This is a genomic window from Pseudoalteromonas sp. L1 (assembly GCF_021728095.1).
Lineage (GTDB): Bacteria > Pseudomonadota > Gammaproteobacteria > Enterobacterales > Alteromonadaceae > Pseudoalteromonas.
Map to the genome: position 1 here is coordinate 1 of NZ_JAKKCT010000005.1, position 115,343 is coordinate 115,343.

106 protein-coding genes, 1 pseudogene and 1 riboswitch (1 of these 108 running past the window's edge) are annotated in these 115,343 nt (G+C 41.4%); of the genes and pseudogenes, 36 read left to right on the top strand and 71 right to left on the bottom strand.

Annotation, left to right across the window (positions count from 1 at the left end):
* Positions 1–414 precede the first annotated feature (414 nt).
* A complete protein-coding gene (gene recA / locus L3V38_RS15110; protein WP_130149545.1) occupies positions 415–1,461 on the bottom strand; it encodes a recombinase RecA in 1,047 nt (348 codons plus the stop codon).
* Between the two features lie 58 nt (positions 1,462–1,519).
* Complete coding sequence (locus tag L3V38_RS15115) at positions 1,520–2,017, bottom strand: CinA family protein (protein ID WP_237119901.1); 498 nt, start codon at positions 2,015–2,017, stop codon at positions 1,520–1,522.
* 21 nt (positions 2,018–2,038) lie between these two features.
* Between L3V38_RS15115 and mutS the strand changes: the two genes are divergently transcribed.
* Positions 2,039–4,609 carry a DNA mismatch repair protein MutS gene (mutS, locus tag L3V38_RS15120; RefSeq protein ID WP_130149543.1) on the top strand — a complete coding sequence of 857 codons (2,571 nt, stop codon included), beginning with the start codon at positions 2,039–2,041 and terminating at the stop codon, positions 4,607–4,609.
* A gap of 94 nt (positions 4,610–4,703) precedes the next feature.
* Here mutS and rpoS read toward each other — a convergent pair whose 3' ends face one another.
* From rpoS to L3V38_RS15175, 11 genes are read right to left on the bottom strand one after another with little or no spacing between them, the layout of a single operon-like run.
* Positions 4,704–5,687 carry an RNA polymerase sigma factor RpoS gene (gene rpoS / locus L3V38_RS15125; RefSeq protein ID WP_062568801.1) on the bottom strand — a complete coding sequence of 328 codons (984 nt, stop codon included), beginning with the start codon at positions 5,685–5,687 and terminating at the stop codon, positions 4,704–4,706.
* Between the two features lie 57 nt (positions 5,688–5,744).
* Positions 5,745–6,569, bottom strand: a complete 825-nt coding sequence (locus tag L3V38_RS15130) for a peptidoglycan DD-metalloendopeptidase family protein (RefSeq protein ID WP_237119902.1) — start codon at positions 6,567–6,569, stop codon at positions 5,745–5,747.
* A 41-nt stretch (positions 6,570–6,610) separates the two neighbouring features.
* Entirely contained in the window at positions 6,611–7,189 is a 579-nt protein-coding gene (locus L3V38_RS15135; RefSeq protein ID WP_237119903.1) for a YqaA family protein, read from the bottom strand.
* 11 nt (positions 7,190–7,200) lie between these two features.
* Positions 7,201–7,839 (bottom strand): protein-L-isoaspartate(D-aspartate) O-methyltransferase, encoded by a 639-nt coding sequence (locus tag L3V38_RS15140; protein ID WP_062568831.1) that lies wholly within the window; start codon positions 7,837–7,839, stop codon positions 7,201–7,203.
* Positions 7,829–8,593, bottom strand: a complete 765-nt coding sequence (gene surE, locus L3V38_RS15145; RefSeq protein WP_130149540.1) for a 5'/3'-nucleotidase SurE — start codon at positions 8,591–8,593, stop codon at positions 7,829–7,831. The genes L3V38_RS15140 and surE overlap by 11 nt, the downstream gene beginning before the upstream one ends.
* Positions 8,594–9,622, bottom strand: coding sequence for a tRNA pseudouridine(13) synthase TruD (locus tag L3V38_RS15150; protein WP_237119904.1), 1,029 nt, complete (start codon positions 9,620–9,622; stop codon positions 8,594–8,596). It abuts the gene before it with no gap.
* Positions 9,619–10,101 (bottom strand): 2-C-methyl-D-erythritol 2,4-cyclodiphosphate synthase, encoded by a 483-nt coding sequence (ispF, locus tag L3V38_RS15155; protein WP_062568796.1) that lies wholly within the window; start codon positions 10,099–10,101, stop codon positions 9,619–9,621. Before ispF ends, L3V38_RS15150 begins: the two co-directional genes overlap by 4 nt.
* A complete protein-coding gene (ispD, locus tag L3V38_RS15160) occupies positions 10,098–10,799 on the bottom strand; it encodes a 2-C-methyl-D-erythritol 4-phosphate cytidylyltransferase (protein ID WP_237119905.1) in 702 nt (233 codons plus the stop codon). The genes ispF and ispD overlap by 4 nt, the downstream gene beginning before the upstream one ends.
* Positions 10,789–11,079, bottom strand: a complete 291-nt coding sequence (gene ftsB / locus L3V38_RS15165; RefSeq protein WP_237119906.1) for a cell division protein FtsB — start codon at positions 11,077–11,079, stop codon at positions 10,789–10,791. The genes ispD and ftsB overlap by 11 nt, the downstream gene beginning before the upstream one ends.
* Positions 11,080–11,101: 22 nt before the next feature.
* The gene (locus L3V38_RS15170; protein WP_237119907.1) at positions 11,102–11,734 is read right to left on the bottom strand and encodes a hypothetical protein; all 633 of its coding nucleotides are present in this window, start codon (positions 11,732–11,734) and stop codon (positions 11,102–11,104) included.
* Positions 11,735–11,793: 59 nt separating this feature from the next.
* Positions 11,794–12,276 carry a DUF2947 domain-containing protein gene (locus L3V38_RS15175; protein WP_237119908.1) on the bottom strand — a complete coding sequence of 161 codons (483 nt, stop codon included), beginning with the start codon at positions 12,274–12,276 and terminating at the stop codon, positions 11,794–11,796.
* Between the two features lie 61 nt (positions 12,277–12,337).
* Here L3V38_RS15175 and L3V38_RS15180 point away from each other — a divergent pair, with 61 nt between their 5' ends.
* From L3V38_RS15180 to L3V38_RS15190, 3 genes are read left to right on the top strand one after another with little or no spacing between them, the layout of a single operon-like run.
* Positions 12,338–12,577: a DUF1653 domain-containing protein gene (locus L3V38_RS15180; RefSeq protein WP_130149534.1), complete on the top strand. Its 240-nt coding sequence runs from the start codon at positions 12,338–12,340 to the stop codon at positions 12,575–12,577.
* Positions 12,578–12,629: 52 nt separating this feature from the next.
* Positions 12,630–13,478: a MoxR family ATPase gene (locus tag L3V38_RS15185; protein WP_237119909.1), complete on the top strand. Its 849-nt coding sequence runs from the start codon at positions 12,630–12,632 to the stop codon at positions 13,476–13,478.
* Position 13,479: 1 nt separating this feature from the next.
* Positions 13,480–14,667: a VWA domain-containing protein gene (locus L3V38_RS15190; RefSeq protein ID WP_237119910.1), complete on the top strand. Its 1,188-nt coding sequence runs from the start codon at positions 13,480–13,482 to the stop codon at positions 14,665–14,667.
* 121 nt (positions 14,668–14,788) lie between these two features.
* On the opposite strand, the gene L3V38_RS15195 is transcribed toward L3V38_RS15190, so the two are convergent.
* The 4 genes from L3V38_RS15195 to L3V38_RS15210 all read right to left on the bottom strand — a co-directional run bounded on the left by L3V38_RS15195 (position 14,789) and on the right by L3V38_RS15210 (position 18,359).
* Positions 14,789–15,739 (bottom strand): hypothetical protein, encoded by a 951-nt coding sequence (locus L3V38_RS15195; protein ID WP_237119911.1) that lies wholly within the window; start codon positions 15,737–15,739, stop codon positions 14,789–14,791.
* A gap of 357 nt (positions 15,740–16,096) precedes the next feature.
* Positions 16,097–17,344: a divalent metal cation transporter gene (locus tag L3V38_RS15200; RefSeq protein WP_237119912.1), complete on the bottom strand. Its 1,248-nt coding sequence runs from the start codon at positions 17,342–17,344 to the stop codon at positions 16,097–16,099.
* 164 nt (positions 17,345–17,508) lie between these two features.
* Positions 17,509–17,865, bottom strand: coding sequence for a ribosome-associated translation inhibitor RaiA (raiA, locus tag L3V38_RS15205; RefSeq protein WP_062568786.1), 357 nt, complete (start codon positions 17,863–17,865; stop codon positions 17,509–17,511).
* Between the two features lie 182 nt (positions 17,866–18,047).
* Entirely contained in the window at positions 18,048–18,359 is a 312-nt protein-coding gene (locus L3V38_RS15210; RefSeq protein WP_237119913.1) for a pyrimidine/purine nucleoside phosphorylase, read from the bottom strand.
* 279 nt (positions 18,360–18,638) lie between these two features.
* On the opposite strand from L3V38_RS15210, the gene L3V38_RS15215 reads away from it, so the two are divergent.
* Positions 18,639–18,881 (top strand): type II toxin-antitoxin system ParD family antitoxin, encoded by a 243-nt coding sequence (locus L3V38_RS15215; protein WP_237119914.1) that lies wholly within the window; start codon positions 18,639–18,641, stop codon positions 18,879–18,881.
* Positions 18,878–19,177: a type II toxin-antitoxin system RelE/ParE family toxin gene (locus L3V38_RS15220; RefSeq protein WP_237119915.1), complete on the top strand. Its 300-nt coding sequence runs from the start codon at positions 18,878–18,880 to the stop codon at positions 19,175–19,177. The genes L3V38_RS15215 and L3V38_RS15220 overlap by 4 nt, the downstream gene beginning before the upstream one ends.
* 241 nt (positions 19,178–19,418) lie before the next feature.
* On the opposite strand, the gene tkt is transcribed toward L3V38_RS15220, so the two are convergent.
* Positions 19,419–21,410 carry a transketolase gene (gene tkt, locus L3V38_RS15225; protein WP_237119916.1) on the bottom strand — a complete coding sequence of 664 codons (1,992 nt, stop codon included), beginning with the start codon at positions 21,408–21,410 and terminating at the stop codon, positions 19,419–19,421.
* Positions 21,411–21,676: 266 nt separating this feature from the next.
* Here tkt and metK point away from each other — a divergent pair, with 266 nt between their 5' ends.
* Positions 21,677–22,828 (top strand): methionine adenosyltransferase, encoded by a 1,152-nt coding sequence (gene metK / locus L3V38_RS15230; protein WP_062568781.1) that lies wholly within the window; start codon positions 21,677–21,679, stop codon positions 22,826–22,828.
* Between the two features lie 44 nt (positions 22,829–22,872).
* On the opposite strand, the gene L3V38_RS15235 is transcribed toward metK, so the two are convergent.
* From L3V38_RS15235 to L3V38_RS15245, 3 genes are read right to left on the bottom strand one after another with little or no spacing between them, the layout of a single operon-like run.
* Positions 22,873–23,277: a diacylglycerol kinase gene (locus tag L3V38_RS15235; RefSeq protein ID WP_130149527.1), complete on the bottom strand. Its 405-nt coding sequence runs from the start codon at positions 23,275–23,277 to the stop codon at positions 22,873–22,875.
* A 44-nt stretch (positions 23,278–23,321) separates the two neighbouring features.
* The gene (locus L3V38_RS15240) at positions 23,322–23,939 is read right to left on the bottom strand and encodes an START domain-containing protein (protein WP_237119917.1); all 618 of its coding nucleotides are present in this window, start codon (positions 23,937–23,939) and stop codon (positions 23,322–23,324) included.
* Positions 23,940–23,973: 34 nt separating this feature from the next.
* The gene (locus tag L3V38_RS15245) at positions 23,974–25,494 is read right to left on the bottom strand and encodes a CYTH and CHAD domain-containing protein (RefSeq protein WP_130149525.1); all 1,521 of its coding nucleotides are present in this window, start codon (positions 25,492–25,494) and stop codon (positions 23,974–23,976) included.
* 213 nt (positions 25,495–25,707) lie between these two features.
* On the opposite strand from L3V38_RS15245, the gene L3V38_RS15250 reads away from it, so the two are divergent.
* A complete protein-coding gene (locus tag L3V38_RS15250) occupies positions 25,708–26,307 on the top strand; it encodes a TIGR04211 family SH3 domain-containing protein (RefSeq protein ID WP_062568777.1) in 600 nt (199 codons plus the stop codon).
* An 89-nt stretch (positions 26,308–26,396) separates the two neighbouring features.
* Here L3V38_RS15250 and L3V38_RS15255 read toward each other — a convergent pair whose 3' ends face one another.
* Positions 26,397–26,597 carry a hypothetical protein gene (locus L3V38_RS15255; RefSeq protein ID WP_062568776.1) on the bottom strand — a complete coding sequence of 67 codons (201 nt, stop codon included), beginning with the start codon at positions 26,595–26,597 and terminating at the stop codon, positions 26,397–26,399.
* 120 nt (positions 26,598–26,717) lie between these two features.
* Between L3V38_RS15255 and L3V38_RS15260 the strand changes: the two genes are divergently transcribed.
* A complete protein-coding gene (locus tag L3V38_RS15260; RefSeq protein WP_237119918.1) occupies positions 26,718–27,245 on the top strand; it encodes a TetR/AcrR family transcriptional regulator in 528 nt (175 codons plus the stop codon).
* Positions 27,246–27,349: 104 nt separating this feature from the next.
* Here the strand turns inward: L3V38_RS15260 and L3V38_RS15265 are convergent, their stop codons facing one another.
* Positions 27,350–27,832, bottom strand: a complete 483-nt coding sequence (locus L3V38_RS15265; protein WP_062568774.1) for a winged helix-turn-helix transcriptional regulator — start codon at positions 27,830–27,832, stop codon at positions 27,350–27,352.
* A gap of 166 nt (positions 27,833–27,998) precedes the next feature.
* On the opposite strand from L3V38_RS15265, the gene putA reads away from it, so the two are divergent.
* The 8 genes from putA to L3V38_RS15305 all read left to right on the top strand — a co-directional run bounded on the left by putA (position 27,999) and on the right by L3V38_RS15305 (position 45,545).
* Positions 27,999–31,802, top strand: a complete 3,804-nt coding sequence (putA, locus tag L3V38_RS15270; RefSeq protein ID WP_237119919.1) for a bifunctional proline dehydrogenase/L-glutamate gamma-semialdehyde dehydrogenase PutA — start codon at positions 27,999–28,001, stop codon at positions 31,800–31,802.
* A 209-nt stretch (positions 31,803–32,011) separates the two neighbouring features.
* Positions 32,012–33,223 carry an HD-GYP domain-containing protein gene (locus tag L3V38_RS15275; protein ID WP_237119920.1) on the top strand — a complete coding sequence of 404 codons (1,212 nt, stop codon included), beginning with the start codon at positions 32,012–32,014 and terminating at the stop codon, positions 33,221–33,223.
* An 89-nt stretch (positions 33,224–33,312) separates the two neighbouring features.
* Complete coding sequence (locus tag L3V38_RS15280; RefSeq protein WP_237119921.1) at positions 33,313–35,841, top strand: TonB-dependent receptor; 2,529 nt, start codon at positions 33,313–33,315, stop codon at positions 35,839–35,841.
* Positions 35,842–35,925: 84 nt separating this feature from the next.
* Positions 35,926–38,211: a family 20 glycosylhydrolase gene (locus L3V38_RS15285; RefSeq protein ID WP_237119922.1), complete on the top strand. Its 2,286-nt coding sequence runs from the start codon at positions 35,926–35,928 to the stop codon at positions 38,209–38,211.
* Positions 38,212–38,355: 144 nt separating this feature from the next.
* Positions 38,356–41,100 carry a family 20 glycosylhydrolase gene (locus tag L3V38_RS15290; protein ID WP_237119923.1) on the top strand — a complete coding sequence of 915 codons (2,745 nt, stop codon included), beginning with the start codon at positions 38,356–38,358 and terminating at the stop codon, positions 41,098–41,100.
* A 73-nt stretch (positions 41,101–41,173) separates the two neighbouring features.
* Positions 41,174–41,749, top strand: coding sequence for an RNA polymerase sigma factor (locus tag L3V38_RS15295; RefSeq protein WP_062568768.1), 576 nt, complete (start codon positions 41,174–41,176; stop codon positions 41,747–41,749).
* A 23-nt stretch (positions 41,750–41,772) separates the two neighbouring features.
* The gene (locus L3V38_RS15300; RefSeq protein WP_237119924.1) at positions 41,773–42,798 is read left to right on the top strand and encodes a FecR domain-containing protein; all 1,026 of its coding nucleotides are present in this window, start codon (positions 41,773–41,775) and stop codon (positions 42,796–42,798) included.
* A gap of 74 nt (positions 42,799–42,872) precedes the next feature.
* Complete coding sequence (locus L3V38_RS15305; RefSeq protein ID WP_237119925.1) at positions 42,873–45,545, top strand: TonB-dependent receptor; 2,673 nt, start codon at positions 42,873–42,875, stop codon at positions 45,543–45,545.
* Between the two features lie 6 nt (positions 45,546–45,551).
* Here L3V38_RS15305 and L3V38_RS15310 read toward each other — a convergent pair whose 3' ends face one another.
* Together L3V38_RS15310 and L3V38_RS15315 are read right to left on the bottom strand one after the other, a co-directional pair.
* Positions 45,552–46,553: a general secretion pathway protein GspB gene (locus L3V38_RS15310; RefSeq protein WP_237119926.1), complete on the bottom strand. Its 1,002-nt coding sequence runs from the start codon at positions 46,551–46,553 to the stop codon at positions 45,552–45,554.
* A 13-nt stretch (positions 46,554–46,566) separates the two neighbouring features.
* Positions 46,567–47,487, bottom strand: coding sequence for an AAA family ATPase (locus L3V38_RS15315; RefSeq protein WP_062568764.1), 921 nt, complete (start codon positions 47,485–47,487; stop codon positions 46,567–46,569).
* 125 nt (positions 47,488–47,612) lie between these two features.
* Between L3V38_RS15315 and L3V38_RS15320 the strand changes: the two genes are divergently transcribed.
* Positions 47,613–48,722, top strand: coding sequence for a tRNA nucleotidyltransferase (locus L3V38_RS15320; RefSeq protein ID WP_237119927.1), 1,110 nt, complete (start codon positions 47,613–47,615; stop codon positions 48,720–48,722).
* Here L3V38_RS15320 and L3V38_RS15325 read toward each other — a convergent pair.
* The 4 genes from L3V38_RS15325 to L3V38_RS15340 form a co-directional block, all read right to left on the bottom strand.
* Positions 48,710–49,231: a DUF1566 domain-containing protein gene (locus L3V38_RS15325; protein WP_237119928.1), complete on the bottom strand. Its 522-nt coding sequence runs from the start codon at positions 49,229–49,231 to the stop codon at positions 48,710–48,712. The genes L3V38_RS15320 and L3V38_RS15325 overlap by 13 nt on opposite strands.
* 1 nt (position 49,232) lies before the next feature.
* Entirely contained in the window at positions 49,233–50,915 is a 1,683-nt protein-coding gene (locus tag L3V38_RS15330; RefSeq protein WP_237119929.1) for a DUF1566 domain-containing protein, read from the bottom strand.
* A gap of 90 nt (positions 50,916–51,005) precedes the next feature.
* Positions 51,006–51,338, bottom strand: a complete 333-nt coding sequence (locus tag L3V38_RS15335) for a hypothetical protein (RefSeq protein ID WP_237119930.1) — start codon at positions 51,336–51,338, stop codon at positions 51,006–51,008.
* 23 nt (positions 51,339–51,361) lie between these two features.
* Positions 51,362–52,069, bottom strand: coding sequence for a DUF2982 domain-containing protein (locus tag L3V38_RS15340; protein ID WP_130149511.1), 708 nt, complete (start codon positions 52,067–52,069; stop codon positions 51,362–51,364).
* A 250-nt stretch (positions 52,070–52,319) separates the two neighbouring features.
* Here L3V38_RS15340 and L3V38_RS15345 point away from each other — a divergent pair, with 250 nt between their 5' ends.
* From L3V38_RS15345 to msrA, 3 genes are all read left to right on the top strand, one after another.
* On the top strand, positions 52,320–53,372 hold the full coding sequence (locus L3V38_RS15345; RefSeq protein ID WP_130149643.1) for an efflux RND transporter periplasmic adaptor subunit: 1,053 nt from the start codon (positions 52,320–52,322) through the stop codon (positions 53,370–53,372).
* A gap of 3 nt (positions 53,373–53,375) precedes the next feature.
* Positions 53,376–56,474 (top strand): efflux RND transporter permease subunit, encoded by a 3,099-nt coding sequence (locus tag L3V38_RS15350; RefSeq protein WP_237119931.1) that lies wholly within the window; start codon positions 53,376–53,378, stop codon positions 56,472–56,474.
* Between the two features lie 83 nt (positions 56,475–56,557).
* Positions 56,558–57,091, top strand: coding sequence for a peptide-methionine (S)-S-oxide reductase MsrA (msrA, locus tag L3V38_RS15355; protein ID WP_237119932.1), 534 nt, complete (start codon positions 56,558–56,560; stop codon positions 57,089–57,091).
* A gap of 57 nt (positions 57,092–57,148) precedes the next feature.
* Here msrA and L3V38_RS15360 read toward each other — a convergent pair whose 3' ends face one another.
* Both L3V38_RS15360 and L3V38_RS15365 read right to left on the bottom strand, forming a co-directional pair.
* On the bottom strand, positions 57,149–59,002 hold the full coding sequence (locus tag L3V38_RS15360) for a TonB-dependent receptor (RefSeq protein WP_237119933.1): 1,854 nt from the start codon (positions 59,000–59,002) through the stop codon (positions 57,149–57,151).
* A 33-nt stretch (positions 59,003–59,035) separates the two neighbouring features.
* Positions 59,036–59,208: riboswitch (cobalamin riboswitch) on the bottom strand.
* Positions 59,209–59,382: 174 nt separating this feature from the next.
* Positions 59,383–59,865, bottom strand: coding sequence for a YajQ family cyclic di-GMP-binding protein (locus L3V38_RS15365; RefSeq protein WP_054551104.1), 483 nt, complete (start codon positions 59,863–59,865; stop codon positions 59,383–59,385).
* 154 nt (positions 59,866–60,019) lie between these two features.
* Between L3V38_RS15365 and L3V38_RS15370 the strand changes: the two genes are divergently transcribed.
* Together L3V38_RS15370 and L3V38_RS15375 are read left to right on the top strand one after the other, a co-directional pair.
* Entirely contained in the window at positions 60,020–60,370 is a 351-nt protein-coding gene (locus L3V38_RS15370; protein WP_130149507.1) for a VanZ family protein, read from the top strand.
* On the top strand, positions 60,363–61,268 hold the full coding sequence (locus L3V38_RS15375) for a 2-dehydropantoate 2-reductase (protein WP_237119934.1): 906 nt from the start codon (positions 60,363–60,365) through the stop codon (positions 61,266–61,268). The genes L3V38_RS15370 and L3V38_RS15375 overlap by 8 nt, the downstream gene beginning before the upstream one ends.
* A 114-nt stretch (positions 61,269–61,382) precedes the next feature.
* On the opposite strand, the gene thiI is transcribed toward L3V38_RS15375, so the two are convergent.
* Together thiI and L3V38_RS15385 are read right to left on the bottom strand one after the other, a co-directional pair.
* Positions 61,383–62,840, bottom strand: a complete 1,458-nt coding sequence (gene thiI / locus L3V38_RS15380; RefSeq protein ID WP_130149505.1) for a tRNA uracil 4-sulfurtransferase ThiI — start codon at positions 62,838–62,840, stop codon at positions 61,383–61,385.
* A gap of 108 nt (positions 62,841–62,948) precedes the next feature.
* The gene (locus L3V38_RS15385; RefSeq protein ID WP_130149504.1) at positions 62,949–63,602 is read right to left on the bottom strand and encodes a TetR/AcrR family transcriptional regulator; all 654 of its coding nucleotides are present in this window, start codon (positions 63,600–63,602) and stop codon (positions 62,949–62,951) included.
* Between the two features lie 227 nt (positions 63,603–63,829).
* Between L3V38_RS15385 and coaD the strand changes: the two genes are divergently transcribed.
* Both coaD and L3V38_RS15395 read left to right on the top strand, forming a co-directional pair.
* On the top strand, positions 63,830–64,312 hold the full coding sequence (gene coaD / locus L3V38_RS15390) for a pantetheine-phosphate adenylyltransferase (protein WP_062568751.1): 483 nt from the start codon (positions 63,830–63,832) through the stop codon (positions 64,310–64,312).
* Positions 64,309–65,685 carry a capsule assembly Wzi family protein gene (locus L3V38_RS15395; RefSeq protein WP_237119935.1) on the top strand — a complete coding sequence of 459 codons (1,377 nt, stop codon included), beginning with the start codon at positions 64,309–64,311 and terminating at the stop codon, positions 65,683–65,685. Before coaD ends, L3V38_RS15395 begins: the two co-directional genes overlap by 4 nt.
* Positions 65,686–65,699: 14 nt before the next feature.
* Here the strand turns inward: L3V38_RS15395 and L3V38_RS15400 are convergent, their stop codons facing one another.
* The 9 genes and pseudogenes from L3V38_RS15400 to argC all read right to left on the bottom strand — a co-directional run bounded on the left by L3V38_RS15400 (position 65,700) and on the right by argC (position 73,577).
* Positions 65,700–66,239 carry a hypothetical protein gene (locus tag L3V38_RS15400; protein ID WP_237119936.1) on the bottom strand — a complete coding sequence of 180 codons (540 nt, stop codon included), beginning with the start codon at positions 66,237–66,239 and terminating at the stop codon, positions 65,700–65,702.
* Between the two features lie 2 nt (positions 66,240–66,241).
* Positions 66,242–66,760 carry a hypothetical protein gene (locus L3V38_RS15405; RefSeq protein ID WP_237119937.1) on the bottom strand — a complete coding sequence of 173 codons (519 nt, stop codon included), beginning with the start codon at positions 66,758–66,760 and terminating at the stop codon, positions 66,242–66,244.
* Entirely contained in the window at positions 66,750–67,292 is a 543-nt protein-coding gene (locus L3V38_RS15410) for a hypothetical protein (RefSeq protein ID WP_237114418.1), read from the bottom strand. The genes L3V38_RS15405 and L3V38_RS15410 overlap by 11 nt, the downstream gene beginning before the upstream one ends.
* A 14-nt stretch (positions 67,293–67,306) precedes the next feature.
* Positions 67,307–67,513: a hypothetical protein gene (locus L3V38_RS15415; protein ID WP_237114419.1), complete on the bottom strand. Its 207-nt coding sequence runs from the start codon at positions 67,511–67,513 to the stop codon at positions 67,307–67,309.
* 235 nt (positions 67,514–67,748) lie between these two features.
* Positions 67,749–69,613: pseudogene (argH, locus tag L3V38_RS15420) on the bottom strand (argininosuccinate lyase).
* Between the two features lie 52 nt (positions 69,614–69,665).
* Positions 69,666–70,868: an argininosuccinate synthase gene (locus L3V38_RS15425; RefSeq protein ID WP_062568744.1), complete on the bottom strand. Its 1,203-nt coding sequence runs from the start codon at positions 70,866–70,868 to the stop codon at positions 69,666–69,668.
* A 9-nt stretch (positions 70,869–70,877) separates the two neighbouring features.
* Positions 70,878–71,798 (bottom strand): ornithine carbamoyltransferase, encoded by a 921-nt coding sequence (locus tag L3V38_RS15430; RefSeq protein ID WP_130149498.1) that lies wholly within the window; start codon positions 71,796–71,798, stop codon positions 70,878–70,880.
* Between the two features lie 7 nt (positions 71,799–71,805).
* On the bottom strand, positions 71,806–72,567 hold the full coding sequence (gene argB, locus L3V38_RS15435; RefSeq protein WP_237120079.1) for an acetylglutamate kinase: 762 nt from the start codon (positions 72,565–72,567) through the stop codon (positions 71,806–71,808).
* Positions 72,567–73,577 carry an N-acetyl-gamma-glutamyl-phosphate reductase gene (gene argC, locus L3V38_RS15440; RefSeq protein ID WP_237119938.1) on the bottom strand — a complete coding sequence of 337 codons (1,011 nt, stop codon included), beginning with the start codon at positions 73,575–73,577 and terminating at the stop codon, positions 72,567–72,569. The genes argB and argC overlap by 1 nt, the downstream gene beginning before the upstream one ends.
* Before the next feature lie 222 nt (positions 73,578–73,799).
* Between argC and argE the strand changes: the two genes are divergently transcribed.
* On the top strand, positions 73,800–74,954 hold the full coding sequence (gene argE, locus L3V38_RS15445; RefSeq protein ID WP_237119939.1) for an acetylornithine deacetylase: 1,155 nt from the start codon (positions 73,800–73,802) through the stop codon (positions 74,952–74,954).
* Between the two features lie 36 nt (positions 74,955–74,990).
* On the opposite strand, the gene panP is transcribed toward argE, so the two are convergent.
* Complete coding sequence (gene panP / locus L3V38_RS15450; RefSeq protein WP_130149495.1) at positions 74,991–76,619, bottom strand: pyridoxal-dependent aspartate 1-decarboxylase PanP; 1,629 nt, start codon at positions 76,617–76,619, stop codon at positions 74,991–74,993.
* Between the two features lie 619 nt (positions 76,620–77,238).
* On the opposite strand from panP, the gene L3V38_RS15455 reads away from it, so the two are divergent.
* The gene (locus L3V38_RS15455) at positions 77,239–78,723 is read left to right on the top strand and encodes a GGDEF domain-containing protein (protein ID WP_341804410.1); all 1,485 of its coding nucleotides are present in this window, start codon (positions 77,239–77,241) and stop codon (positions 78,721–78,723) included.
* Positions 78,724–78,743: 20 nt separating this feature from the next.
* On the opposite strand, the gene L3V38_RS15460 is transcribed toward L3V38_RS15455, so the two are convergent.
* The 8 genes from L3V38_RS15460 to folB all read right to left on the bottom strand — a co-directional run bounded on the left by L3V38_RS15460 (position 78,744) and on the right by folB (position 84,897).
* Positions 78,744–79,409 (bottom strand): tRNA (guanine-N(7)-)-methyltransferase, encoded by a 666-nt coding sequence (locus L3V38_RS15460; RefSeq protein WP_237119941.1) that lies wholly within the window; start codon positions 79,407–79,409, stop codon positions 78,744–78,746.
* Positions 79,409–80,176, bottom strand: a complete 768-nt coding sequence (locus tag L3V38_RS15465) for an ABC transporter permease (protein ID WP_054551083.1) — start codon at positions 80,174–80,176, stop codon at positions 79,409–79,411. Before L3V38_RS15465 ends, L3V38_RS15460 begins: the two co-directional genes overlap by 1 nt.
* Positions 80,176–81,105: an ABC transporter ATP-binding protein gene (locus L3V38_RS15470; protein WP_130149492.1), complete on the bottom strand. Its 930-nt coding sequence runs from the start codon at positions 81,103–81,105 to the stop codon at positions 80,176–80,178. The genes L3V38_RS15465 and L3V38_RS15470 overlap by 1 nt, the downstream gene beginning before the upstream one ends.
* Positions 81,102–81,725, bottom strand: a complete 624-nt coding sequence (locus tag L3V38_RS15475) for a flavin prenyltransferase UbiX (RefSeq protein WP_062568736.1) — start codon at positions 81,723–81,725, stop codon at positions 81,102–81,104. The genes L3V38_RS15470 and L3V38_RS15475 overlap by 4 nt, the downstream gene beginning before the upstream one ends.
* A gap of 22 nt (positions 81,726–81,747) precedes the next feature.
* Positions 81,748–83,091, bottom strand: coding sequence for a UDP-N-acetylmuramate:L-alanyl-gamma-D-glutamyl-meso-diaminopimelate ligase (gene mpl / locus L3V38_RS15480; protein WP_237119942.1), 1,344 nt, complete (start codon positions 83,089–83,091; stop codon positions 81,748–81,750).
* Between the two features lie 161 nt (positions 83,092–83,252).
* Positions 83,253–84,053 (bottom strand): undecaprenyl-diphosphate phosphatase, encoded by an 801-nt coding sequence (locus L3V38_RS15485; protein WP_062568734.1) that lies wholly within the window; start codon positions 84,051–84,053, stop codon positions 83,253–83,255.
* Positions 84,050–84,538: a 2-amino-4-hydroxy-6-hydroxymethyldihydropteridine diphosphokinase gene (gene folK, locus L3V38_RS15490; protein ID WP_237119943.1), complete on the bottom strand. Its 489-nt coding sequence runs from the start codon at positions 84,536–84,538 to the stop codon at positions 84,050–84,052. The genes L3V38_RS15485 and folK overlap by 4 nt, the downstream gene beginning before the upstream one ends.
* Before the next feature lie 2 nt (positions 84,539–84,540).
* The gene (folB, locus tag L3V38_RS15495; protein ID WP_062568732.1) at positions 84,541–84,897 is read right to left on the bottom strand and encodes a dihydroneopterin aldolase; all 357 of its coding nucleotides are present in this window, start codon (positions 84,895–84,897) and stop codon (positions 84,541–84,543) included.
* Between the two features lie 228 nt (positions 84,898–85,125).
* Between folB and plsY the strand changes: the two genes are divergently transcribed.
* On the top strand, positions 85,126–85,728 hold the full coding sequence (plsY, locus tag L3V38_RS15500) for a glycerol-3-phosphate 1-O-acyltransferase PlsY (RefSeq protein WP_130149489.1): 603 nt from the start codon (positions 85,126–85,128) through the stop codon (positions 85,726–85,728).
* Between the two features lie 3 nt (positions 85,729–85,731).
* On the opposite strand, the gene tsaD is transcribed toward plsY, so the two are convergent.
* From tsaD to L3V38_RS15515, 3 genes are all read right to left on the bottom strand, one after another.
* Positions 85,732–86,745: a tRNA (adenosine(37)-N6)-threonylcarbamoyltransferase complex transferase subunit TsaD gene (gene tsaD / locus L3V38_RS15505; RefSeq protein ID WP_237119944.1), complete on the bottom strand. Its 1,014-nt coding sequence runs from the start codon at positions 86,743–86,745 to the stop codon at positions 85,732–85,734.
* 62 nt (positions 86,746–86,807) lie between these two features.
* Complete coding sequence (locus L3V38_RS15510; protein WP_237119945.1) at positions 86,808–87,398, bottom strand: YjaG family protein; 591 nt, start codon at positions 87,396–87,398, stop codon at positions 86,808–86,810.
* Positions 87,382–87,747, bottom strand: coding sequence for a DUF2007 domain-containing protein (locus tag L3V38_RS15515; protein ID WP_237119946.1), 366 nt, complete (start codon positions 87,745–87,747; stop codon positions 87,382–87,384). The genes L3V38_RS15510 and L3V38_RS15515 overlap by 17 nt, the downstream gene beginning before the upstream one ends.
* Before the next feature lie 86 nt (positions 87,748–87,833).
* Between L3V38_RS15515 and L3V38_RS15520 the strand changes: the two genes are divergently transcribed.
* The 4 genes from L3V38_RS15520 (at position 87,834) to L3V38_RS15535 (ending at position 91,582) form a co-directional block, all read left to right on the top strand.
* Positions 87,834–88,241, top strand: a complete 408-nt coding sequence (locus L3V38_RS15520; RefSeq protein ID WP_130149486.1) for a DUF2721 domain-containing protein — start codon at positions 87,834–87,836, stop codon at positions 88,239–88,241.
* 52 nt (positions 88,242–88,293) lie between these two features.
* Positions 88,294–89,820 carry a DUF3369 domain-containing protein gene (locus L3V38_RS15525; RefSeq protein WP_237119947.1) on the top strand — a complete coding sequence of 509 codons (1,527 nt, stop codon included), beginning with the start codon at positions 88,294–88,296 and terminating at the stop codon, positions 89,818–89,820.
* A 118-nt stretch (positions 89,821–89,938) separates the two neighbouring features.
* Positions 89,939–90,826, top strand: coding sequence for a LysR family transcriptional regulator (locus L3V38_RS15530; protein WP_130149484.1), 888 nt, complete (start codon positions 89,939–89,941; stop codon positions 90,824–90,826).
* A 135-nt stretch (positions 90,827–90,961) separates the two neighbouring features.
* Positions 90,962–91,582, top strand: a complete 621-nt coding sequence (locus L3V38_RS15535; protein WP_130149483.1) for a 2OG-Fe(II) oxygenase — start codon at positions 90,962–90,964, stop codon at positions 91,580–91,582.
* Positions 91,583–91,586: 4 nt separating this feature from the next.
* Here L3V38_RS15535 and ubiA read toward each other — a convergent pair whose 3' ends face one another.
* Positions 91,587–92,465, bottom strand: a complete 879-nt coding sequence (gene ubiA, locus L3V38_RS15540; protein WP_237119948.1) for a 4-hydroxybenzoate octaprenyltransferase — start codon at positions 92,463–92,465, stop codon at positions 91,587–91,589.
* Positions 92,462–93,007 carry a chorismate lyase gene (locus tag L3V38_RS15545; protein ID WP_237119949.1) on the bottom strand — a complete coding sequence of 182 codons (546 nt, stop codon included), beginning with the start codon at positions 93,005–93,007 and terminating at the stop codon, positions 92,462–92,464. Before L3V38_RS15545 ends, ubiA begins: the two co-directional genes overlap by 4 nt.
* Positions 93,008–93,172: 165 nt before the next feature.
* On the opposite strand from L3V38_RS15545, the gene L3V38_RS15550 reads away from it, so the two are divergent.
* Positions 93,173–93,580: a flagellar basal body-associated protein FliL gene (locus tag L3V38_RS15550; protein ID WP_130149480.1), complete on the top strand. Its 408-nt coding sequence runs from the start codon at positions 93,173–93,175 to the stop codon at positions 93,578–93,580.
* 37 nt (positions 93,581–93,617) lie between these two features.
* On the opposite strand, the gene glpG is transcribed toward L3V38_RS15550, so the two are convergent.
* From glpG to L3V38_RS15580, 6 genes are all read right to left on the bottom strand, one after another.
* Positions 93,618–94,433: a rhomboid family intramembrane serine protease GlpG gene (gene glpG, locus L3V38_RS15555; protein ID WP_237119950.1), complete on the bottom strand. Its 816-nt coding sequence runs from the start codon at positions 94,431–94,433 to the stop codon at positions 93,618–93,620.
* On the bottom strand, positions 94,430–94,747 hold the full coding sequence (gene glpE / locus L3V38_RS15560; RefSeq protein ID WP_130149478.1) for a thiosulfate sulfurtransferase GlpE: 318 nt from the start codon (positions 94,745–94,747) through the stop codon (positions 94,430–94,432). Before glpE ends, glpG begins: the two co-directional genes overlap by 4 nt.
* A gap of 55 nt (positions 94,748–94,802) precedes the next feature.
* Positions 94,803–95,828 carry an L-threonine 3-dehydrogenase gene (gene tdh / locus L3V38_RS15565; RefSeq protein ID WP_062568718.1) on the bottom strand — a complete coding sequence of 342 codons (1,026 nt, stop codon included), beginning with the start codon at positions 95,826–95,828 and terminating at the stop codon, positions 94,803–94,805.
* Between the two features lie 55 nt (positions 95,829–95,883).
* Positions 95,884–97,080 (bottom strand): glycine C-acetyltransferase, encoded by a 1,197-nt coding sequence (locus tag L3V38_RS15570; protein WP_062568717.1) that lies wholly within the window; start codon positions 97,078–97,080, stop codon positions 95,884–95,886.
* A gap of 159 nt (positions 97,081–97,239) precedes the next feature.
* Positions 97,240–97,791, bottom strand: coding sequence for a D-glycero-beta-D-manno-heptose 1,7-bisphosphate 7-phosphatase (gene gmhB, locus L3V38_RS15575; RefSeq protein WP_237119951.1), 552 nt, complete (start codon positions 97,789–97,791; stop codon positions 97,240–97,242).
* A complete protein-coding gene (locus tag L3V38_RS15580; RefSeq protein WP_237119952.1) occupies positions 97,788–98,849 on the bottom strand; it encodes a glycosyltransferase family 9 protein in 1,062 nt (353 codons plus the stop codon). Before L3V38_RS15580 ends, gmhB begins: the two co-directional genes overlap by 4 nt.
* 126 nt (positions 98,850–98,975) lie before the next feature.
* Here L3V38_RS15580 and L3V38_RS15585 point away from each other — a divergent pair, with 126 nt between their 5' ends.
* The gene (locus tag L3V38_RS15585; RefSeq protein WP_130149475.1) at positions 98,976–99,698 is read left to right on the top strand and encodes a 3-deoxy-D-manno-octulosonic acid kinase; all 723 of its coding nucleotides are present in this window, start codon (positions 98,976–98,978) and stop codon (positions 99,696–99,698) included.
* A gap of 17 nt (positions 99,699–99,715) precedes the next feature.
* Here the strand turns inward: L3V38_RS15585 and L3V38_RS15590 are convergent, their stop codons facing one another.
* The 5 genes from L3V38_RS15590 to L3V38_RS15610 form a co-directional block, all read right to left on the bottom strand.
* The gene (locus L3V38_RS15590; RefSeq protein WP_237119953.1) at positions 99,716–100,735 is read right to left on the bottom strand and encodes a cytochrome c peroxidase; all 1,020 of its coding nucleotides are present in this window, start codon (positions 100,733–100,735) and stop codon (positions 99,716–99,718) included.
* Positions 100,736–100,795: 60 nt separating this feature from the next.
* A complete protein-coding gene (gene katG / locus L3V38_RS15595; RefSeq protein WP_276574295.1) occupies positions 100,796–103,060 on the bottom strand; it encodes a catalase/peroxidase HPI in 2,265 nt (754 codons plus the stop codon).
* 888 nt (positions 103,061–103,948) lie between these two features.
* Complete coding sequence (gene hldE, locus L3V38_RS15600; RefSeq protein ID WP_237119954.1) at positions 103,949–105,391, bottom strand: bifunctional D-glycero-beta-D-manno-heptose-7-phosphate kinase/D-glycero-beta-D-manno-heptose 1-phosphate adenylyltransferase HldE; 1,443 nt, start codon at positions 105,389–105,391, stop codon at positions 103,949–103,951.
* Positions 105,391–105,981, bottom strand: a complete 591-nt coding sequence (locus L3V38_RS15605; RefSeq protein ID WP_130149471.1) for an SIS domain-containing protein — start codon at positions 105,979–105,981, stop codon at positions 105,391–105,393. Before L3V38_RS15605 ends, hldE begins: the two co-directional genes overlap by 1 nt.
* Before the next feature lie 32 nt (positions 105,982–106,013).
* Entirely contained in the window at positions 106,014–107,501 is a 1,488-nt protein-coding gene (locus L3V38_RS15610) for a capsule assembly Wzi family protein (RefSeq protein WP_237119955.1), read from the bottom strand.
* A 155-nt stretch (positions 107,502–107,656) separates the two neighbouring features.
* On the opposite strand from L3V38_RS15610, the gene waaA reads away from it, so the two are divergent.
* Positions 107,657–108,916 (top strand): lipid IV(A) 3-deoxy-D-manno-octulosonic acid transferase, encoded by a 1,260-nt coding sequence (gene waaA / locus L3V38_RS15615; RefSeq protein WP_237119956.1) that lies wholly within the window; start codon positions 107,657–107,659, stop codon positions 108,914–108,916.
* A gap of 40 nt (positions 108,917–108,956) precedes the next feature.
* Positions 108,957–109,499, top strand: a complete 543-nt coding sequence (locus L3V38_RS15620; protein WP_130149640.1) for a DUF1415 domain-containing protein — start codon at positions 108,957–108,959, stop codon at positions 109,497–109,499.
* A gap of 35 nt (positions 109,500–109,534) precedes the next feature.
* Here the strand turns inward: L3V38_RS15620 and L3V38_RS15625 are convergent, their stop codons facing one another.
* The 4 genes from L3V38_RS15625 to purL all read right to left on the bottom strand — a co-directional run.
* Positions 109,535–109,870: a YdbL family protein gene (locus L3V38_RS15625; protein WP_130149468.1), complete on the bottom strand. Its 336-nt coding sequence runs from the start codon at positions 109,868–109,870 to the stop codon at positions 109,535–109,537.
* A gap of 9 nt (positions 109,871–109,879) precedes the next feature.
* Complete coding sequence (locus tag L3V38_RS15630; protein WP_062568706.1) at positions 109,880–110,062, bottom strand: YnbE family lipoprotein; 183 nt, start codon at positions 110,060–110,062, stop codon at positions 109,880–109,882.
* Complete coding sequence (locus tag L3V38_RS15635) at positions 110,055–112,511, bottom strand: YdbH domain-containing protein (protein WP_237119957.1); 2,457 nt, start codon at positions 112,509–112,511, stop codon at positions 110,055–110,057. The genes L3V38_RS15630 and L3V38_RS15635 overlap by 8 nt, the downstream gene beginning before the upstream one ends.
* A 141-nt stretch (positions 112,512–112,652) precedes the next feature.
* Positions 112,653–115,343, bottom strand: partial view of a phosphoribosylformylglycinamidine synthase gene (gene purL / locus L3V38_RS15640; protein WP_237119958.1) — the 3' portion only. 1,194 nt of this gene lie beyond the right edge of the window; the window shows 2,691 of its 3,885 coding nt (coding positions 1,195–3,885); its start codon lies beyond the right edge, outside the window; its stop codon occupies positions 112,653–112,655.

Sequence of the window (115,343 nt, forward strand, 5' to 3'; positions counted from 1 at the left end):
AGGGCGCGAAAACATCAAAGTGACCGAGGTAGCGCCTCATTAGAGTCCGTATATAAGTACGCAATCACATCAGCTTAATGTAAAAAAGGCTTGTGCAATCGGAGGAGTCCATATAAGCGGGTTTACCTCGCAACAATCCAAACACAACTAAACCTTAAGCGCGATACAAAGTCGCGAGTACGCCATCTTGTAGCAGCGGGTTAACCCCGCGACAACCCAAAAGTAACTCAAGCTAAAGCGAGATATAAAATCGCAACTACGCCACCTTGTAGCAGAGGGTAACCCCGCGACCAATCAAATAAACAACACGCGACCACAGACTATTTCAACCATAAAAAAACCGCTACACAGGGTAGCGGCTTTCTTTTGTTAAGTGCGGGTCAAATCACGCTTAACGATACTCTTTAAAACGATTTATAGCTCATCTTCTGCGATTAAGCCTGCATCTTCACCATCTTCTGGTTGTACAGTGGCTTGCAGTAATAGCATCTCGCGTAGTTTGCCTTCGATTTCATCTGCGATCTCAGGGTTATCTTTTAAGAACTTAATTGAGTTAGCTTTACCTTGGCCGACTTTATTACCATTATAGCTGTACCAAGCACCTGACTTTTCAACAAGTTTATGCTTAACACCTAAATCAATTAGCTCGCCATGTTTAGAGATACCTTCACCGTACATAATGATGAATTCAGCCTGTTTAAATGGCGGCGCAACTTTATTCTTAACGATTTTCACGCGGGTTTCATTACCAACGACTTCGTCACCTTCTTTCACTGAACCGATGCGACGAATATCTAAACGTACTGAAGCGTAAAACTTAAGTGCGTTACCACCCGTAGTTGTTTCTGGGTTACCAAACATAACACCAATTTTCATACGGATTTGGTTGATGAAAATACACAGTGTATTTGAGCGTTTAATATTACCCGTTAACTTACGAAGTGCTTGCGACATTAAGCGAGCTTGTAGGCCCATGTGTGAATCACCCATGTCGCCTTCAATTTCAGCTTTTGGTGTCAATGCAGCAACCGAGTCAACAATCACTACATCTACAGCACTTGAACGTACTAACATGTCACAAATTTCTAATGCTTGTTCACCCGTGTCTGGTTGAGAAACAAGTAACTCATCAATGTTTACACCTAGTTTTTGTGCGTATACAGGATCAAGTGCATGCTCGGCATCAACGAACGCACATGTTTTACCTTGCTTTTGAGCTTGAGCGATAACTTGTAAAGTAAGCGTTGTTTTACCTGATGATTCAGGACCATATACTTCAACGATACGGCCTGTCGGTAAACCACCTATACCTAACGCGATATCAATACCAAGTGAACCTGTCGAGATAGCTTCAATATCAAGGGCTTTATTATCACCCAGTTTCATAATTGAACCTTTACCAAATTGACGTTCAATTTGTGATAAAGCAGCGTCCAACGCTTTTTGTTTGTTATCGTTCATTCTGTTCTCCAAATCCGGCTAATGCAGACAGTATACTGTATGAAATCACAGTATCAAGCTAATTTTCTGATTTTATCAATTCAATTACTTTTTCTATAGCATAAACAATAGCTTGCTCTCTAACATTTGCTCTATTCCCAGAAAAAACCTGCTTGTTCGAATAGTTTTTCCCTGCAAAATGAATACAAAACCACACTAACCCCACGGGCTTATCCAGTGTTGCACCTCCAGGGCCTGCAATGCCAGAAACCGCAACCGCGATATCAGCTTTTGCTGCTTTTGCAGCTCCCGGTGCCATTTCAAGGACCGTTTGTTCACTTACGGCACCGTAGGTGTTTAATGTTTGCTCGTTAACACCAAGTAGTTCATGCTTTGCCTGATTGCTGTAGGTAACAAAAGCACGGTCAATATAATTAGAACTTCCAGGCGTATCTGTAAGCGCATAACTCACCCCTCCACCCGTACATGATTCAGCGGTAGTGATCCATAAGCGTTTATCCGTTAAAATAGCTCCTAATTTCGCAGCAAGTGTTTTAATCTCTTGATGTAATTCCATATTCAGCCTTTGGGTAAGTACATGTCGTTTGATCTTTATGCACCGCACACTATAAAACAACAAACCCCTATGATGCAGCAGTATCTTAAAATAAAAGCAGAGCATCGAGATATTTTGTTGTTTTATCGAATGGGTGACTTTTATGAACTGTTTTTTGATGATGCCAAACGTGCCGCACAATTACTTGATATTTCTCAAACTCACCGCGGCAAAGCCGGTGGTGATCCAATCCCAATGGCCGGTGTCCCTTATCACGCTGTAGAAAACTACCTAGCCCGCTTAGTGCAAATGGGCGAATCCGTTGCTATTTGTGAACAAATAGGCGACCCTGCGACAAGTAAAGGCCCTGTAGAGCGCAAAGTTGTGCGTATTGTTACGCCAGGCACAATTTCTGATGAAGCCTTACTGCAAGAACGTCAAGACAACTTATTGACGAGTGTGTGGCAAAGCAACAAAGGGGTTTACGGAATAGCTTACCTTGATATCAATTCAGGGCGCTTTAATATTCTTGAAGTCAATACTGATGAAGCATTTAGCTCAACATTACAACGTTTAGCGCCTGCTGAGCTGCTTTATAGTGAAACGTTTGCAAATGTACACCTAATTGAGCATATAAAAGGCGCGCGTCGACGCCCTGAGTGGGAATTTGATTTAGATACTGCCCAGCACTTACTGTGCGACCAATTTGGCACTAAGGATTTAGTGGGATTTGGAGTCGATAAAGCTCATAACGCACTCATTGCTGCTGGGTGTTTAATGCAATATGTTAAGGATACTCAGCGCATTGCCCTGCCCCATATTCGTGCCATCACTCTTGAACAAAATGAACATGCAGTGATCCTCGACGCTGCAACTCGTAAAAATTTAGAGCTCACGGTGAATCTTTCTGGTGGCTACGAAAACACCCTCGCGCAAGTGCTTGATAGAACAGCAACAGCCATGGGTTCTCGCTTACTAAAACGCCGTATTCACACTCCAGTGCGCAGCAAAACTGAGCTTAACTCTCGTCTCAATGCGATAAGTGCGATTATTGATGCGCAACTATGCGGTGAGCTACAAGAGTCATTAAAGCAAATTGGTGATATTGAACGTGTTATTGCTCGCTTAGCACTTTGCACCGCAAGACCCCGTGATTTAACGCGCTTGCGCAGCGCTTTGCAAGCTTTGGCACCACTGCACGAACTACTAATGGATGCCAACAATCCACGTATTAGTCAGATCATCGCAAACTCGCAACAATTACCTGAACTTCAGGATTTACTAGAACGTGCTGTTATAGAAACTCCGCCTGTACTTATTCGTGATGGTGGCGTTATTGCCCCTGGTTATAATAGTGAACTTGATGAATGGCGTGCACTGAGCCAAGGTGCGACTGATATTCTTGAAAAACTTGAAGAGCGTGAACGTGAACGCACAGGTATTAGTACGCTTAAAATTGGCTATAACAAAGTACATGGTTTTTTTATTGAAGTTAGCCGTGCCAATTCACATTTAGTGCCTGCGGATTATATTCGTCGCCAAACGCTTAAAAACAATGAACGTTACATCATTCCAGAGCTAAAGGAGCACGAAGATAAAGTACTGGGTAGCCAATCAAAAGCATTAGCCCTTGAAAAGCAACTTTACGAGCAGTTATTTGAATTTATTGCCCCGCATATCGAGCAGCTACAAACCATGGCTGCTGTGTTAGCTGATTTAGATGTATTAAATAACTTAGCAGAACGTGCACAAGCACTTAATTACGCTAAACCAACACTTTGCGATAACGACAATATTAGCATTAAGCAAGGCCGCCACCCTGTTGTTGAGCAGGTCATGAAAGACCCGTTTATTGCCAACCCAGTAGAGCTCAATAATGACCGTAAAATGCTAATCATTACGGGTCCAAATATGGGTGGTAAATCAACTTATATGCGCCAAACCGCGCTTATCGTACTAATGGCACATATAGGCTCTTACGTACCGGCAGATAGCGCCGAAATCGGTAACATTGACCGTATATTCACACGTATTGGCGCAAGTGATGATCTGGCATCTGGGCGCTCGACCTTTATGGTTGAGATGACAGAAACAGCCACAATTTTGAATAATGCTACCGCACAATCGTTGGTGCTGATGGATGAAATTGGTCGTGGTACGTCAACCTATGATGGCTTGTCACTCGCTTATGCTACTGCAGACTATTTAGCCTCAAAGATTGCAGCTAAAACCCTATTTGCAACTCATTACTTTGAATTAACAGAACTTGCTGAACAGCAACAAGGACTGGTTAATGTGCATTTAGATGCCATTGAGCACAACGACACCATTGCCTTTATGCACACAGTACTTGAAGGGGCTGCAAGTAAGAGCTTTGGCTTGCAAGTTGCTGCACTTGCCGGTGTGCCAAAAGCGGTGATTCAACAGGCAAAACAAAAGCTAAAAATGCTCGAAAATCACCAGCCGGTCACAGCTCCTGTGCAGCAACAGCAAGCACTGGCTTTTGATAATGAGCCATCAGAGCTTGAATTAACTTTACAGCAGCTTGATCCTGACAGCCTCACACCAAGGCAAGCACATCAGCTGTTATATCAGTTAAAAGATTTACTTTAATTACACAATAAAAAAGCTGACGTTACGTCAGCTTTTTTGTGTGTTCTGAACCCGTAGGTTCTATACCCTTTATCAGGTATGCATTGTTGTCAAATTAAGTGAATTGGTCGAACAGGCTATCAGTGCTTAAACCTTCGTGTTGCAAAATATCTTTTAAGCGACGTAATGCTTCTACTTGAATTTGTCTTACACGCTCACGTGTTAAGCCAATTTCACGACCAACATCTTCAAGCGTTGATGGCTCGTAGCCAAGTAAACCAAAGCGGCGTGCTAATACTTCGCGTTGTTTTGGGTTTAATTCACCAAGCCAATCAACTATATGCTTATTGATATCATTATTTTGTACTTCGCCCTCAGGGCCTGAGCCTTTTTCGTCAGCAATAATATCGAGTAAGGCTTTATCATTCTCGCCACCAATTGGTGTATCAACTGAGGTGATTTTCTCGTTTAGACGCAGCATTTTTGTTACGTCTTCAACAGGTTTATCTAAACACTCTGCAATTTCTTCTGCTGTTGGTTCGTGGTCTAGCTTTTGCGTTAATTCTCGTGCGGTTCTTAAATAAACGTTTAGCTCTTTAACAACATGAATTGGTAAGCGAATAGTACGGGTTTGATTCATGATGGCACGTTCAATAGTTTGACGAATCCACCAGGTTGCGTAAGTTGAAAAACGGAAACCACGTTCTGGATCAAATTTTTCAACGGCTCGGATAAGACCAAGATTACCTTCTTCAATTAGATCAAGTAATGCAAGGCCACGATTGTTATAGCGACGAGCAATTTTCACCACTAAACGTAAATTACTTTCGATCATTCGTTTACGAGAGGCTTCACAACCTTTCAACGCCTTACGAGCAAAGTATACTTCTTCTTCTGCACTGAGCAGAGGAGAGAAACCAATTTCACCGAGATATAGTTGCGTTGCATCTAAATTCTTGGCGACTTCATCCTTTGCAAAAATATCTTCTTCGTTATCCACTTCCTCTAGTAAATCAGAAGATTCTTCTTCGACTACTGTATCGTCAAATTTATCGTCAATCGTTTCTGTTGTTTTCTCAAGTTTTGCTGTGTGACCCATAAGCGTCCTCCCGAGCAAATATGTGATTGAGCTAAATCACTTTATCAATACCCGTGGCTAAGGTAGATATTTAGCAGGGTTGACTGCTTTTCCTCGATAACGAATTTCAAATCTCAAAGCCGTTACTGAAGAGTCGGAACTGCCAATTTCTGCTATTTTCTGACCCGCCTTTACTTCCTGTTTTTCCTTTACGAGCAACTTGGAGTTGTGCGCGTAGGCACTTAGGTAATCATCATTATGTTTCAAAATAATTAAATTACCGTATCCCCTTAATGCGTTGCCAGCATAAACCACCGTTCCGTGTGCAGCAGCTAAAACAGATGCCCCTTTTTTATTAGCGATTTGTAAACCTTTATAACCATTTTCTTTAGTAGAAAAACGGCGAGTGACCTTACCTTGAGCGGGCCAACTCCATATTACTTTCGTACTAGATTTACTACTTCTTACACTAACTTTTTTGTTGGCTTGTTTTTGAACATACTCTCGTTGTTTTGGCTGATCAAGCTCTTTTTTTAATTTTTTGTTATTTTTTTGTTTCGAAACAGTAGACTTTTTACTCCATTTCGTATATTTTTTCGTCTTTTTTGGTTTTTCCGCTGCTTTTTTGAGCAAAATACGTTGTCCAGGGTAAATTGTATAAGGTGCTGGAATACGGTTTATTTTTGCCAAAGAACGGAAATCTTTCTGAGCGCTAAACGCAATTGAGTACAACGTATCGCCTTTTTGTACTCGATAACTTGAGCCCGTGATAATCACTTTACGGGTAGTGGGATTAACTTGATTATCTAAACTACTGACCGGCGCGGGCGCATTGCGAGAGGAGCAACCAAAGAGCAAAATACTAAGAAACAAAGCAACATAGACTGTTAAATGCTTTCTCACCGTAAAATGCTCCTTGAAATGCTAATTAAAGGTTTTAAGTGCTATCGCAATAAAAAGTATGCAACCACAACTAAAATAACTAAACCCCAGCCAAGTGCTTCAACATATTGACGTAATTTTTGCTCCATTTTAACCCCACCCCACTTCATTAAAGCGGAAACCAAGAAGAATCGTGCACCACGACCAATGGCTGAGGCAATTAAAAAGGGCAAAAAGGCCATCTGCATTAGACCTGCTCCGATCGTAAATACCTTATAGGGGATAGGCGAAAATCCAGCGATAAATACAACCCAAACACCATAGGTATCAAACCAACTAAGTGCTAAGTCGAACTTTGCTTGCCAGCCCATTTGAGCAATAAAAGGCTCTACAACAGGCTCAAATAGCCAATAACCTAAAAGATAACCTAAAACACCACCAATGACAGATGCAATGGTAGTAAAGCTTGCAAAACGCCATGCTTTGCTTGGTTGTGCAAGCGACATTGGCGCCAGCATGACATCGGGCGGCACCGGAAAGAAAACAGATTCGGCAAAGCTCATCCCTGCTAAATAGCGCTCTGCGTGGCGGTGCTTCGCCCACACAAGTGCCATATCATATAACTTAGTAAATAACTTCAAAGTATGACGTCCTATTCAATGTCACCAGGTACCAAAGGTACAAATCGTACTGGTGCAACTACATGTTCACTAAATGTATCGCCGTTTCTGACAACCATCATTAATTGTTGGTCTTGCTCGCCCACAGGGGCAATCATGACTCCGCCATCAGCTAACTGTGCTAATAACCCTTTTGGCATTGTTGCAGCCGCAGCTGTCACAATGATGCCTGAAAATGGTGCTTGAGACTGCCAACCTTGCCAGCCGTCACCATGTTTCATTGTTACATTATATAAATCGAGTTTGTGTAAACGCCGTTTTGCTTGCCATTGCAGTGCTTTAATTCGCTCAACAGAACAAACTTTGCTAAATGTTTTGGCAAGTATCGCTGTTTGATAACCAGAGCCCGTTCCTATTTCAAGCACTTTGTCTTTAACGCCAGCCAAACGTAACAGCTCGGTCATCCGTGCAACAATATACGGTTGTGAGATAGTCTGCCCTTGGCCAATGGGTAATGCGGTATTCTGATACGCTTTGTGCTGCAATACATCATCAACAAATAAGTGTCTGGGTGTTGTTGCTATTGCTTCAAGTACGATAGAGTCCTCTACCCCTTCTCGCTTTAATAATTCAGCCAACGCTAATGCACTGCGATTATAATTAGTCAGCACTATTAATCTCCATATTTGCCAACCAGCTATCAACAGCTTGCAAGCTTTCTTTCGCTGTCATATCAACGCTTAATGGTGTCACCGATGCATAACCATTGTTGATGGCATAAAAGTCAGTGCCTTCACCTGCATCGCTTTCAGCGCCTAACGTACCATACCAATATATATCACGGCCCCAAGGGTCTTGCTGCTTAGTCATAGTTTCAGCTTTATGGCGAGAACCCAAACGCGTCACCTTCACACCTTTTAATTCTGTTAGAGGAATATCGGGAACGTTCAGATTAATTATTTGATCTTTTGGTAATGGATGAGAAGCCAGCTCTTTAATAATGCTCACGGCAACGGCCGCTGCTGTTTCAAAATGGTTGCCTTCTTTAGAACATAACGAAACAGCAATGGCTGGTAATCCTAAATGTCGTCCTTCAGTTGCTGCTGCTACCGTACCAGAATAAAGCGTATCATCACCTAAATTAGCACCATGATTAATACCAGCTACAACTAAGTCAGGCAGCTCGTCAGTGAGCTCATTTACACCTAAATGAACACAATCTGTCGGTGTGCCATTAATCGAAATAAACCCATTGTCTAATGTAGTCGCTCGTAATGGATTCATTAATGTGAGTGAATTACTTGCGCCACTGCAATTGCGATCAGGCGCAACTAAGGTTACCTCTGCGATTTGAATCAAAGCTTGGTGCAAAACTGCAATCCCTTTAGCATTGACCCCATCATCATTACTTAATAAGATTTTCATTTACGCATCCTTTTGTTTTTGTTCTCTGGGGCTTGCATCTTGATAGTCCACCAGCTCCCGTAACAGAGCGGTTGCAAAACAGCCTTTAGGTAAACCAAAGCTGAGCTTCAATGTGCTCTCATCTATGGTTTCTACTGCTAATGAATCGGGTATTAAGCGTAACATTCTACGCTCATTCTTTAGACCTAATTCAGCAAGCCCATCAATCCACGACTGATAAGGTGTAAGCCATTTTTTTTCAGTCTCGGTCAGGCCTTTTTCACCTTTACCTACCATAGGCGCCGACATGACAATATCACCAGATGCTAAGCGTGCAATATTGTCATCGCTTATGTTGTCTTCAAAAAAAGCATTACTGCCGCTAAGCATAAACACTTCGCGATGCATTGTTTTAGCAAGGCCATGCTCAGCAACACGCATACTCACTATTTCGTTAAACACATAAGAACGCGCAGCTGAAATCACTAAGCCACGCAGTTTTTTATCGCGGATACGCTCTCCGGCAAACATGCGCTTTGCCATTTCAAGGTTGTGACCACCATGCCCAAAGCGCTGCTCACCAAAATAATTAGGTACGCCTGCGCGCACAGCATTGATACGACACAAAATATCCAGCGGCTCAGTCACATTACGTAACGTAATAGTAAAGCGATTGCCTTTATGACAGCCGGTTCTGAGCTTACGGTTATGGCGCTGTTGCGATATTACAAAAAACTGCTCGTTATTCAGATCACTAAATTCTATGTGCTTTTTAATTGGCACTGGCACGCTAAACCACTGGGTACAAACACCATGGCGATCTTTTAGACCCGCATAGCTTACATCGCGCGGTGATACACCTGCTTTTTCGGCAATGCGTTTAGCAATAAACTGAGTATTTTCGCCTTTTTTTACAACCTGTAAGCAAACATGTTCACCAGAACCTGTAAACTCAATACCCAAGTCTTCATCAACCATAAAATCTTCAGCAAACGTTTTAAAGTCAGCCTTAGAAAGAGGTTTACCATACAGGTAGTTTAACTCGCTCATGAATTGTGTTTACTCATAATAACGACTGCGTGGCTTGAGATGCCCTCTTTGCGTCCTTCAAAACCTAACTTTTCGGTGGTTGTCGCTTTCACATTAACCTGCGAAATGTCAGCCTCTAAATCTGCTGCTAAGTTTTCACGCATTGCTTGTATATGTGGCAGCATTTTTGGCGCTTGTGCAACAATCGTGACATCGGCATTGCCAAGTACGTACCCTTGCTGTTTAGCAAGCCCAACCACATGGCGTAATAAAATACGACTGTCGATGTTTTCGTATTCACTGGCTGTATCAGGAAAGTGCTTACCAATGTCACCCATAGCCAAAGAACCTAATATCGCATCACACAATGCATGAATAGCCACATCACCGTCTGAATGTGCTAAGAACCCTTGTGGGTAATCAATTTTTTCACCACAAATAACCAGCGGGCCTTCGCCGCCAAATTTATGAACATCAAAGCCATGGCCAATTCGAATCATGGGGTACTCTCATTTTGTTGTTTATTTAGTAGGAACTCAGCTAAATCTAAGTCTTCTGGCGTGGTGATCTTAATATTGTCGCTACGACCTGGCACCAATTTAACAGGCTGCTTAGCCCACTCCATTGCAGATGCTTCATCCGTGATGGTTACACCATTTTTAAGCGCATTTGTAAGGGCATCTGTCAGCGCTTGATAAGGGAAGAACTGGGGGGTAAGTGCCTGCCATAAATCATCACGCGGCACTGTTTGCTTACAATGCGTCTCACCACGCTTTATGGTGTCTTTTACTTTAGAGGCTAAAATACCGCCTTCATTCGTAGCAACACAGTCTGCAATTAAGCGCTCTATATCAGTCAAACATACCAGCGGCCTTGCAGCATCATGCACCAAAACCCAATCAGGAGGATTATCAGCAAGTGATAACAAGGCATTCAACACTGAGTCAGCGCGCTCTTTCCCCCCTGTTACTCGCTCTATACGGTTATCAATGTGCGGTAAATCAGCAAAATAGCCGTCACCATCGCTGATTGCGACTTTAATAGTGTGAAGGAGGTTAAGTTCAGCAAGCTTGCTAAGGGTATGTTCTAAAATCGTTTTGCCAGCAAGTTCAATATATTGCTTAGGCGTGGAATGTTGCATGCGGCTACCAACCCCTGCGGCAGGGACTATAGCGGTAATTATTTGCTTATCTTTCATTATTTTGTTGTCTAGGTAACACTCGAATAAATGTTTCACCTGGTTTAATCATTCCTAACTCATTCCTTGCACGTTCTTCAATTCCCTCTTGGCCGAGCTTTAAATCTTTTATATCAGCTTTAAGTACTTTATTTCGCTTCAAAAGCTTGGCATTGGTATCTTGATGAGACGTAACCGCTTGCTTAAGGCGAGTGTAATCCTGTACCCCATTATGTCCAAACCATAAACGGTACTGAATAAATAGCGCCAAACATAACAAGGCGAATTGAAAAACCCGCATTGAACACTCCTTCGCGGTTAAATTAAGTCTTTGGGCGCTTTAGGTTGCGCCAATTTATATTGCTTGCTAATAGCATTTCTCTTAAAGATAAACGCTTAGGTGTTACTCGTTTATTAAAATGCCATTGGTGACCACAGCACGCCGCTATCATTATCGTTTTTGAAGGCTTTAATAATTGAGCGTGCGTGTCTTCCAATGACTCACCCGAATGATTAAACCAGCCAAGCTCATTGCAATGTACCTTATTGTCGCTTACTTGATCTAAGCTGTCTATGCGAACTGTGGTACATTGACCGTCATTAATTAACACGGGAACAATTAACCCGCGCTTAGCGTATTGACTAAAAAAACGCGCTGACTCATTTTTACTATGCACAGGAGGCTGCGTTTTTTGCTTCTCGAGCCAACTACCATTTTGTGAATCAAGTTGTAGAGGCGCATCCCCACTCACAATTCGTATAGCAAGCCGTTCAATATAAAAAGGTAAACTGGCTAATAGTCGTCTTAATCTTGCCGCATCTGGCTCTTCAACTAAACGTGGAATTTCACGCGCATAAAAAGCATTACACAACTGAGCATACAAAGCCCGCTCGGCATCAGTTTGCCAAATTTCGGCTTGTTGTAACGATTTGCTCTTAGAGTTTGAAGTTGACAATGCGCGCTCTTATAAAACAATTGCTTGACTGTTTTATAGCATAGAGCGTTAATTGAGCGCTACTTTACTGCGCCTTTTTTACCCAGTTTGGCATTACCTGACTCTAAAAACTGCACAACAGCATCGCGTTTTTTGCCCATTAACAAACTGCCATCAGCTAAAAACATGAAGTTTTGCCAACAACGTTTAAAGACAGCAAAACTAGTTTCGATGATATTGTCGCGTGCCATACAAAAATACACTGTCGTGTTTGCTTCCCAATCAAGGTGCGCCAAAATAGCCTCGGGGAGTTGCTCTTCGCCGGCTTCCCATGCGTTTTCCCAATTAAGTGTCTCGATAAAGCTCTCTTCTTTGCCACACCAATCTGTTTTATCAAAAAAATCTGGGTGGTCATGCTCGCGGCTGACCATGGTAGTCCAAAGCACAGCAGCGCGTTCACTTGTCATTGGCTTAATTTGCAGTGCATCATCTGCGCTGATAGGCATGTCTTTATGGCGAAAAACCCATGCTTTCTTGTATTCATCTAACGAAATATAATTCATAGTGTTGGCGATTTATTTAGCATTAAAAAGTGCAAAACGTAATTATACAAGAGATCAAAACATGACTACAGCAATAAAACCTCATCCTCTCAAATCAGGTATATATCAACACTACAAAGGCCCAAAATACAAAGTTGAGTATGTTGCCACCCACAGTGAAACCGAAGAACAACTTGTTATTTACCAAGCACTGTATGGTGAGTTTGGTATGTGGGCACGCCCACTTAGTATGTTTTTAGAAACCGTTGAAATCGATGGCAAAACTGTGCCGCGTTTTGCATACCTTTCAGACACAGAATAACTATGGCATCATAACGTTATTAATCACTGCTCAGACCAGATAAGGTGACATCGTGCTTTTTAATTCAACCGATAACTACATTGCAAGTTCTGCTTTAAAACAAGCCGTTAACGCGGCCATATTGCTCGAAAAACCGCTGTTGATAAAAGGCGAGCCAGGCACGGGTAAAACCATGCTGGCCGAGGAGCTTGCAAAAAGCTTAGACACCACCCTCATTCAATGGCACATCAAATCAACCACTAAAGCGCAGCAAGGCCTTTATGAGTATGATGCGGTATCACGTCTACGCGACAGTCAGTTAGGCGATGAGCGAGTGCACGATATCAGCAACTACATTGTTAAAGGAAAACTATGGCAAGCCTTTACCTATGGTGAGCAACATAATAAACGCCCAGTGCTACTGATTGATGAAATCGATAAAGCCGATATCGAATTTCCCAACGACTTGTTATTAGAGCTCGATAAAATGGAGTTTCATGTTTATGAAACCGGTGAGCGCGTTATTGCTAAGCAACGTCCGATTGTGATCATCACGTCGAATAACGAAAAAGAGCTACCAGATGCTTTTTTACGTCGTTGTTTTTTCCACTACATTGATTTTCCAAGTAGTGAAGAAATGGCACAAATTATCGATGTGCATCACCCTCACGTTAAACAAGATTTAGTACGCCAAGCACTCGAAGTATTCTTTAACCTGCGCGATGTGAACGGCATTAAGAAAAAACCATCAACAAGTGAATTACTTGATTGGTTAAAACTGCTGATGGCTGAAGATATTGACGCTAAAACACTGCACGACAAGAGCCAAAAAGGCGGCTTAATGCCGATGTTTGGGGCGTTATTAAAGAACGAGCAAGACATTAGCTTAATCGAAAAACTTGCGTTTATGAGCCGCCGTTAAGATGTTAATTGCGTTTTTCTTTAAGCTTCGCGAATATCGCTTACCAGTTAGTTTGCGAGAACTACTTGATTTAATCAATGCGCTCAAGCAAGGGGTTATTTTTGCCGATGTTGACGCGTTTTATTACTTAGCGCGTACCATCATGGTGAAAGATGAAACCCATTTTGATCGCTTTGATAAAGCCTTTGCTGATTACTTTAGCGGAGTCGCCGACCTTGATCTGCTCGAAAGCTTAAAACAGCAACATGCATTGCCTGACGATTGGCTACGCAAAGAGTTTGAAAAGCACTTAAGCGACGAAGAAAAAGCGCAATTACATGCCATGGGTGGCCTTGACAAACTTATGGAAACCCTCAAGCAACGCCTTGAAGAACAGCAAAAACGCCATGCAGGCGGCAACAAGTGGGTTGGCACAGGTGGCACTTCGCCATTTGGCGCCTATGGTTATAACCCTGAAGGTGTGCGCATTGGTCAAGACGGTAACCGACATCGCCGTGCGGTAAAAGTATGGGATAAACGTAGCTACCGTAACCTCGATAGTGACCGTGAAATCGGCTCGCGCACCATTAAACTTGCCCTTAAAAAGCTGCGTAAATTTGCCCGCACTGGCGCTAGCGATACACTGGATTTAACCGAAACCATCCGCGCAACCGCAAAGCAAGGCGGCATGCTCGATGTAAAAATGGCACCAGAGCGCCACAATGCGGTAAAAGTGTTGATGCTGTTTGATATAGGTGGCTCAATGGATGATTACATTCATACTTGCGAAGAGTTATTTAGCGCCGCCCACAGCGAGTTTAAACACCTTGAATTTTACTATTTTCATAACTGTTTGTATGAGCATGTTTGGCAAGACAACGAACGTCGTCACTCAAACGTAATTGATACCATGACCCTGATTAACAAGTTCACCAGCGATTACAAGGTCATTTTTGTTGGCGATGCCACTATGGGCCCCTATGAAATCGCCTACCCTGGGGGCAGTGTCGAGCATTGGAATGAAGAGCCAGGCAGTGCTTGGCTAAACCGTATCACCAACCATTTTGATAAAGTCGCTTGGCTCAACCCACAACCCGTTGAACACTGGCGTTATTATCAATCAATTGATTTTATAAAGCAGTTAATGGACAACCGCATGTACCCACTCACGCTAGATGGGATTAGTAATGCAATTAGGGAATTGAGTTAAGGCTGTGAATTTTTGTTTAGCGTTCAACGCTAACCTTATGATAGGCCTTATATCTTATACTCTTGATAATTAAACTTAACTTGAATTCTTAAGAAAAAACTAACTGGTGGTTTAATGTTAATCAAAATGTTTCACAAAAATACTCGTCCTCAATAAATGTATCATCCATATCTCCATCACCGTCTAAATCATATTCGTATAAGACTAAGCCACATGTTTCACCAAAATCGTTTTCATATTCCCCCCAATAAAAATAATCAGCATTTAGATCTCTCTCATAAGCATTCATCCAATCATCAACCTCTTCATACCAATCCGCTAAGTCATCTTCTACTGAGTCGTCATCTTCGTCATCACTATTAAAAAGTCTGCTGTTATATTGGATGTAGGAGATTTGGTTATGCCTTTTTTCATTTTGTGAAAAAGCGGAGTGGTTATTAACCAGTTGTTTTTCAACAAGGTGCATGATGTTATCGAGGTTATTAATTTTAGGATCTAATAACTCAGGAGTGATCAATGCTACTTTAACTATTGTTTTATTTACGTAGTTTTGTATTAGCTTTTTAGGGTCCGAACTGGTTCCTAAAAAAGACTTTTCATGGATTGCTACTTTTGCTAAGTGATAATTAGTACCATCAAAGTACACATATGAATCTTTTTCACGGCTTAAACGCAACCTTATTTTTAAAGAAATCACAGCCGCCTTTTGCTCATCAGTTTTAGCGCGTGATAAAACATAAAAGTACCTATCACTATCTGCTAACCCTGATTCCGATATGTTATCTATTTGGGATATCGCTTCTACAGCAGGGCTAACTCGCCAATAGCTATTACCCAGTAAATGCACCCCTTTTCCCGTTCCTTCTTTAATTACAATTCCACTTTGTGAATTGACAGTATTCATCGTTTTTACTGTTACGTTCGGATCATATTGCATTGGCTCGTTAAACAATTGTGCCATCCACTTAGGTGCATGATAAGTTGAAGAGGTTCGCTCAAGCTCCTCGCTTGCTGAAGATACAAAAGATATTGATAGACATAGAATAAATAAAATTTTTGAAGAAATAGACATAACAATTTTCCCTTTGACAAGATTGAGTAGAACCCAGACATTAGCTTCATTTACTTTAAATAAAAACGATCTGAATATCTTTTTTATATCTATTTTATGTACTTTTGTACCTTTTAACAGGCCTAAACACAAAGCTTCCAAACAACTTATTAGAACTGGATAATTAATTTGCAACGGCCATCATGACTTTATAAAACAGTTTATACACAACGCCATATATGCACCCTAGCTAAGATCAGTACTGCGGTAAGGGAGTTGAATTAAAATTGTAGGCGCGATTTTACATCGCGCAAACTTTACTAATAACTTAAGGCTTACGACAGTTTCACCGTTGGGTTTCGCTTCGCTCAAACCAACCTACATTACCTTCCAAACCAAAAACACCAGCGCAAAGCCCACCAAATAAGCTAAGCCTAACCAGCTCAATATGCGAAGTAAGGTTGAGTGATGAATACTGGCTTCTGAGCGAACTAAACTAAAGTTCAGCCACGCAAAGACAGGGGTCGTGACAAAAGCGAGGGTCATTGCAAAGGTAAGCATAGGCCCAAGGGCTGATTTAAAGAATAAAATCACTGCCATGCCAGCAAATGCTTGTAATAATAGCCACATATTCAAGCTATTTTTTGACTGTTTAACGGGTAGCAATTTATGCGACTCATTTAATGTTCTGGCGTAGCCGTCAAGTACCGTCAGCGTGGTACCAAACATACATAAAAAAGCGATACCTGAAACCAGCGGCCTTGCCCACTCCCCCATGGTGAGTGCATACATATCAATCAACTGTTTGGCAAACGCCACGCCACCTAATTGAACTGCCTGCACGTGACCATATTGCACCAACACACCTAATGAAAAAAACACTAATGCAAGTGCTGCGGTAAGCCAGTAACCCAAATTAAAATCAAACAAGCCTTGTTGTTTAGTCACCGCTTGTTGATGTTGCTTTTCTTTTAGCCATAACGAGCTAATCGCTGAAATTTCGATGGGTGCCGGCATCCAGCCCATAAGTGCCACCATAAAGCCAAGCATGGCAAGTTCATAAGGCGATGGGCCCACATAGTCAGCAGGCGCCACTGCTGCATGGTTTATAGCACCATTGTTAATAGCTACAATCAACGCAGCCACGGTTGTTACAGTAAGCAGCCCCATAATAAGCTTTGAAACATTATCGAGCGCCTTAAAGTGCCCCAATAACAAAATAAGCAAGCACACAGCCAAAATTAGCCAGCACAGCAGTGTAACTGAAATACTTATAGGTAACGCGTAGTGCAATAAGCTGGCCGTTAATAGTAATACCCCTGCGGTATTCACCACAGCCGCGACAATATTCAGCGCAATAAAACTATAAAAGTAGCCTGGCCCTTTTTGCTTATAACCCTCAACTAAACTTTGTTTAGTGGCTAAGGTGTATTCCATACCAAATCGAAAAAATGGGTACTTTAATACATTTACTACAATGATTAGCCAAAATAGCTGCCAACCAAATAATGATCCCGCTTGTGTTGACGCCACTAAATGCGAGCCACCAATTGCCGCTGTAGCCATTAAAATACCCGGCCCTAAAGCATTTAATTTAGATTGCCAATTTGATACTACTAATTGCATACGCTTTATGTGTTTTATTCTTAGTTACAAGCAACTTACAGCGTTTTAGATGAGATTGGAAGTTGGATAAGGTAGAAAGTAAAAACCAAAAAAGCCAATCGCTGTGAAGCGGTTGGCTTTTCAATTTTAGTATAGGCTAGCCACTTCAGGCTAGCACATTGTAATTAGCTCAGATCCATTTCTTGAATGATTTCGTGGGCGATTTCCGGCGTGGTACTGACCGGTTTTTCATGTAATTTGGCTTTCATTTGCCCTTTTCGATGTTTAAGTGATGCATCGAGTTTTTTAGCCGCGCTTGCGATAGCCGGATACATCACGTCATCTTCTCCTTTAACCGATAAACGCGTACCTTCATAAGTGGTACTGATCTCAGCTTGATACTTGTGATGTTCTTTTGAAAGAATAATATCGAGTGATATTAATGATGGAAAATGGCTAGCAATTTTCGAGAATTTCTCGTTGATGTGAGCTCTAACAGCCTCAGTAACGTCAACATGATGACCAGAAATATTAATCTTCATAGGGTATCCTTTTTTCTTGTTACCTCACAGTTAGTATTGGGGGCGAATTGAATTAACACAAGCGAAAATTACAGATAATTAGTAATTGATTGTAACCACAGATGATTTAGATCATGCGTTGCAGATAAAATATGCAAAAGCCCGCATCGCACGGGCTTTTCACAGAGGTTAACAACTGCTTATTAAGTGTACGAACAACAGTAATCAGCAAACTCACTCACTTTTACTAAAAAGGTGACATTCGCATCAACCGTAAATGACTCCCCTGCTTGCATTGTTTGCCATTCGCTCTCATTAGGTAATAGCACATGCCAACTGCCGCCGTTAAGTTCCATCAACTCTTTTTTACTCGTAGCAAACTCAAACTCACCCGGTTGCATAAACCCTAAGGTTTTCGTGCTGCCATCAGCAAATACCACAGTACGGCTAGACACTTTACCATCAAAATAAACATTGGCTTTTTTCAGCACACTTACATTATCAAACTGAGACATCCTCACTCCTGTTGTGTTTTGTTATTAAGCTACAGACAGTGCCAGTTGTCGGTTTAGCATTCAAGGGGAGCTGAGTGAGAAATAATCAAGTCCGGTTAGCCGTAGTTAGCCATAAGCCGATCTTCCAAGCATGGTAGGTCGTGCTTAGCGCGAATATCTGTTGTTTTAACTCACTTTAATTTGCGTTCAAAAAATATGGCTTGAATACTTTATGTGCACCTTGCATTCAAGCCTAACTGATACCATAATTAGGTATATATTGGTATTAAGGGCTATGTTATGGCTAAGAACACTAGCATTACTTTGGGTGACCATTTTGACAGTTTTATTGCTAATCAAATCCAAAGCGGTCGCTATGGCTCGGCAAGTGAAGTCATTCGCTCCGCTTTACGTTTACTTGAAACCCAAGAAACTAAAATGGACACTTTACGCCAATTACTTGTTGAAGGTGAAAATAGTGGAGTTGCGGATTATGACCTTGATTCGTTTATCAATGAGTTAGATAACGAAGAGAGAAAATGAAACCCTTTCAGTTAACTAACAAGGCGAAATCTGATTTAAAAGATGTAGCCTTGTTTACCTCTCGACGCTGGGGTCGTGAACAGCGAAATATTTATCTAAAACAATTTGATGATTCATTCTGGCTGTTAGCCGAAAACCCTGACATTGGTAAAACCTGTGACGAAATTCGCGATGGCTATAGGAAATTCCCACAAGGAAGCCACGTAATCTTTTATCGTCAAATCGGCAGTCAAAATATAGAGATTATCCGTATTCTCCACAAAAGTATGGATGTGAATCCAATTTTTGGCGCATAACGCCTCATTTAACAGGCTCGAATCTAACTTCTGGTATTCAACCAAAAAACATAACTTTTCGCGCGAAATAAATTTCACGCCTACGGTAAGCTGTGTTTTGACTTATAGCTTAAAACTTTAGGCTTGCAGCTAAAACTGACAGCTTCGAGTCGGTTTGGATTTCACCTCGCTCACCAAACCGCCATAAAAAAGCCCGCGCTGTGGTTATACAGCGCGGGCTTTTAAATTTAGCGGCTAAAGCTTAGAACAAAGCGTTTGCTTTGTTTACGATGTTTTCAACAGTGAAACCAAAGTGCTTGAATAACTCGCCTGCTGGTGCAGACTCACCGAAGGTCGTCATACCAACTACTGCGCCGTTTAGGCCTACATATTTGTACCAGTAGTCTGCGATGCCCGCTTCGATTGCTACGCGACGTGTAACGCTTGCTGGTAGTACGCTTTCTTTATAGGCAGCGTCTTGCTCATCAAATAAATCAGTTGAAGGCATAGATACCACGCGTACTTTTTTACCTTGTGAACGTAGCTCTGTTGCAGCATCTTGTGCAAGCTGTACTTCAGAACCTGTTGCGATAAGGATAAGCTCTGGCTCTCCGTCACAGCTAAGCACGTAACCACCTTTTTTCACGTCGCTTAACTGCTGTGCAGTACGCGTTTGTTGCTCAAGGCCTTGACGAGTGAAAATCAGTGATGTTGGGCCGTCTTTACGCTCAATCGCTTGTTGCCATGCAATCGCAGACTCAACTTGGTCACATGGACGCCAGTTAACAAGGTTTGGCGTTAAACGCATGCTAGCAATTTGCTCTACCGGTTGGTGCGTCGGACCATCTTCACCTAGACCGATTGAATCGTGCGTATAAACGAAGATGCTTGGCTGCTTCATCAATGCGGCCATACGAACTGCGTTACGTGCATATTCCATAAACATTAAGAATGTAGCACCGTAAGAAATAAAGCCTTTGTGCAGTGCAATACCGTTCATAATTGCCGACATACCAAATTCACGTACACCGTAGAAAATGTAGTTACCACTTGCATCGTTTGCTTCTAAGCCTTTTGAGCCATCCCAAAGTGTTAAGTTAGAACCCGCAAGGTCAGCAGAGCCGCCCATGAATTCTGGTAATAATGGGCCAAATGCGTTTAATGCATTTTGTGATGCTTTACGTGTTGCTGGGTTTGCTGGGTTTGCTTGCAGCTCTTCGATGTAAGCTTGTGACTTTTCAGCCCAATCAGCTGGTAACTCACCGTTGGTACGACGTTTAAACTCAGCAGCAAGTTCAGGGTGTGCACTTGCGTAAGCGGCAAACTTTTCGTCCCAGCTTGCTTCTAGTTGCTTACCTTTTTCTTTGCCATCCCACTCGCTGTAAATATCAGCAGGGATTTCAAATGCCTCGCCAGTCCAACCTAAGAACTCACGAGATGCTTTAATTTCATCTTCACCGAGTGGTGCACCATGGCAGTCATGGCTACCTGATTTATTCGGTGAACCATAACCAATCACTGTTTTACAACAAATAAGTGATGGTTTATCGGTGATGCTACGCGCTTCTTCGATAGCGGCGCGAATTGCATCAGGGTTGTGCCCATCAACATCGCTAACTACGTGCCAGCCGTATGCTTTGAAGCGCGCTGGTGTGTCATCGCTGAACCAACCTTCTACTTCACCATCAATTGAGATGCCGTTGTCATCCCAAAACGCAACAAGTTTACCTAGGCCTAATGTACCCGCTAATGAACAAGCTTCGTGTGAAATACCTTCCATTAAACAGCCGTCGCCCATGAACGCATAGGTGAAGTGGTCAACAATATCGTGGCCTTCACGGTTAAACTGTGCAGCAAGTGCTTTTTCGGCAATCGCCATACCCACTGCATTTGTGATCCCTTGACCTAATGGGCCCGTAGTGGTCTCAATACCTGGTGCATACCCATACTCTGGGTGGCCTGGTGTTTTTGAGTGCATTTGACGGAAGTTTTTAATTTCTTCTAACGGCAGATCATAACCACTTAAATGTAGAAGAGAATAGATCAGCATTGAACCGTGACCATTTGAAAGAATAAATCGATCGCGGTCTGCCCACTCTGGATTCGTTGGGTTGTGCTTTAGATAATCGCGCCATAGTACTTCTGCGATATCTGCCATGCCCATAGGGGCGCCAGGGTGACCAGATTTGGCCTGTTGTACTGCGTCCATTGATAAGACGCGAATAGCATTTGCAAGTTCTTTGCGTGATGGCATGAATTCTCCTACCTTTATGTATTTGCGCTGGTTGTGTGTAAGACACCATTCTTACTTAATGTAAGGGTACAGTGCAATTAAAAATCCGTATTAAATGCACCTATTATTACTGTTTATTAAGAACGAAATGTTATTAGTAATTTTAAATAGACGTCTAGGCGTAAAATTACTATGCAAACATATTTGTTTTAGATAAAATACGCCCCTTAATTTTTTAGCGCTATTACCGACGTATGTGAAGCGCAATATTTGTGAGCAGAAATACAATGGCAAAACATTTATTTACTTCTGAATCAGTTTCTGAAGGTCATCCGGATAAAATCGCGGACCAAATCTCTGACGCGGTTCTAGATGCTATTTTAGAGCAAGATTCTCATGCCCGTGTTGCATGTGAGACTTACGTTAAAACCGGTATGGTGATGGTGGGTGGTGAAATCACTACTAGCGCTTGGGTTGATATCGAAGAAATCACACGTAAAACAGTACGTGAAATCGGTTACACACACTCAGACATGGGATTCGATGCTGACTCGTGTGCAATCCTAAACACAATCGGTAAACAATCTCCAGATATCAACCAAGGTGTTGACCGTGCTCGCCCTGAAGAGCAAGGCGCTGGTGACCAAGGTTTAATGTTTGGTTATGCATGTAACGAAACTGACGTGTTAATGCCTGCACCAATCACGTATTCACACCGTTTAGTTCAGCGCCAGGCTGAAGTTCGTAAAAGCGGTGAGCTTAACTGGTTACGCCCAGATGCAAAATCTCAAGTAACGTTTGCATACGAAAATGGCAAGCCTGTTGGTATTGATGCTGTTGTTCTTTCAACTCAACACTGTGATTCAATCTCACAAAACGACTTAGTTGAAGCGGTAATGGAAACGATCATCAAGCCAGTTCTTCCTGCTGAGCTTATCTCAAGCGCGACTAAGTTTTTCATCAACCCAACTGGCCGTTTCGTAATCGGTGGCCCAATGGGTGACTGTGGTCTGACAGGTCGTAAAATCATCGTTGATACATACGGTGGTATGGCTCGTCACGGTGGTGGTGCTTTCTCTGGTAAAGATCCATCAAAAGTTGACCGCTCAGCTGCATACGCTGCACGTTACGTTGCTAAAAACGTAGTTGCTGCTGGCCTTGCTGACAAGTGTGAGCTACAAGTTTCTTACGCTATCGGTGTTGCAGAGCCAACATCTATCAGCATCGAGACATTTGGCACAGGTAAATTAGAAGAAGCGCGTCTAATCGAATTAGTACGTGAGCACTTCGACCTTCGCCCATATGGCTTAATCCAAATGCTTGACCTTGAGCGTCCTATTTATCAACCGACAGCGGCTTACGGTCACTTCGGTCGTGAAGAGTTCCCTTGGGAGCGCACAGACAAAGCAGATGCACTTCGCGCAGCTGCTGGCCTGTAATAGGTCATATAAGATGAAAAAGCGCCTTTTGGCGCTTTTTTTGTTTAAAACTGCATCATTATCTTTTCATAAATTGCCACTGCCCAAACCAGTAGCAAAATAATTAATGCCAACGTCACTGCCGCCGAGGCCATATCTTTAGCTCGCCCCGACAATACATGGTACTCAATACCGACTCTATCAGTCAGCGCCTCTATTGCTGAGTTGAGTAGCTCAACTATCAACAATAATAAGTAAGGAATAAATAACATCAGCCAATGGCTTAATGATTGGGCAAGCAACACTGATAACGGAAATAATACCAGACCTAAATAGGTTTCAGTGCGAAATGCAGATTCTTCTTTAAATGCAGCTTTAAAGCCTTTGATTGAGCATTTGGTGGCTTTTAAAACACGCCCCACCCCAATACCATTTGGTTTGTTCACCAAGGGAATTTTTGGCTCTTTCATTTTCTTCCTACGACTAAATAGACTAATAACTGGTATTTATGCCTTCAAGAAGCACACTTCCCAGGCACGCTTGGTGTGTTTAGGCGCGTAAACCTATTATAGCTGAGCTCCTTACGTAGTGACTGTAAGGTCTTAAACACACTTTTTAATGATACCTTGTTACTCAACCAATGTGGAATAGAACCCGCTGGGTCTGCATAAGCTTGATGACTAACCAGTAAGTCATTTTGCTGATGTGTTAAGCGCCAAAAAGCGGTTAAATCTTTAATACGCACTACACCATTTACTGCCGGTTTTGCATGGGGCTGACTAATAATTTTAAGCTCAGTTTTGTGCTCACTCAGACGGTGGTAACACGAATAGCTAACCAAATCGCGATCTGAAACAGGCCAAGGCGAATTAAAGTGTGTGTATACAAGCGTTTCAGAAGGGCTTAAACGCTCCATTAAGGTGACACTTTTCACATTTTCGAGCCAATTAGGCGCATTGTCGGTATCACTCAATAACGCCATAAAGTCATGGGCTTTCGCATTTTTTACCAGCACCGAGGCGCTTATTTCTATAATACCGTTTTGATGCGTTTTGTAAGTGACGCTTATGCCATCTTGCTGTTTGTAAGTTTGCCATTCGGTTGAGTTAGCAAATGCCGATATACTCAACATCGCTAACCCTATCCATAAGCAAACAGGCACAGGCTTACAACCAATATGGATCAGTATTGAAAGACGCGTGACGGCTTTGCTCCATTGCACTGACCAAAAAGTCAGATTTCTGATCTAACCAAGCCTGAATTTTAGCAAGCTCTTGATCATCCTGACCTGCGCATAGCTGTTTTAAATAATCAAGTGTACTAAGCTCATAAATACCGTGGGAGATATCTAACCATGGAATTCGAAACTCATTTCTATCATCAGTATTAAATAGCGCACCCAAGCAGTTACCACTTAATAGTGAATTTTCAAGGCGAGTTCTAAGTGATAAATAGTCTTTGTCTGTAAACACTTGCTGCTCAGGAATAAGCTCGTGCATATCGTGCCAGTCTTTGGCAAATAAACGCTTAGCGATTTCAGCAACCGGTTTTTCTGCGGCTTGAAACTCCGCTTGGCCCCATGATTTACGCCACTGTTTTTCAATTAGCCATGTTGTAAGTTGCAACAACAAACGATTGTATCGCTTGCTATGAAACAGTTCTTGTACATCTTCAATACTTGGCTGTAATTCTTTTAAATCGTTGATGACTTGAGTCAGCTCAGGGGCGCTATTAATCTTTTTGTAATAGGCATGTCGCTTCGAGGTATAGGTTTTTAGCTGTATAGCATTTTCAACCCAAGCAAGCTCACTTAAAAGCCATTTTAGCTCTACTCGTAATGAGTCCGTATCATCTTTACTGACAATATCATCAAATAACCAAAATGCATGACGGATAAGTCGAATACCATCCGTGACTCGCTTTAAGGTTTTTAAGCTTGGTTTAATGAAGTAACAGGCTTCATGTTTTTGTACAAAACGAATAGCATAGTTAATGCTTGCCACTAATGCTTGTTCTTGTGTCGCGCCACTGTTTAGCGGTACAAAGCCTATCGATTTACTCGCTTTCAAAGGCGTGTTATCAGCAAGGCGGTAACCACGCGCAGCCTTTGAATAAAGTCCTAAGCGCACATGACTTTCACTGACCAGTTTATCAGCTAAAGCAAATAACTCTTGGCGGCTACCTTCTAATAACTCAATTTCAAGCTCAGAAATAAGTTCAACCTGACCAGAGGCCGCTATTTCCCCTTTATCTAACACCACTTCGATTTTAGCGCCGCTATCGGTTTCAATTAACCACGTGCGACGAATAAAGTTAGTGCTAAAAATAGGGTAAAGGTTATCGGCTATCGCATTAACTTGCATTGCGTGAGGCCAGATTGACGCATCAAAGGCCAATAGATCAGGACGATTACCTTCAAGAGGCAAGTTATATTCAGGGCGTTGATGCAACCCCCCCACCACTTCACCGGCTAACTTAATAGTTTGCTCACAGTCTGTATCGCTGCAGCGTGTACGTAAGCCTATATCAAGTGCACGTAACTCACGACTCGGCGTGTCGTAATAGGCATTTTGTAGGCTGCGTGACGGTTTGTTGGTAACGGTTTTTGCAAATTGGGTAATTAATGCGGGGATCAGTGGAACAACGGCATCTGACACCAAAAACTTCAGTTCTATCTCAGTATCCATTCGCTTTGCGGAGTACATTTAAAATAAATAAGTGGTCAAAATAAACAAAGCAGCTACTTAATGCAAATTTTTTCCTGATTTTTGCGATTAAGCTCATACACGGATTACAATATCAGCCTTGCTATTAATAGTTGAAATCCCTACTATCTCTATACATAAAGAAATTATAAATTTAGCCACTTCTCGGCAAGATCACATTAACAAGGTAGATTGATGTTAAAACAGTGTATTTTTGGGTTGCTCCTTGCGGCCACCTCTTTTATTAGCTACGCAGAAGAAGCGCCAAGCAGCAACAACGAAAACACCGCCTACATAGTCGATAACCTGTACACCTTTATGCATTCAGGTCCAAGCAAAAACTACCGTATTTTGGGCTCTGTGGATGCAGGTACACAAGTAGAATTATTATCCGGTGAAGATAATGGCTACTTTAAAATTCGTGATGATAAAGAGCGTGAAGGTTGGGTAGAAGCAAAGTTCATCACTGAAAACGCTGGTATTCATCAACAGTTTCAAGCACTGAATAACGACATGACATTAATGCAAGAGCAGTTACGTCAAGCCGAAATAGAATTACCACAGCTACAAGAGCAAAACCGCTCTCTTAACGAACAAAACCAAGCCCTGACAGCACAAATCGATAAGCTTAAAAATACTATCGAGTCTGAGCGTAATGCTAAACAAGCAGCCAGTGCTAAAGAAAAGCGCCAATTACTTACATATGGCGGCGCAATTGCATTTATCGGCTTATTGTTGGGTATTATTTTAACGATTATGTTGTCTCGCCGTAAACGCTATGACGGCTGGGCTTAGTTCTAAACTTCCCATTTCAGATTAAAAAGAAACCCTGCTTAGCAGGGTTTCTTTTTTTAGACTTAACCACTTTTACTACCAACATTGCTTTAGGGAGATTTTTGCTTAAGTGTATTAAGCACTTCTCGCTTAAGCACTAAAAAGCCCCCTTTATATCCTAAAATAAGTAGCAATAACATCAGCCCCCCTGGTACTAGTACGGCAATAAGTAAGGGGCCTAAAATAAAGCTATAAAAGAAAATACCTGGTAAAAATAATACATAGCCAATAAAGCGTTTTAATATGTCCATGGTGCTAACCTTTTATTAATTGAGCATGCTCATTTTAAACTTGAGCGCGCTCAATTTACAATAGTCTTGATTGAGATTTTTTAAATTTCTGGTTAAATAGCATAAAAATTGGAGTGTGCAGTGACTAAGAAAGAGCAAACAAAACAGCAGATACTAACAGCCTCATGGCAGTTGTTTTCAGAGCAGGGTTATCATCAAACGAGTACGCGAGATATTGCAAAGGCAGCCAATGTTGCCAATGGCACCGTATTTAGTCACTTTGCGACTAAGGTTGCGATACTCAAGTACAGCTTTGAAAATGAACTGACAGACATTCTAAGCGCCGCTGAGAGCTTAGATACCAGTACAACAGCCACAGATAGAATGTACCACTACGCTCGCTTTCTCTATGCTTTTTACTTGGCGAAAAAAGAATTTAGTCGAGAGTTGTTCAAAGAAATTATGTGGCAACAAAATGAACTTGAACCACAACTAAATGCTTTTAAGAAACGCTTGATAAATGATAATGACGCTACCCCTACAGATGCAGATATCATTATTGACCTTTACTTTATGACGCTGATGGAAGGACTCAGTCATGCTGATAGTTCTGTCGATTCAATGCTTGCGACTCTGAAAAGAAAACTCGCTAAAATTAATATCAATTAGGCTGGTAATGGGAAGGCTTATGAGACTACAACATTCGCTGTTTACTCTTATACTGAAGTCTCTTTTTAAAATACAAAAAAGGAAACCACGTAGGTTTCCTTACATTAAATATCGAATCGAAGCCCTGTGTCCTGTTTAATTTTTTCAATCACCATATACGTATGATGTGTGCCAACCCCAGGTATATCGACTAAATCCCCTAAGACTTGGCGATATTCGTCCATATCAGAGACACGCACTTTCAATAGATAGTCATATCCTCCTGCAACCATGTCACATTCAACGACCTGAGGAATATTTAAAATATACTCTCTGAAAACTTTAAAAACAGAGGTGTTAGAAGTAACCAAAGACACCTGCACATGCGCTAATAAGCTTTGATTAAGCTTAGCTTCGTTAAGCTTGGCATAGTAGCCTTCAATATAGCCCTCTTGTTCTAATCGTTTAACACGATCAAGACACGGGCTCGGGCTCAAATTAACCTGTTTTGCGAGGTTTACGTTTGAGATTCTGCCATTTTTTTGCAGAGCGTCTAAAATTGCTAAATCAATGCGATCTAACATGCGTAATCGATTCGGGCTGGTCATAACAGAATTTTATGCGGCTAAGTTCAAGGTATGCCCTGTAAATTATCGTAAATTGAAAAATTTAACCAGCATATTCTGCTGGAATTTAATTAGAATGCACGAATTATATCAATGGTAAGAAATGCTTTTTTGGCGTTTCTAGACTCCACATACCAGAGGGTTACATATGCTATTTAATGGCGATTTGACAACTGAGTGTCCAATAAGACAAAAAATCCGTGATTTCTACCGTATTGACGAAAATGCGGTTATTGATCATATCTTACCGCTGGCTGAAGTAGGCGTAAAAGCACGAAGCCGTGCATGGGAACGTGCCCGTCAAATGGTTTTAAATATCCGTCGCGATCAAGATGGTCAAAGCGGTGTTGACGCACTGTTAAACGAATTCTCACTTTCGACAGAAGAAGGTGTGGTTCTAATGTGTTTAGCTGAAGCACTTTTACGTGTACCAGACAAAGCGACTCAAGACTCACTTATTCGTGACAAACTAGCAAAAGGTGATTGGAGCTCGCATTTAGGTAGCAGCGATTCTTTATTTGTGAACGCATCATCTTGGGGCCTACTAGTAACCGGTAAAATGGTTAACTACAGCGACAAATCGAAAGAACAGCAATTTGGTGTACTTAAGAAAACCATTGGCCGTCTAGGTGAACCCGTTATTCGTAAATCTGTGAACTTCGCGATGAAGATCATGGGTAAGCAGTTCGTAATGGGTCGTACCATTGACGAAGCGATTGAGCGAGCTGCTGATAAAGAACAAAAAGGCTACGTATATTCGTACGATATGCTAGGTGAAGGCGCACGCACTATGAAAGATGCAGAGCGTTACTTCCAAAGCTACATGACTGCTATCCACGCAATTGGTAAAGCAGCAAACGGCCGTGGCCCTATCAAAAGTCCTGGTATCTCTGTGAAAATTTCTGCAATACACCCACGTTATGAGTTCACTCATCGTGAACGTGTGATGGCAGAAATCGTACCTAAGCTAAAAGAACTTGCACTTGCTGCGAAAAGCTACGACATCGGCTTCACTGTTGATGCTGAAGAAGCTGACCGTTTAGATATTTCATTAGATATTATCGAAGCCGTATTCAGCGATGATGAACTAGGTAACTGGAATGGCTTTGGTTTAGCTGTGCAAGCATACCAAAAGCGCGCTATTTTTGTAGTTGAATGGGTTGCTGACCTTGCGCGCCGCGTGGGCCGTAAGCTAATGGTTCGCCTCGTAAAAGGTGCTTATTGGGATACCGAAATCAAAACCACTCAGCAAGATGGTTTAGACCACTTCCCTGTGTTCACACGTAAAGCAACAACAGACGTATCTTACAAAGCATGTGCTATCAAACTACTAGAAGCCCGCGATGTACTTTACCCGCAATTTGCAACACACAATGCTTACACTGCGGCAACGATTTTAGAAGTTGCTAAAGGTGACCACGATGGATTTGAATTCCAGCGTCTGCATGGCATGGGTGAGTCTTTGTTTGACCAAATTGTTGAACAAGAAAAAATTCAGTGTCGTGTATACGCACCGGTAGGCCAACACGAAGACTTACTTGCGTACTTAGTGCGTCGTTTATTAGAAAACGGTGCTAACTCATCATTCGTTAACGCGATTGTTGATACCTCTAAGCCGGTTGAGTCATTACTGCCAGATCCAGTTGAAACTTTGCAAGGTTTACGCAACAAGTTCAATACACAAATTAATATGCCAATTGATTTGTACGGTGACGAACGTGCAAACTCAAAAGGCATGGATTTAACTGATATTAATGTTATTACTCCATTCAAAGAGAACTTAGATGCATGGTTTGAAGAACACCGAATTGAATTAAGCGATGTACCTGAAGGTTCATTGCCAGTGAAAAACCCGGCAAACCACAAAGAAGTTATTGGTCATGTGAAACTTCAAACATCAGAAGATATGACATCACTTCTAGAAAATGCAGAAAAAGCATTTGAGTCATGGTCACAAACACCTGTAAAAGAACGTGCAAACCTGCTTCGCCGTGTTGCTGACATTTTAGAGCGTCACCACGATGAGCTAGTTGCTATTTGTATTAAAGAAGCGGGTAAAGTTGCACAAGATGGTATTGACGAAGTACGCGAAGCCGTTGACTTCTGTCGTTACTACGCTGCACGTGCAGAAGAATTATCACAAGACGAGCGCTTTGAAGCCCGTGGTGTGATCTTATGTATCAGCCCATGGAACTTCCCACTGGCTATCTTCTTAGGTCAAGTTGCTGCTGCTATCGTGACTGGTAACACGGTTATTGCAAAACCAGCTGAGCAAACAAGTTTAATCGCTCTTCGTACGATTGAACTGATGCTTTCTGTTGGCTTACCTGAGCACGTAGTGCAACCTGTTATTGCCCGTGGTAGCGAAGTAGGTAAAACAATTGTACCTGACGAGCGTATTCAAGCGGTTATGTTTACAGGTTCAACTGAAACAGGCACATTAATCTCACAAACACTGGCTGCACGTAACGATATCCAAGTACCGTTAATTGCAGAAACAGGTGGTCAAAACTGTATGATCGTTGACTCAACAGCGCTTCCTGAGCAAGTGGTTGATGATGTGATCAGTTCAGGTTTCCAAAGTGCTGGCCAACGTTGTTCTGCGCTACGTGTATTGTTTATTCAAGAAGACGTTGCTGATGGCATTATTGAGATGATCAAAGGTGCGTTAAAAGAGCTTCATGTTGGTGACCCTTCGCTACTTTCAACCGATATCGGTCCTGTTATCGATGAAAAAGCGTTAAAGAACTTAAATGAACACGTTGAGTATCTTAAAGGCAATGCAACACTTCATTACGAGTGTGCTATTCCTGATAACAACGAGAATGGCGCTTATTTCTTTGCTCCTCGTTTATACGAAATCAAAGACTTATCTGTGCTTAAACGTGAAGTATTTGGTCCATGTGTTCACATCATTCGTTTCAAAGGCTCAGAGCTTGATAATGTGATTGATCAAATCAATGGCACAGGCTACGGCCTGACAATGGGTGTTCACTCACGCATTGAAGAGCGTTGTGAGTACTTAGCAAAGATGTCTCGTGCAGGTAACGTATACATCAACCGTAACATGATCGGTGCAATCGTAGGTGTGCAACCTTTCGGTGGTCGTGGCCTTTCAGGTACTGGCCCTAAAGCAGGTGGCCCTAACTACTTGCAACGTCTTGTGAAAGAGAAAGCGTCACCAGACAACGTACAAATGACGAACCTATCACCTGATGAGCTAGACACTCACCACTATTCAGGTGCGGCTGAGCAAGTTGCTAAGTTAATGGAAAACTCATTACGCGATGAAAAAATCTGGCGTGCGACACCACTAAATGACCGTGTTTCTGCTGTTCGTCAATTACTAGCAAAAGTTGCAACGGTTGAGATCATCGACGAGCTTGCTGATGACTTAGCATTAACATTGGCTGATGCACGTGCGCAGCTTAACCGCCTTGAAAAGCACATGCGTAAGCACACTGTATTACCTGGACCTACAGGTGAATCTAATACGCTTCACCTTGAGCCACGTGGTTGTGTAGTTTGTTATGCCGATAAGAGTACGTCATTTAACTTCTGGGCAATTTCTATTATCACAGCACTTGCTGCGGGTAATACGGTAATCACTGTAGCCTCTGAGTTGTTCTATGAGGAAGCTGTTGCGTTTAGAGATAAGTTTATCTCAACGGGTATTGCTGAAGGTGTTTTCCAAGTTGCTAAGCCTAATCAGTTGCAAGCTATCTTAGCGCACCCTCACCTTGCAGGTGCGGTTGTTGCAGCTCGTTCATCACGTTTAGGCTACTTCAGCCAGCAGCTAGCACAACGTAAAGGTGCAATACTGCCGGTTATTAGCTCAGAGTACTATGATACGCTGATCAAACGTTTACTTACTGAGAAAACAATCAGTATCGATACAACAGCATCAGGTGGTAACACATCACTTATGACGCTTGTTGAAGATGACGAGTAAACTTTAAGAACACTTTCTTAGTTAAATTTTATAAGCCTCTACAATTTTTGTAGGGGCTTTTTTATTAAACCACATTAAACCGTTGAAAATTTTCTGCTTTCAGTTCAAAAAACATACTTATTACCTAAAAACTCACCTTTATTATTATTTACTCAGATACGAAATATCTGCTAATTTTATAGTAATGTATTCAACTTGAAGTAATGTCCTTGAAAACACTTCCTATTAATCAACTTAAACTCGGCATGTTTGTGCAAAGCGTGACAAAACAAACAGGCAAGATCCGCATCAAAAACCAAGGCTGGGTAAAAACGCAAGGAAGTATAGATAAGCTAATAAAAGCTGGCATTCTAGAAGTTGAAATTGATCCTGACAAAACACTCACTTTAAACGAAGAAAACAAAGTAGTGCAGAAAAAAGCCAGCCCCCCACCTGCGGCTGAAAAAGTTGAGCAACATAACCCGTGGCACACGACACACAGTGTTAGTGCGGAAATGACAAAAGCCAACAGTTTATATACTGAAGCCAAGTCATTGCAGAGCAAAGCTTTCGATGATATTCGAGCAGGCAATAAAATTGATGTTGCGCCATTTCAGGAGCTAGCAAGTGGCTTTATAGACTCAGTGTTTCGTAACCAAGATGCCCTAGCCTGCATTACGCGTATGCGTGAAAAAGACGCCTATCTACTAGAGCATTCAATCAATGTGTCTATTTTAATTAGTATTTTTGCTAAACACTTAGGTATTGATAGAGACATCATTCAAGAGATAGCAACAGGTGCCCTGCTGCATGATATTGGCAAAATTAATATTCCAGATAACATTCTTAATAAGCCTGGAAAATTAACAGATGAAGAATACCAAGTGATCCAAAACCATGCCCGTTTTAGTAAAGAGATCCTCGAGGAGTCTGGGCTAAGCGGAATAGCGGTTGAAATTGCAGCTTTTCATCATGAACGCTTAGACGGCAGCGGCTATCCTTTTGGTAAACATGCCGATGAATTGAGCCTATATGTGCGTATGGCTTCAATCGTCGATGTATATGATGCCCTCACCGCCGAACGGGTTTACAAAGCAGGTATGGAGCCGATTAAAGCATTCAAAATACTCAAAGATGGATGCCCTGATAGCTTTGATGGTGATTTAGTGACTAAATTTATCCAATGTATTGGCATTCATCCTGTCGGTACTTTAGTTAAATTGGAAAGCCAAAAATTAGCTGTGGTTACACATAGTAACCCGACAAGCCCACTAAAGCCGCAAGTTAAAGTGTTCTACAATGCAAAACATTCTCGCTATACAGAAGTACATGATATAGACCTTGCGAACAGTCGTTGCCATGAGAACCTTGAGGCAGCCATAAAACCAACTGATTTTAATATTGATTTAATTAAGTTTTTTAAACATTCAATTTTACCTTAGAAGTTATTCCCAAAAATATCCCTTCATTCGTTAATAGATTTAAAGCAGCCATTTGCTGCTTTATAAAAAACAACAATGAAGGGAATAAAATGAAAAAACACACACCTCGCTATAAAAAGCATTTACTAGCATTGGCAATCGGAAGTGCCTGCTTGAGCTTAAACCTACAAGCAGCTCAAAATTCTGAACAAGAAACTAAACCTGCATCAGAAAAGAAAAAGCTTCTCGATCTTGAGCGAATTGTCGTGACCGGTAGTGGTGGCCGTGGCCAAACCAAGCTCGAATCATCCGTATCAATTACCACACTAGATGCCGAGCAACTCGCTAGAGAGGCCCCGCTAGGTACCGCCGATTTGCTCGAAACTGTACCAGGGTTTTGGGTCGAAGATTCTGGCGGTGAAACCAACAACAATGTGGCTCCAAGGGGCTTACGTGGCGGCGAAGGCTTTCGTTATATTGGTGTTGAAGAAGACGGCTTACCGGTTGTATATGACGGTGTGTGGGTCGACTTTTATCAACGCCAAGACATCACGATTGAACACATGGAAGCTGTGCGCGGTGGTACATCAGGCCTATTAACAACCAATGGACCTGCAGCCTTGGTTAACTTTATTACACGAAAACCTGATAGTGTCGAAGAAGCAACCATTCGTCTAACTACGGCGGATTATGGCCTATACCGCAGTGAGTTTTTCTATGGCACACCCATTAGTGAAAACTGGAAAATGTCTGTCGGTGGTTTTTATCGTCGCTCTGATGGCGTAAGGGATACAGAATTTACGGCAGATCACGGCGGACAACTGAGATTAAACCTTGTGCGCGAGTTTGATAAAGGCCAACTTACACTCTCTGCCAAGCATTTAAATGATCACACCACGTTTTTTGTACCTATTCCTCTACAAGATCAAAAAAATCCAGAAGGGATCGCAGGTGTGGATCCACAGCACGGAACCTTAATCGGAAATGGCCAACGCCTTTTAAATTACCTGCAAGAAGATGGTAGCTACAAAACGCGAGATCTTAAAGATGGGCAGCATACTAAGTTTACCACTTTGGGCTATAACCTTGATTGGGAACTAAATGATCGTTGGCTGTTAAATACAGCAGGCCGTTATTCAAGCTTCGAAAACGACATGTATATTCTACTTAATTTCGATAACTCCACTTTAGTAAATGCCAACGATAGACTTGGTCAACAAGATGTACTCTCCATGCTCGACCAATTTGCAGCTGACGGCGCTGTTGCAGCTAAATATCAATATGTTGATACAGGCGAAATACTCAACGATGTAACAAACTTAAACGGCAATGGTTTAGTGACCACAAGCTATCCACTTTATTCACGATATGATGCCGAGCAATTCGTCAATAAACTCAATTTTACTTACGAAGGTGATCGCCACACGCTCACTATGGGCTGGCTATTCGCATACGTTGATGCAAACTCGCTACCCGTTGATAAATGGGAGTCACAGTTCTTAACTGAAGTGAAAGATAATGCACGACTTCTTGATATTGTTGCTTTGGATGACAACCAACAAGTGGTCGGTCAGTTAACCGACAATGGTTCAACAGGCTATGCACCTGGTTGGGGCCAAGCCACTGCATTTGGTACAAGCACATCACACTCACTGTTTATCAATGAGCAATTTCAAGCCACAGATAGTCTTCGTATTGACGGGGGCATTCGTATTGAGTGGTTAGAATTGGATAGTACCGCATCAGCAACCCAGTTTGCTGTGCCAGTGGATGATGCTTTCGATGCCAATGGCAATGACGTTGATAACAACCTTGCCAATAACTATGTTGATACCCCCTCGAACAACTACTTATCAAAAACCCGCGATGAAACTGAAACAGCATGGACGATTGGCTTCAACTATAAATTTTCTGATAGTGTCTCAATGTTTGGCCGCTATGCAGATGCGTTTGAGATGCCACGCTTAATGAGCTACGGACAAAATATACATGCCGGAATTGATGCAGACTTTAATGACAGTGTAAACCTTACCTTCAGTGAGTTTGGTGGGCGTTATTCTGGCGACACACTCGGCGCGTCTGTAACTTTATTTAGAACAAAGTTCAATGACCTTGTAGAGCGTAACTTTACCGGTAGTAATGGTGAAGTGGCTAATCAAACTATCGATACCGTCACCGACGGTATTGAATTTGAAGCCGTTTGGCAAGCACACGAAAACATCCAACTGGATTTAACGGGTGTGTTACAAGATCCTAAAATGGAGGGCTTCACCGGTGCTTTTAAACATTGGGAAGGCAAGCAAGTCAAACGTACACCAAAAATTCAGCTCCGTTTAACTCCCACCTATTATTTTGATGATGGTGATGTTTATTTAACCGTACACCACTTAGGTGAACGTTATTCAGATGGCGAGAATAAGTTTGAACTCCCTGCTTACACAACCGTCGATATGGGCGTTAATTATCGCTTTAATGACAGCGCTGCCGTTCATTTAAAAGCAACCAACCTAACTGACGAGTTAGGCTTAACTGAAGGTAATCCGCGCGCCATTAACGATGTTCAAGCTGGTTTCGACTATTACTACGCGCGCCCTATTTTAGGCCGAACCATTAGTGCTTCGTTAACCCTTAATTTTTAACCTACCCCTTGCTAATTTGCACTTTGCCCAGTGCTGATTAGTTTATCCAAGCCCGCAAATGCGGGCTTTTCTTAGGAAATAACAATGATTAAAAATGCTTTTTACCAATACTTGCGAAGCAGCTTTGTGTTATTCATTCTGCTATTAGCTCCTTATTATGTCAGCGCTAACATCACACCAAAGCCAACAAGCAGCCAATATGGTGAAGATCACTTTCACTTAATGCACAACACACAGATTAGCTATAACCACCAAGATGCAAAACAAGTGGCTCTGCAACTTGCTGAGTTTCTACGCCCACCAACCGGCTATGAATTACCTGTATCACACGCAAAAAATACGATGAAAAACACCATCGCTTTTAACATTACCGACTCAGTAGTGGCTGAGGAAGGTTATCAATTAATAGTAAGAAGTGGTTTTATTGAAATAAAAGCCAGCACAACAAAGGGGTTATTTTGGGCAATGCAATCACTCAGGCAACTGCTCCCCATTGAAATAGAATCGCGTATGCCAATAAACCAACGAAGCTGGCTAATTACCAATGCAGAAATACTCGACGAACCTCGCTTTACTTATCGTGGTATGCATTTAGATGTCAGCCGCCATTTCTTTGATGTGAGCTTTGTAAAACAATACATTGATTGGCTCGCAATGCATAAGTTTAATGTTTTTCAATGGCATCTAACCGATGATCAAGGCTGGCGTATAGCCATAGATGCATACCCTAAACTTACAGAAATAGGCGCTACACGCCCTCATACTGTTGTTGGTCATACTTATGATTACAAACCTTTGTTTGATAATCAAAGCGTTTCAGGTTTCTATACAAAAGCACAAATCAAAGAAGTCATAGAGTATGCTAAAGCACGTCACATCGAGGTGATCCCTGAGATAGATATTCCAGGGCACAGCACGGCATTACTGGCTGCTTATCCTGAGCTGTCTTGCCACCAGCAGGCTGTCGACGTACAAGCACAATTTGGTATTTTTGAAGACGTGTTATGCCCTCGCGAGGATGTGTTTGAGTTTTTATCTGTCGTTTACAAAGAAGTAGCTGCACTTTTCCCTAGTAAATACATCCATATAGGGGGTGATGAAGTAATAAAAAAACAATGGTTAGAAAGCCCCGTTGTGAAAAAATTAATGCAGCAACATGACCTCACTACGCCAGAGCAAGTACAAAGCTACTTTATTAAGCGAGTTGCTAAAATAGTGCAAGATCTTGATAAAACAGTCATCGGCTGGGATGAAATTTTAGAAGGTGGAGTTGCAGATGATGCTGTTATCATGTCTTGGCGAGGAACCGAAGGAGGCGTACAAGCAGCAAAAATGGAACATCAAGTCATTATGAGCCCATACCAGTATATCTATTTTGATGCCTATCAATCTCGTAACCTTGATGAACCCAAAGCAATTCATGGACTATCGAGTTTAAAAAATGTCTACCAATACGACCCTGAACCTAGCCATTTAACTTCACAGCAGCGCGAATACATTATAGGTGCTCAAGGCGCACTTTGGACTGAGTATATAAAAACACCGCGTCATGCTGAATACATGCTATTCCCTAGACTCAGTGCGCTGAGTGAAACCTTGTGGTCAAACAAAGAGGGTAAATCATGGCATGATTATAGTCAAAATCGCTTACCTCGCTTATTAAAGCGCTATCAAAAAATGCATATAAACACCGCTAAAAGTAGCTATAAACCGATTATTAGCAGCACTGTGCAAAACAATAAACTACTTGTCACTATAACCACTGATATCGCAGATACCGCTATTTATTATACGCTTGATGGCAGCGAACCCACTTTAGCCTCTAATAAGTATCAAGCACCTATCACGATTCAATCAAACACCCAAGTCCGTGCTCGTAGCTATGTGAAATCGCAAGGGCAACTTATTGGCGATGCACGTCTTACACTTAGCCCTCACCTAGCACTGGGTAAAAGCATCACCCTAACTTACCCTGCAGCTGAGCAATCAGCGCATAAATTGCAAGATGGTCAGTTTGCATTTGATCAGTTTTATAGTGTCGAAGATTACGCTATTTTTTATGACACCGATCTTGAGGCCATTATTGATTTTGAATCACCGACTTTAGTTAAACAAGTGCAATTAGGCTATAACAGTGGTCGCCACCGTCAGTTGCATCCGCCAACAGAAATAGTCATTCTCGGCTCTGATGATAAGCAGCAATGGACAACACTGGCAAAAGTAACCTCACCGCAGGGTCCTATGTCGGTGTTATCTTTTCAGCCGACAACATTACGCTTTTTAAAAGTGATCGCTATCAATAGCAAGAAATCTCAGGATATTCAGATCCCTAAGCTTCCTTTATATATTGATGAAATTGCAGTTCATTAACGTGCCCAGCCCTAATACAAAAGCAGTATTTAGGGCTTTTTTTAAATTTTAATTCCCAAATTTTCTTCTTAAGACGTTTATAAAATTAGAGTCAACTTGCGGTACCAGCTCTATCTATACAATAACAATGTCTTAGGAGCCACCATGTTTGCAAAGAAGCACACAATTACAACAACACTATCGAGCTTAGCACTACTCACAGCAAGCCAATTTAGCATTGCACAACCTCACCCCGATAACCTTGCTTTAAGTTGGCAAGTTATTGACCACGGGATTGGTGAAAATATTTTTCTTGGTAGTTTAACAATCACCAACAATGGCTCAGAACCATTAGGTGAATCAGGCTGGTCGTTATTTTTTAGCTCAGTAAGACCACCAGCCAGTGTTCTGCCTGACTCTGACCCAAACGGACAATACGCGCGCCAACATATTGCCGCACAAAAACTAAGCCTAGAAAATGCAGATGCCGCCAAAAGCGGTGATTACTTTGTTTTAAAACCTATTGCAGGTTTTACGCCTATTCAACCTGGGGAGTCGCGTGAAATTGAGATCATTGCTCAATACTGGCAAATGCTGAAAAATGACTCTCCTTCTGGATTTCATATCAGCTATAACGGACAAACGCCTCAAGCTGTACTTGTTGATGTGTTTATGGACCCTAGTGATCCTAAACAAACGACACAGGCCACAAATGATGTGATGCCCGTGCAAACCACTGCATTAAGATATGCTGAAAATAATGCATCGACTCTCTCATTGCCATTAAAAAACCAGTTAGTTCCACAACCTCATTCAGTCGTTACAATTGACAATGAGTTTTTAACATTGATGAGTCAACTAACAACGATTTCTGCACCAGCATCACTCAATAAAGAAGCGGCTTTTTTACAAACTGCTTTAAGCGACATATTAAGTGGCACATTTGCACTCAATACAACAACTCAAAATGGCCCAAATCATATCAAGTTACAACTTGATCCACATTTAGATACTAACCAAGATAATCAAGCTGATAAAAGTGCCTACAAACTAGAAGTAGATCCATTTACAGGTATTACAATTACAGGCAGCGATGAGCAAGGTGTATTTTACGCAATACAAACACTACGCCAGATGATCCCCACATCGGTGTATAAAAACGCAAAAAACTCAAGCACCTTATCCGACAACACCATTCTACCGGCCACGACGATTTTAGACGCTCCTCGATTTGAGTACCGCGGCATGATGCTTGATGTTTCTCGTAACTTTCAGTCTAAGGAAACTGTGTTTAAGTTGTTAGATTTAATGGCTTTTTACAAACTAAATAAGTTTGAGATTAATGTCGCCAACGACGAAGGCTGGCGATTAGAAATTCCTGGTATTCCTGAGTTAACTGAATTTGGTGCTAAGCGTGGCTATGACCTCAATGAAACATCTATGCTGCATACATTTATGGGCGCAGCCAATGAATTTGCTCAAGGTGATGGCATTGACAATAAACCAAGTGATAAAACAGCTGCGAATTTAGGTACCCTGCCCAGTTTTCAAGGGTTCGAAATCGCGCAGCAAAACTACCTAGGTAAGGGCTGGGGTTTTTACACTGTTGAAGACTTTAAAGAAATTTTGCAATACGCAGCCGACCGTCATATTGATGTTATTATTGAATATGATTTTCCTGCTCATGCCCGCGCAGCAATTAAAGCGATGGAATATCGCTACAATAAGTACAAAAATACAGACCCAATCGAAGCGTCTAAATATAGATTAATCGACCCACTCGACCAGTCTCAATATTACACACCACAGTTTTACACTGACAACTTTATCAATCCATCTCTAGAGAGCACGTTTACTTTCTTAAATCATGTTATTGAACAAACACGTGCAATTTATGATGCAGTACCTGATGCAACCATCACACGCCTGCACGGCGGGGGCGATGAATTGCCTCACTTAGGTCCAAATGAATGGTGGGCACAATCTCCTGCAATACAACAAAACCCTGCCACAGCAGGAAAAACAGATGCTGAAATTTTTGATTACTTCTTTCTTCGTTGGAAGCAAATAATTAATCAACACGGCTTCGATATGGCAAGTTGGGGAGACGTGTTATCTCACAACGGCACAGGCAATGTTGACTACGGCGATATCTACCCTGTGTTTTGGAATAATGTCTGGGGCTGGGGAAATGAACATCAAGCTTATAAGTTCGCAAACCAAGGTAAAAAAGTAGTACTTGCTCATGCAACTAACTTGTATCTTGATTTAGCTTACAACAAGCACCCTGATGAAATTGGTTATCATTGGGCTGGCTATACAGACACGAAAAAGACATTTGAGTACCGCCCATTTAATATTTATGCCAACGCGGTAAAAGACAAACTTGGCAACCCTGTACCATGGGATCCTAAGTGGGTTTTACTCAGTGAAACGGGTAAACAAAACGTGCAAGGTATTCAGGCACAGCTATTTGGTGAAAACCAAAAATCACCCGAAATACTAGACTACATGACATTTCCTAAGTTACTCGGTGCAGCAGAGCGAGCTTGGGTGCAAGATATGCCAGCCGAAGGTTTAGCCATTGAACAAGCATGGCATACATTTACAAACACATTAGGGCAACATGCCTTACCACTATTGGACTACTACCAAGTTGTCGATATTAATGCTCAAATGCCTAAACAGTTTGGAGTAAATTATCGCATCCCACTTCCTGGGGCGACGATAGATAATGGCCAGTTAATCGTTAATACACGATTTGTTGGCATGCAGACCCAGTACTCATTAGACAATGGAATGACATGGCATGACTATACAGGACCCGTAACATTAACAACATCAGCTGCTGTTCAACTAAGAACAGTGAGTGATTCAGGCAAAGTGAGCCGAGTGGCCACCTTGAATTAATAGTCAACACTGACGAGCCGACTATGTTCGGCTCGCTACATGCAATACAAATGGAAGAGTAGGATGCGGATTCATGCCACCGTTATTATCTTTTAGACGCAAATCCATTGATTCAGTCGATACCGAATCAGACTGTCAGCGTAGTCGCCGCCAGCAAGTTGAGCAGTTGTTTTTAAAGCAACAGCAAAAACTGATACGTCATATCATGAGTAAAGGACTAGACAAACGTGAAGCAGAAGATGTTGCGCAAGAAGCCTTTGTTAAGCTGCTAGGTTTAGAGCAAGAAAAAATAAGCAATTACATCGCTGCTTACCTGTATAAAATAGCAACAAATTTAGCAATAGATAAATTGAGACGTAAAGCACGCAGCCCATTTGATGAGTTTATCTCTGATACAGATAACAGCACGCAACCTGTCAGCTCTATAAACCCAGAGAAGACACATCATAATAATGAGTTGCTAAAAGAAATGGAAAAATCTCTCATTAGTTTGCCTGATAAATGCAGACTGGCATTCTTGTTATATAAAATACGAGGACAAAGCTACGAAGAAATAGCTTTAACCTTACAGATTTCACCCAGTATGGTAAGAAAATATGTTTTACGTGCAGTTCGTCATTGCTACCAGCAATTGCAACATGAGCTTTAGTCATGAGTTTTAAGGATCTTAGCATGAACCCATCACCGAACGACTTAGCAAATATCGAAGAGCAAGCTGCTGAGTGGTTACTTGTATTAGATGAAAAGTTTACTGAAAGCGAAACAAATCGCTACCCTGACGAGCTTAACGATTGGCTAGCTCAAAGCACAATCCATCGTGAAGTGTTTGAAAAAATGCAGTCGCTTTGGACGGCATCAACCACATTAAGTGATGAGTTTGTGGCACAGCAATTGGCTGAGCTTGATGCTGTTACCTCTAACAAAACAAATTCTAAATATCGCGCTATAACAGGCTATTTAGCCATAGCTGCAAGCTGCTTGCTATTTGGTTTTATTTTTTTAGTAAATCAAGAGTCGCCTTTAAAAACAATGAGCACTGTGAGCCCCCAAGCAAGTGCAAATGACAAAGTATCAAATGAATTTTTTCATACCACAATTAATGAACATCGCTCTTTTACTTTAGACGATGGCAGTCAAATAGATTTAGGTGCGAATACTCAACTTGCCGTTCGTTATAGCAGCGCATCTCGCGAACTAATTTTATACCAAGGCGAAGCACTATTTAACGTCAGTAAAGATAAACAAAGACCCTTTGTTGTGCGTTACCAAAACAGTGAAGTAACAGCATTAGGCACCGTATTTAATGTACGAGCAAATCCAGCCTCTATTCGTGTTGATGTACTAGAAGGCAGTGTCTCTGTGGCTCAACAAGACGCTGTCACACTCACTCAAGGACAAGCTGTCGAAATGACAAAGGCAGGTAAAGTCACACACACTAAAGCACAAGGTGACTCGCTGACTATGAGCTGGCAAAAAGGCTATTTAGTCTATCAAAACGCGCGCTTGGGTGATGTGCTTAATGATGTTGCAAGGTACAGTGAAGTTCAGGTTAACTTAAGCGATAAAAAACTAACAGAACTCACCTACAACGGCACATTCTTAACAACCGAGATCGAAGGTTGGTTAAGTAGTTTAGAAAAAATTTACCCTATTACAGTGACTCAAAAAGGCCGTGTTTTTACATTGACAGCAGATTAGCTAAAAGTGTCATAGCGAAAATAAGCTAAAAGTGGTACAAAGTTTAAACAATAATAAAAATATCTAATTAAACTATGTTGTTAAGACTATTAGCCACAACACTAATATGGTTAATATTATTTACTAGCAAAGCACATGCTACCACTGACTATGCATTCGATTTAGCTGAAGCAACCTTGCAACAGCGCTTGCTTGATATTGCAACGCAAAGTGGCTGGCAGCTCAATGCTGCCTCAATCACTGAGCATAGCGTGCTTCCACCTTTACAAGGGGACTTCACGTTGAGTGAAGTACTCACTGACGTCCTGCAAGGCTCTCGCTATCAGTTCACACTCGCTTTGACTGAGCAACGCATCTTTGTCACGTTATCAAAGCAAACGCCCACTGATGACTTTGAACGCATCATCGTAACAGGCGTCAGTGGTAAAAGTCGTAATATCTTAAATTCTTCCATTTCTATTACACAACTATCCAGCTCTAAGCTTGAGCAACAAACACCTTATTCAAGCGCTGAGGTGCTTAAAAATGTCACCGGTTTTTGGGTTGAAGACTCAGGCGGCGAAACAAACAATAATGTCTCACCAAGAGGCTTAAGAGGCGGTGAAGGGTTTCGTTTTATTAGTTTGATGGAAGATGGCTTACCCATTACGTACGATGGAATATGGGGGGATTTTTTCTTACGACCCGATCTGACCCACCAAACCATCGAAGCTGTACGTGGTGGTAGCAGCGGTATTTTTACCCTTAATGGCCCTGCGGCTATGGTGAACTATATAACAAGGCAAGGCTCTGCAATACCATTTAACCTAATCAAATTAAGTCATGGCATTAGCTATGATTACACACGCTTTGATGGTGTCTTTACGGGCCCTTTAACTGATGAACTGTTTTATACAATCGGTGGATTTTACCGTACCTCAGATGGTATTCGTGAACCTGGCTATAAAGCGGATAAAGGAGGCCAATTCAGTACAAAAATCAGTTGGTTAACTGACAGTTTTGAGTTTGACTTTAGCTACAAACACCTAAATGATAAAACCAGCTTTTATGCTCCGCTAATTTTAGAAAATAAACAAAAAATTCAACAACTCGATAGTCTTGCCTATGACGATGGCACGCTATTAAGTGACGATTTAAAATTGTTAGCGTTTCGCACTCCTGAAGGCCCGCTTGTTCATGATTTAGGTGATGCTCAGCATACACAAATGAATAGTTACACGTTAGTGTTTAAAGCGCCACTGAGTGACAAAGTAAATATCACTAACCGCACTCGTTACGCCAAGCTAAACAATGAACTTTACACGCTTATGAACTTAGGCAACCAAACCATTGTTGATGCCCAAAGCCGTTTACAACAACAAGATATAACCGATTTTAAACACTCTTTTGCAGATACAGATTTAACCGCACAGTACCGACGGGTCAGCGACCACAAATTAATCGATGACCCTAGCCGCCTCAATGAAAATGGCTTAGTCACCTCCAGTTTCCCACTGCACTCACACTACAAACAACAACAGTTGATTAACCACTTTCGAATCAATTACCTTGATGAGCACTGGTCACTCAGCTTAGGGCATATTTATGCGCGCAGCGACTTTAGCTCATTACCCCTTGACCAATGGCTTGGTGAATTACTCACTGATGTAAAGCATCAACCTGATCGTTTAGAAATTGTACTGACAAATAATCAAGGAGAAGTTGTTGGTAACTTCAATGAACAAGGCTTTTTATCGTATGCAGGTCCTGTGTATTTAAAAGGAGTAGGTTTATCTGAATCCCATTCTTTTTATGCTAATTTTGATTGGCAAATCACAGACAGCCTTAGGTTTGACCTTGCGCTTCGTAATGAAAACCTCAACTTAGACAGCACCCTATTTGAAGGCGCAATATCATCAACCGATTCGCTAAAGCCTTATTACTCGCATTACCTTGCCCCAAGTTCATTACATGACACATTTAACCAAACAGCGTTTAGTGTTGGCGCTAATTATCAGATACAGCAACACCTTGCGGTATTTGCTCGCTACTCAGACGCTTTTGAAATGCCTCGATTAATTAATTTTGGTAATGCGCGTGGTTGGGCTTCCAACAATATTGAGCGAGACCAGCAAAACTTTGGCAAGCCAATACGTTTAACCTTGGGTGAAATTGGTTTACGACTGCAAACATCACAATGGCAATTTAGTGGGGCTTTATTTGATACTAATTTTGACCCGCTTCCTTTTACTGTTTATAGAGGTGCAACGGGGCCACAAAAGGCAATTTTAATTAACACACAAACGCAAGGGTTAGAATTTGAATTCAGCTACCAATACAACGCATCTTGGCAATTCAAAGGCGTTGGGGTGTGGCAAGATGCAGGGTTCTACGGGATCCCATCATATCTTCCTCAAAGCGAGTTTAATGGTAATCAAATAACCCGTACACCCGAGCTACAGTTTAGACTAACACCTGAGTATAAGTCAGACAATTTTCAAGCTGCAATCACATGGGCTTACATCGGCCAGCGATACTCAGATACCGCCAATCAATTCGCCTTGCCTGCTTATCAAACATGGGATTTTTTCAGTGAGTTCACCATGAATGAGCAATTAAGCTTACAGCTAGAAATTAAAAACCTCACCAACACACTTGGTTTAACAGAAGGCAATCCCAGAGATGATTTAAACCACCAAGATCCCCTATTTTATGGGCGACCTATATTTGGTCGTAATATAAAAGTCGCCCTAAGCTATCAGTTTTAGTAAAACCTATTCAGGCCAATCTTGTAGTGCTTTCAAAGTAAACTCGTAACCATCGTAACTGAGCAAACTTTGCTCTGGCGTAATCTCGACCACTGACAGCACACCTATACTGTCACCTTCATATAATTCACGGCCATTTAGCTTAATCCAACGTTTTGATGTTTCTGACGCATAAATATGTGCCTGATACTTAATCGTAGGTAACTGATTTTGTAGCGATACAGGTAATAGCTCTATGGGCTCGGCATACGATGAGTTTTTCGTACTGTGAGTGACTTCTGAAAAATGCTGGCTATCAACATCCTGCACCGCTTTAGCAAATGCATCTTTCAACGTATCGGGCACATCTTTAAGCTCGTCATTGTCGGAGGTTTGCTGAGGGGGGGCTGATGGCTCGCTATTTAGCGGCTTACCCAATACCTTATATTTACTTAAATCAATACCTTGGTCGCTTACCTTTTGCGAGCTATTATTTTGCATCATTTGCACAGGCTGTGAAAACTGCGGCTGTGTTTGATAAACCGGTTGGCCTTGATAAATTGGCTGCTGATAAACAGGCTGCCCCTGATTAACATACACAGGAACTGAATTTACAGGCACCTGAACCCATTGATATTGTTGCCCTTGCACTGGCATTTGCTGCATTGAAGGTTGCGGGGGTTGTGTTGACGTTACAGCCGCATTTATTGCGTGTGGCTGAGCAGTCGTTTGCGCAGCATCAGTGGCAGCTTGTTCCGTATTCTCCACTAACTCGTTTTTATCAATCGTTTGCTGCGTGCTTGTAACAACTGCACTATCCAATGACTTACTGTTTTGTAGCCATTTGCCAATCGAAAACCCTGCCATTAGCGTTAAAATTGCAGCTAATAAAAGCCCAAATGACAGGGCAAGGCGTCTGTAACGAGTTAATTCCTGCTGCTGTTTTAATTGTAATGCAGCTTGGTCATGCTCAGCGGCGGTTTGCTCATGCTGACCAGATTGTTTAATTGCATCTAAAAGTAATGACATAAATGAGCACTCTTTATATTAGGTAGGATAAACCAATACCCACACCTAATACGACTAAAAATGAAACAGGATAAAGCCAAACATAATTGGATTGTGTATTGGCGGTTGCTGTAATGACGGTGCTACTTGGTGGCAAAGCTTCCTCAGCAGAACGCATCACCAGTTCACTATCTATGCTCAACTTTTGTTGAGAAAAAGCACCCACTAAACAGCGTTCACACAATAAGTTAATCAACCTAGGAACGCCCTGCGTCACTTGGTAGATAGCCTTTAGAGCATCCCTTGAGAACAACGCTTGTTCGGTTCCTGCTTTAGACAAACGATGTTTAACATACGCAAATACTTGCCCTTCTGTTAGCGGTAATAGGTGATAGCGTGCTGTTATACGCTGTGCCAATTGCCTAAGTTCTGTGCGTTTAAGTAATGCTTGTAGCTCTGGTTGTCCCACTAAAACGATTTGTAATAGCTTTTTATGATCCGTTTCTATATTGGTCAATAAACGCAATTGCTCAAGTACATCAGGAGCAAGTAATTGCGCTTCATCAATAATTAAAATAGTGTGGCCACCAGCACTATTATTTGACTCCAAATGCTTTTTGATCACATCGGTTAATGTTTTCAACGTCGCATTATTGCTGTCGTAAGTAATATTTAATTCATCACAAATACTGGCCAACAATTCAAGTTGCGATAAGGCAGGATTATGAATTTGTGCAACTTGTGTATTTTCTGGAAGCTGTTCTTGCAGGCTTCTTGTTAATGTTGTTTTCCCTGTACCAACCTCACCTGTCAGCAATACAAACCCTCCCGCTTCTCCTAGGCCGTAAGTTAGATGCGCTAACGCTTCTTTGTGGCGCTCACTGAGAAATAAATATTCAGGGTTCGGAGCAATCGAAAAAGGTTTTTCTGACAAGCCAAAATAGCTTAAATACACCGTGATATTCCTTGCGTTTAAAATCACGGCCTATAATGGCAAAAAAAAACGCCACTTAAAACCTTGTTCGCATTTTAATGGATAAATAACGTAAAATACCCAAAAGGCAAAATAGCAGGTGAACTATGCAGGTTTATTTAGTGGGTGGCGCAGTCAGGGATGCCCTACTTGGTCGTCAGATAAAAGAGCGTGATTACGTTGTGGTTGGTGCGACACCAGAAGAACTACTTAAGCAAGGCTATCAACAAGTTGGTAAAGATTTTCCTGTTTTTTTACATCCAAAAACAAAAGAAGAGTATGCACTCGCTCGCACAGAGCGAAAACAAGGAGAAGGTTATACTGGCTTTATCTGCGACTTTACCCCTGATGTCACCTTAGAAGAAGATTTAATACGCCGTGATCTAACCGTTAATGCGATTGCTCAAGCGAAAGACGGCACATTGTTCGATCCCTTCAACGGCCAAAACGATATTAAAAACCGTGTTTTACGCCATGTGTCTGATGCTTTTAGTGAAGATCCTTTACGCATTCTACGTGTTGCTCGCTTTGCAGCCCGTTATCATTACTTAGGCTTTACCATTGCACCTGAAACTAACCGTTTGCTTGTGTCCATGGTGGCCAATGGCGAGCTTGAAACACTCACTGCAGAACGTATTTGGTTAGAATGCGAAAAGTCATTAAGTGATGGAGCCTTTGCTGAATTTTTGAATGTATTATTCGACATTAAAGGCTTACACGTAATAAGCCCTTCACTTGAAAAGCAGTGGGACTGTGCCTTATATCGAACCTTACAAGCTCGTTTTAATTATGCGCAACAACGTGGAATTACCAATACTGCATTACTGTTTAGCCAAGTAACACTTTCGCTCAGTGAAGAGGCAATTAAAACGCTCGCTCTGAAAATTCGTTTACCCAATGAAGTACGAGATTTAGCATTAAACACGCAAGCACACAGGCAAACACTGTGTGCTAGTCAATTAGATAGCGATGCAGTTTTGAGATGCTTTAATCAGCTTGATTTGTGGCGACGCCCAGAGCGTTTCGAGCAGGTTTTAGAAACGCTTGAGATCAGTGAACAAAAACCACTTAACTTTGCTAATGAACTTAAACAGGCTGCCAAGCAGGCACGCGCTGTAAATCCTCAGCAGTTTATTGCTCAGGGAATAAAAGGGGCTGATATAAAAACCGCGCTTGAAAAAGCGCGGCTAGAAATAATTCAACGTTACTTTTCGTAACGAACTAGGCGTAAATACAGATCTGACGTTTTCGCATGTAAGCTATTTACGCCTTTATCAAATTGATAAACCCAAGCAAGATCAGTTCGTTCTTTACCTGAGGTACTGCTCCAGTAGTTTTGTAATTTGGTGGCATAGAAAACTTGTTCATTAATGCTCGGTTGAACACATTGATGTTCTAAAATACTCGCCAATTCTTTTATGTTTGGTACATGCCAGTCGTTATACTGAGCATAATCACTCATCGTTGCGCCGCGTAATGCCTCACCCCATGATAATTGTTGGCTAGTTCCTTCACAGTTTAATGTTTCTGTATTATAGCTTTGACCAAAGCTACAGCGTTGCCACATTAACCCTGTTTTGCTATCACTTACCGTGCCATCGTCATTAATAACAAACCGCGTTGTTGGCGTCGTTTCTGCGACACCGTCATAACACACTTGTGCTTGAGCAACACCGGCTAATGCTGCAAATAATCCAACCGATACTAGCAAAGATAATTGACGCATTTTACTCTCCTGGTGTTCTAACTAAGCGAACAAACGCTGTATTGTTTTTTGGATACGCTAAATCGTTCGCGCTACTCATATCAATAATATAGGCCTGCGATAAACTCGTACCATCAGCAGCAGTTTGTGATGTCCAGTACGGCATAAATGCGTCACTATTACTGCTTAACTGGGTCGCATCAGGTTGATTTGGGAAAAACTCACTACTCAGTAAGCTTACTTCACCTTGTTTAGAGTAATCGAGCAAGCCTTGCAACTCAGTATAAGTAGGCACTCGCCAGTTTGTGCCCCCGCAAAAATCAGTGGCATTAACTTCTTCTACATAAGTTTGTAAACCACAGGCGGTATTACTTGGACATGTTGAGTTTGGCGCACCTTGCACACTTCCTGTTTGTGCTCCATTGCCCTCATCTAAATACCAAGTGTAGTGATTTGTTGAGGCACGGACAGTCGTTGCCGGCGGCAGTGCTGAACTTGCCGCTTTTACTTCCCAAATCAGCCCCGTAACATTATCTCGAACGCAGCTAAAGTTTGTGGCGTCATCGGGCAACTCATCTGCAAATTGGTTTAATTTTGTGAAATCAAATGCCAAGTCGCCTTGTCCTACCTTATCAAGCTGATTAGCAACACTGTCTCTGCCTAAATCAGCATCTTGATTAGGGAAATCGTCACTGTTGCAATTAATTTTTTGCGAATTGTTATAACAATCATTCATGCCCGTATCGTTAATGTAACCAAGTGGTTTAGGCCTGATATCAATAACAACTGTATCATTATCACTGCGTGACTTACTATCCGTTACAGTGACTTCAAAACTGAGTGCTGTATCCGTATCAACATCTGGAGCTGTGAATGAAGTAATACATTGATTTTGATTTGCAAGTGTCACAACGTCGCCCGTTAACTGCTGCCAAAAACATTGTTTGGTAGTGGTGACAACCTCACTATTAGTCGCATCAAGTGTTACGGTATCAAACTCAATAACTTGCTGATCTTGTCCTGCATTTGCAACGATGATCTCGTTCGTTTTATTTAACGTGAACGTTTGTTCGATACTTGCAGAGCCCCCTTCGTCATCAGTGACAGTCAACTGCCATGTCATTTGTGTATTCGCTTCAAGCAGAGGGTGATTAAAGCTGATTGTTTTATCTGTATAGCTATTGATAACGAGATCTGGGCCTAACAGTTGTGACCAAAGATAACCGTTTATTGAACCATTTTCGTCAAGATCGAACGACTCTTCACCACTTAAAATAATTTCATCATTATACTGAGAAGGGAGTTCTTCAGGGGCGATTTGTGTGATCACTGGTTGTGGAAGCTGATTATTAGAGCTGATAAAAATGCTCACTTCATCGCTCACTAACTGCCCATCGGTTGTTTGGTAATCTACACGAAGTACAAGTTCTGAATCGAGCTTAATATCAGGAGCAGTTAAAGACTGCTCAGCACCGTCAGCAGGAAACCCTTCTATAGCGGGGCCACTCACACGCTGCCAAGTAAAGGTACCATCCGCTGGCGAGCCTTTTGCAACGACAGTAAATTCACTTTTTTCTATTATTTGTTGATCTGCGCCTGCGTTAACTGTCGCAGCAGTAGAGGTATTGTCGCTATCACTACCACCACCGCCGCCACATGCTGTTAGTGTTGTAATAACAATAGCAAGAAGGGGCACTCGTCTCATGTTTATCACCTTAGAAAACAAAGCCAGACTCATTTCCAGCCGTCAAATTAGTGAATACCAAGCAAGTAAAGTGCCAAATTAAAGAAGGGCTTAGAGATAGCTATCCTGATGAATACGCACAAATAGCTTAGTGCCTACTTTACTGTAATCCACCTTATACTCTCGTCCATCTAAAGATTGAATAAAGAGCAAACGCTTTTCTTCTGCAAAAACATCTGCACTAGTAATATAAACCATTTCAAGGTAGCGCTCTTTCGCTTCACGACGATTTTTTGGCAGTTCTTCTTTAAAAGGTTCAAGCCCATTTTGGGTCACCTTAATTCGTGGGTGGTTTTCGCCATTCACGATAACTAGATCGAGCTTTCTATCTTTATGAATTATCGTGTTTCGACCACTTTTAATAAAAGAACGTTCTTGACTCATAGCCTTATCCTGCTTACTACCACCTAACGATTCACATTTTTGTGTAATTGAGTATTTATAAACTCATTAGGGTTTAATTTCCAACGATTTAAATATGCACTAAATTGCCAAATATCAGTATCGAGTACATTGGCAGGTAACAGTAGATCATACCCTGTCAATTGACCAAGATGCCGCGTTCGATTGGCAAACATAGCTATCAATCCTTTGTAACGCTGCCCGCTTGGAGCCGTGTATTGCGTATCCTCAATTAACCATTCTGATGGGCAATCCCCATTTTTGCAATGTTTTTGAACTACTTGCATAAATAGGTGACGCTGTTCAATCAATAATCGCCCTGCGATTCTTGGCTGGATCTGCATCAAAAACTCATCTATGTTATTGAGTTTAATACCAACTGCATTTAACTCAAGGTATTCTAAGCCTTGTTCCACTTTTGGTATACCACTATGATGAAAATTCTCTCTATTTAACTGCCAATATCCGACTTTATGACGATAAATGAGCGCATCTTCGCAGAAAGTGAAACTAAAGTAGGGTTCCTGCGTTTTTAAATAACCAATGAATATTGCTGCAATGCAGCTACTTGCAAGAAAAATCTCGATAATGCTAATTTCGCCAGGCCTTAGCAAATTAAATAACATAATAAATGTTAGCCCAATCCCACCCACAAGCAAAAATTCGATACCATGACGGGATGCGTGAGCACGAATATTCAAAATATCAGACATATTAACCGTACACAGAAAAATAAAATACGAACATAACAATCCCCACTAACACGACTTTTCGTAACATCAGGCAGTAGTTACATTTTGACTCTTTACTCATAGCAAATACTCACTTTTAGTTACATTTCAGGAACAAACTCAGCCATTTTTTTACTTTTACGCCAAATGCACAAATTTACGGGATACCTGACATACTCGACACGTACTAATTTTGTACACTACACTCAACTAATTCTCTGGTAACACAATGATGTATTCTACACAATCTGGCAAAGCGCTTTTTCCTTTTATTATTACCCTGTTATTAGGGTTATGTGTTTATTTGTACTTACCTTCAAGCCAAGGTGAACAAACTGGCTTTGGTGATACTGCAACTCAGGTCAGCGCGCACACCGTTACCTCAGAAGAAAATGCGGTACTTATCGAAGCAATAGGTAGTGCTCGCGCTAACCAAGCCATTTATATTCGTAGTGCCCAAAGTGATTATGTGACTGATATCTACTTTAATGATGGCGACTTGGTCAGTAAAGGTCAAAAACTCGTACAACTACAGTCACAAGAAGAACAACTGACCGTTAAAGAACTCAGTATTAACCTCAGAGAAGAGAAACGCCAACTAGAGCGCTTAACTGAGCTTTCACGCTCACAAGCAACAGCTAAATCATTACTTGAAGAGCAATTATCACGTGTAGATGCAACCGAAGCTCAGCTTGAAAGTGCAAAAACAAAATTAGCCGAAATGACAATTACAGCGCCATTCTCGGGATTGTTAGGTAAACGTGAGATATCTATTGGTACCTATGTAAGTAGCGCCACAAATATTACCACCCTTGATGACATCAGCATTATTAAAGTTGATTTTAAAGTGCCTGAAAAATACCTAGCACAATTACAGCTAGGTATGAAAGTTATGACTCAAAACGATGCCTACCCAGAAAAAACCTTTAATGGCAAAGTGACTCACATTAGCTCACGCATTGATTCTGTAACACGCAGTGTTGAAGTGACAGCCAGCTTTGTAAATAGTAGCCGTTTACTACGCCCAGGTATGCTACTAAATACCGCCTTACAGCTTAGTTCAAACCAAGCGCTTATGGTGCCAGAAAAAGCAGTTATTCCTCAGCAAGATAAACACTATGTTTTCCAAATTGAAGACGGTGTAGTGAACAAGGTTGAAGTGCACGTTGCTGGCCGTCACAATGGTTGGGTTGCTATTGATAAAGGCCTTGAGAATGGCCAACAAGTTGTCACCGAAGGGATCATTAAAATCCGTACCGGCAGTAAAGTTAGTATCAAGGGCTAAAGCATGAAAATTACAGATACTAGCGTTAAACGTCCGGTCTTTGCGATCGTAATAAACTTATTGCTGCTTACCTTTGGTCTCGTTGCATTTTCAATGCTACCACTGCGTGAATACCCTGATATTGAAACGCCAATTGTGAGTGTAAGCACTGAGTATACAGGAGCCAGCGCAGAGATAATCGAAACCAAAATAACCCAAGTACTCGAAAACCGCATATCGGGTATTGAAGGTATCAAAAGTATTAACTCGTCAAGCCGCAATGGCCGCTCTAACATCACCATTGAATTTAATATCAGTCGTGATATTGATGCTGCATCAAATGATGTTCGTGAGCGTGTAGCGAGAGCACTTGATAGCCTACCTGAGCAAGTTCGCCCACCCGAAGTATCAAAATCAAATAGTGATGAAAGTCCGATTGCTTGGTTCGTACTAAACAGTACAACGATGGACTCATTACAGCTCTCTGACTACGCACAGCGTTTTATTGTCGACCGTTTAGCCGTTGTTGACGGTGTTTCAAACGTTCGTGTAGGTGGTGAGCGTAAATACGCAATGAAAATTTGGCTAAACCGCAAAGCCATGGCTGCTCGAGGTATCACCAGCAGTGACATCGAAAATACCCTTCGTACAGAAAACGTAGAACTTCCTGCAGGTGAAATTGAATCGATTGACCGTGACTTTACCGTTCGTACTGCCCGCAGCTATAAAGACCAGCGTGATTTTAGAAACCTTGTTATTAAGCGTGGTGATGACGGCTACTTAGTTCGCCTTGGCGAAGTTGCAGATGTTCACTTAGAAGCAGCCGACGACGAAAGCCTATTTCGTGGTAATGGTCGAAATATGATTGGTTTGGGTATCGTAAAGCAAGCCAAAGCGAATACCTTAACTGTGGTTGATAACGCTCGCGCTGAGCTTGAAAAAATCAAACGCAACTTACCTGAAGGTACCACCATTGAAGACAGTTATGACTCGTCTGTTTTCATCAAAGAGTCGATTGATGAGGTGTATCGTACCCTTGCAATTTCAATGGCACTCGTTGTATTAGTTATTTACTTATTCCTTGGCAATATTCGCGCAACCTTAGTGCCGGCTGTAACAGTACCTGTGGCACTTGTTGGTAGCTTTATGTTCTTACTTGCAATGGGCTACTCAATCAACTTACTTACCCTGCTCGCTTTAGTGTTAGCTATCGGCCTAGTGGTAGATGACGCCATTGTTATGCTTGAAAATATCCACCGCCGAATTGAGCTTGGCGAGCCGCCTTTACTTGCAGCATTTCGTGGTGCCCGTGAAGTAGGATTTGCTATTATTGCCACCACACTTGTGCTCATTTCTGTATTCGTGCCGTTGGTATTTATGGATGGCCGAATTGGCGCGTTATTTACCGAGTTTGCTATGGCGGTGAGTGCTGCAGTGTTCTTTTCAAGTATCACAGCACTAACACTGTCTCCCGCTTTATGCTCAAAAGTACTTAAAGCCTCAGAGAAAGAAAGTAAATTTAGCCAATGGATGGATCGCTCGTTTAGCAAAATAGAGAATGCCTATCGCAATTCACTGCAATCGAACATGAGCCGTAAATGGGGTCTATTATTTACCATGATCTTAATGGGTGTTGTCAGCTTTATGCTATTTAAGCAGGTACCATCAGAGCTCACTCCAAAAGAAGACCGCGGCACTTTCTTTATCATGATGAGCGGCCCTGAAGGCGCAAGTTATGAGAATAACGCAGCAAACATGGCCAAAATTGAAGAACGTTTAATGCCTTACTCTGAGTCAGGAGAATTAAGCCGCGTACTTATTCGTGTACCAGGCTGGGGCGGCCAAGGTGGTGTAGCAATCGTTGGTATGGCCGATTGGGATAAACGTAAGCGTTCAACATGGGAAGTGATGGACGAAATTAGCGGTAAAATGACCGAAGTGACAGATATTAGAGCATTTGCAATTATGCGCCGCGGTATTGGTGGCGGTGGCTCATCGCGTCCAATTGAGTTTGTATTACAAGGTAACGATTATGATCAACTCGCCAAATGGCGTGACCGTATCATAGAGCGTGCAGAGAAAAACCCTGGCCTTGTGCGTATTGACCATGATTATAAAGAAACGTTTCCACAGTTTTTAATCAATATAAACAAGAATAAAGCCGCAGATTTAGGCGTATCCGTTTCCGATGTAGGCCGCACTTTAGAGACCATGTTAGGGCAACGACGTGTCACAACCTTTATCGACCGTGGTGAAGAATATGACGTAATTCTCAAAGGGACCAAAGAAGACTTTGCTAACCCAACAGATATCTCGAATATCTACTTGAAATCGCGCAGTGGTGAACTCGTTCCACTGGACAGCCTTATTACCTTAAAAGAGGAAGCAACCGCATCACGATTAAACCGTTACAACCGTATGCGTGCAATCACGTTAAGTGCAAACTTAGCTGATGGCTACACACTAGAAGAAGCACTTAATTTCTTGAACCAAGTAGCCGCTGAAGAGAATGACATTGATGGAGCCATTGATTATAAAGGTGAATCGCAGTTGTTTTACGAAGGTGCATCAGCGATGACTTATGTGTTCATTCTTGCGCTCACAGTGACCTTCTTAGTACTTGCAGCCCAGTTTGAAAGCTTTATACATCCATTTGTGATCATGCTAACCGTGCCACTAGGCTTAGCTGGCGCGCTCTTTGGTTTATGGTTTACAGATCTGACGTTAAATATTTACAGCCAAATAGGTATCGTGATGTTGATTGGTTTGAGCGCCAAGAACGGTATCTTAATTGTTGAATTTGCTAACCAACTACGTGACAAAGGCGTTGAATTTAACGAAGCCATTACCCAGGCGGCAACACAACGCTTACGCCCTATCATCATGACGTCACTCACCACTGTGATGAGCTCTGTTCCGCTTGTACTTGCAAGTGGCCCAGGTGCAGAAAGCCGAATGGTTATTGGTGTTGTGGTATTTACCGGTGTTATTGTAGCTACGTTACTAACATTATATGTAGTTCCCGCAGCGTACACAGCGCTTGCCCGTAATACTCAGTCACCCGAATACTTACAAGGTAAACTTGAACAGCAAGCGAAAGACAAACCGCTGGAAGACATTTAACGAGTCTTTAGCGATAATAAAACGCCGTCTTTACGGCGTTTTGTTTTTTCAGCTATAGTCAGCAAAAAGGTGAGGAAATTAAAATGGAAAACAACATACAAATAGCCACTTTTGGCGGTGGTTGCTTCTGGTGTATTGATGCCGCATTTAGACGTGTTAAAGGTGTGCTAAACGTCAGCTCTGGTTATGCTGGTGGTGACATTGAAAACCCGAGTTATCAGCAAATTTGTACTGGCTTAACCGGTCACGCCGAAGTCGTCCAGCTTGATTTTGACAGCAGTATTATTAGTTACCACAGCTTACTTGAAATGTTTTTTACTTTGCACGATGCCACGCAACTAAACCGTCAAGGTAATGATGTTGGCACCCAGTATCGCAGTGTTATTTATTACCACGATGAACAACAAAAAATGGCGGCTGAGACAATGATTGCTAACTTACAAAAGCAAATTCGCGAACCAATAGTCACTGAAATAAGCCCACTCACTAACTTTTACCCTGCGGAGCAATACCATCAAGACTACTATACCGAAAACCCTAACCAAGGCTATTGCAGTATTCTTATTGCACCTAAACTTGAAAAATTCGCTCAGCATTACGCAGATAAACTAAAATAAAAAAAGCCCGCTAAGTAGGTAGCGAGCTTTTAGACGCAGAACTAATAATTTTCTTTATTAGAACTGATAACGGGCACCTACAAACAAGCGACGATCAGCCGTGTTGTAGTAATAAAGCTCGTCGTTGATGAAGTCACCATCTAAGTCAGTGCCATAGGCATCAACGGCGTTGTACTGTTTATCGAACAAATTTTCTACGCGAAGTGATAAGGTTAAATTATCAGTTGCTTGGTAGTGACCGACAAAATTCCACAGAGTATATGAAGGCAAGTGCGTGAGTTTACCATCGCGGTCTCCTCGGTACTGCATATCAATACCCGCATCAAAGTCGCCCCATGCTTTATGTAGTGACCAGTTCACGCTTTGTTTTGATACATAAGTCAGCGCTTCACCTGTTTCAGTATCTTCTGCTGATAGGTAAGTAAAGTTAACGCTATGATCAAAACCAAATACTTGGTTTTCGAAACTAAACTCTATCCCTTCGTGGCGAGCTTCATTGATATTTGTTGGCTGCCAAGCACCAGACGCATTTGGTGCCCATGCAATTTTGTTATCTATTTCATTACGGAAAATCGCAATATCCAAGCTAATGTCATTCACATTTAATGATAAGCCTAACTCTTGGTTATCAGATGTTTCAGGGTTAAGTTCTGGATTACCTGAACCTGGGTAGTAAAGATCATTAAATGTAGGCGATTTAAATCCGGTACTTTGACTTACACGGAATGTTGCGATGTCGTTTAAGTGATAACCCACAGCAGCAGTATAAGTTGTTTCGTCGCCGAACTGTTGGTCATCATCTTGGCGTAGCGTTAAATTAGCAAGTACTTGTTCATCATCATAATAAGCACCAATAAATGCTGCAAACACTTCGCGGCTATCTTTTAAGTAAGTACCAGAGTTAGTATTTACTTCATCTTTATACCAATTTAAACCACCGCTTAGTGTCAGCGCTTGATTGAAAAAGTATTGACCGTTGTAATCGATTTGCTTACGTTCAGTTTCAAACTTATCAACCACAGCAGCACCTGTATAGTCGATACGTGAATCGTCTGAGCTGTCGCTTGAGATTGCAATATCAATCGCATGGCTGTGTTTTTCAAAGGCCTTTTTCCAACCTAATGAAGCTTGGTAATTTTCGAATTCGCCTTTTTCTACCCTGCTATCCGCAGGACTAAAAGAACTATCGTACTGCGCTTCACCTTCTGAGTACTGACCTTGTAATAAAAGTTCCCCTAGTTGCTCATTTTGATAGCCTAGGTTAAAGCCAAGGTTTTTATTTTCATAGCCATCTTCATCGGGTGCTACGCCTTGCAATACATCAAAGCCATCTGTTTTTTCATAACCAGCATTAACAGCAATATCAACACCAGCAAACTGACCACCAGTAGCCACTTGGTACTCTTGGTAAGAATCAGAACCAAATGTAACATCTAAGGTCGTGTTTTGTGCTTTGCGAGTAATAATATTAATCACACCCGCTAATGCATCAGAACCATACACAGCAGCGCGAGAACCTTTAATAACCTCAACACGTTCAATACTGTTTAAAGGAATATTGCTAATGCCTTTATAGCCAAGCGTTGCAGACCCTGTGCGCACACCATCAATTAAGATAAGTGTATGACGTGTGCCTGAACCTCGCAGCGAAACACCTGCGTTTTGACCAAAGCCACCATTGGCATTGATTTGAAAGCCTGCGCGGGTGGCAAGTAAACTTGGTAGGTCTCGCGCATAGCTAGCTTCAATATCTGTGCGGTTAATGACAGTTACGCTGGCCAATACATCATTAATTGATTGTTCGAATTTATTCGCCGTGACTGTAATATGCTCGATTGACTGCTCATCCGCAGACACAGAAAAAGACAACGCAGCAGCAACCGCTACGCCTAAGGTAGATTTATTTAGCATGATATCCCCTAGCCTGTGCCCACCGCACACGCAAATAGTAAGTTACTCCAAGGCCGGTCTCCGGACTTTGCGTATGCAGGGCACACACATTACCGTTGCGGGGGCAGTGTTGGCATTGTTTTCTCCATGAAAACGCACCAGCTTCCCGATTATCTTGCTGCTACTTCAACCTTTGAAGTATAGGTACCTTAGAAGGTACAGCAAGCACCTTGAAAATAGGCCGCTATTGTGATGATTTTAGGGATAAAAGTCAATGGACGGCTATACCGCTAAAGGCTTTTTTATCAACAAAAAAGCCAAACGAATAGACCGCTTGGCTCTTTAGTGAAATTTAATTCATTTTTCATGCACTAGATTACGTATATAGTGCAAACAGCGAATTAATCGCGGAAGTTCTTAAATTGAAATGGCTGACCTAAATCAGCAGTACGCACAACTTGCATCGCTTCTTGTAAATCATCACGCTTTTTACCCGTAACACGTAATTCTTCACCTTGGATTGCTGCTTGCACTTTGATTTTTGAATCTTTGATTAACTTAACGATTTTCTTCGCTACGTCTTTTTCAATACCTTGCTTAAGTGCAACATCACGCATAACGTACTTACCACTGCGCGACTCATCTTTAAGCTCAAGGCTAGATACATCTAAACCACGCTTTGAAATTTTCGCAGCGAGAATATCAAAAAGCTGCATAACTTGTTGTGGTGCTTCAGCTTTTAGCTTGATTACTTTATCACTTAATTCGATTGATGCATCAACACCACGAAAATCAAAACGCGTCTCAAGCTCACGCTTAGCGTTGTCTACTGCATTTTGCGCTTCGTTCATTTCTACTTCAGAAACAATATCAAATGAAGGCATGGGGTTCTCCTAACAAATTTTCAAAATTAATATGGCAAGGATTATAACGTCAATTTTATAAATCTTTACATATTTCTGCACGCCGTTCAGGTGCGATAATAATTATGTTTGATATACTGCGGATTCATTTTTAAACGACTTTTAGGATTTTTTCGTGACAAGGCGCGTTTACCAAGTTCTTTTTTTAATAAGCATTATCGGCTTCACTTTCTTATTCGCCAAAGAAATTAAAGGCGTCGGTAGCCTTTTTCCACATATAGATAAAGTCGCACATTTTGGCATTTTCTTCGTGCTCGCAATGGTAATGGATAAAGCATTTAAACTCCCTCTTGTAGTTCAAATTCTGCTACTTGCAGGCTATGGTGCTGCTATTGAATTTATGCAAGATATGCTGCCTTACCGACAAGCTTCTGTTGGTGATTTTGTTGCTGACTTTATTGGTGCTGTAAGCTACTTTGTTATAAAGCTTGGTTTTCATTTAGGTAATAAGCAACGCAATGGCTAAGACTCTCATTGTTGGTGATGGCGCAATTGGCTTATTATTTAGCTATTTTTTATCCACGCAGCATGACATCACATTACTTACCCGAAAACCAACCCTGACCACCCGCTTCTATCAAACGAGTAATGGTAAATCACACCCTATTAAAGCTCGTCTTATTAATCATCAAGAGCTTGCAGGGTCTGCCCCCTTTGACTTGGTGGTGATCACTGTTAAAGCATTTCAGGTGCAAGCGGCTTTTAAGCAAATAACACCTTACCTCAGTAAAGAGTGCCAGATCGTTATCTCTCATAATGGTATGGGTAATGTCGATGAACTCAATGCCCAGCTGTTAGCTACTCAGGGGTTAGCGTTTTTAACAACGCGTTTAGCTGGGTTTAAAGTAACACCTTATAGTGTAAACCATACTGGAAATGGTGAAAGCGTGCTGGGTGCATGTAATATCGCTGCAAGTGAAAAGCTCAACGAACTTAAACACCTATTTAGCAGCCTACCGCACTTTTCTATAAGCGATGATATTCACGCATTGCGCTGGCAAAAACTGTTAGTGAATATTGCTATTAATCCATTAACAGCCATTCATAACGTTAAAAATGGTCAGTTACGTGCACCGCAATTTAGTACCCGTATCATTAATTTGCTCAGCGAAGCTTGCCTTGTGGCTAATAAACAAGGTATCAAAGTAAAGCTCAACGAGGCACTGGAGCAGGCCTATTGTGTGATGACTGCAACCGCTGAAAACTTTTCATCTATGCAGCAAGACATCAGCCATAATAGAGAGTCTGAAATTGATGCTATTTGTGGTTATGTATGTGAGCAAGGTACAAAGCTGGGTGTAAAAACCCCTCATAATCAAGCAATGCTCAGTTTGATAAAAACCAAATCAGCTGAGTTTTCATAAAAAGTAAGCACGCTTCAAGGGAAAAAGTAAACGGCGCGTAGGCATGAGCGCGAAATAAGTAACTCCACCAGCCATTAAAAAAGCGCGAACGTGTCGCGCTTTTATCAGTATCCTTTATGGGCGATACACTTTTACATTACTGTAGCCTTCTTCGTGCAGGATCAGCGCTTGCAGCTGGCTCATTACCCCTTTCGCACAATATAGGTAATATTCTTTATCTTTTGGTAAGTCGCCAAATTTAGTGGCTAAACGGAAGAAAGGTAAATGCACAACGTCAATACCTTCCAGCTCCAGTGGATTGGCATCTTCTTCCTCAGGTGAACGAATATCTACAACAACCGCCCCCTCTGGTAAGTCAGATACAGATTCAGCCTCTTTCACTTCTTCTTTTGCTTCGGTGTCGATATCACGGATATCCATCACACGCGCATTTTCAACTACCGTATTTAGCACGTCGAAATCAAACTTAGCTTCTTCGGCAAGAATCGTTTTGATTTTAGCTTTAACTGTTGGCTTTTTAGAGATCACACCACAGTATTCAGGCATGCTTTCTGCCATTTCAGCCGTACCAATTTGACGCGCAATATTAATAATATCTTGCTTGTCGTGTTGGATTAACGGACGAATGATTAAAGTTTCAGTCACACGGTCAATCACACTCAAATTCGCAAGTGTTTGACTTGAAACTTGACCAATACTTTCACCCGTTACAAGGGCTTGTACACCTAGTTTTTCTGCAACTTGGCTACCGGCACGCATCATCATACGTTTAAGAACCACACCCATTTGGCTGTTTTCTACGTTTTCAAGGATTTCAGCAACAACAGGTTCAAAATCAACAGTCACAAACTTAACTTTATGAGTAGAGCTGAACTGTTTCCAGATATAATAGCTTGCTTGCTTAACACCGATTTCGTGTGCAGCACCGCCTAAGTTAAAGAACAAGAAGTGAGTACGCGCCCCCTTACGAATCATTTGATAACTGGCAACACCAGAGTCAAAACCACCCGACATAAGCGACAGTACATCTTCTTGTGTTGGTAGCGGGAAGCCCGCTATACCTAAGTGAGTTTGGGTAACGATATAGGCTTTATCATCACGCACTTCTAAACGTACTGTTACTTCAGGGTGAGATAATTTAACGCGCGCCCCTTCAACATGCTGGTTTAAACCACCACCTACGTAGCGCTCTACATCGCTCGATGTGAAGTCATGCTTACCTGAACGCTTACAACGCACGCAGAATGTTTTGCCTGCTATAGTGTGGCCAATTAGTTCAAGTGCTTTTTGGTAAATATCGTCGATTGAGTCGAAGTCTGTTTCTGTTACTTCAATAAACTGTACGATACCAGGAATGCGTTTTAAGCCATCAATGATATCTAAGCGAACTTGCTCAGAGTCTAGGAGGCTTACCACTGAGATATTGTCCCAGTTATTTCTAACCTGCACTTTTTCGTCAACGCGACGTAAAACGATCTTAATGTTATTTTCTAATAACTTGGTGAAACGCTTACGAACAGACTTACTCTTAATAGCGATTTCAGGATGTAATTTGACGATAAATTTAAGCATAGTTCACTCTTAGACAGTGGGATTCACACGGCCCGAGGCATACCAACCTCAAGGGCGCGCGATTATAACAAAAATTATAGCGTCTAGGAAATAAACTGCTTTGTAGGATTATTGTTCGCTTTGCTCAGTGTCAGCAAGTGCTAAGTACTTTGCTCTTAATTTGTTTACTTGTTCCAAATGTTGCTCTGTACAATGAGCTTTTAATAGCAATAGTACTTTTAAAATACCGTTATAAATATCTTCTCTGGCAAGCTCACCACTCAAGCGGCGGGCTTTAATGTAAGGTGTCCAAAAGCTCACTGTCATTTTAAGCATATGAGCAAGCTCTGTTACATCAGCGTCATCAATAGTAATAATGCCACCTGAACGTAATGCAAATAACACCTCTTTTACCTGCTCTAACAGCGCAGCTTGAAACTCAATATAGTCTTTTTTCAATACTTCATCACGGGATAAAATATCACCCAAATTATCGTAAAAAAATTGAAATCGCCACATCAGTTCAAACAAAGAGTCTAAGTACCCTGCTAAGTTTTCAAGCGCATTGTCTTCAGGTTTTAGTGGCTTAAAATGTGTATGGAGGTGTTCACTGTATAAAGCAAAAATGTGACGTATGATGTCTTCTTTATTTTTAAAGTGATAATACAGATTGCCTGGGCTAATACCCATGTGCGCAGCAATGTGATTGGTCGTAATAGCACGCTCTCCATGGAGATTAAATAGCTCAATGCTGGTATGTATGATTTTATCCTTTGTGCTCATATGCTGCTTACTCTATTTTTATATTTATTACGATCTGAAGTTCATTTTCAGCCAAGCAGTATAAACAAATGCGTGGCAATAAAATACTACCTTGAAAAATTCTAACTTCAATCGGCTTAGTACCCTATATAAAACCAAAAAATCTAATAGGATGCTCTTACTTCAAAGCTGCATACGAGTGAAAACACTGTTACTATAGCAAGCAAATTTTTAACTAGCTGATAGATATGAACGTTACTGCAATCTACCCAGGTACCTTTGACCCGCTAACGAATGGGCACACAGACCTCATCCATCGAGCAGCTAAAATGTTCGACAAAGTCATTGTGGCTATTGCTCATAACCCAAGTAAACAACCCTGTTTTACACTAGAAGAACGTGTAGAGTTAGCAAATACAATTTTAGCCCACCTTAAAAATGTAAGCGTGATCGGCTTTTCTGGTTTATTAGCTGACCTTGCCCGTGAGCATAAGGCTGAAGTACTCATTCGTGGTATTCGTGCTGTATCTGACTTCGACTATGAGTTTCAGCTAGCAAATATGAACCGACGCCTAAACCCTGATTTAGAAAGTGTGTTTTTAACACCCGCTGAAAAAAACTCGTTTATTTCCTCGACGCTCGTTAAAGAAGTTGCCCGTCATCATGGTGATGTGAGTGAATTTGTTAACCCTATTGTCGCCACCGCATTACAGGAAAAAATACACGGATGAAACTAAAAAAGTTCATTAGCTTAAGTGCTTTACTAATGATCTCTGCACCAAGCCTTGCTGAGCCATGGATAGAAAGCGATGACCCTTTGTTAAGGGCTTCTATAGAGATGCTCTTTAATCAGGGAATTATAAAGCAACCTATCAATAGTTACCCGCTTATGTGGCAAGGTATTGCAGGTGATTTAGCAGCTATCGACCCTAACAATTTACAGGAACGTAGTTTTTTCGCGTATCAGCACGTTAAACACGCCCTTAATAATGCCAAACGAAAAAACAGTTCTGGGGTGCGCTTTAATTACAATAGTGAACCCGAGACACAACAAGGCTTTACGACACGCGATCAGCAAAAAAGTGGTATTAACAGCTATGGTTCAATAACCGGTAAGCGAGTAAGTGCCAAAGTAAGCGTGAACTATGCTGACGAGTCACTCGATGGAAAATACACAAATTATCATGGCAGTTATCTAGCCGTGTTAATGGGTAACTGGTCAATCAGTGCAGAGCAAGTAAGTCATTGGTGGGGCCCGAGTAACGACAACGCCTTGTTACTATCGAATAACGCTGCTCCGATGAAAGGCCTGCGCTTTTCACGTGCAAACAGTCAGTATGTTGGCCCTAGTTGGTTATCATTTATTGGTAATTGGCAGTTAACAGGTATTTACGCTAAACAAAAACCATTTTTAAATAGCAGTGAAGAAGGCGATTATTGGGCTCTAAGGTTTGCAAGTACACCATTAAAAGGGCTTGAAATTGCAGTAAATACGGCAAGTTCTGATTATCTTACTGATGAATATATCGATTCAGTTACACTCGAAAGCCAAACATCGACCCATCGCCTAACAAGTATTGATGTTAAATACTCAACATCCATAGCACAGCAATCTGTTGCATTTTATGCTGATGTAATGGGGCGTAATGAAAGTGGCCTTGCACCAAGTGATCCTTTTTATACTGTGGGTATTGAAAGCTACTTTGGTTCAAATGACAGTTTACTGAAAACCTATTTTGAATACTCAAATACAGAGCAACAATGTAGCCTTACAGCTGATTGTGTATACGGCTCGGGTAGCTACACACAAAAACAAAGACTTATTGGCAGCTCTGTGCCTAAGCAAAGTAAATCGGCTGTGTTAGGTGCTTATTACCATACTCTAGATGGTTATGGAGGTCATGCAAAGCTACGTTGGATTGACAGTGAAGCGGAAGTTGAAGAAACACGTGCAGATATGACGCAGTTACAATTAGAACTTGGTTATCAACAATCTTTATTTAGTGGTCTTTGGAAAGTAACCGGACTTGTATCAAGGGATGAAATAGGCAATGACTCTGACACAAATACTGGCTTAAGAACAAGCTGGGAATTTCGTTTTTAAATCACTATCACGGGTCAAGTTAGCTCTGCTTGACCCCGACCCCATCTATACAACTTAACAAACCCCAGAAAATCTTTGTTACATAACAGCGCAATTATCATCATTACATCCATCGTATTAACTGTCACGGTGTACACATCCCAAAACCACCAATGACCAGTAAAGTGGGCGTAGTTGGTGTCGTAGTACATTGCCAGAAACAATAAAATATTCACCGAGAGTCCTGTAAAAATATATAACTTTGCAGGGACCTCATTTAGGCTTTTTTTGCGGGTAACAAACCAAATGAAAAATAACATAATTAAGTCTGACGCAGCCCAAATTAAATATGCACGTGTCGTATTGAGGATGTTATAGCCTAAAGTAACGTTAAGGAGTGGATCACTTACCATATAAGATAAAAACATTGCCAATGCTATCCACATCACTGTTTTATCTCCACCCCCTACCGATGAAGACTTTTTTACCATGTTGTACAAAAAGGCCATCAAAAAGCCCCACATGATAAAAGTGGCGAGATACACACCTAAGTATTCTTGGAGATATTCAAGCATAACTAGCTTGTTTTTACCTTTCTAGTATTTAATGTAAGTAAATGAGCTATTTGCTCTAGCGCTTTTCTGAAAAGAAAAATATCTCTATTTACTATCATCGCAATGATCATCAATATATCTAAAAAGTTAACCCCGACTGAGAACAATGACCATAAAGCCCAAGGCTCCCTATTATTTAGAATATAGATATCGATATGGAGTGAAAGTACTAAGCATGCATTTATAAATAAGCCAATAATCACATAATAAACAGCTGTAAAATATTGAACTTTCTTTATATAAAGCCAAGAGACAATTACAGTGATTGTGATCAGATCATATAAAAACCAATTAAAATAAGTCTGCCTAGATAACTGGATGAAATCTGTACAAAAATAAGAAACAACCATTATGATAGATAATTTGAGAAGCGACTTATCACGCTTATTTACACTAGATGATAAATTGAACAAGAAGGCCATAAGCACTCCCCACTCAATAAAAGTACCGATTAATTTACCGGTAATTGAATCAATATACATTCGAGGAAGTATTTATTTTTCTAGCTTTTGAAGAAGGTGAAATTAAATTTTTCAATTTATGAAGCCAAAAGATATCCCTATCCACAATCAAAACAATTATCATAGATAAATCAATAATATTCACCCCAAACGAGTAAATATCCCAGAAGAACCAAGGCTTGGTATTTCCATAGATGAACAGATCAAGGTACATTAGTAAAAATAGAGTTGTATTTATACTCAACCCAACAATCAGGTAAAGAAATGAAGGGGTTGTTTTTTTGAAAAAGAAATAAGTTAAACAAAGACATACAATAGTGACGATGTCATATAATGCCCAGTCGAGGTAAGTTGCGGGAACTGGTGATAACCAAGTAAAGAGGAAATCTCCTGCCATATAAGAAGTTGCCATTATAAAGGAACTGAGCAGTAAGGTCGTTTTTCTTTTTACACCCAATGCAAACACAAACACATTAAAAAAGAACGCCATCAACATTCCCCAGACAACAAAGGCTGACAACGAAAAAACGCCAAAAAGCTCAGTTAGAAACATCCATTACCTGTCATTTATTCTTCTTTCTTCTTATTAGGGAAAACAGCACCACCACCACGTTGAAGATCAGTACCGCCTGATAAAGAAAGCGCTTCACTAGATAAAGTTACTGTATCAGATTGTAAGGTTTTATTACTAGTAGTTTGTTCTAGTGCAGGCTTTGTTTGTTGCATTTGGCTGTAAGCTTGCATCTGTAATTGGCTATTATTTGAAATTTGCATGATTTAAATCCTTTAAGTTTAAATTGTCATTAACTTGTGACGAATCACAAACGTACTCAGCGCTCTCGTTTCATTGACGCTTTTTGTACATTTTTGCAGCATTTTTGCTACATATCAAACTAAGCAACTAACGATCCAACTTTTTCGCTTAAACAGATCTTTTTGATCAACTCAGTAAACTTCAGGCATAAAAAAACGCACAGGGGTAACCGTACGTTTTTACTATCCAGGGAAATTAAGCTACGTTTTTACACGGGATCACCGCATTATCACGAGGCCTTAAAATAAATTCCATTGCGACTTCATCGCAATTGTCTTTGCGAAGGCAAAGCTCACAATCTTTCATGACTTTTTCCGGTAAGCTATCTTTACTGCAACAGCTGAAGCCTTGTTTTTTAAAAAAATCTGGCACGCGCGTTAATACAATGACACGGCTAAGCGCCAACTTTTTGGCTTTAACTAATAAGTGCTCAACTAATTGCCTGCCTTGGCCTTTGATACTCATCTTTGGATCAATCCCTAAAGATCGGATCTCTGCAAGTCCTGTATCGTAAATATACAATGAGGCGCAGCCTGCAACCTTGTCTGCAACCTCCGTGACTGCAAATTCATTGATTGAATGAATCATGTCACTTTTAGCGCGAGGTAGGTTCTCACCATTCATTGCCCAGTATTGAATTAGCTGAGCAATGTTCTCAACGTCATTTAAATTTGCATCACGTACTTTTATTTGCCGTTTTTTTTTGCATATTTAATTGCACTAGAGACTTGCTCAACAGAGGTGCCACCTAATGCCTGACGTGCTTTTATACATGCGTCTATTTCTAATACAGGATAGACATCTGACTCGAAAATGCTATGCACAGATTTAAATTGTTCTAAACTTAAATCTTCTAAGTTATTACCTTTAGAAATAGCCATTTGCACTAAGGTACCAACAATGTGGTGCCCTTCTCTAAAGGGGATACCTTTAGCCACTAAATAGTCAGCAAGCTCAGTCGCATTTGAGTGACCGCCTTTTGCAGCAGCAAGGGTTTTATCTGCATTAACTTTAATACCTTTGATGCACGCTTGCGCCATATGAATACACGCAAGCCACGTTGGCATCGCATCAAATAAGCCTTCTTTGTCCTCTTGCATATCTTTATTGTAAGCAAGCGGCAGTGCTTTAAGTGTCATCATCATGGCGCTAAATGCACCAAATACACGCCCCGTTTTACCACGGATTAACTCAAGTGCATCTGGGTTTTTCTTTTGCGGCATTAATGATGAGCCTGATGTTACCCCATCAGACAGCTCTATAAAGCCTGCTTCGCCTGAGTTATAAAAAATCAGGTCTTCAGCCATACGCGACAAATGAATCATTGAAATTGACGCGCAGCTTAATAGCTCAACCACAAAGTCACGGTCAGATACAGCATCTAAACTGTTACGTGTTGCTGCGGTAAAGCCTAACCCTTCGGCAAGAGTTTGCCTATCTATTGGGTACGCCGTTCCGGCTAAAGCACCGCTACCGAGTGGGCAATAATTCATACGATTTTTGGCATCGGTTAAACGGCTTTCATCACGCTCAAGCATTTCAACATAGGCCATACACCAATGACTAAATAACACGGGTTGTGCACGCTGTAAGTGTGTGTAACCTGGTAAAATAGTACCAAGCTCACGTTCAGCTAAGGCAATAAACTCACCTTTGAGCTCTGCAATTGCTTCAAGAATATGCTCGGCAGTATCACGACACCATAAACGGAAATCTGTCGCTACTTGGTCATTACGACTACGACCCGTATGAAGCTTTTTAGCAAGGTCGCCCACTTTATCAATCAGTGCTGACTCAACATAAGAATGAATGTCTTCATGCCCTGCTCCAGCCACTGCTTGTGGATTTGCTTTTACTTCATCTAACAGCTTATTCAGTGCTGCAACGAGGTCATCATACTCTTGCTGATTTAACACATTAACCTGCTTAAGCGCTCCCGCCCAAGCAACCGAACCAATAATGTCTTGCTCTGCAAGTTGATAATCAAAAGGAAGAGAATCGTTAAATTGCTTAAACGCTTCATCTGGCCCCGTAGAAAAACGTCCGCCCCATAATGCCATTGAACTGCCTCCAAACTCGGCGATTGCCCCGCTTTGCAGGGCAATAATTAAATTACTTTTTCGTTAGTGCTGAGATTCTGCTAGATAGCGAGAATAAACGAATGAAGCCTTCTGCATGTGATTGGTCATATACATCATCTTCGCCGAAGGTTGCGAAATCTTCACTGTATAAGCTATTCGGTGATTTTTTCTGTACCGCAGTGACTTGGCCTTTATAAAGCTTAAGCACCACTTCACCGGTTGCGAGTTTAGACAGAGATTCAGCTCCTGCTAGAATCGAATCTTTCAATGGTGTAAACCAACGACCGTCATAAACAAGGTGTGAAAACTCACCACCCAGTACTTCTTTCCATTTACGGCTTGATTTATCGAGCACAAGTTCATCAACCGCTTGTAATGCGGCCATGATCACCGTGCCCCCTGGTGTTTCGTAACAACCACGCGATTTCATGCCCACTAAACGATTTTCGACGATATCAACACGACCCACACCGTGTGGCGCAGCAATGTCATTTAATTTAACTAAACAGTCATAAGGTTTAAGCGTCTCACCATTTACCGCAACCACTTCACCTTCAACAACATTTAATGTCACGTATTCAGGTTCGTTTGGTGCTTGCTCTGGCGAGTTAGTCCAGGTCCACACTTGCTCACTTGGTTGGCACCATGGATCTTCAAGCTCACCACCTTCGTGAGAAATGTGCCACGCATTAGCATCACGGCTATAAATTTTTGTAGCAGACGCTGAACACGGAATATTACGCTCAGCCAAGTAATCAAGTAGTGATTCACGGCTTGATAAATCCCACTCACGCCACGGTGCGATTACTTTTAGATCTGGTGCAAGGGCTGCGAAACATGACTCAAAACGCACCTGATCGTTACCTTTACCAGTACAACCATGCGAAAGTGCATCAGCACCTACTTTACGGGCAATCTCTACTTGGGCTTTTGCAATAATTGGGCGCGCCATAGACGTACCGAGTAAATAAGTGCCTTCGTAAATAGAACCCGTTTTTAAGGTTGGGTAAATATAGTCACTGACCATTTCGTCTTTTAAGTCAACCACATAACATTCAGATGCGCCTGAAGCGATTGCTTTTTCTTCTACGCCTTCAAGCTCTTCAGCGCCTTGACCTACATCAGCAACGAATGCGATAACTTCACAGCCGTAGTTTTCTTTTAACCACGGCACGATTGCCGATGTATCTAGACCACCAGAATAGGCTAATACGACTTTTTTGATTGAACTCATTGGTGTTCCTTAAACAAAATTTGGATTTAATAATGTGACAAGCAGTGCGTTTTGCGCGTGCATACGGTTCTCTGCTTGTTGAATAATCTTTGATGCTGGGCCATCCATTACCTCAGAGGTAATTTCAAACTCACGATGAGCCGGCTGGCAGTGCAACACAGTTTGCGCGCCAGTTTGCTCAAGTAGTGCTTGATTTAACTGGTACGGCATATATTTAGCTTTCACCTGCTCAAGCGGTGTTTTATCGCCCATCGATACCCACGTATCAGCATAGACTGCATTTGCACCCACTGCCGCTTCAATTCTGTCGCTAACCATGACAGACGCTCCATTCATCGCTGCAATTTGCTCTGCTTGCTTAAGAATTTGCGAATCTGGCGAACTGCCTTTCGGGCACACAGCGACAAAATCAGTCCCTAAAGTAGCTGCTAATAGCATTAGAGAGTGTGTGACATTGTTACCTTCACCTAAGTATGCAAGCTTTAGTTTGCTGACATCACCATGCACCTCTTGCAGCGTTAAAAAGTCAGCGAGTGCTTGGCATGGGTGGTATAAATCGCACAGACTATTCACCACAGGGACTGACGAAAACTCAGCAAGGGTGGTTAATGTTTTATGTGCAAATACGCGAGCAACAATGCCATCAGCCCAAGTTGAAATATTTAAAGCAAAATCTTTTACTGACTCACGCGCACCCATTGCGCCATTTTGTGAATCTAAATAAACAGCATGACCACCCAATTTATTAATACCAATATCAAATGATAAACGGGTACGTAAGCTTGGTTTTTCGAATAAGGTAACCACTGATTTACCCGCTAAAGCTTGGCTAAAATCGACTGGGTTTGCTTTAATTTTTTGCGCTAAATCGAGTAATTTAAGCGCGCCTTTTTGGTCTAACTCAAGACCAGATAAAAAGTTAGTTAACATGTAATACCTATGGTGTAATTTTCGTTCCTACGTGCTCGCCTTGTAATAAAGCGACTAAGTTTTCTGGTTTTAGCCAGCTTGAGATATACACACCACGTCGTAAATGTTGGGCAGCAAGAAGGCTGGTCTTAACTTTGACCTCCATCCCGCCCTGAATAACTCCTTCAAGAATTAATGCATCTATTTGCTGCGTATTAAGTTGATGTAGGGGTTGTTTGTTTGCATCAAGCACCGCTTCTACATCAGTCATAAAAATAAGTTCAGCATCAAGTTCTTTTGCAATCGCTGCTGCTGCTTCATCGGCATTAACGTTGTACCAAAGTCCATCTTCACCAAAGCCAATAGAGCTCACTAAGGGTAAGCGGCCTTGCGCAATTAAACTTGGTAAAATACTGTCGGTGCTATCAGCGCATTGTCCAACTTGGCCAAGTGCTTTTAATTTTTGCTTAACCACAACGCCCGCTTCATAGAGACTCATCCCCACAGGCTTGTGCCCTGAAACAATTGCTTGGCTCATTAGCTGTTTATTCGCACAGCCTGCCAGTGCCCCAACAATATAAGGCATTTGTTCTTTTGGACTGATACGTAAACCTTGGTGCTTCGCACTAGCAAACCCAGCGTCTTTAAGCCATGCATCAACTAATGCACCACCACCATGAACAATCACAAAGTTGGCCTGTTGCTGTGATACAAGAACGTCAAATAAAGCTTTTGCGGCATCGGCTGTATTTAATACTGCACCGCCTATTTTAATTACCCATGTTTTCATCATAACGCTCCTACTAATCCGGTATGATGAGGAAGTCCCATCGCTAAATTAATACATTGCAATGCTTGCCCTGCGGCCCCTTTTAATAAGTTATCAATGGCCGACATAACAATCAGTTGCTCACCTTTTTGTTGCCATGCAATATCAACAAATGGTTGTTTAGCCACGCCTTTGATGCTTGGAATTTTATTTCCGAGTAAACGAATTAAGGGCTCATTCGCCAGCACTTGATATGCCGCACTCACTTGCTCTGCTGTCACACCAGGCTTTAATTGCACATAAATAGTTTCTAAAATTCCGCGAGGAAAATTACCTAAATGCGGGGTAAATAACACAGGGTGACCAAGGTGCTGCTCAATTTCAGGCGTGTGTCTGTGGTTAAATAAGCCATAAGGGGCAAGTGACACTTCACAAAAATGCGTATTCACACTGGCCTTTCTACCCGCACCTGTTACGCCAGAGACAGCATTAACAATGATGGTTTGCTCAGCTAATAAACCCGCTTCTTTAAGTGGCTTTAAAGAATTAAGTGCAGCTGTTGGATAACAACCTGCTACGGCAACAAGGTTTGCTTTACTAATCGCATCGCTATTCCATTCAGCTAAACCATAAGCCGCTTGCTCTAAAAGCTCAGGATATTCATGCGCGAAACCATAATAAGTTAGGTAATCCTCATTCCCAGCTAAACGGAAGCCGCCAGATAAATCGAAAACTTTTTTGCCCATGGCTAAAAATTGTGGTGCAAGATCAACACTCACTTTGTGATCAGTACATAGACACACATAATCAGCAGTGTTATTTATTTCCTGAAAAGCCTCAGCTGTTAGCGGTTGCAGCGGGTACGCTAACAAGCCTAAGTGCTCGGGATATAAATCGCTTAATAATTTATTTTTATCTAAGCTTCCTTCAGACACATAACACGCTTGTAGAGTCAGTTTTGGATGCTTTGCAACTAAACTTGCTAGCTCTGCGCCGCTATAACCACTTGCGCCAATAATCACTACTTTCATTGCTTACTTTTACCTATTAAATCTATTTATCGATACGCCTAAAATTACTCGCCTAATTGCGAATAAAAACACTGTCTAAAGTAATGAAATCAGGTTATCGTCGTTTTGTGTTCATAGTGCCGCTTTAAAATATATTTATGCTTAAAAAGTGAATTGATATTCATCATAAATACTTTTATATTGTTATGCAATTAGATTGAATAATTATTTTTGGATTTTTTTATGTCATTTCCCTCTTTTTTATCTATGTATCAGCAGCTAATTGCTGCCCCCTCAATCAGTTCGATTGAAGACTCTCTGTGCATGAGCAATAAAGAGGTGATCACCTTGCTCGCTACTTGGTGCGAAAGCCTTGGTTTTACATGTGAAATAACAGAGCTCGAAAACGGTAAAGGCCGCTATAACTTATTAGCGAAGCGTGGTGAGGGAGATGGCGGTTTAATGCTTGCGGGTCATACCGACACGGTGCCTTTTGATGATAGCCGCTGGAACTATAACCCCTTTCAACTCAGTGAGCATGACAACAAACTTTATGGCTTAGGCAGTATTGATATGAAAGGCTTTTTTGCATTTGTATTGCAGGCAATTAGCGAGCTTGATGCAACGAAGCAAACAGAGCCACTATTGATCCTTGCCACTGCTGATGAAGAAACTACGATGGCAGGTGCGCAACAAATTTGTCGCCATCCTAATTTAAAACCGGCACGCTGTATTATAGGTGAGCCAACAGATATGACTCCAGTGTTCACTCACAAAGGCCACATGAGCACTGCGATTCGTGTGATTGGTCGCTCAGGTCATAGCTCAGATCCAGAACGTGGTTTAAACGCCATTGAAGTAATGCATAAAATGATTGCAAAATTGTTAATCATTAAAGAAGAATTAAAGAATAAATATTCAATTGAACATTTTCAAATCCCGTACCCGACTTTAAACCTTGGCCATATTCATGGTGGCGATAATGCAAACCGTATTTGCGGCTGCTGTGAAATGCACATAGATATGCGACCTTTACCAGGTTTAAGTGTGCAAGAACTGCAAGCGATTTTGCTAACTGCTGCTGAAGAAATTAATGCCCACTACCCTAATGCGGTGAGTATTATTGACTTACACGAGCCTATTCCAGCATTTAGTGGCAGTACAGATACTGCGCTTGTTAAACTTGCCGAACAAGTATCAGGCCAACCTGCCGTTGCAGTAAATTACTGCACTGAAGCACCGTTTATTCAACAGCTTGGCTGTGAAACAATTGTCATGGGGCCAGGCTCAATAAATCAAGCCCACCAGCCCGATGAGTTTTTAGCGATGGAAAAAATCAAACCTTCACAAGAAATCATCAGCAAAATGATTAAAGCAAGTTGCTTTCGTAATGAGTAAAAAGGGAGCTTGATGCTCCCTTTTCTAATTCACTCACTAATCCATATATTTACTTAAGTACTTTTTAAAAACAGGATCGGTTTTCGCTAGGGCTTTTTGCTCCGCTAAAATATCTTTGAGAATTGTTTTAGAGGTTAATGGATTAGCTAATACAACCCTAAACACAACCGTTGGTTGATGGTCATATTTTGCAGGTGTTAAACGTGTACGCGATACAAAAGAACGTCCTGCTTCACGCTGACGTTTTTGCATACTTGCGGTAAAACGATTCAACGAAGCGTAAATATCTAATTTAGTTTCTTCGTCAGCATCTTTAAGCTTAGCTTGGATTTCTTTTGGTACGTAGCGATAGGTTAATAGGCAAAGCTCAGGCTCTGAGATTAATTCAAAATCTTCATCCTGCTTAATCATGTCGGCGAAAGTACGAGCTTTGACAATACTACGGTCAATCAACATTTCGTAGCCTTTACGGCCAATAACACGTAAGCAAGCATGCACTAACATTGCCATACCAGGGCGACTGCCCTCTAAAGTATGACTGCCTAAATCTTTAGAGCCTTTACGAAGAATATATTCCGCATGGTGCTCTATTGCATCTGTGGCAGCAGGGTCTTTAAATAACACAAGGCCTGCGCCCATTGGCACATACATTTGCTTATGGGCATCAATGGTGATTGAATCGGCGCGTTCGATGCCACTTAATAAATGACGGTAATTTTTAGATAATAAAGTTGCCCCGCCCCATGCCGCATCAACGTGAAAATGACAGCCAAGCTCTTCGCTTAAATCGGCCATTTCGTTAAGTGGGTCTATACTGCCGGTTTCAGTCGTTCCAGCAACCCCAACTAGCGCCATAACTTTAATGCCAGATGCTTCAAGTTCATGGGCTTTTTCACGCATGGCTTGAACATCAACCTTGTTGTTTTCACCTGTTTTAATAGCAACAATGTTATCGCGCCCAATGCCAAGTAAATCAACCGTTTTACCAAGCGAATAGTGGCCTCGCTCTGAAACGAGTACAGCAAGCCCTTTATAGCCATAGTGCAGCATGCCAGCAATTAAACCTTGTGCTGCAATGCCTTTATAGTCGCCATCGGCTTTTAATAAACGGTTGCGGGCTATCCATAAGGCGGTAATATTGGCAACGGTTCCCCCAGAACAAAACGCCCCTAGAGATGTTTTTGCGCTATGCATCCACTTATTATAAAACGCATCCTCTTCACCATACGCTAAATGGTGCATCATCCCTAAAACTTGTCGTTCTAGTGGCGTAAATGCTTTTGACGTTTCTATCTTTACTAGGTTTTGGTTTAGACCCACCATCAATTTTGATAGCGGTAACACAAAATGTGGCAAAGCGGATGTCATGTGACCAATAAAGCTTGGTGCAGCTGTGTGAACTGAGTGTGCAACTAACTGCTCCATAATGTCTTGCGCGTAGTCAGAGACAAAAGTGGGCTCTTCTGGGATATTTGCCGACTGAAAATCTTTTTCTATCTCATGCAATGGCTTTTCAATTGCCGCAATATTCTCATTTAAGAATCCTGCAAGATTGCTTGAAATCTCTGATTCTATTCTACTCAACGTTGAGTCCGGTGCTTCAGGCACCGTAAAAATACGAATCAAACTTTCTTTAGAGGCGACGGCACAACGCTTTTGATCCATCTTAATACCCATTATAAGCAGCTAAAATAAACCCAATACAGGAACATCAAGGTTTGAGTTTTAGCGGCACTGTTGCTACGAAATTGGCTAACTTTACTGGAATATCACAAAAATGTCTCGTTTAAAGCTAAAAAGCCACAGATTCGATGACAAAAAAATGATGTATCAATGAAATTTGCGCTAATTTTCTACTATCAGCCAGTTGTTTTTTAAGTATAATCATTACACCACTGATAAAGGAATAATTATGTCCAAAGGAATGCAAAAGACCGGTTGGCTGCTTTATGGATTTGCCACTTTTTTTATCAGCTTATTTGGTTATATCTACTACACTTATGAAACCGCTCGTAGTGAAATAATGGCTGGTATTGATTCAAAGCTTCTCAATGCGGCTGTGAGTGTTAACCATATTTTAGGCAAGGATTATCACAATCAAGTCAACGCCGGCATACCGATTTCTTCGGCTGTTTATAAGCAAAAAATGAGAGCGCTCTCAGAATACGCCAAGCAAATGGACTTAGCGTATGTTTATTCTATGGTACTACGTGACGATACCGTTTTTTTTAGCGCATCGAGTTATACCCAAAAGGATCAAAACGGCGGCCGCATCACGCAGTTTATGGATCCCTACACCGAAGCAACCAAGATAAATAAAGACGCTTTTTTTTCTACAGAGCCTGTATTCGAAGTTTCAAAAGATCAATGGGGGCACTTTAAAAGTATTTTTGTTACTTTCATCGATGAAAATGGCCATACCTATCTTACTGGCGCCGACATTACAATTACTGATCTAAACCAACAGTTACAACAAAGCGTAACACGCGCGACTATCACTGGGTGCTTCTTCTTTTTTATTGCAGCCTTAATTGCAGGGCTTTATTTTTTACAACTTAAGCGTTCTCTTTCTACGGATGCCCGTACAGGCTTTGCTAATCACGTAGCGCTGGAATATTACATTAAAAAAAGCACCAAACACCGTATGGAGCTTGCAGTCGTTACGATTAATGAAGTCGAGGATATTAGTAGCTTTTATGGTACAGAAGTAAGCGACAAGGTAATGGCCAGTTTATTGAGCTATTTTCAATCTCGCCTACCCAACGAAGCGCTGGTATTTCGTCTTGCTACCAATAAAATAGCGCTGTTACATACACGCGGTGCAGAGCAAGATTTTGATGACACTATTAACGCCTTTAATCAATCAATCCCTGTACTTAACGAGCCGTTTATTTATGTTAGTTTACATGCAGGTATTGCCTCTGGTAATAAGCTAATGCTGATTGAAAACGCACATATTGCTCTTCAACAAGCAAAATTAAACAATCAACGTATTATTCGTTACGAGAATGTATTTAAACAAGTAGAAGAACAGTTTAGGTACAATGTAAAGCTGGCTAAAAAAGTAAAAGAAGCGTTTGATAACAATCGTATCGTCCCCTATTTCCAACCCATTTATGATACGCAAACACAACAGGTGACTCATTACGAAAGCTTAGCAAGAATGGCATCAGCACAAGGGCGCATCTATACACCAGACTACTTTCTAACTGTTTTGAAACGCTCTCGAATGGACGGATTACTAACACGTACCATGTTTACTCGCTGTATTGAGCAATTTCGAAAAACTTCAATTAGCTGGAGCATTAATATTACAGCGCAAGATATTCTGGATCCCAGCTTAAGTGAGTTTTTAGAACAGCAGTTAAGACGCTACCCACAACCCAACAATATTATTTTTGAGTTTCATGAAACAGAAGCAATTGCCTACTTTAGTGAAGTAAAGGCATTTATTAGCTTACTTAAAAATAAAGGTGCGCAGGTTATGATTAACGAATTTGGTGCAGGATATTCAAACCTCTCAAATATCTTAAAGCTTGAAGTTGATGGCCTAAAGCTAGACCGTGGCTTAGTTAGCCAAGCACACACCAATGATGACAGCTATATGTTTATTGAACATTTAGTGAAGTACGCCAAACAACTTAACCTTGATGTCGTTGCCGAACAAGTCGAGAGCGAGCAAGTGGCTGAAGCACTTTCCAAAGCAGGTATAACACTAATGCAAGGAAACCACTTCGCGCCACCCACGCCTTATGTGCCTCAGTCATAATACCAAGGCCACAGTGCGTGTTATAGGTTTATAACTAAGCGATGACTCTGTTGGCCACTGGCCCAATATTTACGCTCAAATGGTGTAATAGCGGTATCGCTTTCATACAACTCAACATCGCACTTATGCCCTGCAAGCTCAAGCGAGCGAGCAAATTCCTTTACGTAAATATCCCAGTTGCTTCTAAGCTCTAAACGCCCACCTAATTTAATAATAAATGGGAATATAGCAGCACCGTGCCAGCGCCTTTGTAGGTGTTTGGCTTTTGGCCAAGGGTTTGGATACAGCAAGTAATGGTGCGTGGGCTGCCAGTTAGCAGCCACCGCTAAACGCCAAAAGTCGTTTAAATCAGCTTGCACTAAAATGTACTGGCCTGCATCGGTTTGCTTGTACTCTATATCATGCTTATCTAAACGATGAGATGATTTATCAATGCCAATCACTAACGCATCTGGGTGATGCTTTGCTAAGTTAGCGGTACTTTCACCCACACCACAGCATGAATCAAGAATGAGTGGCCCAGCAAACGCCTGCACCTTTTCATTTACCTGATCAAAAGCCGCTTGCGTATGCTCTGCAATCGGCTTTTTAAATTCAGCACTTAGGTGTTTTAAAACAATTTCATCTAGCTTTTCATGTAAGCTAGGTTGATTCGATACAATACTTCTCGAATTTGCATCCGTCATTAGTGTCTAAGCCCCACACCACGTTTAATAAGGGTTAATGCTAACGTAAATAAACCCACAATAAATAAACCAAGTACACCAAATGCCACCGATAAGTCGACATCAGACACACCTAAGAACCCATATCTAAATGCATTTACCATATAAATAATTGGGTTTACTTGCGATACGCCTTGCCAAAATTCTGGCAATAAAGTGATAGAGTAAAACACCCCACCAAGATAAGTCAGCGGCGTTAAAATAAAGGTTGGGATAATACTAATATCATCAAAGCTATTAGCATAAATTGCGTTAATAAGCCCGCCTAACGCAAACACAGCCGAGGTTAGTATAACCGTTGCCATAATCACAAAAATATTGTGAATTTGAATATCAACAAACAATAAAGAGACACAGGTAACAATCAAACCAACTAACATACCACGCGTCATACCACCGCCCATGTAGCCAAGTACAATAATGTAATTTGGCACTGGCGCAACTAATAGCTCTTCTATACTTTTTTGGAATTTAGTTGAATAGAAGCTTGAGGCCACATTCGAGTAAGAGTTGGTGATCACCGACATCATAATCAGGCCCGGTACAATAAACTCCATATAAGTAAAGCCACCCATATCACCGATACGAGAACCGATCAGATTACCAAAAATCACAAAATACAAGCTCATCGTGATTGCAGGCGGTACTAATGTTTGCACCCAAATACGTAAAAAGCGAATACACTCTTTGATCCAAATACTTTTTAGCGCTACACCATATTTAAACATTATTCGCCTCGCCCCTGTTCTAATAATCCAACAAACAGCTCTTCTAAACGGTTTGCTTTATTTCGCATACTAAGCACTGTGTTACCTTGCTCAGTCAGCGCACTAAATACTTGGTTTAAGCCCTGAGACTTTGCCACTTCAACTTCTAAAGTATGATCATCAGTCTGTGTGTAGTTGTAGCCTTCAATGCTAATTGGCTGCACAGGCTGCTTTAAATCAAGTACAAAGGTTTCTTTATCAAGCTTGGCAAGTAACGCTTTAATAGTGGTGTTTTCAACAATCACGCCGCTGTCGATAATTGCGATGTTTTTACATAACAGCTCAGCTTCTTCGAGGTAGTGAGTAGTCAAGATAATGGTGACACCTTGTTTATTTATCTCACGAAGAAAGTCCCACATTGAGCGGCGTAGCTCAATATCCACACCCGCAGTTGGCTCATCTAAAATAAGTAATTTAGGTTCATGCATCAGCGCACGAGCAATCATTAAACGGCGTTTCATACCACCTGAAAGAGTGCGCGCTTGCTTATCTTTTTTTTCAAATAAACCGAGCTGCTTTAAATACTTTTCTGCGCGTTCATGCGCCAGCTTTCTTGGTACACCATAATAACCCGCTTGGTTAACCAAAATTTGGTTAAGCGTTTCAAACTGACTGAAATTAAATTCTTGCGGCACTAAACCAAGTTCAGATTTAGCGGCTTCAAGGTGAGTATCAATGTCGTGACCAAATACCTCTACGCGACCAGCGCTTTTGTTCACTAACGATGAGATAACACCAATGGTGGTTGATTTACCAGCCCCATTTGGGCCAAGCAAAGCAAAGAAATCGCCTTGCTGAACTTGTAAATCAATGCCTTTTACAGCTTCAACACCATTTTTATAAACCTTTTTTAGGCCTTCAATATTTAATGCGATCGTTTTTTCGCTCACTGTTTGCCCTCTCCATAACCCCAACGTTTCGTCAAAGTATGTTCAATGTTTAAATGATCTAAAATTCGCGCCACCATAAAATCAACCAGATCTGAAATCTGCTCAGGCTGGTGATAAAACCCAGGTGCCGCAGGCATAATGGTTACGCCAAGCTTTGCTAGCTTCAGCATGTTTTCAAGATGAATTTCGCTAAAAGGGGTCTCACGCGGGACTAAAATCAGCTGCCCACGTTCTTTTATAACCACGTCAGCGGCGCGCTCAAGTAAGTTATCTGATGCCCCTACAGCAATGGCAGACACTGAGCCTGCACTACATGGGCAAACCACCATTTTCTTCGGCGCTGCTGAGCCTGATGCAACAGGACTAAACCAGTTATCTTTACCAAATACTTTTAGTTGCTCTGGCGCGGCATTAAAGAGCGTACTGAGCTGTTCAGTTGCTTTATCTTCGTTGCCCGACAGTTTTATATTCGATTCGGTATCAAGCACCACTCTTGCCGCACTTGAGATCAGTACATACACCTGAAACTGCTGCTCAAGTAATACCTCTAGTAACCGTAAGCCATAAGGGGCACCTGAGGCACCGCTAAAAGCTAAGGTTATTTTATCTTTAAATTGCATACAGTTATGCTCCGTATACTGGTTAGTTTTGTTCAAGTGTGCTGATTAAACGCTGATGAATACCTTCAAAGCCACCATTACTCATTATTAAAATATGTTGTGACGGCGCACTTCCTTCAGCAACTGCTGCAATGATTTCCTCAGTGCTTGGCATACAATGCATACCTGCTTTATCTGCGTATTCTTTTAATGACCAGCTTAAGTTTTCAGGTTCAAATAAATACACATCATCGGCAGCTTTTAGGGAATCAATCAAGGTTTGTTGATGCACACCCATTTTCATGGTGTTTGAACGCGGCTCTAAAATGGCAATAATCTTCTCATCGCCCACTTTTGCACGTAAACCTGCAAGAGTTGTTTTAATTGCCGTTGGGTGATGTGCAAAATCGTCATACACTTTAATGCCATTCACATCGGCTTTTAGCTCCATGCGGCGCTTAGGAGAAATAAACTCTGCTAAACCAGCAATGCTCACTGACACAGCAATCCCTACATGACGAGCGGCTGCAATAGCCATAATGGCATTTTTGACATTGTGCTCGCCCATCGCTTGCCACGACACAACGCCCTGTACTTCCCCTGCTAATAATACTTCAAATTCACTGCCATCAGCTTTAAGCAAGCGGTAATCCCAGTCTCCCGACAGTGTTTCGCTCTCGCTCCAAAGACCTCGTTCAATCACATCTTGTAGTGCTTCGTCTTGGCTTGGCCAAATGACTTTGCCACTACAAGGTAGTGTACGCATCAGGTGGTGAAATTGTTTCTTTATGGCGTTTAAATCTTCAAAAATATCCGCATGATCAAATTCAAGATTATTTAGGATTAAAGTGCGTGGTAAGTAATGTACAAACTTACTGCGTTTATCAAAAAAGGCGGTATCGTATTCGTCGGCTTCAATTACAAAAAACGGGGTTTCGCCAACACGTGCAGACACACCAAAATTTTGCACAATGCCACCAATTAAGAACCCAGGTTTCATACCGGCATACTCTAATAACCATGCCAGCATACTGGCTGTGGTTGTTTTGCCATGCGTACCCGCAACAGCTAAAACCCACGAATTTTGCAATAAATTATGTTTTAACCATTCTGGACCAGAGGTATAAGGTAGGCCCTTATCAAGCACATATTCAACACAGGGATTGCCACGACTCATCGCATTACCAATCACCACCATATCAGGGGCTGGCTCAAGTTGTGCAACGTCATAACCTTGAGTTAGTGTGATACCCAGCTCTTCTAATTGTGTGCTCATCGGCGGGTACACATTTTGATCAGAGCCTGTCACTGTATGACCTAACGATTTAGCGATTGCGGCGATACCACCCATAAAGGTGCCACAAATTCCAAGAATATGAATATGCATCTACTGTCCTGAGCAAAATGAATGATAGATAAAATAAGCCGTTATAATGCCAAATATAAGCTTTACTTACCATTACTACACGGCAATAGACTTTTGCCAAATAACCAACATAAAAAAACACCTCAATTTGAGGTGCTTTTCTAATCAAGCTAAATCTCTACTTACAGCATTAAAAATGCAAACAAACCGACACCAAGTAGTAAGCGATAGATCACAAATGGCATCATGCCCATGCGCTCAATCACTTTTAAGAAAAAGAAAATACAAGCATACGCAGATATAAAAGATAAGCCAGCGCCAAGCATCAAGGTATTCCACTCTACGATATGATCGCCAAGAGCCAACTCTATTGTGTAATATAGTCCCATCATTAAAATAACAGGAATAGCCAATAAGAATGAAAAGCGTGCGGCACTTTGCTTATTCATACCCAGCATTAAACCTGCGGTCATAGTAATACCTGACCGTGATGTGCCTGGGATCATAGCCATCGCCTGTGCCATCCCAATCATAAGTGCGGATTTCCAGTTCAGTTGGTAAATCGTTTTGGTTTGCTTACCTTTTGCATCGGCATACCAAAGTAATAAGCCAAACAAAATAGTCGTTACCGCGATCACCCATGCACTACGTAGGTAAAGCTCTATTAAATCTTTAAAAATAAGCCCAAGAATAGCCGCAGGTATCGTGCCTACTATGATCCACCAACCTAGCTTACTATCATCGGTTGCACCTTGTGAGCCAAACGATTTAAACCAAGCGCCAAGAATATCGACCACTTCTTTTCTAAAGTACAAAACAACTGCACCTAAGGTTCCAACGTGAACAGCCACATCAAATGCTAAACCTTGGTCTTGCCACCCGAGAATCTGCGACGGAAGAATTAAATGCGCTGAGCTAGAAATAGGTAAAAACTCAGTCAGTCCTTGAATTAAAGCTAAAACAATTATCTCAATAATACTCATGGGTTAGTAAACTCCACCTTCCATAGTTTTTGTTGCGGGTTATCATAATTATCCCATAGCTGAGCAAGGGTTAGCTTCGCTACGGGGTGAAAAAAATCGGGAGCTATTTCTGCTAAAGGCTGAAGCACAAAAGCATTTTTTGTAATTTCATCTCGCGGTAATTGTGCGGGATAATCACATATAACATCATCATAAAAAAGTAAGTCTAAATCGAGTGTACGCGGGCTAAACTTTTTATCTGCACGAGTACGACCATTATCAAGCTCAATTTGTTTCAATAATTTGCACAACTTCTCAAGAGGCATATCCGTCTTGGCCGCAACCACTGAGTTATAAAAATTATTTCCAGCAAAACCAACCGCTTCACTCTCATAAACTGATGAGTGTACAAAATCGGGGAAGTAAGATTTCAAGGCTATAAGCGCTTGCTGAAGATAATGCTCTTTATTGACATTAGAACCTAGACTAATAAAAATTTGCGCCATTATTAGCTTACCTTACGGCGGGTTATCTCAACGCCCACCGTTTGCGCTTGTGGCACAGCGGCTGGTTTACTGACACGAATAGTTACTTGGTTGGTAGCAAATTCAGTAAGAATAAGTGCAGCTAATTGCTCAACTAAGGTTTCAAGCAACTCAACAGGCTTCGCCGTTGTATGTTCAATAACACGCTCACTCACTTTCGCATAATCAAGTGCAAGGTTTATATCATCGGTTGCTGCAGCGGCTGAGATATCACAAAGCATTTCAATGTCAAAATATAAGCTTTGTTTACTTTCTTTTTCAAAATCATATACACCGATGATGGTGTCTACGTGCAGTTGTGATATATATACCTTGTCCATTAAGACTCCAAATGACATAAATATGTAAGGTAAAACAACCTTATGCGCTTATTGATCTTAATAATACGCTTTATAAGCTGTCATAATGTTTTAATATATTAAAATTACCCCTACAATAACGGATAGATTGTTAGTATTTTTTTGTAACAATCTCATCGAAAAAATAGCGGCAGACGGTTTTGCCGCCAATGATAGCCCAAAAGTGCCGATTAAAAAATAAGGAAGCGCGTGTTAGCAGTTTTAATGTTAGTTTTAGCCTATTTACTAGGATCGGTTTCGTCCGCTATCCTTGTTTCTCGGCTATTTAGACTACCAGACCCACGCAGTCATGGATCGAATAACCCTGGAGCCACCAACGTTTACCGCCTCGGTGGAAAGTTACCCGCTGTATTAGTGCTTGTGTTTGACATATTAAAAGGAACGATCCCTGTTTGGGGCGCTTACTTTTTAAACATAGAGCCTCTGATGCTCGGTCTTATCGGTGTTGCAGCATGTCTAGGCCATATGTACCCATTATTTTTTGGCTTTAAGGGCGGAAAAGCCGTTGCCACTGCTTTTGGTACCTTGCTACCTATTGGTTTATCTCTAGGTGGGATGCTAATCACAACTTGGCTGCTAATTATTGCAATTACACGTTATTCATCACTCGCGGCATTAGTGACAGTATCTCTTGCACCGCTTTACACATGGTGGATAAAGCCACTTTATACTTTGCCGGTAACATTTTTAACGGTATTAATTATTTTTCGCCATAGAGCGAATATGACACGTTTGATGTGTGGCGATGAACCAAAGGTTGGGGCTAAGAAAAAAGCCCCAGAAAATGAATAGCGCTTATAACGGCTCAAGAGAATCGATTGGCCAGCGCGGCTTAGTTTTCATATCTAGGCTTGCAAATTGCCCTGCTTTTAAACGCTGCATACCGGCATAAGCGATCATTGCACCATTATCTGTACAAAACTCAGTACGCGGGTAATACACACGCCCTTTCATGCCTTGCATTACACGTTCTAGCTGCGAACGTAATTGAACATTGGCACTTACACCACCTGCAATCACTAAACGTTTAATGCCTGTTTGTTTTAATGCACGTTTACATTTAATGATAAGCGTATCAATAACGGCTGTTTGGAATGCATGTGCGATGTCAGCTTTAGTTTGCTCGTCATCATCGTTATCACGAATCGCAATTGATGCTGCGGTTTTCAAACCACTAAAGCTAAAGTCTAAACCTGGTTTATCTGTCATCGGGCGTGGGAATACAAATCGCTCTGGCGTACCTTGCTCCGCAAGTTTTGCTAGGCGAGGGCCACCGGGGTAATCAAGACCTAGTAATTTAGCAGTTTTATCAAACGCTTCACCCGCCGCATCATCCACCGACTCACCCAAGACTTCGTACTCACCAATACCTGACACTTTAACCATCATGGTATGGCCGCCCGAGACAAGCAGCGCAATAAACGGAAATTCTGGCTGTTCTTCTTCAAGCATAGGGGCAAGTAAATGACCCTCCATATGGTGAACAGCCACAGCGGGGATGTTCCAACCATAGGCTAGTGAACGGCCAATCGAGGTGCCCACAAGTAAAGCTCCCACGAGGCCTGGGCCTGCCGTATAAGCAATGCCATCTAAGTCTTCAGGGCCACAACCCGCTTGTGCAAACGCCGTATCAATTAACGGTAAGGTTTTGCGTACATGGTCCCGTGATGCAAGTTCTGGCACTACACCGCCGTAGTCTGCATGTACTTTAACTTGGCTGTATAGTTGATGTGCTAATAAGCCTTGTTCATCATCATAAATGGCAATACCTGTTTCATCACATGATGATTCAATACCTAAAATTCGCATCAATTACTCCGCCAATAAAAAACAAACGCGCATTTTACAGCGAAAATACGCATTACTGAACATTAAATTGCAATACCAATGTTGGTTTGACCGTCAGATACCGCAAGCTGCTTAAGCTCTTTTACGTTCTGGGAAGTAATTCGGCCCATTTGCTCTACAAAATCAATAAGTTCAGCAAGCACATCAATTTCATATTGCATTAAAGGGTGCTCACGTACGGCCTTGTTATCAGCCAACTCACCATCAACAGTCAGTTGATACTCAATATAACGTGCGACTGAGGCCTGAGAAATTTTACTGATGTTTAGAAATTCTTGCTCATCTTTTGCCATTAAACCATGCAACATGCCAAGCAATGCCGTTGCTGTATCAATCGCTGGGTATACACCAAACATATCAAAATCATTTAATTCAGGTACATTAGGCTCAATTTTTTCAATTTGCTTCTCAAGACTAATTTTACTTTTGGGTAGTAAAATTTTCTCCCAACACACACTTAATGCACTACGAAACACGGTTCCGTCACCAAACCCTGTGGCTTCGCTAAATAGGGCATAGTTAGGCAACATACGCTCAAGCAATGCACCACCCAAAACCGCTTTTTGTAAATAGTTTAATTCTCTAATACGTTGAAAATTATTCGCTTTCGTCATTCTTTACAGTCCCACAAGACCAACATATTTCAAACGTTGACCCATTAAGCTCGCTACATGTTGGGCAAACCCAGTCAGGAGCAGATTGTTTCACTTGCTGGTAGTTTACCAATATTTCGCGCGCCTGGCGCTCTTTTATCGCATAAACTCGTACTTCGACTCCCGTTTGCTCAAATGGGATCTCGCCGAGAGCGCCTTGCAACATTTCACCTTGCAGCTCACATTGAATTCCAGCGCTTTCTAACAGTCCTTTAATAATGTTAGCTTGCAAGGCATTCTCAGCCCTAAAAATCCCCACCCAAGTAAATGAATCACCAGTATTATCTTGATTTAAATTATTTTTTTGCAAATTGATTCTCTTTTACTTTGCACGACTTTAAACCTAAGCTACTCTAGCTATTGACCTTTGTGCAACCCATATTTAAAGGCAGCTTAATGACTCTTACGACCCCAGGACTACTCTTCCCTGCAATTTCTCTTTTGTTGCTAGCGTATACGAATCGCTTTTTAGTACTTGCTCAGTTAATTCGTGAGCTTAACGCACGTGAAGGTGACTGCATTCGTCCTTTAGTTGTTGCACAAATCGAAAACCTTAGAAAACGAATTAAATTAATAAGAGTGATGCAAGTATATGGTGTCGCTTCATTTTTTATGTGCACTCTTTCTATGTTTGCTTTATTTATTGAATTTAATACCACAGGCATTGTGCTATTTGGGATAAGCCTTGCTAGCCTCGCTTTATCCTTATTAACCTCGTTGTATGAAATCCACATTTCGTGCGATGCAATCGAAATCGAACTTCAGAATATCGAAAAAAAACCACTTTCAGATAAGGCAGAGTAAATTTCTGCCTCTATACTTATTGTTACGAGAAATAACAATAAGTGGTGCGTGCGTGGATGACTTTTTGTTTTCTGATGAACGATTAGAAGAGAGTGATATACAAACTGAAGAGCCTGAATATTGGCACATTCTTGTTGTTGACGACGAAGAAGATATCCATCAGGTTACTAAGCTTGTGCTTGCAGGTTTCACCTTTGAAGGTAAAGGGTTGCGCTTTTACGATGCCTATTCGGCAGCCGAAGCCAAAGAGTTTTTAAAAAAAGACATCCCCTTCTCAGTGGCCTTGGTTGATGTTGTTATGGAAACCAATCACGCAGGTCTTGATTTAATTCAATATATACGTGATGACATCGATAATCACGATATTCGCCTAATATTAAGAACAGGGCAACCAGGTGAAGCACCTGAAGAATCTATTATTCGTGATTACGACATAAACGACTATAAAAATAAAACAGAACTCACAGCAATTAAAATCAAAACACTGCTTTATTCTGCACTGAGAGCGCATCGCGATATTCAGATTATTGACCGTCATAAACACGGTCTTGAGCAAATCATTAATGCATCGGCAAATTTTTTAAAATGCGACAGTGTCCATGAGTTTGCATCAACAATTTTAAGCCATGTCACCAACGTGATGGGTATAAATGATGCCCAAATATATTGCGCCGCCGCCGTCAACTTACAATCATCCCCCGCCACTGATTTTCAGTTGCTCGCCGCATCTGGCGTAGGTCCAACACCAAAGCAAAGCACTATTCCAAATGAAGTAAAAAGCTTATTTATAGATGCTCATGAGCGTAAGTCTTCGCTAAAAACAAGTACTGACTATATAGGTTACTTTCCAACTAAAGCTGGCCTTGAAACCATGTTATACGTGCACAAAGGCACAAAACTTCAATCAACAGATCATCAACTACTGGAGTTTTATGCAAACAATATAGCACTGGCTTATGACAACCTAAAGCTACGAGAGATGGTTAAAGATTCACAAAAAGAGTTATCGTATATTTTGGGGGAAGCTGTTGAAAAACGCTCAAAAGAAACAGGCTCACACGTAAAGCGTGTCGCACTTTATAGTGAACTCCTAGCAAAACTCTCCCAGTTAGATCCATTCCAGTGCGAAATTATTAAACTTGCCTCCCCATTGCACGACATAGGAAAAATAAGTATTCCTGACAATATCTTAAATAAACCAGGCAAATTAGATGAGCACGAGTGGGAAATAATGAAAAACCACGCTCAAATCGGCTATGAAATTCTAAAAAATTCAAGTAACGAGATTTTAAGTTGTGGTGCCACAATCTCTCACCAACATCATGAAAAGTGGGACGGTACAGGTTACCCTCAAGGTTTATCAGGAAGTAATATTCACATTGTAGGCCGTATTACCGCTATTGCCGATGTATTTGATGCACTGTGTAGTGACCGCTGTTATAAAAAAGCATGGCCATTAGAAGACGCATTAACATTAATAAAAGAGCAACGAGGGAAACATTTTGATCCAACTTTAGTCGATATATTACTTGAAAATTTAACACTTTTCCTAGAGATTAAAGACCGATACCCTGATTAGTGTAACTTTTCGGTAAACAACACTTTCCAAAATAGGTACTATAATTTACTATGCCATCGTAAAGTATAATTATTTTGCCTGGATGTAAGGGCTTACTTATAACAAGGGACTATTTAAAGTGAGATTTGAACAACTTGAACAATTCGTTGCACTAGGCGTGCTCAGGCATTTCCGCCAAGCTGCAGAAAAAACTCAAATTAGTACTTCAGCATTAACTCGCAGTATTCAAACGCTTGAAGATGAAATCGGCTATGAGCTTGTCACCCGCTCTACCCGCTCGGTAAAACTAACCAAAGAGGGTGAACTTTTCTTAGAGTACGCGAAACAAACCCTTAATAATTTAGAAGAAACGAAAAAACGTTTATTTGAATCATTAAATGGCTGCGTTAACGAAAAGCTTGTCATTGGTTACACAACTAAAGCAAGTACTGTTGTGCCTGTTTCTTGTGGGCAATTTTTAGCTCAGTACCCACACGTAAAAATTGAAATGCAACTACAAGAGCAAGGCGAACTTATTCGTAAATTGCAACTGGGTGAAATAGACATAAGCGTGTGCTCGCAGGCAATGAATAGTATTGGCAGCGACATCCACTTACCAGACCAACTTATCTTATTTGTTTCTAAAGATCACCCGCTTGCTAACAAGAGCGATATTAGTAAACGTGATCTGGCTGACTACCCAATGTACAGTTGTTTTGCACAGTCGAAGCAAGTTCAAACTATGCTTAACGAAGCAGTTGACTCATTCAATAAATCATCAAGCATTAAAGTTGGTAGTATTGAACAAGTGATGGATGGCCTTAAAAAGTCAGATCATATTGCAATTGCAAGCATTGAGCACGCTAACAGTGTTTCTTCTGACTCTGAGCTACTTTTATTGAAAACGAATAAAGGGATCGCTCATGAACAATTGGTTATTCAAACTAATGAGCAGGTTAATGAAAACTCGCATATTAGCCATTTATTAGATTTAATTGAAAAGACAGCGTTATCTAGTCACAACTAACGCGTGCATTTAAGCTAGCCTTGCAAACAAAGGCTAGCTCCCTTCTTCACTTAATCATCAGCATATTGCATAAAAAGCGTGCATGATTTTTTTTTTCAGCTACACTTACGCACCTTTTTTTGATTGTGCACATGAATGACCGCGCAACTTGTTTCCAACACCTATTTAGACGCAATAGAACAAACCGGCTATGCCATTGTTGAAAACGCAATTGATGAAAACTTACTAACTGATTTAATTGCAGATTGTTATCGTATTAATCCGCATTTTCATACTGCGGGAATTGGTCGTTTGAACGACCAACAAATTGATAAAACCATCCGTAAAGATAAGACCTTTTGGTTTGATAGTTCAAGCCAAGCACAAATTACTTATCTTGCGACCATGGAAGCGATAAAGACACAGTTAAACCGCAGTTTTTTCTTAGGGCTATTTGACTATGAATGCCATTATGCAAAGTATCAACAAGGCGACTTTTATAAAAAACACTATGATGCCTTCAAGGGTCGTTCAAACCGTATTTTTACAACCGTCTGTTATTTAAATACACCTGATTCAGGTGGTGAACTGGTCATCTATAAGCCAAAAAGCAAAGATATTGAGGTCATTGTAAAACCTCAAGCGGGTACGCTTGTGATGTTTGAAAGCGAACGCTTCATGCACGAAGTATTACCAGCAGAAGATGTTCGCTACTCGATTGCAGGCTGGTTTAGAAAAAATGCCTCGATCAGCGGAATTATAGACCCGCCAAGATAATGAGCTAAAATGGCAATGGCAAGGAAGCTGCTAAACCTATAAATATCACTAAACCCACATAGTGATTATTTAAAAAAGCTTTAAAACAAGGATCCCGCTCGCGGCCATGAATGAGTTTTTGTTGATAAAGTAAAAAGCCAACTCCAGCAGCCAATCCAAGCCAATAATAAAGACCGAGTTGGTTACTAAGGCCTATATAAGCAAGAATCGCTACAAACAAGGCATTGAGTAAAAAGATAATGTGCCTATCATAACTCGCAAACAAAATAGCTGTTGATTTAACACCTATTTTCAAATCATCATCTCTATCAACCATGGCATACATGGTGTCATAAGCCACAGTCCAAACAAGGTTAGCAATAAATAAAAGCCATGCTTCTACAGGTACTGAACCAATCGAGGCCATATAAGCCATTGGGATAGCCCAACTAAATGCTGCCCCAAGCACGACTTGGGGTAACTGAGTATAGCGCTTCATAAATGGATAACAAAATGCCAGCGCGAGTGCGCCAAACGACAGCAATATCGTTGACCATCCGAGCATTAACACTAAGCCAAATGCCACTGCAATAAGCAGCACAAATAAACTCAAAGCCTCACCACTTGAAACTAACCCCGCAGCCAATGGGCGCTGTGCAGTGCGTTTTACTGAGCCATCAATTTTACGATCTGCGTAATCATTAATCACACAACCGGCACTGCGCATTACAAAGACCCCTAGGCTAAATACGACAAAATTTAGCACGCTAGGCGCGCCTTGATTCGCAAGCCAAAGTGCCCAATATGTTGGCCAAAGCAATAACAAAGTCCCTATTGGTTTATCGGTACGCATCAATTGCTTATAGTAAGGGATATGTGCGATGTGTAATGCAGCTAATTTCATAAGTAAATATAGGCTCCAGGTAAGAAGACTTCAGCAACTAAAAAATGCGCACGAGATAGCGAAAACACACTGCGTCTACCCCATAACATCTGCGGTTCTAAACCTAACTCATTTATAAGAGAATCTAGTTGGTGTTGCTCTGAAAATTCAGCCACTTCAATTTCGGTGCGTAAAAGACTGGGATCTTGGAAAATAACATCGCCTAAAGGCCTTGTCCCCATACTTAACAACTGTTGCTTTTTTAGGGTATCATCTGCTGGCAACCAACTTTGCGCATATACCATAGGCTTGTTATCACAAAGCAATAATACTTCGCGGTTTAATGCGTGACTTAAAGATGTGTTTAGTAGTGCTTGCTGCTCTGTGGTTAAGTCAAAAGGTGTTTCATTGAGCACATGAACAGAAAACTGTTGGCAATGACTTTTGAGCTTAGCGGTCAATGAGCCCGCTTCTAGCAACCAGCTTTGTTGCTGCTGCGTTAAATGTGGGTAGGCTGATGCCGATTGCCAATCGGCAACTAATGATATTGGGAATTTAGTCACAACAACTCAGTATTTTAAGAAACCGCGCAAATGATATCACTGCAAAACGTTTGGCAAAAGCCATCATTTAATATCAACAACAGTTAAAATTCTTACAACAACCTGTATCTCTAGTGAGTTTGGGTATAGACTAAAAACCATTGAAAGGGTGGACTATTTTTAACTATGAAAAAATCGTTATTATCAATTTATTTGATATGCCTATTAGCAGTTAATGCAACACTTAGTTTTTCGGCACATGCCGACTCAAAAGTCGGTTATTTTGGTTTTGAACCAGACATAATTACCAATTATATTGGCCAGGGTAACAAAAAGCTTGGTTATGTTCGTATTACGGTCGATCTTATGCTCAATGACATGTCGGATATCCGTGTCGTAGAACATCATACCCCTTTGCTGCGTGATGCGATTGTTGAAATTCTTTCTAAAGAGCCTGAAGAGAACATCAAGTCGCTTACCGGTCGAGAAGAAATAAGAAAGCGCTGTACTGAAAAGTTAAAAACACTTTTAAAACAAGAGACTGGGCAAGAAATAGTGCGTGAAGTATTGTTCACTAAATACTTATATCACTAGCCATAATAAGTGACGGCAAACGCCGTCACAGATTACTTTAACGGCGCGAAAGTAACTTATCTGATACAGCATAAGCCATACCTGATAAAAGCCCCGCAAGATGCGCCCAGTTAGCCATATTGACAGGTAACATTTCAACAAAGCCTAAAATTAGCCAAACAAGCATAAAACCAACAATACTCTTGCTGACTAAAGGCGGCTCTGTTGGTCTCATTGCACTGTATATCCAACAAAAGCCTAGCAAGCCGTAGACCACGCCACTCAAGCCACCAAAATTAGGCCCAACCAATAAAAACTGTGCCCAGTTACTAATAAATGCGGTCACTAAAAATAAGCCGACTAAGGTTAACTTTCCACTGCGCTTTTCAATGTCATTACCTAGTGTCATCCACCAAATTAAATTAAAAATTAAATGGATAGCACTAAAATGCACGATTGCTGGTGTAAACCAACTAAGCGGTTGCGCAGGATTAAACTGTAGCATCCGATAAATGGTATCAAAACCACCGAGTAAAAAAGCCACAAAAATCGCTATTGATACTAGCGTGACTGTGCGATTGAGCCAGCTTAATGCTTTAAAACGCGTTTTTAGGTTGAGCGACTGACCTTGGTAAGAAAGTGATGATTGTGTGCTACCCACTTGCCAAGAGGCTTGCAGATACTTTTCATCATGTGGATTTGCAGCAAACTCTTGCCATAATGGTTGAGCTTGATGGAAATGCTCTGGAGCAACACAAATAATGACAGTTTCACCGTCTTCAGAGCGAAGCTCACCTTGTAAGCCTTTGCTTTTAATATAGTCAATAAACCCCTGCGCTGCGCGAGGATTATTTATGCTGCCCAGTTCAATCATCGTTCAATATGCTCCGGAAGTTGTGTTTGCCAAGCTGTAAAGCCTCCATCCATACTGTAAACATCTTCAAAGCCCTGCTCAACTAAGTAGCTCGCAGCACCTTGAGAACTCACACCATGATAGCAAACAATAATGATTGGCTGATCGAACTCTTTATTCATCATAAACTCGCTAATATTAGCATTTGATAAATGCTCAGAGCCTGGAATGTGACCCGTTTGAAACGAGTTAGGGTCACGAATATCGGCAATCACAACGTCTTCTTTATCTAAAAGCGCAAACGTGTCGCTTACTGAAATATGTTTATATGACATAATACTCTCTAAACTAAAAAGGCGGCAATCTGCCGCCTTATCACTATAAACGGCACTAATCCCAGTTAAGGATTACTTTACCAGATTGGCCTGAAATCATCGTATCAAAGCCCTCTTGGAAATCATCCACAGAGAACTGGTGAGTAATAATTGGTTTCAGATCAAGGCCTGATTGAATTAAGCTGGCCATTTTATACCAAGTTTCAAACATTTCACGGCCATAAATACCTTTGATAATTAAGCCTTTGAAAATAACTTGGTTCCAATCAACCGCCATATCTGAAGGTGGAATACCTAGCATAGCGATTTTGCCACCGTGATTCATGTTATTAAGCATGCTGTTAAATGCAACTGGCACACCCGACATTTCAAGGCCAATATCAAAGCCTTCTGTCATGCCAAGCTCTTTCATTACATCTTCAAGCTTTTCAGTTGCCACGTTTACAGCACGAGTAGCGCCCATTTTACGCGCTAAATCTAGGCGGTATTCGTTTACGTCAGTGATAACCACATGACGTGCACCAACGTGTTTAGCAACCGCGGCTGCCATGATACCAATTGGGCCAGCCCCCGTGATTAACACGTCTTCACCGACTAAATCAAACGACAACGCTGTGTGTACAGCATTACCGAATGGGTCAAAGATTGATGCTAACTCATCAGGAATGTTATCTGGAATTTTAAATGCGTTGAAAGCTGGGATCACAAGGTATTCAGCAAATGCACCTTCGCGATTAACACCAACACCTGTGGTGTTACGACATAAATGTACACGGCCAGCACGACAGTTACGACAGTGACCACAGGTAATATGCCCTTCGCCCGATACACGGTCACCCACTTGGAAACCACGTACTTCTTGGCCCATATCAACCACTTCACCTACATATTCGTGGCCAACGACCATTGGCGTAGGAATTGTATTTTGTGCCCACTCATCCCATTTATAAATATGGACATCTGTTCCACAAATTGCTGTTTTGCGGATTTTAATAAGCAGATCGTTATGACCAACTTCAGGCTTTGGCGCATCAGTCATCCAAATTCCTGGTTCTGCTTTTAATTTAGATAATGCTTTCATGATTCACACTCAATTAAACAAAACCGAAGCAAAGGCTTCGGTTTAGGAAATAAAATTAGATAACACCCATTTCTTTACCAATACGGGTAAAGGCAGCTATTGCAGTGTCTAATTGCTCTTTTGTATGCGCCGCTGAAATTTGCGTACGAATACGTGCTTGACCTTTAGGTACCACAGGGAATGAGAAACCCGTTACGTAAATACCCTCAGCAAGTAATTTGTCTGCCATGGCTGAGGCAACTTTAGCATCGCCTAACATCACAGGAATGATCGCGTGATCTTTACCTGCACAGGTAAAGCCAGCCGCTTCCATTTGTTCACGGAAATATTTTGCGTTGTCCCAAAGCTTAGCGCGTAACTCGCCGCCATTGCTCAGCATTTCAAGTACTTTAATTGATGCTGTAACAATTGATGGTGCAAGTGAGTTTGAGAAAAGATACGGGCGCGAGCGTTGACGTAACCATTCAACGATTTCTTTCTTACCTGATGTGTAACCACCTGATGCGCCGCCCAGTGCTTTACCCAAGGTACCTGTGATGATATCAACACGGTCAAGTACACCACAGTACTCAGGTGTGCCTTTACCATTTTCACCTACAAAACCAACCGCGTGAGAGTCATCCACCATCACTAAGGCATCATATTTATCAGCTAGGTCACACACCGCTTCAAGATTACAAATTACGCCGTCCATTGAGAAAACGCCGTCTGTTGCGATGAGTTTTGTTTTAGCACCCGCTTCATCAGCAGCAATAAGTTGCTTTTCAAGGTCGCTCATGTCGTTATTGGCATAGCGGAAACGCTTAGCTTTACAAAGACGTACACCATCAATGATCGAAGCATGGTTTAAAGCGTCAGAGATAATTGCATCATCTGGGCCTAGGATAGTTTCGAATAAACCGGCGTTTGCATCAAAACATGATGAGTAAAGAATGGTATCTTCTGTTTCTAAAAACGCAGAAATCTTTTCTTCTAATGTTTTATGAATATCTTGCGTACCACAAATAAAACGGACTGATGCAACACCAAAACCGTGATCATCAAGACCTTGTTGCGCAGCTTTAATTAGCTCTGGGCTATTTGCTAGACCTAAGTAGTTATTTGCACAAAAGTTGATAACTTTATCACCCGATGCAACTTCAATTTGAGCCTGTTGTTGTGAGGTAATAACACGTTCGCTTTTGTATAGACCTTCAGCTTTTACTTCGTCTATTTGTTGCTGAAGCTGATTAAAAAACGCAGATGCTCTCATCTGAAATCTCCAAATAATCTTTTAAGTAATCAGAGCCGATTAGCTGTGACTGTGAAATTTGCGCCTATTGTAAAAGCTTAGGCGAACAATTGCACTGTTTGTAGTTCGTCGCACGCCTTGAATGGGTGCAGATTTGCGAAATAAAACTGGTCTTACCTGCTATGAGTGTAAAACCAGAGCAGGTAAGTCGGCTAATGACTCACAAACGATATCAGCATGTTGTTCTGTTGACTCCGCGTAACTTTGCCCTGAACGCACCAATACACGCGTGGCAATACTTGCCCTTTCAGCTGCAATTAAATCTCCCAGCTTATCACCAACCATGATACTTTTTTTAGGGTCAATATCATGCTCAGTAATAGCCTGTAAAAGCATTCCTGGCGCAGGTTTACGACAGTCACACTCTTGCAAATAACTCGCTTGCGCTTTTGTTGGATGATGTGGACAAAAGTAAACCGCGAGAATAGGCACGCCATGACGTTTGAACTCGTCTTTCATCCAAGCTGTTAGATTATGAAAATCCTGCTCTGAATAGTAGCCCCGACCAATTCCCGATTGATTAGTAACCACCACAATTTCGTAGCCATCATCAGTAAACTTTTTGCAGGCATCAAACACACCGGCAACAAATTCAAACTCTTGTGGTTTATATACATAACCGTGATCAATGTTCACCACACCATCACGGTCTAAAAATAATACTTTCTTCATTTCAGTTGCTCTTTCAATACGACAAGGTCAAACATTAAAGTGACATCTTCTACACTAATCTGTGTCATTAGATCTGCCCCTTTAACACGCGTCCCCCATGGTAATTGTTCAGCTGTTTTACCCGTTTGCTTAACAAGGTTTTGATGATAAACCTCAACCACGTAATCTTGGTACAAATAAGGACCTGTTCGTTTTGGGTTTGAATGAGCGTATAACCCTATCACAGGCGTGCCAACCGTAACCGCCATATGGGCAGGGCCAGTATCAGGAGCAAGCACTAAAGACGCGCGCTTTAACACACATAACAGCTCTTTAAGCTGAGTTTTACCGACAAGATTCAAAATAGGCGTCTTACTGTGACTAATGATTTGCTCTGCAAGCGTTTCTTCGAGCGGCGTTGGGCCACCCGTAATCACTACCGAGAAACCTTGATTGTGAGCATAGTCAGCAAGTGCTGCATAACGCTCAGGCAACCAATTTCGCTCTTTTTTGCTTGCCGCAGGTGAAATCACAAAAATACGCCCTGCTAAACGCTCTTCACCTAGTAACCTATCAGCAGCTTGCTGGTGCTGCTCAGTAATTGGCATCTGCCAGCTTGGTTGATAGTCAGGCACACCAATGGCGCTCGCAAACCCTTTAAAACCTTCCAACACATGAGCCTCGGCTTGTGGTGCAATGCGCTTATTAATAAACAAGCTATGTAACTCTTTTGCTCGCGCCCAATCAAAGCCAACTTTTATTTTGGCAGGAATACAACGTGCTGCAAGGTTTGCTCTCAGTGCTACTTGCATATGTAGTAACACATCAAATTGTCGACCTTTAAAAACCTGTTTAAGCTGTTTGTAAGCTTGCTTACCTTGTTTTTTATCGAACACCACAAATTCAACACCTGGTAAGTCAGCCAGTAACATCGCTTCGATTTTACCAATCACCCAGGTAATTTTTGCCTTAGGATGCGCTTTTTGAATAGCTTGCACAGCCGATACTGCATGGCAAACATCACCAATAGCCGAAAGCCTTAATATACATATTTCTGAATACGAGGTTGAATGAGTCACACGTGCCCTTAGCAACAGCAAATAAAATGCGATCTTAAATTAACTTTGTGCTATTGCAAGTACTTATACGAAATGCCAAAAATACGGTACTATAATAAGCATTGATCGTTAATACGTTAAGTTGTTATGTTTGAGACTCTGCATCAAGAAAATACCACGCTACTTTGTCACCCCGCTTATACACAGTTACTCACGCGCGAGTGGTTTGATGCTGACTTTTGGCAACAACAAAATAAAATTGTGGGTGCTAAAAAAGGCCGTGCAACAGCCTGGTTTTTTAAACATGATCAATTAACCGCTGTGTTAAGGCACTACTGGCGTGGTGGCCTTGTTGGTAAACTTTTAACTGATCAGTATCTTTACTTAGGTTTAGAAAAGACGCGTGTGTATAAAGAATTTTCGCTAATGATGCGCTTATCTGAATTGGGTTTGAATGTACCCACTCCAATAGCAGCGAAAGTCACAACTCATGGCTTGATTTATCGTGGCGATATAATTACCCAAGCAGTGAAAGGCGCACAAAGCTTACTCGATATACTTATTACACGAGCCCTGAATCAGGATGAATTAAAAAAAGTAGCAACAACACTCAGTGAATTTCATAACCACGGGGTATATCACGCAGATTTAAACATCAATAACATCTTATTTGACGATAGCGGTAACGTCTTCATTATTGACTTCGACCGTGGTGAAATCAAGCAACCAGAAGCAAGTTGGCAACAAGAAAATATGAAACGCTTGGCACGTTCATTTGCAAAAGAACAAGGCCGTAACGAAGTTATGCATTGGCAGCAAAGCGATTGGCAGTTACTCATTTGTGAGTACCAAGCACAACTAAAACATTAACTAAATATGTGCACTTTTTATGGGAAGCTCACAGTATTTTCATTGTTTAAGGTTTCTAAGAAAGCAGCAATATTTTCAACCTCTTCTTCAGTGAGCTTTTTACCTAATTGGTGCCAACCAGTTAAACGAATAGCTTCTTGTAACGTTGCTGCAGCTCCGTCATGAAAATACGGTGCTGTGTTTGCCACATTTCGCAAACTTGGTACCTTAAATAAATAATCATGATCTTTTCTATGGGTCACCTCCCCCATTCCCCTATCATCTCGATTAGGGTATGGGTTTACGATCCCCATTTTCATTGTGAACTGCCCACCTAAAAGACGACCACTATGACAACTTGCACAACTATTCTCTTGAAACTGTAAAAGACCTCGCTTCTCCTGCGCTGTCAATGCCTCATTATCACCATTCAGGTAGCGGTCAAATCGGTCTTTTGTGATCAATGTTCTTTGAAAGGCTGCTAACGCTTTGGTTATATTTTCAAAAGTGAGCGCAGGGCTTGAACGAGCAAAGGCATGCTCAAACTCTTTGCTGTATAAAACATTAAGTTTATCAACAGCCTCTTGCTTACTAGCTAACGCCATTTCATGTTCACTTAATAATGGTTCGCTGGCTTGCTGCTCTAGATTTTCAGCCCTTGCATCCCAGTTTTGGGCAAATTGAAAACCAGCATTCCATGTAGATGGGGCATTCCTGCGCCCTTTTATGCCTAAGGCACCTACTGAAACAACCTTAGCATCATGACCTTGCCCTGCATTTAGTAAGTTGTGACATGAATTGCAGGATTGGCTATTGTTGCTAGATAAACGTGTTTCAAAATAAAGCTTTTTACCTAACTGAATTAATGCGGGCGTGTCTGCATCACTGCGTGGCATTTTTTCAGGAATAACACCAAACACAGATAATGCATTCTGACGAAGTGCTTTGTCCTCTATATCGGTTTGCTTTGCAAGTGTATTTAAAGTTAAAGAAGCTGATAACACAATAAAAAGTGTTAGCTTCTTAAATAAGACTACAATCAACTGGTTAATATTCATATCGCTGCAAGTTAAATAAAAAAGCGGCTTTAAATAAAACCGCTTTGTTGCATTACTTAATTATTTGAGATCGAAACGATCAGCCTGCATAACTTTGACCCATGCTTTGATAAAATCATTAACAAAACGTTCTTTTGATGTATCGAAAGCATAAACCTCTGCAACGGCTCTAAGCTCAGCTGATGAGCCAAAGATTAAATCAACCGGTGTGGCTGTATATTTAAGCTTATCAGTTTTTCTATCTACCCCTTCATAGATATCACCATTTCGTTTCCACTTGGTAGACATATCTAATAAGTTAACGAAAAAGTCATTGCTTAGTACACCAGGTTTATCAGTAAAGACACCATGCTTGCTGGAATTATTCGCACCAAGTACACGCATTCCACCCACTAACACTGTCATCTCAGGTACCGTTAACGCTAGTTGGTCAGCTTTATCAACAAGTGCCTCTGTAGGAGATTTGTAATAGCCTTTTTGATAATAATTTTGAAATCCATCTGCTTTAGGCTCCAACAAAGAAAACGAGTTGATATCTGTTTGCGCTTGGGTTGCATCACCTCGACCTGGTGAAAATGGCACTGTTACCTTAAATCCAGCCTCTTTAGCTGCTTTTTCAATGCCTGTAGCTCCTGCAAGTACAATTATATCTGCGAGAGAAATCTTACGGCCTCCTCGCGACTTTTTGTTAAAGTCATCTTTCACTTTTTTCAGCTTAGCAATCACTTTTGCAGTGTCTTTTGGTGCATTCACAGCCCAGTCTTTTTGCGGCTGTAACGCAATGCGTGCTCCATTAGCGCCTCCTCGCATATCTGAATTTCGATAAGAAGCAGCCGATGTCCACGCAACTCTGACTAACTCGGAAACGGTTAAACCTGAATTTAAAATATTACTTTTCAGAGTTTTAATGTCGTTTGCATTAACCAGTTTGTAACTTGGCTTGTCTATTGGGTCTTGCCAAATTAGCTTCTCTTTTGGAAACGCATCACCTAAATAGTTATCTCGAGGTCCCATATCACGGTGAGTCAGTTTGTACCACGCTTTTGCGAATGCTAAGCGGTATTCTTCTGGATCGGCTAGGAATCTTTCCGCAATTTTTCGATACGCAGGGTCAAACTTCAATGCCAAATCAGCTGTTGTCATAACTGGCGGATTGAACTTTCCTTTAACATGCGCATCTGGAACCACTTTATGTAAAGACTCATTCGTTGGTACCCAAATAATCGCCCCACCAGGGCTTTTTGTTTTTTTCCACTCAAAGTTTAAAAGGTTAGATAAGTAAAGCGATGTCCAGCGAGTTGGTGATTGCGTCCACGCTCCCTCAAGACCACTTGTAACAGTGTCTTCAGAGTGGCCTTTACCACACTTATTTTTCCAGCCTAACCCTTGCTCTTCAAGTCCAGCAGCACCTGGCTCAGGGCCGATACATTTTGCCGCTTTATGCGCACCGTGCATTTTTCCAAATGTGTGACCACCGGCAATAAGTGCTAACGTTTCTTCGTCATTCATCGCCATACGGGCAAAAGATTCTCTGATGTTAGCCGCTGAACCAACAGGATCAGGAACACCATTTGGCCCTTCAGGGTTCACATAAATCAACCCCATATGAACAGCTGCAAGAGGTCTTTTTAATTTACCATCAGCCTCTCGTCGGTCACTTGCTAACATTTCAACTTCAGGGCCCCAATAAACCATATCAGGCTCCCAATCGTCTTGGCGGCCTGCGGCAAAACCATATGTTTTAAAGCCCATATTCTCAAGAGACACATTGCCTGCAAGTACTATAAGGTCACCCCAAGAAATAAGTTCACCGTATTTTTGTTTAACTGGCCAAAGTAGTCGACGCGCCTTGTCTAAACTTGCGTTATCTGGCCAGCTATTTAGGGGATCAAATCTTTGTTGGCCTCCACCGGCTCCGCCTCTGCCATCAAGCGTTCGATAAGTTCCTGCGGCATGCCATGTCATACGTATAAAGAAAGGACCATAATTTCCCCAGTCTGCGGGCCACCAGTCCTGAGAGTCTGTGAGTGTTTTATTAATATCGCTTTTCAATGCATTCATATCGAGCTTAGAAAATGCTTTCTTATAATCAAAGTTTTCTCCCAACGGGTTAGAGCGAGAGTCATGATCACGCAGCGGGGCAAGGTCAACCTGATTTGGCCACCAAAATAGGTTTGATTTTGCCTGATTTTGAGCAATATGGCCGCTACCAACAGCGCCTTTAGGCTTGCTCATTTGAGCTTCAGCCGCAATCCCCTCAAAATTAATAATAATAGCCAGCGCACTGGCTATTAAGCTGTACTTGCTAACAATACGGTTATTCATAACATAATCCTCAAACTAATATAATTTTTAAACTACCTATTTAAAATCAAGCCAAACACCTAAATAATCTAAAACTAAAACATTAGAAATTTAGAGAAATTAAGCTCAACAGAATTCAAACTCACAAAAATAAACTAATATGAAAACCAACCTCCATCATATCGAAAAAACGATATAAAACGACCTACCACCCCTTCTAACCTGCTAATGTGTAACTTGTGGTAGGTACGTTTTAAGCTGTGCAAAGCCCTGAAAGTGGTTAGTTACTGCAACTCAAAATTTGCTTACACGATGCAATACCGTGCATGAGTTTTTATGTCGCACAAATGAAAGAACCTCATTATTAACAACGTACTAAAACCTAACCAACGACAGACCTTTTTTAGATACATTAGATGCAAAATACGTTTAAATAAAATCGATTTTATAGATTATATTAATTTATTTTCTTGATTAAATAATGATAAACAACTAGAAACTAAAGCAGAGTATAAAATTTTAAAAATAGATAAATAGTAAAAAATAACGATAAAAATTTTGATTTTTAAATTTTAACAATTAAAAAATTGATAAAGGAAAAATAAATAGAACACAATATCAGTAAGTTAAAAGCGACTTTTAAATATGAAGATAAACAGGCAGCAAAAAACAGAACTTTAGTTCTATAGTTAGCTGTAATTTACTAGGAAGTAAGAACTTACTTTAAAGATAAGATTAAAATATGACTATAAAGACTAATCATAGCAGTCATATTTTTCGGCTTGAATTGACCCCTTGCTTGATCTAAATCAGGCTTTTACTTATTAATTAATAAGTAAAAGCCTTTATAAAAATCAGCTACAGGCTGGCTGCTTCGTAAAGGATTGAGAAAACCCCACCACTTTAGGGTTAGGGTTGTTTAATTTTACTAATCACATTAGAGGTTGAGCACCCGTCAAGAAACTCAAGCACTTCAACTTTGCCACCATGACGCAAAACATGCTCTGCACCTGCAATTTGCTCAACAGTGTAATCGCCTCCTTTGACGAGTACATCAGGGCTGATCGTTTCAATGAGTTTGGCTGGTGTATCATTTTCTTCTACACTACCAAATGGGATCACCCAATCGACAGAAGCAAGTGCACTTAATACCATTGCACGCTCTTGTAATGGGTTAATTGGTCGTTCAGGGCCTTTTAATCGCGAAATAGACTCATCGTTATTCAAGCCCACAACTAAGCGATCGCCTCTTGCCTTTGCTTGCGCTAAATAACGCACATGCCCTGCATGAAGGATATCAAAGCAACCGTTTGTGAAGACTATTTTCTCACCATTTTGTTTTGCAAACTCAATATGTTGTAAAACATCGTCAAATGGCGTTTGATAGTGCTCACCTGTTTGCTGTAAGTATTGACCAAGTTTACGGCTAAGCTCTTCAGGAGACACGGTTGCGGCACCAAGCTTACTGACAGCAATCCCCGCCGCAAGATTCGCAATTTCAACAGCATCCTTAGGCGTCATTCCTGCGCCTAACATGACCGCTAAGGTCGCGATAACCGTATCTCCCGCTCCGGTAACATCACTCACTTCAAGCTCTTGAGCTGCAAAATCAAACTTTTCAGCTTCGCTTATCAAGGACATGCCTTGTTCTGAACGTGTTAATAACATAGCCGCAATACCTGCTTCACTAATAAGCATGCGTGCGCTGTCTGTTAAGCTTTGCTCTGAACCTGTTTGTCCACCAGCAAGTTTAAACTCGTTTAAATTAGGCGTTATGTAGTCTGCACCACGATATAAATTAAGATCCGATGATTTTGGATCGACAAGTACTGTTTTTCCGGCTTTTTTAGCAACCTGAATCATCGCTTGAATCAAGCTAAGTGAACCTTTATTGTAATCTGAAAACAATACGAAATCGTAATCATCAAGCACTAACTCTAAGCGGTTAAGTAATAATTGGCTGTGCTGTTCAGTAAAGGTTTCTTCTAAATCAAGGCGAACAACTTGTTGATGTCGGCTTATGACACGCATTTTAGAAATTGTAGGAAGCTCACAAACACTGACTAGCTGAGAATCTATTTTTTCCGAGCTTAAAATTGTTTCAAGGATCTGCCCACTTTCATCTTCGCCAACTAGACCTAGCAACCCTACTTTGCCATCTAAACGGGCTATATTCTTTGCAACATTTGCCGCACCACCCGCCTTGTCTTCAAACTTGCTGACTTTAACGATAGGTACCGGCGCTTCTGGGGAAATACGCCCTGAATCGCCGTGCCAGTATCTATCTAGCATGACATCACCAACAACCAAGATACGTGCTTTAGAAAGGTTTTTTAGTAACGCTAAATCCATTACTTTTGCTCCGCTACAACCATATCGATGGCTTCACACAACCAATGACCAATAAACATGTGCGCTTCTTGAATACGTGCTGTTTCGTCATTTTTAATAATAATCGGTAACTTTGCGATATCTTTCACTTTACCGCCATCACGGCCTGTTAAAGCCACAGTATACGCACCAATTTCATTTGCAGCAGCCAGCGCAAGATTAATATTAGGGCTCGTGCCTGAAGTCGTTAAGCCAATCACTAAGTCATCAGCCTTACATAGCGCTTGAACTTGGCGTTCAAATACCGTGTCAAAGTGGTAGTCATTACTGTGTGCTGTCAGAATAGAGGTGTCTGTTGTAAGCGCAATAGAAGCAAGTGGGCCTCGCTCTAATTTATAGCGAACGACAAACTCTGCAGCAAGATGTTGTGCATCGGCTGCACTACCACCATTACCAAACCAAATCACTTTTCCGCCAGCTTGTAATGTACTATGGCATGCTTCAAGAAGCTGCATCACTTCTGGGTGATAGGTTTCCATCGTTTCAAACAACATTTGATGACGGTTTAAACTCTCTAGGTAGCTTGCCGCTACAGAATCAAGATTAGACATAGATATTCCTCAAAAATAAATAACGGCTTCGCTTACCAAAATAATGCAACGGATAACCAAGTATAGTTCTCTCCAAACACATCTTCACCATAGGTCAGTGTTGTCTCGAGTGTGTGTTCATTCCATTGACGTGTATTACTCAATTGAAGTTCAACTGCTTTTTCATAGTCTGCGCTTGTTTGCCCAAATTCATTTAAATAATTACTTTCGTTTTCAATTAAGGTTAACTTACCACGCCATAAAGAACTAAGGCTCTCATTGTAAGTAAGTTCCATACTATGTACTTGAGTAGGTGGCGCATCTGCATAAACCTTCGCAACGCCATCTGCATGAAAATCACTATAACGCTGATCAGCTGCATAGTGGCCAGTCACAAATCCACCCACCGTATTGCCGTTAACTGGATAAATTTCGTTTACATACCATAGGCTGTGCATATTGGTATATTCATACCTTAATGACATGGCATCTGTCATTTTCGGTAAGAAAAAGCCCACATTGCTTACTGTGTTGCCAAATTGATAGTTTTTATGGTTTTTAGTGTCCTCACCGCCATACTCAAAATAAAGTTCAATGGGCATGCCCCAATTAAAGTTTACGGTACTGGTAATTGTCGCGTATTGATCGCCAAGTTCGTTATCTTTACTCCCTGTAAGGCCAGAGTTGTCGTTTCCAGCAGGGTCAAAAAATGCATCAAACACATCACCTGCATCAACCTTGCGAGGACCACCACCAAATTGCATCATACGGTTGATACCAATTTTCCAACCATTGACTGGCTCAATACTAAAATGCGTACCTGCAAGCTTAGGTGTACCACTATGAAGCTCATTTTGATAAAGGATGCCGTTATCAACATGCTCTAATTCTGAATAGTACAGCTCAAAGTCGAAATTCCACCAATTATGTGCTGGCTGAACCATGCCTATCGATACCGATGGCGCTGTTTTTGCGTTGGTAGAAATCACTTGCGCAGAGTGTTTAAATGGTGAGAACCAATGCTCTTTATAACCAATATTTAATTGAAGATCTTCACCAGCAAAACTAACGAATGTGTTGTAATTTACAAACTTATTAGCTTTAGCACGATAATCAAGACCAACTTGCACTAATGTGTAATCGTTCGCACGCCATATGCCTTCAAAAAAGCCTTGCCCCCACTCATCAGAACTCAAACCTCGCTGATTCGCTATTTGTTTGCTGGTATCAGAGTCAACCTGAAGTTTCACGCCGACGCGAGTTATAGCATCATCACTTTGATAAGGTTTAATCTTAGCGCGAATAGCTGCGACCAATGCAGGCTCAGAGCTTTCTAGTTTAGTGAGTGCTGTCTCGACTTCAGCCAACCGATAAGGTTTAGCCATCGGTGTCCCAGAGGTAAGTGCAAATAGTGTATCTAATTGATGATCAAGCTGTGCGTCCATGCCTATAGGTAAGTAGGCTGTGGGCGTTGCAAATAGTGGGGAGGAACAACTAAGTAACACACCTACAATTGAGGCTTTTATCATTTTTAATTTCATAACTACATAGTCCCTATACAAAGTATTTGAAATATTACCAAATTCGACGCGTCGACACACTTAAAACTCTTAAAGATAACTGTTTTTAACATTTTTATTCAGCTGAGCTATGTTCCACGTTATCATAGCGTTTTATCTATGTTGTAGGCACAGTGATGGCGCGTATTTTATACTCTTTGATTTTATATATACTTAGCCCGCTTATTATCTTCTATCTATACGTGCTAAGAGGTAAAAAAAATGGCGGTTATCGTCATCATTTTGCGGAGCGCTTTGGTTTTTTAGCAACTAAAAAGCAAGATATTGTTATTCATTGCGCATCGGTTGGTGAGGTGCTTGCAGCAACGCCGCTCATAAAAGCTATCAAACAACACAATCCCAATTTAAGTATTTTAGTAACATGCAATACCCCGACGGGCCGTGAGCAAATAAAAAACAACTTCCAAGACTCTGTTAATTGCTGTTATTTACCTATTGATTTTCCTGACGCCACTCACCGCTTTTTAAAACGAGTTAAACCTCAAGTACTGTGTATTTTGGAAACAGAGCTGTGGCCCAATTTAATGGCGCAAAGCAATAAACGTGGGATTAAAGTGCTTATTTTAAACGCGCGCCTTTCTGTTAAATCACAGCAGGGTTATCAAAAGGTGATGCCACTAACAAAAGTGATTATGAATTCAATAAGCGCTCTTGCAAGTCATAACCAAGATGATGCGAACCGTTTCATTGAGCTTGGTTTAAAGCCTGAAAAGGTGCGAGTATTTGGCTCTATTAAGTTTGATATCACGCCAACAAATGAGCAATTAATTAAAGTCGCTGCACTTAAAAGTCAATATAACAACGAGCGATTTATTTGGGTTGCAGGCTCTACTCACCCCGTTGAGCATGAGCTAATTTTAACTGCTCATGAGAAGCTGTTAAAAACGTTACCCAACGCTCTTTTGATTATTGCTCCGCGACACCCAGAGCAGTTTGATAAAGTTGCGGAAATATTAAAAAGTTCAAATTTGAGCTTTAGTCGTCGCAGTGAAGATAACTATAACAACCAACAAGTTGTGCTAGCAGACACGTTAGGTGAGTTACAATGCTTATATGGTGTGGCAAACATCAGCTATGTTGGCGGTAGTTTAATAGAACGAGGCGGCCATAACCCATTAGAGTCAGCTGCGTTTTCTGTTGGCGTATTAGCAGGCCCTCATACTTATAACTTTGACCATATTTATCCTGAGCTGATTAGTGCTTTAGGAGCTAAAACCGTTACCGATGAAAATCACCTTGCTGATACGCTTATCGCTTTGAGTACTGATGTACAAGAGACTATTAAGCTTGGTCAACAAGCTGCAAAATGCGTCGCTAATAACCAAGGTGCTATTAGCAAAACTGTCAATTTAATTGAGCTTTACTTAGAAAGTTAGAATAGATAAATAGAGAAATAACGTGAGTTCAAAGCACACTATGAATCGCCCAGAAAAACAAATGCGCGAATGGGTATCCAGCGTAATTGTAAAATACAATTTTTGCCCCTTTGCCCGTAAAGAAGTTGAAAGCAATTGCATTCATTATCAAATCAGTCAGTCAGTAACGATTGATGATGCGGTAATGGATATGCTTCACGAGTGTAACGAGCTAGACCAACAAGCACAGCGCGAAACAACCCTTTTGATGTTTGAGCAAGGCTTTAAGGATTTTGAAGAGTTCTTAGATTTAGTCGATTTAGCCAATGCACTTTTAGCTGCGCAAGGGTATGAAGGTAAATATCAAATAGCCAACTTTCATCCTGACTATGTATTTGCTGACAGTGATGACAGTGATGCTGCTAATTACACCAATCGTGCACCTTACCCAACACTGCATTTAATTCGTGAAGCCAGCATGAGCGAAGCGCTAGAAAACTACGATGAACCTGAGTCTATCCCAGAGCATAATATTAAACTTGCAAGACGTAAAGGCATCGACTTTTGGCAACAGTTACTACAAAACTGTATTAATAAAAAATAAAGCCAGCATTGCTGGCTTTTTAGTTAGTTCAAAGACTATTTTTTAACCCACTCACCATTTACTTCAATATAATGGCCAGACTTTGTTTTCTCGATGGTTTTTGCTGCTGCAAGGGCTTCCACTTGCGACAAAGACAAATTATTCTTTTTCGCAAGCTTTAAATACTGTTCTTTACGCTTGGCATTTATATCGTTAATAAGTGCTTTCGCTTCACTATTATTTACCACTAAGCCTAAATAACCCGAGCTATCTTCACCTACTAATCCTTGGTTTTTTGCATCATCTAGGCTAATTGCCCAAGCAGAAAATGATAAACAAACAGCACTAATTAAAGTGATCACATTCAATTTTTTAAGTTGTAATTTACGCATGTTTGCTCCTTAGAATAATTCACTATCATCACTGAACAGGGTATCAAGTTCTTTATCCACTTTAACGCGGATCTCATGGTCAACTTTTACGTTTAAGTTGATTGTAATTGGCTCTTTCGCTGCCACCTCTACACGGTGAGTACAGGCACTTAAAAGCCCTAAAGCTGTTAGCATTACTAACCATTTAGCCATTATTGCTTCCTTTTTTTGCATACTCTTTTTCAACTCTTTGAGTAATTTCGTCACTTAAGCGCAACGCCCTTAATAAGGTGAAGACGTTCTCTTCATGGTTATAATTAAAATTAACCGCTTGTTGCTGTTGTTCATTATAGCCTTGTAAGTTTACACCTAAGTGCAACCAACCATCAGGCTTTAAATCTACGCTACTTTTTAGCTGTTTAATAGCTAAGTTTTCTAACAAACTCAGTGTCGTACTCAACTCTTGTTGCTGCGCTTTTACCGCTTCGAAGCCAGCGTTATTAGTGATCAGCAGCTTACCCTCTCCTTGGTTCACTAACTGCCCTTGCTTTACTGCAATACCTTGCTTATTTATCGTAACAGGCAGTGTCCCTGCCAGTCGCCCTGATAAACTAATACCTGACTCTGCATCTAGGGTGACGAGCTTACTAGCATCTATATTCTCAAATTTAGCCGTGACAGTTTGACTATCAAGCAATGGACAAAATTGATTGACAACAAACGATCCGCCTAACACATGCCCTGTCACCTTTGATACACAAGGCTCATTATTATCAAGATTTAACCGACCTTGTACTTTTTTTACAACGGCACCCGCTCGCAGTTCATTAAGTGTAAATTTAGTTGGCACAATATTAAGCTGCCCTGAATTAAACGCACCTTCAATATCTACATTAAAGTCATTAGCAAGGTAATCATTATATAGCGCTGCTAATTTTGCGATCCGAATATCACCCTTTGCCTGCTGTAAATTTACATCGCCTTTTATAATCCCTGAAACAACACCATCAGTAATTGTCACGAGCGGTTCGAATTGGGAAATGATAGGGTTGAACTTTGCTATAGCTTGTTCTGGTATCACTAACTCAAATGGATGCGCAACCTTGGACATATGATGGCTGACAAGCGCCTCCAAGCCATCTGCAAACACATGATGCGTTGCTTGTAAGGCTCTGCTTTGCAAAGCGTTAGTTACTATTGAGAGCTTATTTAAGGTAATTTTTGGAGTTATTAATTGAGCTGCTGTGGTTTTGGCATCAATATCGGCAAATAATTCACCCACACTTAAGTCACTATTTACACTGAGCTCATTATTGATTTTCAAAACTTGAATCTCATTGTAATTTATAGACTTAGCTTGACTACTTACTTTAGCACTTAAGTGTTGCTCATCACTTAGTTGAGTATCAATATGGCTAGTAAACTCAGTTATTTTTAGATCTGCTAAAAGCACATTTTTAGCACTTACATCTGCGGTGAGTTTTCCAACTGTAGGCTTAGAGAGCAATTCATTAACACTCAACTTGCCACTAACCTGAATACCATCAGCCTTAAAATCTAAAAATGCAGGGTGTGAATCCAATGACAGCTGAAAATCTGCAGTAACGTTTTTTTCATTCAAATGCGCACTGAGCTTAAATTCATCAATATCTCTACTAATAAAATCAATGCCAACTTGGCTATTAAGTGATGCGAGCGGATCCAGCAAAGAAAGTGTTGTATTACTCACTGTAACCTCACTTTGCCCTTCAGTTGTTAGCAGTTTTACGATTGGGACTGATAGCCGCTCACCTTCAACAGTTACAGGCTGTTCAATTTGTAACTGCCAATTAAGCGGGAACTGCGCTTCAATAAATGATTGATGTTGTTGGTCTGCGATGGTGTTTAAGCAGTCTCGGTTTGCACTAAGTTGATTTTGTAAAGCGGATAAATCCGCGTATAGATGCTGTTGATTTAATTGGTACTTAGCACTTGCTTGTCCTTGAGTAGTAAAACTTAACTCACATTGCTCGAAAGCGTGCTGATAATTTGCATTAATTACGCTTTCAATCGCAATCGTAATACCATCAAACCTAAGCTGTGACTCGCTGATAAAATGGCTATCTTTTGGTAACTCAATGAATCGCTCAGCTATTTTATCATCAAGGGCAATATTGGCTTTGACTTCATAATTAGATATTGCAACGTCTGCGTTAAGGTCACGTGAAACCGTAAAATGATTTAGGCGTTTTTCATGTATTGCCAACCTAACAGGGGTGTCGGTAAACGGTGAGACTACATCAAGCTGCTCAATGCTTATTAGCGGTCTTTGCTCGGGTAATACCAAGGTAAGCTTTTTAAATTCAGTCTGTGAAGCGTCTGGTTGTTGTTTATTTGTAAGGCCACTAACGATGAGGTTAGCGCGAGAAACACTAACCTGTTGCTTATTCGCAATAATGCCAGCTAACTCAATTTGCTGTCCTTGGTAGGTTAAGCATAATTTCTCGATATTCAAATCAAGCTTGCGAGTTAATGACCAATCAACACAGTGAAGCGCAACGCCATTTTTACTGAGCATAGGCGTTAAGTACCACGATGTCAGCGGTAGTCTGAACAGATACGCCAGCAGTGCCATGCTTAGCACGATCCCTAGCAACCCAATACACGCTCGCTTAAAACTCAAAAAACTCTCCTTGCCTTTGAACTTACACTTACTAGCAACTAGCGTCATTATAAACAAAAAGGCCACACATGATAGTGCAGCCTTTTTAGTTTAAACGGTTTGTATGAACCTAGCTTGTATAGCTAGGTACATAACTAAGTTCTAGCCAACGTTTTTACGAGCGTTGCGGAACATACGCATCCATGGGCTATCTTCGCGCCACTCATCTGGGTGCCATGAGTTAGCAACCGTACGGAATACACGCTCTGGGTGCGGCATCATCACCGTTGCACGACCGTCAGTAGAAGTAATACCTGTGATACCCTCTGGTGAGCCATTCGGGTTAGCTGGGTATTGCGTTGTTGGGTTACCGTAGTTATCAACAAACTTCACTGCCACAGTACCTGACTCAAGCGCTGCTTTAACTGCATCAGCGTTTGCGAACTCAGCATGACCTTCACCATGTGAAACAGCGATAGGCATACGTGAACCAGCCATACCATTAAAGAATACCGATGGGTTTTCTTGCACTTCTACAAGGCTAAAGCGAGCTTCAAAACGCTCTGACTTATTCGTTACGAAACGTGGCCAGTGCTCAGTGCCTGGGATCAATTCTTTCAATGTTGAAAGCATTTGACAGCCATTACACACACCTAAGCTGAATGTATCTTCGCGGTGGAAAAAGCTTTGGAACTGCTCACGCGCCATCTCATTAAATAAGATTGACTTAGCCCAGCCTTCACCTGCGCCTAATACGTCACCGTAAGAGAAACCACCACATGCCACTAAGCCTTTAAATTGCTCAAGTGTTAAACGACCTTCAAGAATGTCGCTCATGTGCACGTCAACCGCAGCAAAGCCTGCACGGTTAAATGCCGCAGCCATTTCTAAGTGAGAGTTAACACCTTGCTCACGTAGAATCGCCATTTTCGGCTTCGCACCAGTTGCAATGTAAGGCGCTGCAACATCTTCGTTTAAGTCAAAGCTTAGTTTTACGTTAAGACCTGGGTCTTTTGCGTCAAACTTCGCATCAAATTCTTGCTTAGCACACTCAGGGTTATCACGACGTGCCTGCATTTGGTAAGTTGTTTCTGCCCAAATCGTACGAAGCTCGGTACGCGTGTGGTTAAGAACCACATCATCACCACGAGTGAATACCACGCGGTCATCAGCGTTTAGTACACCAATTTCATGGCTGATAGCTGCTAAGCCGTGATCTGCAAGAACTGCTTTCACTGCGTCTAAATCAGCGTTTGCCACTTGGATAACCGCACCTAGCTCTTCATTATAAAGCGCTTCGATGTCTGAACCTGTTAAGCCAGCAAGGTCAACAGTTACACCTGTGTGACCAGCAAATGCCATTTCAGCGATAGTCGTGAATAAACCACCATCAGAACGGTCATGGTAAGCAAGTAACTTGTTATCAGCAACAAGCGCTTGCATTGCTTCATAGAAGCCTTTTAATAGTGCTGGGTTATCAACATCAGGTGTTACATCACCTAGTTGCTTATAAACCTGTGCAAGGCTTGATGCGCCCATACGGTTTTGACCCGCACCTAAATCAACTAATAATAGTGATGACTCACCTTTATCAGTACGTAGCTGTGGCGTTACTGTTTTACGCACATCTTCAACACGACCAAAGGCAGTAATGATCAGTGATAATGGTGCAGTAACTGATTTTTGCTCACCGTTTTCATCCCATTGAGTTTTCATCGACATTGAGTCTTTACCCACAGGGATAGTTAAACCAAGTGCCGGACAAAGCTCTTCACCCACCGCTTTAACAGCCTCAAAAAGACCTGCATCTTCGCCTGGGTGACCAGCTGCCGCCATCCAGTTTGCAGATAGCTTAATATTTTCAAGGCCACCGATGTTAGCACACGCGATGTTTGTTAGTGACTCAGCCACAGCTAAACGAGCAGAAGCACCGTAGTTTAAAAGTGCAGCTGGAGTGCGCTCACCTAGTGACATTGCTTCACCGTGGTAAGTATCAAACGCAGCGGCTGTTACCGCACAGTTTGCTACTGGCACCTGCCAAGGACCGACCATTTGGTCACGCGCAACTAAACCCGTTACCGTACGGTCACCAATGGTGATTAAGAATGTTTTCTCAGCAATCGTTGGTAAGCGTAATAAACGCTGTGCAGCATCTGCCGCATCAATGTTAGCAACGTCTAATGGCTGTGATTGCGCTTTTTTCGATTCCACTTCACGGTGCATTTTTGGTGCTTTACCAAGTAAAACATCAAGCGGAAGATCAACAGGGTTGTTACCGAAGTGGCTATCTTCAACCGTTAAGTGACGCTCTTCTGTCGCTTCACCAATAACCGCGTATTGTGCACGTTCACGTTTACAGATTGCTTCGAAGCGCGCGAAATCTTCAGCAGCAACCGCTAATACGTAACGCTCTTGAGATTCGTTACACCAAATTTCGTGTGGTGCCATGCCCGGCTCATCGTTTGGAATGTCACGAAGTTGGAATTTACCACCACGACCACCGTCGTCTACAAGCTCAGGGAATGCGTTTGAAAGACCACCTGCACCCACATCGTGGATGAAAGCGATTGGGTTTGCATCACCTAGCTGCCAACATTTATCGATAACTTCCTGACAACGACGTTCCATTTCTGGGTTTTCACGTTGTACCGATGCAAAGTCTAAGTCTTCGTTTGATTGGCCTGATGTCATACTAGACGCAGCACCACCACCAAGACCAATGTTCATTGCCGGACCACCTAGTGCGATAAGTTTTGCACCTACAGGGATTTCACCTTTTTGAACATGCTCAGAACGAATGTTACCTAAACCACCTGCAAGCATGATTGGCTTGTGGTAACCACGTACCTCGAT

Coding starts and splice junctions, on each gene's coding strand:
- L3V38_RS15240 (WP_237119917.1), bottom strand. CDS start 23,939: ATGTTGAGTATATCGGCATTTGCTAACTCAACCGAATGGCAAACTTAC.
- L3V38_RS15430 (WP_130149498.1), bottom strand. CDS start 71,798: ATGTTAACTAACTTTTTATCTGGTCTTGAGTTAGACCAAAAAGGCGCG.
- L3V38_RS15625 (WP_130149468.1), bottom strand. CDS start 109,870: ATGCGTAAATTACAACTTAAAAAATTGAATGTGATCACTTTAATTAGT.
- L3V38_RS15365 (WP_054551104.1), bottom strand. CDS start 59,865: ATGCCTTCATTTGATATTGTTTCTGAAGTAGAAATGAACGAAGCGCAA.
- L3V38_RS15385 (WP_130149504.1), bottom strand. CDS start 63,602: ATGAGCACAAAGGATAAAATCATACATACCAGCATTGAGCTATTTAAT.
- gmhB (WP_237119951.1), bottom strand. CDS start 97,791: ATGAAGAAAGTATTATTTTTAGACCGTGATGGTGTGGTGAACATTGAT.
- L3V38_RS15180 (WP_130149534.1), top strand. CDS start 12,338: ATGACTACAGCAATAAAACCTCATCCTCTCAAATCAGGTATATATCAA.
- L3V38_RS15295 (WP_062568768.1), top strand. CDS start 41,174: ATGCCACCGTTATTATCTTTTAGACGCAAATCCATTGATTCAGTCGAT.
- L3V38_RS15265 (WP_062568774.1), bottom strand. CDS start 27,832: ATGACCAGCCCGAATCGATTACGCATGTTAGATCGCATTGATTTAGCA.
- L3V38_RS15460 (WP_237119941.1), bottom strand. CDS start 79,409: ATGACGGATGCAAATTCGAGAAGTATTGTATCGAATCAACCTAGCTTA.
- L3V38_RS15605 (WP_130149471.1), bottom strand. CDS start 105,981: ATGTCTAATCTTGATTCTGTAGCGGCAAGCTACCTAGAGAGTTTAAAC.
- L3V38_RS15405 (WP_237119937.1), bottom strand. CDS start 66,760: ATGTATATTGATTCAATTACCGGTAAATTAATCGGTACTTTTATTGAG.
- L3V38_RS15340 (WP_130149511.1), bottom strand. CDS start 52,069: ATGTCTGATATTTTGAATATTCGTGCTCACGCATCCCGTCATGGTATC.
- L3V38_RS15285 (WP_237119922.1), top strand. CDS start 35,926: ATGATTAAAAATGCTTTTTACCAATACTTGCGAAGCAGCTTTGTGTTA.
- L3V38_RS15210 (WP_237119913.1), bottom strand. CDS start 18,359: ATGTCTCAGTTTGATAATGTAAGTGTGCTGAAAAAAGCCAATGTTTAT.
- L3V38_RS15345 (WP_130149643.1), top strand. CDS start 52,320: ATGTATTCTACACAATCTGGCAAAGCGCTTTTTCCTTTTATTATTACC.
- folB (WP_062568732.1), bottom strand. CDS start 84,897: ATGGACAAGGTATATATATCACAACTGCACGTAGACACCATCATCGGT.
- L3V38_RS15255 (WP_062568776.1), bottom strand. CDS start 26,597: ATGGACATATTAAAACGCTTTATTGGCTATGTATTATTTTTACCAGGT.
- argE (WP_237119939.1), top strand. CDS start 73,800: ATGTCATTTCCCTCTTTTTTATCTATGTATCAGCAGCTAATTGCTGCC.
- L3V38_RS15245 (WP_130149525.1), bottom strand. CDS start 25,494: ATGGATACTGAGATAGAACTGAAGTTTTTGGTGTCAGATGCCGTTGTT.
- L3V38_RS15585 (WP_130149475.1), top strand. CDS start 98,976: ATGTTTGAGACTCTGCATCAAGAAAATACCACGCTACTTTGTCACCCC.
- L3V38_RS15320 (WP_237119927.1), top strand. CDS start 47,613: ATGCAGGTTTATTTAGTGGGTGGCGCAGTCAGGGATGCCCTACTTGGT.
- L3V38_RS15335 (WP_237119930.1), bottom strand. CDS start 51,338: ATGAGTCAAGAACGTTCTTTTATTAAAAGTGGTCGAAACACGATAATT.
- L3V38_RS15395 (WP_237119935.1), top strand. CDS start 64,309: ATGAAACTAAAAAAGTTCATTAGCTTAAGTGCTTTACTAATGATCTCT.
- L3V38_RS15455 (WP_341804410.1), top strand. CDS start 77,239: ATGGATCCCTACACCGAAGCAACCAAGATAAATAAAGACGCTTTTTTT.
- glpE (WP_130149478.1), bottom strand. CDS start 94,747: ATGTCATATAAACATATTTCAGTAAGCGACACGTTTGCGCTTTTAGAT.
- ispD (WP_237119905.1), bottom strand. CDS start 10,799: ATGAAAGATAAGCAAATAATTACCGCTATAGTCCCTGCCGCAGGGGTT.
- putA (WP_237119919.1), top strand. CDS start 27,999: ATGCTATTTAATGGCGATTTGACAACTGAGTGTCCAATAAGACAAAAA.
- L3V38_RS15610 (WP_237119955.1), bottom strand. CDS start 107,501: ATGAAATTAAAAATGATAAAAGCCTCAATTGTAGGTGTGTTACTTAGT.
- katG (WP_276574295.1), bottom strand. CDS start 103,060: ATGAATAACCGTATTGTTAGCAAGTACAGCTTAATAGCCAGTGCGCTG.
- L3V38_RS15550 (WP_130149480.1), top strand. CDS start 93,173: ATGAAAAAATCGTTATTATCAATTTATTTGATATGCCTATTAGCAGTT.
- L3V38_RS15310 (WP_237119926.1), bottom strand. CDS start 46,553: ATGTCATTACTTTTAGATGCAATTAAACAATCTGGTCAGCATGAGCAA.
- L3V38_RS15400 (WP_237119936.1), bottom strand. CDS start 66,239: ATGCTTGAATATCTCCAAGAATACTTAGGTGTGTATCTCGCCACTTTT.
- rpoS (WP_062568801.1), bottom strand. CDS start 5,687: ATGGGTCACACAGCAAAACTTGAGAAAACAACAGAAACGATTGACGAT.
- L3V38_RS15280 (WP_237119921.1), top strand. CDS start 33,313: ATGAAAAAACACACACCTCGCTATAAAAAGCATTTACTAGCATTGGCA.
- mpl (WP_237119942.1), bottom strand. CDS start 83,091: ATGCATATTCATATTCTTGGAATTTGTGGCACCTTTATGGGTGGTATC.
- L3V38_RS15375 (WP_237119934.1), top strand. CDS start 60,363: ATGGCTAAGACTCTCATTGTTGGTGATGGCGCAATTGGCTTATTATTT.
- raiA (WP_062568786.1), bottom strand. CDS start 17,865: ATGAAGATTAATATTTCTGGTCATCATGTTGACGTTACTGAGGCTGTT.
- L3V38_RS15175 (WP_237119908.1), bottom strand. CDS start 12,276: ATGAATTATATTTCGTTAGATGAATACAAGAAAGCATGGGTTTTTCGC.
- L3V38_RS15630 (WP_062568706.1), bottom strand. CDS start 110,062: ATGGCTAAATGGTTAGTAATGCTAACAGCTTTAGGGCTTTTAAGTGCC.
- L3V38_RS15520 (WP_130149486.1), top strand. CDS start 87,834: ATGACTCTTACGACCCCAGGACTACTCTTCCCTGCAATTTCTCTTTTG.
- L3V38_RS15360 (WP_237119933.1), bottom strand. CDS start 59,002: ATGCTAAATAAATCTACCTTAGGCGTAGCGGTTGCTGCTGCGTTGTCT.
- L3V38_RS15215 (WP_237119914.1), top strand. CDS start 18,639: ATGGCTAAGAACACTAGCATTACTTTGGGTGACCATTTTGACAGTTTT.
- L3V38_RS15425 (WP_062568744.1), bottom strand. CDS start 70,868: ATGAGTTCAATCAAAAAAGTCGTATTAGCCTATTCTGGTGGTCTAGAT.
- L3V38_RS15620 (WP_130149640.1), top strand. CDS start 108,957: ATGAATCGCCCAGAAAAACAAATGCGCGAATGGGTATCCAGCGTAATT.
- glpG (WP_237119950.1), bottom strand. CDS start 94,433: ATGATTGAACTGGGCAGCATAAATAATCCTCGCGCAGCGCAGGGGTTT.
- recA (WP_130149545.1), bottom strand. CDS start 1,461: ATGAACGATAACAAACAAAAAGCGTTGGACGCTGCTTTATCACAAATT.
- msrA (WP_237119932.1), top strand. CDS start 56,558: ATGGAAAACAACATACAAATAGCCACTTTTGGCGGTGGTTGCTTCTGG.
- L3V38_RS15415 (WP_237114419.1), bottom strand. CDS start 67,513: ATGCAAATTTCAAATAATAGCCAATTACAGATGCAAGCTTACAGCCAA.
- L3V38_RS15590 (WP_237119953.1), bottom strand. CDS start 100,735: ATGAATATTAACCAGTTGATTGTAGTCTTATTTAAGAAGCTAACACTT.
- thiI (WP_130149505.1), bottom strand. CDS start 62,840: ATGCTTAAATTTATCGTCAAATTACATCCTGAAATCGCTATTAAGAGT.
- L3V38_RS15325 (WP_237119928.1), bottom strand. CDS start 49,231: ATGCGTCAATTATCTTTGCTAGTATCGGTTGGATTATTTGCAGCATTA.
- argC (WP_237119938.1), bottom strand. CDS start 73,577: ATGAAAGTAGTGATTATTGGCGCAAGTGGTTATAGCGGCGCAGAGCTA.
- tsaD (WP_237119944.1), bottom strand. CDS start 86,745: ATGCGAATTTTAGGTATTGAATCATCATGTGATGAAACAGGTATTGCC.
- L3V38_RS15410 (WP_237114418.1), bottom strand. CDS start 67,292: ATGTTTCTAACTGAGCTTTTTGGCGTTTTTTCGTTGTCAGCCTTTGTT.
- panP (WP_130149495.1), bottom strand. CDS start 76,619: ATGGATCAAAAGCGTTGTGCCGTCGCCTCTAAAGAAAGTTTGATTCGT.
- argB (WP_237120079.1), bottom strand. CDS start 72,567: ATGAAAACATGGGTAATTAAAATAGGCGGTGCAGTATTAAATACAGCC.
- L3V38_RS15250 (WP_062568777.1), top strand. CDS start 25,708: ATGTTAAAACAGTGTATTTTTGGGTTGCTCCTTGCGGCCACCTCTTTT.
- L3V38_RS15115 (WP_237119901.1), bottom strand. CDS start 2,017: ATGGAATTACATCAAGAGATTAAAACACTTGCTGCGAAATTAGGAGCT.
- metK (WP_062568781.1), top strand. CDS start 21,677: ATGGCAAAACATTTATTTACTTCTGAATCAGTTTCTGAAGGTCATCCG.
- L3V38_RS15190 (WP_237119910.1), top strand. CDS start 13,480: ATGTTAATTGCGTTTTTCTTTAAGCTTCGCGAATATCGCTTACCAGTT.
- L3V38_RS15195 (WP_237119911.1), bottom strand. CDS start 15,739: ATGTCTATTTCTTCAAAAATTTTATTTATTCTATGTCTATCAATATCT.
- L3V38_RS15350 (WP_237119931.1), top strand. CDS start 53,376: ATGAAAATTACAGATACTAGCGTTAAACGTCCGGTCTTTGCGATCGTA.
- L3V38_RS15200 (WP_237119912.1), bottom strand. CDS start 17,344: ATGCAATTAGTAGTATCAAATTGGCAATCTAAATTAAATGCTTTAGGG.
- L3V38_RS15150 (WP_237119904.1), bottom strand. CDS start 9,622: ATGAGCGAGTTAAACTACCTGTATGGTAAACCTCTTTCTAAGGCTGAC.
- surE (WP_130149540.1), bottom strand. CDS start 8,593: ATGAAAATCTTATTAAGTAATGATGATGGGGTCAATGCTAAAGGGATT.
- waaA (WP_237119956.1), top strand. CDS start 107,657: ATGGCGCGTATTTTATACTCTTTGATTTTATATATACTTAGCCCGCTT.
- L3V38_RS15290 (WP_237119923.1), top strand. CDS start 38,356: ATGTTTGCAAAGAAGCACACAATTACAACAACACTATCGAGCTTAGCA.
- hldE (WP_237119954.1), bottom strand. CDS start 105,391: ATGGATTTAGCGTTACTAAAAAACCTTTCTAAAGCACGTATCTTGGTT.
- L3V38_RS15465 (WP_054551083.1), bottom strand. CDS start 80,176: ATGTTTAAATATGGTGTAGCGCTAAAAAGTATTTGGATCAAAGAGTGT.
- tdh (WP_062568718.1), bottom strand. CDS start 95,828: ATGAAAGCATTATCTAAATTAAAAGCAGAACCAGGAATTTGGATGACT.
- ftsB (WP_237119906.1), bottom strand. CDS start 11,079: ATGCGGGTTTTTCAATTCGCCTTGTTATGTTTGGCGCTATTTATTCAG.
- L3V38_RS15330 (WP_237119929.1), bottom strand. CDS start 50,915: ATGAGACGAGTGCCCCTTCTTGCTATTGTTATTACAACACTAACAGCA.
- L3V38_RS15300 (WP_237119924.1), top strand. CDS start 41,773: ATGAACCCATCACCGAACGACTTAGCAAATATCGAAGAGCAAGCTGCT.
- L3V38_RS15475 (WP_062568736.1), bottom strand. CDS start 81,725: ATGCAATTTAAAGATAAAATAACCTTAGCTTTTAGCGGTGCCTCAGGT.
- L3V38_RS15510 (WP_237119945.1), bottom strand. CDS start 87,398: ATGACGAAAGCGAATAATTTTCAACGTATTAGAGAATTAAACTATTTA.
- ispF (WP_062568796.1), bottom strand. CDS start 10,101: ATGATTCGAATTGGCCATGGCTTTGATGTTCATAAATTTGGCGGCGAA.
- ubiA (WP_237119948.1), bottom strand. CDS start 92,465: ATGAAATTAGCTGCATTACACATCGCACATATCCCTTACTATAAGCAA.
- coaD (WP_062568751.1), top strand. CDS start 63,830: ATGAACGTTACTGCAATCTACCCAGGTACCTTTGACCCGCTAACGAAT.
- folK (WP_237119943.1), bottom strand. CDS start 84,538: ATGGCGCAAATTTTTATTAGTCTAGGTTCTAATGTCAATAAAGAGCAT.
- L3V38_RS15485 (WP_062568734.1), bottom strand. CDS start 84,053: ATGAGTATTATTGAGATAATTGTTTTAGCTTTAATTCAAGGACTGACT.
- L3V38_RS15535 (WP_130149483.1), top strand. CDS start 90,962: ATGACCGCGCAACTTGTTTCCAACACCTATTTAGACGCAATAGAACAA.
- L3V38_RS15305 (WP_237119925.1), top strand. CDS start 42,873: ATGTTGTTAAGACTATTAGCCACAACACTAATATGGTTAATATTATTT.
- tkt (WP_237119916.1), bottom strand. CDS start 21,410: ATGCCATCACGCAAAGAACTTGCAAATGCTATTCGCGTCTTATCAATG.
- mutS (WP_130149543.1), top strand. CDS start 2,039: ATGTCGTTTGATCTTTATGCACCGCACACTATAAAACAACAAACCCCT.
- L3V38_RS15570 (WP_062568717.1), bottom strand. CDS start 97,080: ATGAGAGCATCTGCGTTTTTTAATCAGCTTCAGCAACAAATAGACGAA.
- L3V38_RS15220 (WP_237119915.1), top strand. CDS start 18,878: ATGAAACCCTTTCAGTTAACTAACAAGGCGAAATCTGATTTAAAAGAT.
- L3V38_RS15235 (WP_130149527.1), bottom strand. CDS start 23,277: ATGAAAGAGCCAAAAATTCCCTTGGTGAACAAACCAAATGGTATTGGG.